At 60.6% G+C, this 115,343-nt stretch carries 81 protein-coding genes and 3 tRNA genes (2 of these 84 only partly in view); 40 read left to right on the forward strand and 44 right to left on the reverse strand.

What is annotated here, in order from left to right; all coding sequences use genetic code 11:
* The 5 genes from C4S68_RS13205 to C4S68_RS13225 all read right to left on the reverse strand — a co-directional run.
* Window positions 1–1,049, reverse strand: partial view of a WD40/YVTN/BNR-like repeat-containing protein gene (locus tag C4S68_RS13205; protein ID WP_103933550.1) — the 5' portion only. Its footprint begins 73 nt before the window's first position; only the first 1,049 of its 1,122 coding nucleotides appear in the window; its start codon is at window positions 1,047–1,049; its stop codon lies beyond the left edge, outside the window.
* Between the two features lie 21 nt (window positions 1,050–1,070).
* Window positions 1,071–2,711, reverse strand: coding sequence for an ArnT family glycosyltransferase (locus C4S68_RS13210; RefSeq protein ID WP_103933551.1), 1,641 nt, complete (start codon window positions 2,709–2,711; stop codon window positions 1,071–1,073).
* Between the two features lie 16 nt (window positions 2,712–2,727).
* The gene (locus C4S68_RS13215) at window positions 2,728–3,012 is read right to left on the reverse strand and encodes a hypothetical protein (protein ID WP_146072143.1); all 285 of its coding nucleotides are present in this window, start codon (window positions 3,010–3,012) and stop codon (window positions 2,728–2,730) included.
* 70 nt (window positions 3,013–3,082) lie between these two features.
* A complete protein-coding gene (locus C4S68_RS13220) occupies window positions 3,083–3,406 on the reverse strand; it encodes a DUF3467 domain-containing protein (RefSeq protein WP_103933553.1) in 324 nt (107 codons plus the stop codon).
* 100 nt (window positions 3,407–3,506) lie between these two features.
* Window positions 3,507–3,591 (reverse strand) — tRNA-Leu (locus C4S68_RS13225).
* Between the two features lie 366 nt (window positions 3,592–3,957).
* Here C4S68_RS13225 and lon point away from each other — a divergent pair.
* A complete protein-coding gene (gene lon, locus C4S68_RS13230) occupies window positions 3,958–6,405 on the forward strand; it encodes an endopeptidase La (protein WP_103933554.1) in 2,448 nt (815 codons plus the stop codon).
* A gap of 67 nt (window positions 6,406–6,472) precedes the next feature.
* Here lon and C4S68_RS13235 read toward each other — a convergent pair whose 3' ends face one another.
* Window positions 6,473–8,053 (reverse strand): hypothetical protein, encoded by a 1,581-nt coding sequence (locus tag C4S68_RS13235; protein ID WP_103933555.1) that lies wholly within the window; start codon window positions 8,051–8,053, stop codon window positions 6,473–6,475.
* A 157-nt stretch (window positions 8,054–8,210) separates the two neighbouring features.
* On the opposite strand from C4S68_RS13235, the gene tsaB reads away from it, so the two are divergent.
* The 5 genes from tsaB to C4S68_RS13260 all read left to right on the forward strand — a co-directional run bounded on the left by tsaB (window position 8,211) and on the right by C4S68_RS13260 (window position 11,033).
* The gene (tsaB, locus tag C4S68_RS13240) at window positions 8,211–8,882 is read left to right on the forward strand and encodes a tRNA (adenosine(37)-N6)-threonylcarbamoyltransferase complex dimerization subunit type 1 TsaB (RefSeq protein WP_160115143.1); all 672 of its coding nucleotides are present in this window, start codon (window positions 8,211–8,213) and stop codon (window positions 8,880–8,882) included.
* Window positions 8,867–9,388 (forward strand): GNAT family N-acetyltransferase, encoded by a 522-nt coding sequence (locus C4S68_RS13245; RefSeq protein ID WP_200821546.1) that lies wholly within the window; start codon window positions 8,867–8,869, stop codon window positions 9,386–9,388. The genes tsaB and C4S68_RS13245 overlap by 16 nt, the downstream gene beginning before the upstream one ends.
* Before the next feature lie 64 nt (window positions 9,389–9,452).
* A complete protein-coding gene (locus C4S68_RS13250; RefSeq protein ID WP_103933557.1) occupies window positions 9,453–10,103 on the forward strand; it encodes a phosphatidylserine decarboxylase in 651 nt (216 codons plus the stop codon).
* Window positions 10,103–10,927, forward strand: coding sequence for a CDP-diacylglycerol--serine O-phosphatidyltransferase (pssA, locus tag C4S68_RS13255; RefSeq protein ID WP_103933558.1), 825 nt, complete (start codon window positions 10,103–10,105; stop codon window positions 10,925–10,927). The genes C4S68_RS13250 and pssA overlap by 1 nt, the downstream gene beginning before the upstream one ends.
* 19 nt (window positions 10,928–10,946) lie before the next feature.
* Window positions 10,947–11,033: transfer RNA gene (locus C4S68_RS13260), tRNA-Leu, on the forward strand.
* 295 nt (window positions 11,034–11,328) lie between these two features.
* Here the strand turns inward: C4S68_RS13260 and C4S68_RS13265 are convergent.
* Complete coding sequence (locus tag C4S68_RS13265; protein WP_103933559.1) at window positions 11,329–12,063, reverse strand: SDR family NAD(P)-dependent oxidoreductase; 735 nt, start codon at window positions 12,061–12,063, stop codon at window positions 11,329–11,331.
* 122 nt (window positions 12,064–12,185) lie between these two features.
* On the opposite strand from C4S68_RS13265, the gene C4S68_RS13270 reads away from it, so the two are divergent.
* The 4 genes from C4S68_RS13270 (at window position 12,186) to C4S68_RS13285 (ending at window position 21,430) form a co-directional block, all read left to right on the forward strand.
* Window positions 12,186–13,163 (forward strand): AraC family transcriptional regulator, encoded by a 978-nt coding sequence (locus C4S68_RS13270; protein ID WP_200821556.1) that lies wholly within the window; start codon window positions 12,186–12,188, stop codon window positions 13,161–13,163.
* A 563-nt stretch (window positions 13,164–13,726) separates the two neighbouring features.
* On the forward strand, window positions 13,727–17,005 hold the full coding sequence (locus C4S68_RS23400) for a hypothetical protein (protein WP_200821547.1): 3,279 nt from the start codon (window positions 13,727–13,729) through the stop codon (window positions 17,003–17,005).
* 486 nt (window positions 17,006–17,491) lie between these two features.
* A complete protein-coding gene (locus tag C4S68_RS13280; RefSeq protein WP_146072144.1) occupies window positions 17,492–20,524 on the forward strand; it encodes an NHL repeat-containing protein in 3,033 nt (1,010 codons plus the stop codon).
* A 6-nt stretch (window positions 20,525–20,530) separates the two neighbouring features.
* Window positions 20,531–21,430: an SMP-30/gluconolactonase/LRE family protein gene (locus C4S68_RS13285; protein WP_103933562.1), complete on the forward strand. Its 900-nt coding sequence runs from the start codon at window positions 20,531–20,533 to the stop codon at window positions 21,428–21,430.
* On the opposite strand, the gene C4S68_RS13290 is transcribed toward C4S68_RS13285, so the two are convergent.
* Complete coding sequence (locus C4S68_RS13290; protein ID WP_103933563.1) at window positions 21,425–22,180, reverse strand: SDR family NAD(P)-dependent oxidoreductase; 756 nt, start codon at window positions 22,178–22,180, stop codon at window positions 21,425–21,427. The two genes, C4S68_RS13285 and C4S68_RS13290, sit on opposite strands and share 6 nt — an antisense overlap.
* Window positions 22,161–23,381 carry a mannonate dehydratase gene (uxuA, locus tag C4S68_RS13295; protein WP_103933564.1) on the reverse strand — a complete coding sequence of 407 codons (1,221 nt, stop codon included), beginning with the start codon at window positions 23,379–23,381 and terminating at the stop codon, window positions 22,161–22,163. Before uxuA ends, C4S68_RS13290 begins: the two co-directional genes overlap by 20 nt.
* A 264-nt stretch (window positions 23,382–23,645) precedes the next feature.
* Between uxuA and C4S68_RS13300 the strand changes: the two genes are divergently transcribed.
* From C4S68_RS13300 to C4S68_RS13320, 5 genes are all read left to right on the forward strand, one after another.
* Complete coding sequence (locus C4S68_RS13300) at window positions 23,646–24,812, forward strand: substrate-binding domain-containing protein (RefSeq protein WP_103933565.1); 1,167 nt, start codon at window positions 23,646–23,648, stop codon at window positions 24,810–24,812.
* A 459-nt stretch (window positions 24,813–25,271) separates the two neighbouring features.
* Window positions 25,272–28,982, forward strand: coding sequence for an outer membrane beta-barrel protein (locus tag C4S68_RS13305; protein ID WP_235011601.1), 3,711 nt, complete (start codon window positions 25,272–25,274; stop codon window positions 28,980–28,982).
* Between the two features lie 149 nt (window positions 28,983–29,131).
* The gene (locus tag C4S68_RS13310) at window positions 29,132–31,417 is read left to right on the forward strand and encodes a GH92 family glycosyl hydrolase (RefSeq protein WP_103933567.1); all 2,286 of its coding nucleotides are present in this window, start codon (window positions 29,132–29,134) and stop codon (window positions 31,415–31,417) included.
* Window positions 31,414–33,750, forward strand: coding sequence for a glycoside hydrolase family 2 protein (locus C4S68_RS13315; protein WP_103933568.1), 2,337 nt, complete (start codon window positions 31,414–31,416; stop codon window positions 33,748–33,750). Before C4S68_RS13310 ends, C4S68_RS13315 begins: the two co-directional genes overlap by 4 nt.
* Window positions 33,751–33,835: 85 nt before the next feature.
* A complete protein-coding gene (locus tag C4S68_RS13320; RefSeq protein WP_103933569.1) occupies window positions 33,836–35,026 on the forward strand; it encodes a glycoside hydrolase family 27 protein in 1,191 nt (396 codons plus the stop codon).
* A 30-nt stretch (window positions 35,027–35,056) separates the two neighbouring features.
* Here the strand turns inward: C4S68_RS13320 and C4S68_RS13325 are convergent, their stop codons facing one another.
* The 3 genes from C4S68_RS13325 to C4S68_RS13335 form a co-directional block, all read right to left on the reverse strand.
* A complete protein-coding gene (locus C4S68_RS13325) occupies window positions 35,057–36,463 on the reverse strand; it encodes an efflux transporter outer membrane subunit (RefSeq protein WP_235011580.1) in 1,407 nt (468 codons plus the stop codon).
* Window positions 36,464–36,524: 61 nt separating this feature from the next.
* Window positions 36,525–37,778: an efflux RND transporter periplasmic adaptor subunit gene (locus tag C4S68_RS13330; RefSeq protein WP_103933571.1), complete on the reverse strand. Its 1,254-nt coding sequence runs from the start codon at window positions 37,776–37,778 to the stop codon at window positions 36,525–36,527.
* Window positions 37,775–40,942, reverse strand: coding sequence for an efflux RND transporter permease subunit (locus C4S68_RS13335; RefSeq protein ID WP_103933572.1), 3,168 nt, complete (start codon window positions 40,940–40,942; stop codon window positions 37,775–37,777). Before C4S68_RS13335 ends, C4S68_RS13330 begins: the two co-directional genes overlap by 4 nt.
* A gap of 137 nt (window positions 40,943–41,079) precedes the next feature.
* On the opposite strand from C4S68_RS13335, the gene C4S68_RS13340 reads away from it, so the two are divergent.
* Window positions 41,080–41,355 carry an ArsR/SmtB family transcription factor gene (locus C4S68_RS13340; protein WP_235011581.1) on the forward strand — a complete coding sequence of 92 codons (276 nt, stop codon included), beginning with the start codon at window positions 41,080–41,082 and terminating at the stop codon, window positions 41,353–41,355.
* Here the strand turns inward: C4S68_RS13340 and C4S68_RS23860 are convergent.
* On the reverse strand, window positions 41,258–41,887 hold the full coding sequence (locus C4S68_RS23860) for an STAS domain-containing protein (protein WP_327333629.1): 630 nt from the start codon (window positions 41,885–41,887) through the stop codon (window positions 41,258–41,260). The genes C4S68_RS13340 and C4S68_RS23860 overlap by 98 nt on opposite strands.
* 388 nt (window positions 41,888–42,275) lie before the next feature.
* Here C4S68_RS23860 and C4S68_RS13350 point away from each other — a divergent pair, with 388 nt between their 5' ends.
* Window positions 42,276–44,876, forward strand: a complete 2,601-nt coding sequence (locus tag C4S68_RS13350) for a M14 family metallopeptidase (protein WP_103933574.1) — start codon at window positions 42,276–42,278, stop codon at window positions 44,874–44,876.
* A 114-nt stretch (window positions 44,877–44,990) separates the two neighbouring features.
* Here C4S68_RS13350 and C4S68_RS13355 read toward each other — a convergent pair whose 3' ends face one another.
* Both C4S68_RS13355 and C4S68_RS13360 read right to left on the reverse strand, forming a co-directional pair.
* Complete coding sequence (locus tag C4S68_RS13355; protein WP_103933575.1) at window positions 44,991–45,659, reverse strand: ROK family protein; 669 nt, start codon at window positions 45,657–45,659, stop codon at window positions 44,991–44,993.
* Window positions 45,660–45,786: 127 nt separating this feature from the next.
* A complete protein-coding gene (locus C4S68_RS13360) occupies window positions 45,787–46,689 on the reverse strand; it encodes a LysR family transcriptional regulator (protein ID WP_103933576.1) in 903 nt (300 codons plus the stop codon).
* Window positions 46,690–46,800: 111 nt separating this feature from the next.
* Between C4S68_RS13360 and kdgD the strand changes: the two genes are divergently transcribed.
* From kdgD to C4S68_RS13420, 13 genes are all read left to right on the forward strand, one after another.
* Window positions 46,801–47,715: a 5-dehydro-4-deoxyglucarate dehydratase gene (gene kdgD, locus C4S68_RS13365; RefSeq protein WP_103933577.1), complete on the forward strand. Its 915-nt coding sequence runs from the start codon at window positions 46,801–46,803 to the stop codon at window positions 47,713–47,715.
* Window positions 47,715–49,061, forward strand: a complete 1,347-nt coding sequence (locus C4S68_RS13370; RefSeq protein WP_103933578.1) for an MFS transporter — start codon at window positions 47,715–47,717, stop codon at window positions 49,059–49,061. The genes kdgD and C4S68_RS13370 overlap by 1 nt, the downstream gene beginning before the upstream one ends.
* Window positions 49,058–50,419, forward strand: a complete 1,362-nt coding sequence (locus C4S68_RS13375; RefSeq protein WP_103933579.1) for an enolase C-terminal domain-like protein — start codon at window positions 49,058–49,060, stop codon at window positions 50,417–50,419. Before C4S68_RS13370 ends, C4S68_RS13375 begins: the two co-directional genes overlap by 4 nt.
* 35 nt (window positions 50,420–50,454) lie before the next feature.
* The gene (garD, locus tag C4S68_RS13380) at window positions 50,455–52,047 is read left to right on the forward strand and encodes a galactarate dehydratase (protein ID WP_235011582.1); all 1,593 of its coding nucleotides are present in this window, start codon (window positions 50,455–50,457) and stop codon (window positions 52,045–52,047) included.
* Window positions 52,048–52,441: 394 nt separating this feature from the next.
* The gene (locus C4S68_RS13385; protein ID WP_160115145.1) at window positions 52,442–54,172 is read left to right on the forward strand and encodes a hypothetical protein; all 1,731 of its coding nucleotides are present in this window, start codon (window positions 52,442–52,444) and stop codon (window positions 54,170–54,172) included.
* 43 nt (window positions 54,173–54,215) lie between these two features.
* Window positions 54,216–54,584 carry a response regulator gene (locus C4S68_RS13390; RefSeq protein ID WP_200821549.1) on the forward strand — a complete coding sequence of 123 codons (369 nt, stop codon included), beginning with the start codon at window positions 54,216–54,218 and terminating at the stop codon, window positions 54,582–54,584.
* A 122-nt stretch (window positions 54,585–54,706) separates the two neighbouring features.
* A complete protein-coding gene (locus C4S68_RS23215) occupies window positions 54,707–55,039 on the forward strand; it encodes an STAS domain-containing protein (protein WP_160115146.1) in 333 nt (110 codons plus the stop codon).
* A complete protein-coding gene (locus C4S68_RS13395) occupies window positions 55,036–57,261 on the forward strand; it encodes a chemotaxis protein CheA (RefSeq protein WP_160115147.1) in 2,226 nt (741 codons plus the stop codon). Before C4S68_RS23215 ends, C4S68_RS13395 begins: the two co-directional genes overlap by 4 nt.
* 9 nt (window positions 57,262–57,270) lie before the next feature.
* Entirely contained in the window at window positions 57,271–59,712 is a 2,442-nt protein-coding gene (locus C4S68_RS13400) for a methyl-accepting chemotaxis protein (protein WP_103933582.1), read from the forward strand.
* A gap of 69 nt (window positions 59,713–59,781) precedes the next feature.
* On the forward strand, window positions 59,782–60,285 hold the full coding sequence (locus C4S68_RS13405) for a chemotaxis protein CheW (protein WP_103933583.1): 504 nt from the start codon (window positions 59,782–59,784) through the stop codon (window positions 60,283–60,285).
* Between the two features lie 8 nt (window positions 60,286–60,293).
* Window positions 60,294–61,136 carry a CheR family methyltransferase gene (locus tag C4S68_RS13410; protein WP_103933584.1) on the forward strand — a complete coding sequence of 281 codons (843 nt, stop codon included), beginning with the start codon at window positions 60,294–60,296 and terminating at the stop codon, window positions 61,134–61,136.
* A gap of 143 nt (window positions 61,137–61,279) precedes the next feature.
* Window positions 61,280–61,654, forward strand: coding sequence for a chemotaxis protein CheD (locus C4S68_RS23610; RefSeq protein WP_268807285.1), 375 nt, complete (start codon window positions 61,280–61,282; stop codon window positions 61,652–61,654).
* On the forward strand, window positions 61,644–62,714 hold the full coding sequence (locus tag C4S68_RS13420) for a protein-glutamate methylesterase/protein-glutamine glutaminase (RefSeq protein ID WP_103933586.1): 1,071 nt from the start codon (window positions 61,644–61,646) through the stop codon (window positions 62,712–62,714). Before C4S68_RS23610 ends, C4S68_RS13420 begins: the two co-directional genes overlap by 11 nt.
* A 77-nt stretch (window positions 62,715–62,791) precedes the next feature.
* On the opposite strand, the gene C4S68_RS13425 is transcribed toward C4S68_RS13420, so the two are convergent.
* From C4S68_RS13425 to C4S68_RS13450, 6 genes are all read right to left on the reverse strand, one after another.
* Window positions 62,792–64,354, reverse strand: a complete 1,563-nt coding sequence (locus tag C4S68_RS13425) for an ATP-binding protein (RefSeq protein WP_103933587.1) — start codon at window positions 64,352–64,354, stop codon at window positions 62,792–62,794.
* Window positions 64,351–64,923: a YfiR family protein gene (locus tag C4S68_RS13430; RefSeq protein ID WP_103933588.1), complete on the reverse strand. Its 573-nt coding sequence runs from the start codon at window positions 64,921–64,923 to the stop codon at window positions 64,351–64,353. Before C4S68_RS13430 ends, C4S68_RS13425 begins: the two co-directional genes overlap by 4 nt.
* Window positions 64,923–66,944 (reverse strand): TonB-dependent receptor plug domain-containing protein, encoded by a 2,022-nt coding sequence (locus tag C4S68_RS13435; RefSeq protein ID WP_103933589.1) that lies wholly within the window; start codon window positions 66,942–66,944, stop codon window positions 64,923–64,925. The genes C4S68_RS13430 and C4S68_RS13435 overlap by 1 nt, the downstream gene beginning before the upstream one ends.
* On the reverse strand, window positions 66,941–69,085 hold the full coding sequence (locus C4S68_RS13440) for a putative bifunctional diguanylate cyclase/phosphodiesterase (protein ID WP_103933590.1): 2,145 nt from the start codon (window positions 69,083–69,085) through the stop codon (window positions 66,941–66,943). Before C4S68_RS13440 ends, C4S68_RS13435 begins: the two co-directional genes overlap by 4 nt.
* Before the next feature lie 233 nt (window positions 69,086–69,318).
* Complete coding sequence (locus C4S68_RS13445; protein ID WP_103933591.1) at window positions 69,319–70,710, reverse strand: FAD-containing oxidoreductase; 1,392 nt, start codon at window positions 70,708–70,710, stop codon at window positions 69,319–69,321.
* Entirely contained in the window at window positions 70,707–71,177 is a 471-nt protein-coding gene (locus tag C4S68_RS13450; protein ID WP_235011585.1) for a DUF4126 family protein, read from the reverse strand. The genes C4S68_RS13445 and C4S68_RS13450 overlap by 4 nt, the downstream gene beginning before the upstream one ends.
* A gap of 230 nt (window positions 71,178–71,407) precedes the next feature.
* On the opposite strand from C4S68_RS13450, the gene C4S68_RS13455 reads away from it, so the two are divergent.
* Window positions 71,408–72,337 carry an NADP-dependent oxidoreductase gene (locus C4S68_RS13455; RefSeq protein WP_103933593.1) on the forward strand — a complete coding sequence of 310 codons (930 nt, stop codon included), beginning with the start codon at window positions 71,408–71,410 and terminating at the stop codon, window positions 72,335–72,337.
* Window positions 72,338–72,447: 110 nt separating this feature from the next.
* On the forward strand, window positions 72,448–72,918 hold the full coding sequence (locus C4S68_RS23960) for a DUF4126 family protein (protein WP_103933594.1): 471 nt from the start codon (window positions 72,448–72,450) through the stop codon (window positions 72,916–72,918).
* On the opposite strand, the gene C4S68_RS13465 is transcribed toward C4S68_RS23960, so the two are convergent.
* From C4S68_RS13465 to C4S68_RS13475, 3 genes are read right to left on the reverse strand one after another with little or no spacing between them, the layout of a single operon-like run.
* The gene (locus tag C4S68_RS13465; RefSeq protein ID WP_146072145.1) at window positions 72,909–76,055 is read right to left on the reverse strand and encodes a sensor histidine kinase; all 3,147 of its coding nucleotides are present in this window, start codon (window positions 76,053–76,055) and stop codon (window positions 72,909–72,911) included. The genes C4S68_RS23960 and C4S68_RS13465 overlap by 10 nt on opposite strands.
* Entirely contained in the window at window positions 76,030–77,073 is a 1,044-nt protein-coding gene (locus tag C4S68_RS13470; protein WP_103933596.1) for a LamG domain-containing protein, read from the reverse strand. The genes C4S68_RS13465 and C4S68_RS13470 overlap by 26 nt, the downstream gene beginning before the upstream one ends.
* Before the next feature lie 6 nt (window positions 77,074–77,079).
* Window positions 77,080–77,709, reverse strand: coding sequence for a response regulator (locus tag C4S68_RS13475; protein WP_103933597.1), 630 nt, complete (start codon window positions 77,707–77,709; stop codon window positions 77,080–77,082).
* Window positions 77,710–78,114: 405 nt separating this feature from the next.
* Between C4S68_RS13475 and C4S68_RS13480 the strand changes: the two genes are divergently transcribed.
* Genes C4S68_RS13480 through C4S68_RS13495 form a run of 4 tightly spaced genes read left to right on the forward strand, consistent with a single transcriptional unit; the run spans window position 78,115 to window position 83,469 of the window.
* Window positions 78,115–79,392, forward strand: a complete 1,278-nt coding sequence (locus C4S68_RS13480; protein WP_103933598.1) for a peroxiredoxin family protein — start codon at window positions 78,115–78,117, stop codon at window positions 79,390–79,392.
* A gap of 31 nt (window positions 79,393–79,423) precedes the next feature.
* Window positions 79,424–82,306 carry a sensor histidine kinase gene (locus tag C4S68_RS13485; protein WP_103933599.1) on the forward strand — a complete coding sequence of 961 codons (2,883 nt, stop codon included), beginning with the start codon at window positions 79,424–79,426 and terminating at the stop codon, window positions 82,304–82,306.
* 6 nt (window positions 82,307–82,312) lie between these two features.
* Complete coding sequence (locus C4S68_RS13490; RefSeq protein ID WP_103933600.1) at window positions 82,313–82,939, forward strand: response regulator; 627 nt, start codon at window positions 82,313–82,315, stop codon at window positions 82,937–82,939.
* Complete coding sequence (locus C4S68_RS13495) at window positions 82,936–83,469, forward strand: hypothetical protein (protein ID WP_103933601.1); 534 nt, start codon at window positions 82,936–82,938, stop codon at window positions 83,467–83,469. The genes C4S68_RS13490 and C4S68_RS13495 overlap by 4 nt, the downstream gene beginning before the upstream one ends.
* Window positions 83,470–83,705: 236 nt before the next feature.
* Here the strand turns inward: C4S68_RS13495 and C4S68_RS13500 are convergent, their stop codons facing one another.
* The 4 genes from C4S68_RS13500 to C4S68_RS13515 form a co-directional block, all read right to left on the reverse strand.
* Window positions 83,706–84,785: a glycoside hydrolase family 88/105 protein gene (locus C4S68_RS13500; RefSeq protein WP_103933602.1), complete on the reverse strand. Its 1,080-nt coding sequence runs from the start codon at window positions 84,783–84,785 to the stop codon at window positions 83,706–83,708.
* A 7-nt stretch (window positions 84,786–84,792) separates the two neighbouring features.
* On the reverse strand, window positions 84,793–86,253 hold the full coding sequence (locus tag C4S68_RS13505; protein WP_146072146.1) for a hypothetical protein: 1,461 nt from the start codon (window positions 86,251–86,253) through the stop codon (window positions 84,793–84,795).
* Window positions 86,254–86,421: 168 nt separating this feature from the next.
* On the reverse strand, window positions 86,422–89,796 hold the full coding sequence (locus tag C4S68_RS13510; protein WP_103933604.1) for a TonB-dependent receptor: 3,375 nt from the start codon (window positions 89,794–89,796) through the stop codon (window positions 86,422–86,424).
* Between the two features lie 252 nt (window positions 89,797–90,048).
* Window positions 90,049–91,383 carry a hypothetical protein gene (locus C4S68_RS13515; RefSeq protein ID WP_103933605.1) on the reverse strand — a complete coding sequence of 445 codons (1,335 nt, stop codon included), beginning with the start codon at window positions 91,381–91,383 and terminating at the stop codon, window positions 90,049–90,051.
* A gap of 151 nt (window positions 91,384–91,534) precedes the next feature.
* Here C4S68_RS13515 and C4S68_RS13520 point away from each other — a divergent pair, with 151 nt between their 5' ends.
* Window positions 91,535–92,719: an acyltransferase family protein gene (locus C4S68_RS13520; RefSeq protein ID WP_103933606.1), complete on the forward strand. Its 1,185-nt coding sequence runs from the start codon at window positions 91,535–91,537 to the stop codon at window positions 92,717–92,719.
* A 7-nt stretch (window positions 92,720–92,726) separates the two neighbouring features.
* Here the strand turns inward: C4S68_RS13520 and C4S68_RS13525 are convergent, their stop codons facing one another.
* From C4S68_RS13525 to aceB, 3 genes are all read right to left on the reverse strand, one after another.
* On the reverse strand, window positions 92,727–94,133 hold the full coding sequence (locus C4S68_RS13525; protein ID WP_103933607.1) for an APC family permease: 1,407 nt from the start codon (window positions 94,131–94,133) through the stop codon (window positions 92,727–92,729).
* A 111-nt stretch (window positions 94,134–94,244) separates the two neighbouring features.
* The gene (locus C4S68_RS13530) at window positions 94,245–95,906 is read right to left on the reverse strand and encodes an L-lactate permease (RefSeq protein ID WP_235011586.1); all 1,662 of its coding nucleotides are present in this window, start codon (window positions 95,904–95,906) and stop codon (window positions 94,245–94,247) included.
* A gap of 39 nt (window positions 95,907–95,945) precedes the next feature.
* Complete coding sequence (aceB, locus tag C4S68_RS13535; protein ID WP_103933608.1) at window positions 95,946–97,541, reverse strand: malate synthase A; 1,596 nt, start codon at window positions 97,539–97,541, stop codon at window positions 95,946–95,948.
* 349 nt (window positions 97,542–97,890) lie between these two features.
* Between aceB and C4S68_RS13540 the strand changes: the two genes are divergently transcribed.
* Entirely contained in the window at window positions 97,891–98,421 is a 531-nt protein-coding gene (locus C4S68_RS13540; protein WP_235011587.1) for an MOSC domain-containing protein, read from the forward strand.
* 121 nt (window positions 98,422–98,542) lie between these two features.
* On the opposite strand, the gene C4S68_RS13545 is transcribed toward C4S68_RS13540, so the two are convergent.
* Window positions 98,543–98,619: transfer RNA gene (locus tag C4S68_RS13545), tRNA-Val, on the reverse strand.
* A gap of 83 nt (window positions 98,620–98,702) precedes the next feature.
* A complete protein-coding gene (locus tag C4S68_RS13550) occupies window positions 98,703–99,689 on the reverse strand; it encodes a glycosyltransferase (RefSeq protein ID WP_160115148.1) in 987 nt (328 codons plus the stop codon).
* A gap of 13 nt (window positions 99,690–99,702) precedes the next feature.
* On the opposite strand from C4S68_RS13550, the gene C4S68_RS13555 reads away from it, so the two are divergent.
* On the forward strand, window positions 99,703–100,155 hold the full coding sequence (locus C4S68_RS13555; protein ID WP_235011588.1) for a secondary thiamine-phosphate synthase enzyme YjbQ: 453 nt from the start codon (window positions 99,703–99,705) through the stop codon (window positions 100,153–100,155).
* Between the two features lie 81 nt (window positions 100,156–100,236).
* Here C4S68_RS13555 and C4S68_RS13560 read toward each other — a convergent pair whose 3' ends face one another.
* The 11 genes from C4S68_RS13560 to C4S68_RS13610 all read right to left on the reverse strand — a co-directional run bounded on the left by C4S68_RS13560 (window position 100,237) and on the right by C4S68_RS13610 (window position 114,473).
* Window positions 100,237–101,985 carry an ABC transporter ATP-binding protein gene (locus tag C4S68_RS13560; RefSeq protein WP_103933610.1) on the reverse strand — a complete coding sequence of 583 codons (1,749 nt, stop codon included), beginning with the start codon at window positions 101,983–101,985 and terminating at the stop codon, window positions 100,237–100,239.
* 98 nt (window positions 101,986–102,083) lie between these two features.
* A complete protein-coding gene (locus C4S68_RS13565; RefSeq protein WP_103933611.1) occupies window positions 102,084–102,821 on the reverse strand; it encodes an FKBP-type peptidyl-prolyl cis-trans isomerase in 738 nt (245 codons plus the stop codon).
* 26 nt (window positions 102,822–102,847) lie between these two features.
* Window positions 102,848–105,205, reverse strand: coding sequence for an LptF/LptG family permease (locus C4S68_RS13570; RefSeq protein WP_103933612.1), 2,358 nt, complete (start codon window positions 105,203–105,205; stop codon window positions 102,848–102,850).
* A 57-nt stretch (window positions 105,206–105,262) separates the two neighbouring features.
* Window positions 105,263–105,892, reverse strand: coding sequence for an FMN-binding negative transcriptional regulator (locus C4S68_RS13575; protein WP_103933613.1), 630 nt, complete (start codon window positions 105,890–105,892; stop codon window positions 105,263–105,265).
* A gap of 51 nt (window positions 105,893–105,943) precedes the next feature.
* Window positions 105,944–108,283 (reverse strand): heavy metal translocating P-type ATPase, encoded by a 2,340-nt coding sequence (locus tag C4S68_RS13580; protein WP_103933614.1) that lies wholly within the window; start codon window positions 108,281–108,283, stop codon window positions 105,944–105,946.
* Entirely contained in the window at window positions 108,280–108,480 is a 201-nt protein-coding gene (locus C4S68_RS13585; protein ID WP_103933615.1) for a heavy-metal-associated domain-containing protein, read from the reverse strand. Before C4S68_RS13585 ends, C4S68_RS13580 begins: the two co-directional genes overlap by 4 nt.
* A 60-nt stretch (window positions 108,481–108,540) precedes the next feature.
* Window positions 108,541–109,284 (reverse strand): response regulator transcription factor, encoded by a 744-nt coding sequence (locus C4S68_RS13590; RefSeq protein ID WP_103933736.1) that lies wholly within the window; start codon window positions 109,282–109,284, stop codon window positions 108,541–108,543.
* Between the two features lie 23 nt (window positions 109,285–109,307).
* Window positions 109,308–110,501 carry a glycosyltransferase gene (locus C4S68_RS13595; protein WP_103933616.1) on the reverse strand — a complete coding sequence of 398 codons (1,194 nt, stop codon included), beginning with the start codon at window positions 110,499–110,501 and terminating at the stop codon, window positions 109,308–109,310.
* Window positions 110,502–110,567: 66 nt separating this feature from the next.
* Window positions 110,568–111,473, reverse strand: a complete 906-nt coding sequence (locus tag C4S68_RS13600; protein WP_103933617.1) for a sensor histidine kinase — start codon at window positions 111,471–111,473, stop codon at window positions 110,568–110,570.
* A 76-nt stretch (window positions 111,474–111,549) separates the two neighbouring features.
* Complete coding sequence (locus tag C4S68_RS13605) at window positions 111,550–113,262, reverse strand: beta strand repeat-containing protein (protein WP_103933618.1); 1,713 nt, start codon at window positions 113,260–113,262, stop codon at window positions 111,550–111,552.
* Between the two features lie 182 nt (window positions 113,263–113,444).
* Complete coding sequence (locus tag C4S68_RS13610) at window positions 113,445–114,473, reverse strand: acyl-CoA desaturase (RefSeq protein WP_103933619.1); 1,029 nt, start codon at window positions 114,471–114,473, stop codon at window positions 113,445–113,447.
* 139 nt (window positions 114,474–114,612) lie between these two features.
* Between C4S68_RS13610 and C4S68_RS13615 the strand changes: the two genes are divergently transcribed.
* On the forward strand, window positions 114,613–115,343 hold the beginning of the coding sequence (locus C4S68_RS13615) for a bifunctional YncE family protein/alkaline phosphatase family protein (protein ID WP_235011589.1). Its footprint extends 2,125 nt past the window's final position; the window shows 731 of its 2,856 coding nt (coding positions 1–731); the start codon lies at window positions 114,613–114,615; the stop codon falls past the right edge of the window.

A 115,343-nucleotide genomic window follows, 5' to 3' on the forward strand; every position in this document is an offset into this window, starting at 1 on the left:
CCGATTCGGCCGTGGGGGCCTACGACGAAGGGCAATGAGAGGGCGTTCCAGTTCTGGTCGGCGTCGGGGGCGTCACCTGCTTTGGTGTCGGGCTTGAGGGCTTGCCAATTGCGGCCGTCGTCGGTGGAGATGTCGGTGCCGTTGGGACCTACGGTGATCCAGGTTTTGCTGGGGGCGTCGTAGGCTACGGCAGAGCGGTAGCCGTGGGGATAGGACGAGGGTCGATCCCAACTTTCCCCGCTCGTACTCCATGCCGCGCCCTCCGCTACTCTGTCCGGCGATTTGTAATTGCCGCCGACCACCACAAAATGGGTCTCGTGAACGGCGATCGAGAATGCGCCGGAGGATTCCTTAGCGCGTGCGAGTGGGAGCCTTGTGCGGAAGCATGTCGCTTCCCATCGGTCCGCGCTCGGTTCAAGGCTCCCGTTGCATGAATGGATGTACGCTCCGTCCGTTCCACCCGTGACGAAGAAGCGATGGGTTAAGCCTGTCCAAGCGATCAAGCTGCTATTACTGGCTGCGAACGCGCCTTGAGTTGCCGGATCGGTGCGCAATCCTTCTTCGTCTCTTCGTTCCCAATGTTCTCCCGCATCTCTTGTATTGAAGAGAACAAAGCGTCCTTGTACGGGATCGCCGAGTAACGCGCCGAAGCGATGATCTTCGAAGTAGATCGCATCCCAGAAGCCGTCTTTGTCGGGGTTGGTGAAGACCAGCCTCCACGTCTTGCAGCCGTCGCTGGTTTTGTAGAGGCGGGAGAGGTCTCCTTTGCCGCTGGACATGACGATGGCGGTGTTGGCGTCGAAGGCCTGGATGCCGCGGAAGTCTAGTTTGTCGGCGTCGGGTGGTGTGGTGCAGGTGGTCCAGCTCTTGCCGTCGTCGATGCTGCGGAGGACGGTGCCGTTCGTGCCTGAGGCCCAGACGATGCCTTGGCCGACGTTGTGCACGCCGCGGAGGCTGGCTGTGGTGTGGGCGTCGAGGATCTGCCACTGGGCGGGTGCGGAGGCTGTGGCGAAGGTCAGGAGCGATGCGAGGAGAAGCTCGGGGCGCATGGTGGGAGTGTAACTGCTCGGCTATCGGAGGCTGGCTTCGTAGCTGCGGGGGAAGTGGATGACGGCGGCCCACTCGCCGTTGCGGTCGTCCTGCCACACGATGGTGCCACCTAACAGACGTGCGACCTCGCGGGGCTTGAGGTCGGCGCCTTCGGCGAACTCGCGGCCGCGGCGGCTGTTGGGGTGGGTGGCCCAGTAGCGCTGCAGCGATGGTGGAGCGTAGTGTCGCGAGAAGATGATGGCGGTGTCGTAGCGGCCGGGGTCCTGTGCGGCGGTGAGCATGGTGGGGAGCGTGAAGTCTTCGACCGCGACGACCTTGAGCGGCGTGGTGACGTAGCCGAGCTCGGGCTTGTTCATGTCGGTGGTGACGGGCCAGGCGCTGAGGACGGTGGCATCGGGAAGATGTGTGGCGACGTAGTCGATGGCCTCCTGATGGACGACGACCATGTCGCGGTAGGTGAGGTTGTCCTCCGGCGCATAGGCGAAGGGCGGGCTGAGCCACCAGCCGGCGATGAAGGCTGCGGCCGTCGCGGCAGCAAGCCATGGCCAGTGATGGGTGCGAGTCTTCCACACACTGACGCAGGCGATCAGGACGAGAGGATAGGCGGGCAGGAGATAGCGCGTGAGGAGGGCTCCGCCGAGCACGGAGAAGGCGAGCCACTGGGCGACGAGGAGCACCGCGATGATGTGCCATGCGCGTCGGGGCAGGCGTGAATCTGTGGCGAGTGGGGATGGCGTTTCCGGCAGCAGGAGGCAGGCTGCCGCGAAGACGATGGGAACCCACAGGTTGCGTTGCCAGGTGAGGTGCAGGAAGCGCTGCCACAGAGCGTAGAGCATGTGGCTCGCGGTGAGGTTCGCGGTCGCGTTGTAGCGGAGGTACTCGGGATTGCCGAAGGTGAAGCCGGTGTGCGCGTGGTGGTAGGCGTACCAGGAGACGAGCGGCAGCAGCGGGAAGGAGAGTGCGGCGATCCAACGGGGGGCTTCGCTGCGATTTGTGTGTGAGCGCGTGGCATGGAAGAGCTCATAGGCTGCGAGCGCCGCAGGGATCACGATGGCTGTTTCCTTGGCCAGGGCTGCCAGGGACGAGAGCGTTGCCGTTGCGAGGAGCGGAGTTGCTGTAGAGCGATGAGCGATGAGGTCTGGAGCGATGAGGTCGTTAGTTCGGGCCGGGATGTAGATCGCGAGGGCCCAAAGGGTGAAGGCCGCGGCGAAGATGTCCGCGTGGGCCATGGAGCTTTGCGCGTACCAGATGGGATAGACCGCTGTGAGCAACGTGACAGCGAGCGCGGCGGCCGGGCCGAGCAGGCGCTGGGTGAGGCGGAAGACCGCGGTAAGTCCCAGAGCGGCGAAGGCGCAGGCGCAGAGGCGCGTCGCGATGATGCTGAGGCCGGTGAGGTGCCAGAGCGAGCCGAGGACGACGTTGGGCAGCGGAGGATGTGCGTTGGTGAAGACAGGAATCAGCGCGCCGTCGCGGTAGAAGTCCAGGGCGGCGGGGATGTAGTAGCCGCCTTCGTCCCAGAAGTAGGGAAGGCGAAGCAGGGTGAGGTGGGCGAGCGCGACGCCTGCGTACGCGAGCAGGAAGAGCACCGCGGTGGGCAGCGCGGCGATGCGGCCGGCGAGGCTGGATGCGCGAACGAGACTCACCCGGCCTTCAGTAGTCATGGTGGAATTCACATGCTTATTCTGCGACAACGAGAGCAGCATCCCAATAGGCCATCACAGACCGGATATGCGCGATGATCACGCCTCTCGTCTCTTCGTCGATCGGTTCTGTGTCGTGGGGTGGATTCCAGCGGTCGATCGATTTGGCGGAGATCTCGATTCCCTTGACTGCAAGAACTTCGGAGTTGATTCGCACGCATCGTCCATCCTGGCAGTAGCGCATCCCTGTCCTGCCAAGAACCTGCACCGAAAACCCTCTGTCCGTGTCGACGACGAGGTTGGGCCTTGGTTCTACAAGCATTTGCGGGCTCCGAGGGATTCAACCGCCGCGATAGTCGAGAGACAGTCGCGGCGGTACAGAAACTCTTCGACTAGTGGACGGGGCCGCCGTTGAAGCGGGGCTCGCCTGGGCGGGCGTTCTCGAGCGAGATGGGGCCGAAGGTCTGCTCGTACTGAGCGAGGTTGTGGCTGAGGACGCTGTGCAGCGCTTTGGCCTGCTGGGGGCTCAGGTAGATGCCCTGGAAGTTCGAGATCTGGACCTCGTCGGCTGCAGTCTGCTCCATGGTTCCGAAGATCAGCTGGAAGTCCCAGACGGAGAGGCGAACCTGCACGGAGTTGGCGTAGGAGTCGCGGAAGTCGGGGGTCTTGGCGAGGGTGACGCGGGTCTGGTCGGGCTGCGGAAGGGACTGGCTCATGAGGCTCCAAGGTGCAGAGGCGAACTACGAGATGCGAGACGCGAGGAGGTGAGCCGTCGCCGGGCGGCCACCGTGCCGTACATTGCGCTGCGATGGAATTTGGTGCGGGAGAAGGGACTTGAACCCTCACGCCTTTCGGGCACAGGCTTCTAAGACCTGCGTGTCTGCCATTTCACCACCCCCGCGGGCGGAACCTTCTAAGGGTACCGGCTTGGGCTCGCCGTGGCAACGGTACTGGCAAGTCGCTCATCCGGAGGGGTTTGCGGCGCGGAGGAAATCATCAGCCAAGGCCCCGTCCTCACGCGATCCGCTTCTCCGGGACAGTCTCGACAGGTTTTCGTGGCAGGAAAGAGAAATAGGGTTGCGCGAGGGTGCATCCGGGGCCGATAACGTCCTATCAGTAACTGTAACGAGTGTCGGCCGGAGGGAAGCCGACTGGACCAAGAGGAACCGAAGTGGGGCGGGGCGGCGTAACGGATGGAAAAGGTGATTGCGACTTTCGGTGGGTCTAGTGCATCCTATTCAGGAAAGTTGATAGAGGTTGACTCAACATGGCAAATGATTTTGTAAGTGTGATCCAGCCGGGAGCCCCGAAGAAGTCCGGACCGGACGGCCAGGGTAAGTCCTATCCCGTTCTCCCGGTGAGGGATACGGTGTTGTTCCCGCACGCAGTGCTGCCCTTGACGGTGGGTCGCGAAAGCTCCATCCAGCTGATCCAGTCGCTTGGAGAAGACAAGACCATCCTTGTGGTGGCACAGAAGGACGCTCGTCAGGACTCCCCGGAGGGCGCCGACCTGCACATTGTGGGCACGCGTGCGACCGTGCATAAGGTCGTGAAGATGCCGAACCAGAGCCTATTCGTGTTTACGGAAGGCACGGAGCGCGTGAAGCTTGGCCAGTTCACGCAGGGTGATCCGTTCCTGACCGCCGAAGCGGAGGTTCTGGACGAGTTGCAGCCCGAGAAGTCTCCGGAGTTCGAGGCGCTGCAGCGGAATGTCATTGCACAGTTCCAGGAGATTGTGTCGTCCAGCTCGACGCTGTCGGACGACCTTCAGACCATTGCGCTGAATATCGAGGAGCCGTCGCGGCTGGCGGATTTCATCGCGAGCAGCCTGCCGTTCCTGTCGACCATCGACAAGCAGACATTGCTGGAGATGGGCGATGTGAAGGCGCGGCTGGAGGCGATCAACAGCCACCTGGCCAAGGAGCTTGAGGTCCAGCAGCTGCGCAACAAGATCCAGAGCGAGGTTCAGGACTCCGTGCAGCAGTCGCAGCGGGACTTCTATCTGCGCGAGCAGATGAAGGCGATCCAGAAGGAACTCGGCGAAGTCGACGAGACCCAGAAGGACGTGCAGGAGCTGAAGGACAAGATCGAAGCGGCGGGCATGCCCGACGAGGTGAAGAAGGAAGCGCTGAAGGAGCTGAGCCGCCTGAGCCGGATGAACCCGGCGGCTGCGGATTACTCGCTGACGCGGAATTACGTGGAGTGGCTGGCGGTGCTGCCGTGGGCGAAGACCTCGGCGGGCGAGGTGGACATCGCGAAGGCGAAGGCGATCCTCGACGAAGACCACTATGGCTTGAAGAAGGTGAAGGAGCGCATCCTGGACTACCTGAGCGTGCGGCGCCTGAAGCCGGACATGAAGGGGCCGATCCTGTGCTTCGTCGGACCTCCGGGCGTGGGCAAGACCTCGCTGGGGCGTTCGATTGCGAAGGCGTTGGGGCGCAAGTTCTCGCGCATCGCACTTGGCGGCATGCATGACGAAGCGGAGATCCGTGGCCATCGGCGCACGTACATCGGTGCGCTGCCGGGGCAGATCATCCAGCACCTGAAGCGGGTTGAAGTGAAGGACCCGGTGTTCATGCTGGACGAGATCGATAAGCTGGGCCGGGACTTCCGCGGCGATCCTGCTTCGGCTCTTCTGGAGACGCTGGATCCGGAGCAGAACAACACGTTCCGCGATAACTACCTGGACCAGCCGTTCGACCTGAGCAAGGTGCTGTTCATCTGCACGGCGAACCAGCTCGACACGATTCCCGGGCCGCTGCTTGACCGCATGGAGATCATCGAGCTTACCGGTTACACGGAAGAGGAGAAGGTCAACATCGCGGAGCGTTACCTGATTCCGCGTCAGATCAAGGAGAACGGCATCAGCGAAGAGTCGATCGAGATTCCGACCGAGTCGGTGGCGCTGATTGCGCGTCACTACACGCGGGAGGCGGGTGTTCGCCGGCTGGAGCAGCTGATTGGTACGGTATGCCGCAAGACGGCTCGCAAGGTTGCAGAGGGCGTGTTGCAGCCGGGTGAGAAGCTGGTGGTGACACCGGAGGTCATCCACGAGTTCCTGGGCGGCATCAAGGTGCGCGTCGATACGGAGATCGCGGAACGCACGAAGCGTCCTGGCGTTGCGGTGGGTCTTGCTTGGACTCCTGCTGGCGGCGATGTATTGTTCATCGAAGCCAACAAGATGAAGGGCAAGGGTGGCTTTACGATCACCGGCCAGCTGGGCGACGTGATGAAGGAGAGCATCCAGGCTGCGTTGACGTGGGTGCGTTCCAATGCGACGAAGATCGGCCTCGACGAGGACGTGCTGAAGGACATCGATCTGCACATCCACGTGCCTGCGGGAGCGATCCCGAAGGATGGTCCGAGTGCCGGTGTCACGATGGCGACCGCGCTGGTCAGCCTGCTGACGGACAAACCAGTCCGCCCGCTGCTCGCGATGACGGGCGAGATCACGCTGAGCGGCAATGTGCTGCCGGTCGGCGGCATCAAGGAGAAGTTCCTTGCGGCCAAGCGTGCGGGAGTTCGCGACGTGATCCTTCCGATCGATGTGAAGTCGAACGTGGAAGAGGACCTGACTGCCGAGCAGATCGGCGATGTCACCATCCACTACGCGACGGTCTTCGAAGACGTGCTGAAGGTGGCGCTGCCGCAGACGCCTACCGACGCCGTGCAGGACGAAGAGGTTCGCGAGGAAGTGCTCGCTGCCGTGGAGTAGTTGCTGGAGTAACAAGATAAGGGGATGCGCAACCTGCGCATCCCCTTTTGTTTTGCCGCGCAAGATGCTATCTCGATTCGTTGGTCTTCGCCGCTGGTTGCAAGTCGAAGACGCGAAGCACGACCGGACCTACGGGAAAGTTTGCTGTGGGCGCCTGGCACAAGGTCGTCCTCATGTGAGGCGAGTCGGGGCCGGCCTGTGCGGGCTCTTCCACCTGAAAGCAGCCGTTGACCTGCTTCGCGCGAAACGTGACGTAGTAGCGCACACCATAGCTCTCGAGGACCTCGCGAAGATCTCGCTGCTGGCGAATGTTTTCGAGGAAGCCTTTGTCCATCACGAGGCCTTCGGTCTGGAGGATGGGCTGTGGCATGGCGTATCCGCTGGCTCCGGCGCAGTCTCCCATGGCGTAAAGCCCTGGATGGGTTCGTGCAAAGCTCTGCAGATCCAAAGCGAATTCGGTCCAGCGAGGGCGTTCTGTGCCCGCGATGGCGGTGACGATGTAGAGCAGCCCTACCGGCATCATGAGGCTGCAACAGAGCAGCGCTGGAAGGTAGAAACCAGGCGCGGCCCTGGCTTCTTTCGCAGGCGAGTCTTCAAGGAGCAGCAGCAGGGCTCCAAGCATGGCGAGGACGAACGGGTAGAGGTACCAGGACCAGATGGACCAGTCGCTGGTGAAGCCGAGCGCACTGAGCTGCACCGCCGGAAAGAGCATGAGGGAGACCGCGACCGCGCGGGTATCACCGGAAACGGAGGATCGCCGCGGGAGGAACAGAGAGGCGGTCGCGCAGACTACCAGGAGCAGCGATGGGTAGACCACGAGCGGCCCATACACCTGATCCAGCAGGTAGGTGGATTTCTTCAAGCCAAAGAGCGTGAAGCCACGGTGCAGCCGGAGCTCCTTGGCTGCACCTGAGACCGGCATCCAGAGATGGAACCAGTACTGATTGCTGAGGGCGTAGATCGCGAGAGGTGCTGCGCCCACGAGGATCGCGAGCAGGAGCAACCGTCGCGGCCCAGTCGCCTGGTGTGAGGCGAGCAGCAGCTCTGCCCCCAGGAGCACAGCGATCCAAAGCAGGGAGTCGAGGCGGCTTAGGACGACGAGCGCCGCGAGAGCCCCATAGACCATCGCGTTACGGCGGGACCACACGAAGGAGCGACGCAGGCGGAAGGCGCACAACACGAGCGCAAGCGGAAGCGTAAGTGTGATCTCCATGCCGCCGTGCATCAGGATCAGGCACTGCAATGCGATCGCAGCGGAGGCGATATTCGCGAGGATGGCTTGCCGGCAGATTGGCCGAAGGACCGCGCGTGCGGCGAAGAAGCAGGTGGCGAAGCTGATGAAGGCCACAACCTGCAGCATCGCAAAGAATGCCCGGCCGCTGGCAATCCAGGAGAGGGCGACGCAGAGGAGCATCCAGAGCGGGTGGTAGCCGTTGGTGAGATGAATGCCGTCGAAGGTGGAGCCGTGGCCTGTGGCGATGTTGCGTGCGATCTGGAAGTAATAGAACGCATCGTCGTCATAGGCCTGGAGCGGTAGCGCGAAGCGGAGTCGAGCGAAGGTGGCCGCCGCACCGAGGAACAGGACCACCGCGCTGAAGGGGCTGAAGCGTCGTGGTGTCTCCGGTACGACCGTCGTCAGCAGGGGCAAGAAGCGGTTCTCCTCGGTTACGGAGCGAAGGATAGCATTCGCAGGCGGAGATGCGGTGGCGCGAAGGTGGATTGGGCGTGGCGAAAGTTGGTTACGGCATAGAGCCTGAATCGACGCGCTCGTCAGGCAGTGCTTGATGGGCGGTATCCTGAATGAGATGAAAACAGCGACCGAACCACTGCGAATGCTGGCGATCGACACCTGCGGCGAAGGTGCTGGCGTGGCTCTGAGCGTTGATGCGGTAGTGACGGGTGTTCGGGAGTTGCCATCGCGCACGGCTTCGGCAGAGATCATCGCGACGATTCGCGAGCTGCTGGCGAACGAGGGATTGACGGTCAGCGAGTTGGACGGCATCGGCGTCGTCGCTGGACCAGGGTCGTTTACAGGGGTGCGCACCGGCCTTGCGGTAGCGAAGGGAATCTGCGAGGCGCTGCAGCTTCCTCTGGCGACGGTCTCGCGCCTGGAGGTGCTGGCCCATGCGGCGTCTCTGGATCGTGGGATTGCTGTGCTGGGTGCCGGACGCCGCGATCTTTATGTGCTGCGCCTTGCGGAGGGTGGAGCAAGCGAAGAGATGAGCACGGTGGAGGCGTTGGTAGACGAGCTGAAGGGTGAGGTGCGGGTCATTGTCGCGGAAGCTGCCGTCATGGAGTTACTCGCGACGCTGCGTCCGGTGTTGCATCCGTTGAGCGTGGCAGATGCTGTACCGCTCCTGAACGCCGCTCTGCGCGTTGGAAGCACCGACCTCGGGTCTGCCGATGCGAACTATGTTCGCCGCGAAAGTGAGCTGTATGCGAAGCAGGGAAGCGGCCCAGCTTGCGTGAGACCGTGACGGTGCCTGCCCTAAGATTTCGCGCGGCAGGGCCTGGGGATGCTGCAGCAGTCGTCTTGCTGGCGGCTACCATCGAGCATGCGCCGCAATGGAGCGACGGACTATGGCAAGACGCGTTGTCGCCACACGCGATGAGCTCGAGGGATGGGCCGTCGGGCTTGCGGCGCGTCGTGTTTGTGGCGGAGCACGAAACGGGAGCGGAGCATACCGATGCTGCGGCCATCTGCGGTTTCGTGGCGCTGCAGCTTGTTGCCGGAGTGGCTGAGATCGAAAGCCTGGGTGTGTCGCCGCTACAGCGGCGCAAGGGGATTGGGCGAGCGTTGTGCGCCGAGGCGATTGCATGGGCGAGGTCCCAGGGCGCAGACGTGATCGAGCTCGAGGTTCGAGCGACGAACGGAGTTGCGACCGCGCTGTATCTTGAGCAGGGATTCGTGGAGCAGGGGCGTCGCCGTGGTTATTATCACGAACCAGTCGAGGATGCGATTCTGATGGGCCGGCATCTCTGATCTCCACCGCCGCAGGATGCTGCGGATGTCCAAACGATTCACGCCAAACGGTATAATCCCGGCTATGGTTCGAGACGGGATCCTGTACGGCGCAGCACTGCTGGTGGTTGCGGTCATAGTCTGGTTTTCAACGCAGTTCGTATGGCTGACCGCCATTCCTGTGCTGTTGGCGCTGTTCTTTCTTTGGTTCTTCCGCGACCCAACACGGTCTATCCCTACAGGGCCCGGGCTTATCGTCTCGCCTGGTGACGGCAAGGTGGAAGAGGCGGAGTGGATCGAGACGACGGAAGGCAATCGCGTCCGCATCACGATCTTCCTGAGCGTCTTCAACGTTCATGTGAATCGCGTTCCAGTGGGTGGCGTTGTGACCTCTGTGGAACGCCGTGAAGGCCTGTTTCTCAACGCGATGAAACCCGAGTCCGCGGTACTGAACGAGCAGACGATGATTGCCATCGATGCCGGTGGATACACGGTCGCCTTCAAGCAGATCGCAGGTCTGCTGGCGCGACGCATCGTGTGCAACCTCAAGGTGGGGCAGCGCGTCGAGCGCGGTCAGCGCATGGGACTGATCAAGTTCGGATCGCGGGTGGACGTCCTTATGCCTGCCGATGCTGAGTTGCGAGTTCAGACCGGAGATCACGTCAAGGGCGGCTCCTCTGTACTCGCGGTTCTGCGTCGTGACGATGCTTCGCCGACGACCGGTGGGAACCAGTAATGGAGAGCCAGATCGAGCGTCCGCTCGCCCGCCGTGGCATGTATATTCTGCCGTCGCTGTTCACCGCCGGCAATATGGCGATGGGCTTCTACGCGATGCTGGAGGCGATCCGCGGCGCTGCCTTGTCGAGCAACGAAGCGTTTGATCGCGCGGCGATTGCCATTGTGTTGGCTGTGGTGAGCGATGGGCTCGATGGGCGCATCGCCCGGATGACGAATACCGCAAGCGCCTTCGGCAAGGAACTTGACTCCCTCGCGGACGTCGTCAGCTTTGGCGTCGCGCCCGCGCTGCTTGCCTATCTGTGGGGCGTGCGGATGTTGGTGCCCTCAAACTATCCGTTGATTCAGGAGCGGGTAGCGCACTTCGGTGCGGTGATCTGCTTCGTGTTTCTTATCTGTGGAGCGTGCCGACTGGCGCGTTTCAACATCAGCGTGAACCCGGTGCCCAGGAATCCTGGGCGGCCTGGTCGGAAGTATTTCGTTGGGATGCCGATCCCTGCCGGGGCCGGAGCTCTCGCGTCGGTTATTCATCTCTATCAGGGCTCGCCCGTGCATGACCTGTGGGCCTGCCTGCTGTGGCTCTCGCTGGTCGCCACAGCAGGGTTTCTGATGGTCAGCAGCTGGCGGTTCTGGAGCGGTAAGGAACTCGATCTAAGCTCGCGGCAACCGGGACGGACCTTGGTGGTCCTGGTGTGCCTCGGCGCCGTTCTTTTCGAATGGCACCGCTGGGTGCTTTTCGGATTGTCGATGATCTACGTAGTCTCAGGAGTTGTCGCGCGGATCGCATATTCTTCTGGAAAGCGGTCTACCCCTACTGCAGCCTGAGCTGCGATAATTAGGACAAGCCGGGATGGCGGAACTGGCAGACGCAGCGGACTCAAAATCCGCCGACCGCAAGGTCGTGGGGGTTCGACCCCCCCTCCCGGCACCAAGATAAGCTTCGCGGAATAAATGGCCTGCAAAGACCAAAGCCTCTCAGTCCGAGAGGCTTTTTCATGCTCGAAAAGCTCTGGTGCGGGTTTGGGCGCTGGTTTGTACCTGATTGGCTAATTTGGATTCAGGAGGCGCTGGAATATGTCCAGAAGACTATGAAGAGGGCGTTCGGAGTCTTTGACAAGCCCCCGGTTCGGAATCTGCTGGCGTTTGCTGTGGCCCTAACGGCCGAGATGGCTGCGAGAGGGCCGCTCGCACGAGGCTGCGAGCGGCCTCTGCAATACCCGCTGCTATCAGATGGCCGAGAAGCCTCCGTCAACATTCAGCTCGAGCCCGTTCACGAAGCTGGAATCGTCGGAAGCGAGAAACAGTGCGACCGTCGCTATTTCATGAGGTTGCCCCATGGTTCCCCGCGGGATGAGGGACTCGAAGATTTGCTTCGCCTCTGGGGTAAGGACTTCTTCCTGCATTGGTGTAGCAATAGGCCCCGGGCCCAGGACGTTCACGCGGATGTTTCGGCCTTTGAGTTCGTTGAGCCATGTGCGAGCGAAGGAGCGCAAGGCTGCCTTGCTGGCCGCGTACACGCCGAAACCGGGGAAGCCTTTTATGGAAGCGACTGATCCGGTCATGATGATCGAGCCACCATCGTTGAACAGCGGCAGCGCCTTCTGAACCGTAAATAAGGTTCCTCGCGTGTTGAGGCCGAAGGTGGCATCGAAGTGCTGTTCGGTGATCTCGCCCAGAGGAAGAGATTCTCCTCGACCGGCGCTGGCGAACAGGACGTCGATCTTTCCCTTCTCGCGCTTGACCGTTTCGAAGAGGCGATCGAGGTCGTGGAGATTGGCTGCGTCACTGCGCACGGCGGTCACGTTTCGGCCAATCAGCTTGACGGCTTCATCGAGCTGCTCCTGTCTGCGGCCTGTGATGAAGACATATGCGCCTTCTTCAACGAAGAGCCTGGCGCTCGCCAGCGCCATGCCGCTCGATCCACCCGTGATGACTGCAACTTTTCCTTCAAGCTTTCCCATGATGACTCCTTCTGGTAGTTGTGTAGCATTCACTACAGGTGGAGTAGATATCTTTGGTGATGGACGAGAACTGCTCGGGAGTCCTGGAATGTTGTCTATTCGTCCAAAAAGTGGAGGTTAAGTTGGACCCGATAACAGACATTTTCAGGACGATGCACGTGACCGCATTCGGTCTGCACAGGTTGGAAGCCACGGCGCCGTGGGGCGTGAAACAGGAGAATCAGGCCGAAGCAAGAGTCGCGCCTTCCGGCAAGAAGGCTTCCCCCACGGACTTGGCGCACTTCGCGATGCTTTCTCGTGGCAACTGCTGGTTGAGTGTAGAAGGGATTGCGGAGGCAATTCCGCTCACGGGTGGTGATTGCTTCCTGCTGGCCAAGGGGACGTCGATTGTCTTGAGCGACGGCCCGCGAACACGCCCCAGGTGGAACTTCCGCGAGATCGGGGCGATGGCCAATGGCAATGTCGCTCACTGCGGCGGTGGTGGCGCTCCGACAACTATCGTTTGTGGCTCCTTGAGCTTCGATCGCGCCAGCCTGAAGCCGGTCACGCAGCTATTGCCGAGCTTCATTCTGATGAAGGCAGATGAGGCACGCACGATCGCTCTGCACAACACGGTGCAGGCGCTTGCGTCAGAGATGGCGGAACAGGCGCCGGGATCTGAAGTGGTCGCGACGCGGCTGGCCGAGGTTCTGTTCATCCAGGTACTCCGGGCGCATATCGCGTCGGGATCGGAACGCAGCAAAGGATGGTTGCGTGCGGTGTTTGATCCTCAGATGGGTGCTGCGTTGACTGCTGTTCACGAAAGCATAAGTACGCCTTGGACGGTTGAATCGCTAGCCGGAACTGCGGGCATGTCGCGTTCGGCATTCGCAGCGCGGTTTAAGGAGCTACTAGGACAAGCACCACTGGAGTATGTAACCGAGTGGCGGATGCAGAAGGCGATGCAGTTACTCCAGCAGCGCGATAAAAAGCTGATCGATGTCGCCAAGTCGGTGGGATACGAGTCCGATGCTGCGTTCAGTAAAGCATTCAAGCGGGTTGTCGGGGCGAACCCTGGTGAATATGTAAAGGGTAGTTACCAGGGGCGAGGCGATTTCTGAGTGGCTGAGGTATTTGAACGTGGAGGCTTTCGGGTTCTGCGCCGCGAAGGGAGCGACCGCGTCGAGTCGTCATTGAGCCCCAGGCGTGAATCGACAGGGCAGGGCTAAACCTGGAGCCTGGAGTATTGCCCTATGAAACAAGATGGAGCCTTGAACAGAAGCCTGTGTTGTGGGGCTGGTGCGGGTGTGCATCGCTGCGATCTGCGTTTTTGTTGGGATTTTGTCTATCAAGGAGGCCAGCGCTATCGGGAGACGGGCCGCAAAAATGAGACGATGGGCGCGACGGAGATTGAGCCGGGGTTCTTATTGACATGCCTCCGGGCAGCGATCTACAAGGCTCCTGGAATTGATAGATCCACCGAGCTGAAGCCTTCGTGCCGTTGATGCGAGCCGAAGGCTTGGGAGACCCTATGCTTTCAAGACGTGGTTGGCTGAAGTTCCTCGCGATTCCCTGGCTTTTCTTCCTGTTGATATGTTCAACGGCCGGTCGAGCTCAAGTGACATACACAACGACGTGGGTAAGCAACAGCTATTCGACTTACCCCACATATGTAGGGAATGCCATGCGGTCCATGTGGGTGGCGCCGGAGGGAGTTGTCTACACCTCGTCGATGTGGGACGAAAGCCAGGGCGGTATCAACATCTACCAAAATGGCCAGAAGACGGGCACTATAGGTGCACACGGTGAAACCATGGGCGGAGCCATGAGCGGCGACGCCACCGATATCTTCGCTTCGCTGCAGTTCAACACCAGTCTTGGCGGTAGCGGTTATATCGGCCGCTACAACCGGAGTACCGGCACGAGAGACTTGACCTGGTCGGCGAGTTCGGACACCACCGAGCGGCTTGCGGATGTCATCACTGGCATCGCCGATACGGGCACTCTCGTTTATGTCAGCGACCATCCTGACAACCTGGTGCGGTGTTACACCACTGCCGGCGTTTGGCAATCGGATTGGACGCTTCCGGATCCGGGCGCCATTGCGGTCGATGCTTCGGGGAACATATGGGTCGCTCAGAAGAACGAAGGCACGATTCAGGAATTCTCTGCATCGGGGAACTCGCTGAACACTATCAGCATGGGTTCCAGCTCGCGTCCGTCGTCGCTTTACTATGACGGCGTCAATCAGCAGTTGATGGTCGGCGACCAGGGGCCGAACATGAACGTCCAGATCTATGGAAGCCTGTCCAGCACGCCAGCGCTTGTGGGCAGCTTCGGTATGCAGGGCGGGTATCTCGATACGACGACGGGAGTCAAAGGACAGACCGGGAGCCAACGCTTCACGCGTGTCGTCGGCATCGGCAAGGATAGCTCCGGAACCCTGTACGTCCTCAACAATCCCTGGGGAGGGACCTGGGATCTGGGGCGAAATGGGAAGACCGATCTTCACGCGTACAACAGCTCTGGAGTGCTGCAATATACGCTGCAGGGCTTGAACTTCGAAGGCAATGCTGCGTTTGACCCCGGTACCGATGGAGCTTACCTGTACAGCGGCCAGGACGTGTACAACGGCACGGGAGCAGCAGGCTACGTCGGCAACAGCGTGGATTCGCTCGACTATCCGACGGATCCCCGCGTGGACGTAACCAATAACAGCCGAGGCTTTGATTTCGGCATCATGACCAGCGTCAACGGCCATCGCATCCTCGCGTCCGCAGGCCAGAACCCCGATATCTTCCTGTTCTCCTATTTCCCCACAAACCAATACGCGTCGGTGCCTTTCGGTACTCTTCCGGGCCAGACGACACCGGCGGGTTATACCAACTACTTCAATACGCTGGCGCGTGTGCGGAATGGTTTCTCTCTCGACAAGAATGGGGATATCTGGGTGGGGCTGGATAAGACCAACGCGATTACCCACTACCCACTGACGGGCTTCGACGTCAATGGTGTGCCGCTGTACGGAGCACCAACGACGACGCCAACGCCATCCACCATCGCGCCTCTCGCCGGCATCGAGTACATTCCGTCGACCGACACGATGATCCTGATGACCGCCAATGGCACCGATTGGACCTCGCTGGGTAGCCGGGTCGAGGTGTACCACGGCTGGCTGGCGGGCAACAACACGAATCCCAACCCGGTCATTACCTTGAAGACCTCGCAGAATCCCAAGGGGCATACGGCGGCGGGAAATTATCTGTTTATCTCGTATGTCCACACGGTGCCCGATATCGACGCGTACAACCTTACGACCGGTGCCAATGATCTGACGATGACCAGCGCCAATCCAAATGTGGCTGTGGGCAACGATGTCGACTCGATGTACGGCATCCGGTCTTACCAGGCGAGTAACGGCGACTACCTGGTCAGCAAAGATAACTACAACGATAACTCGATCATCATTCACAGGATGACGGTGGGCGCGCCAACGCCGGACTTCAGTGTTTCCGCGACGCCAAACTCGCAGACAGTGGCGCAGGGAAGTAGCGCCACGTACACGACAACGGTCAGCGCGCTGAATGGCTTTACCGGTACCGTGAACCTTAGCGTGAGCGGTTTGCCAGCCGGGGCGACAGCAAGTTTCAATCCCGCGTCGGTCACGGCTTCGGGAACCTCGGCGCTGAGCATTTCGACGGCGGCGAACACGACACCGGGTACCTATACCCTGACGATTGCAGGCACCAACGGCACGCTGTCGCGCTCGACGACTGTGACGATGATCGTACCCGGACCGCCCGACTTTGGCATCACGGCCAGTCCGAGTTCGCAGGCGGTGACGCCGGGAAATAGCGCCAACTACACAACATCCATCAGTGCCATGAATGGCTTCACCAGCACGGTCAACCTGAGCGTGAGCGGATTGCCTACCGGGGCGACGGCTAGCTTCACTCCCACTTCGGTTACTACGTCAGGGAGTGCAACGCTGTCGGTCTCGACAGCGACGACGACCCCAACCGGAACGTACACTCTGACGGTCACGGGCACCAGCGGCACGCTGTCTCACGCGGCCACGGTCACATTGGTCGTGGCGACACCGGACTTCAGCATGTCGGCTACGCCGGCGTCTCAGACGGTGACGCCGGGCAATAACGCCACGTATACGGCCACCATTGGCGCGTTGAACGGATTCACTGACACGGTGAACCTGAGCGTGAGCGGCCTACCTGCGGGAGCGACGGCAAGCTTCAATCCGACGTCGGTGGCTGGATCGGGCAGTTCGACGCTGACGGTCTTGACCGCGACCACGACACCTACCGGAACGTATACCCTCACGATCGCGGGTATCGACGGTTCCTTGTCGCACTCGGCGACCGTCACGCTGATCGTCAGTGCGTCCACTGGTGGTCTGCCGGCAGGTTGGGCGGACCAGGACATTGGAAGCGTGGGGATTGCCGGCAGTGCGAGCTACAGCAACGGCGTGTTTACGGTGAGCGGTGCCGGGACCAGCATCAGCGGGGCGGCAGATCAGTTCAACTATGCCTACCAGACCGCAGGCACGAGTCACACCATCACGGCGCGAGTCGTGAGCATGTCCGATACGAACACCGGAGCGCAGGCAGGTGTGATGATTCGTGAGACGCTTGCCACCGGTTCGACGATGGCGAACATCAACCTCACACCGGCGAACGGCGTCACGTGGCTTGATCGTACCGCTACTGGTGGCACCGCGAGCAGCAGCAGAACTGCCGGCCTTGTCGCACCGTATTGGATCCGGGTCGTGAGGAATGGGAGCACATTTACCAGCTACTTTTCACCGGATGGAGTGACCTGGACGCAACAGGGCACGGTGAGTATATCGATGGCGAGCAGCGTGTACATCGGGCTTGTCGTTAGCAGCCGTAATAGCTCCCAGCTATGCACGGCGACGTTCGACAACGTGTCCGTTACTACTCCGTAGAACCTTCCCGATCCATCGCCGCGATGCATTTGCTGAGACCAGAAGGGCCGCAGGCTTGGTCGAAATCGCGAAAAGGGAGCGTCCATTTCGCATCGCGAGATGGATGCTCCCCTTTTGCGTTGAGTGATAGCGAGGTCCTCCGAGAGACGACCCGCTCGCCGCGCGGCTTCCGCTCATTGCGTGTCAGTTTCGTCCCACGCCAAACTGAAACGGCGACATTGCGACGCTTTGGGTCTCGCCACGCCGGCACCGTGCGTCGTAGTGTTCTTGCTGCAACAGGTGCTGCGAGACTTGAAGCAATCGAATTTCTCTGGAGATGGAATGCGCCGTATCGTTTCAATGCTGGGTCTCATGATTCTTGCCGGGGCCATGTGGCCTCAAAGCGCAAGGTCGTTGCCGTCGGTTCCAGCAGGCATCTCTATTTCATATGAGGCAAGACAGGATGGATGGCTCACGCTTGCCATCGAAGATGAGCATGGCAGGCGCGTGAGAAATCTGATCGCGGACTATCCGGTGCACCCCGGGCGAAACATCATCACCTGGGATGGAAGCTCGCTCGACGGTGTGGCCTCCCCTGGTCGCTATCATGTGCACGGCCTGTTCCATCCGAGAAGAATTGCCGCGCACCTGGAGTACTCACTCTACTCGCCGGGGAATCCTCCGTGGCCTACTGCGGATGGTACGGGCGCGTGGCTCGCAGACCATACCGCTCCGGCCTCCGTCGTCTTTCTTCCTGCGGGCAGCCCCTGGCCGACTCATTCCAGCCAGGCGCAGATGTTGCTTGGCGCTCAAGCGGCAGAGGCCGGGCACGCTTTGATGTGGACTGATCTGGACGGGCGGAAGCTCGATGGGATCAAGATTCGAGGCTGGAACGGCGGCATCGCGCTCGCGCGAGATAGCGGCCCCAATCGCAATCCCGATCACGTTGCGTACACCGTCTATGTCGTCAATCCGAGCCGCGACTTTGGCAGGACCGATCCCGGTGCGCTCCAGGTCTTTGCGATTACAAAGTCAGGACTCAAGCCGCTGGAGAAGGTGGTCGGCGGAACTCAGATCCATGATGCGTTTCGGGAACTTGTGGGCCTCGCGGCACGTGACGGATTGCTGCTGTTGTCGAACCCCGCGGCTAATGAGATCGTTGCCTTCGATGTGCGCCATGACGCAACGACGCCCTTTGCGAGGATCAAGCTTCCTGGTCTCGGAGCCGTTGCTTTTGAGCCTGACGGTCACCTGCTTGTGACAACCGATGGCGCCGTGAAGCGCTTCGACGTTGTGAATGACTGGCATACGTTGGCACTAGCGCACGGGGAGACTGTCGTTCCTGCTTCGTCACTTGAATCGCCGAAGCAGATCATCGAAGACCATGGCGAGATCTACGTGACGGATTGGGGATCCAGTCACCAGGTAAAGGTCTTCTCTGCCGCAACAGGCGCTCTCTCTCGCATGATCGGCCGTCCTGGCGGCCCGCAGTTGGGAGCCTATGACGAGCAGCGCATGGCGCACCCCCTGGGCATGGCCATCGATGCCAATGGCGTTCTATGGGTTGCGGAAGAGGACTACCTTCCCAAGCGCATCAGTCGCTGGGGCGCGAAGTCTGGCCGCTTCCTCAACGCCTGGTATGGGCCAACGCAATATGGTGGCGGAGGCTTTGCCGATCCGCATGATCTCTACCGTGCGTACTATCCATCGATCGGCAATCCCGGCAGCATGGGGCTGCTTGAGTTTCGTATCGATCCCGCCACGGGCAACTCTCGCCTCACTGCCGTGCGCTATCGTTTTCCCGATCCGCAGGACGATGTCATCAGTTATGGCGGCTACACGCCCAGGCCCATCTTCTTTCCTCATGACATGATTCCCGTTGGCTCGCACGGTGGTATCACTCCCGCGCAGACCTTCTACCATGATGGCCACCAGTACTTCACCGATTCGTATAACACCTACTGGTATAACCAGACGACGGTGACTACTCTCTGGATTTTGGAGGACGGGATCTGCCGGCCGATCGCCAGCGCAGGGTGGGTCGGAGCCATGGGAACTCCACATCACTGGACGACGCTCGATCAACCGGAGATCCGCCGTCGTATCCCACAAGGCAATCCCGACCAGACCTTCTTTATCTGGACCGATCGCAATCACGATCACGCCGTCCAGCCGGACGAGGTTCAGTTTATCCGCCCCGCTGTGCCTGGCTCGGCGGGCGTAGTTTTTCAGCCCGATCTCTCGATCATCAGCGGTGGCCCGTACCATCTGCCGACAGCGTCGATTGACTCAGCGGGCGTTCCGGTCTTTGATCTGAGCCAGCTCAAGCTCGTCTCCAGGACCCCAGCTACGGGTGACGTCGCGCTCAGTCCGGATGGCTGGTTCCTCGCCGGTATGAGCGGCTACAAGGATGGTCAGTTGCGTTGGACGCTGCCGACGCACGCCTCTTCGGTTCCACCGGTGGGTCCCGGCGATATCCAGGATCCCAAGCGCATGCTGGGATATCCGGTGCGTCCTGCTGCGGGCGACGCGGGCTACCTCGTCGCTCGCTACTCATACATGGGGGAGATCTATATCTACACCGTCGATGGTCTGCTCGTTGCGACCCTCGGCGGCGATACGCGTCAGTCTCCCTTTTGGCCTTATCCTCGGCAGGCGCGTGGCATGGAGATCTCCGGGCTCAGCTTCGAGGCCGAGCAGTTCTGGCCCTTCATGTTTGGTGAAGATGATGGCAATGTTTACCTCGCTGTAGGGAAGTGGCATACCTCCATCGTGCGCCTTGACGGGCTCGACTCCATCCAGCGCGTCGATCTTGGCTTCATCGACGTCAGCAAGGAAGAGCTGCGGATGGCCGCACGCCTGCGCGAGGAGTCGCATTCGCGTGAACGACTGATGTCCGAGGTGCAGGTGCACCCTATGGCGCAGCCGACTTCCGCGTCAGCCGATGCGTGGCCCGCGAAGGACTGGGCCTCTATCGACAAGAGCTCCTCCTTCCAGCTCGGTACGGATGGCACGAGCCTCGTCGTCGCCCTGCGCACAGAGCAGCCAGATCTTCTTCGAAATTCAGCAGCCGAGTTCCCGTTCGCCTTCACGCAGGGTGGCGGCATCGATCTGATGCTGCGTGCGATTGGTCCCAGCGATGATCGACACGCCGCAGTCGGCGACCTTCGCCTCTTCGTCACGCGCCGTAATGGAAAGTTGCTCGCGGTGCTTTACCGTCAGAAGACGGGGACGCCCGGCAACCATGTCACCTTCTCATCCCCCATTGGTGAGGTTGATTTCGCCGATGTCGAGGACGTCAGCGATCACGTCTCACTCACGGCCCATGGAGGCTTCTACGAGTTCTCCGTGCCACTGTCGCTTCTCGGCGTCGATCCCTCTGCTGGCAAGACATACCGCGGCGACGTTGGCCTTGTGCTTAGCGATGGCAACCGTGCTCAGGCTCGCGTGTACTGGCACAATAAGGCAGATGCCATGACGGCGGATGTTCCCAGCGAAGCCCGATTGAATCCCAGCCAATGGGGATTGTTCCGCTTCTGAAGGAGAATGCCAGTGCTGACAGGCCGCATACGATGCCTCGCTTCGACACAGGATGTATGTGGTGAGGGCTGCGTCTGGCACCCTGAACAGAACCTTGTGTTCTGGACAGACATCAACCGCGGCCTGCTTCATTGCTACTCGCTCACGAGCGAAGCTGTGGAGACCTGGAGCTTCGATCAGCCCGTGACAGCCGTCCTGCTCACGACGCAGGACAATCTCCTCGCGCTCGTGCTTGGAGGCCGCATCGTCCTTTGGGATACAACGGCGCATCGCGAGACCGCCGTGCTCTTCCGCCTGCCTGGCTGGCCCCGCGTGCGCTGCAATGATGCCCGGGTCGATCCTGCAGGCGTGCTCTGGTTCGGCACCATGGAGAACAATGTGCGCGCCGACGGAACGACGGCGGAGGTAACCGCTTGGGAGGGCGCGCTCTACTCGTTAGCGTCCGGCGGAACTGTGACCCAATGGCGCTCCGGCTTTGGCATTACCAACACCATCGTCTGGTCTCCCGGTGGGGAGACGATGTACTTTGGCGACACGCTCGCCAACTGCATCTATCGAGGAGCCTTCGATTCCGTCAGGAGTCGCCTCGAAGGCGGCGAGACCTTCTTTGCTGGTTTTCCCCGTGGTCTACCCGATGGTTCCGCCATCGATGCTGAAGGATATCTTTGGAACTGCCGCTACGGCGGTAGCTGCATCGTGCGCGTGGCCCCGAATGGCTCGATCGACCAAATCATCGAGACACCTGTGCTGAATCCCACAACCTGCTGCTTCGCTGCGATGGACGCGAGCACGCTGCTGCTGTTCACCTCCGCGGGTGGGGTCGCAGCCAAGGACGGAGCGGAAGGCTCGCTCTTTTCGCTAGAGACGCGTATGCATGGCCTGCTGAGCACGCGGCTTCGCCTATAACCGCACCGCAAGCTGCGCCAGCAGACCCCCGTCCGCACGGTACGAGGCTCCCGTAATAAATGAGGCCTTCTCACTCAAGAGAAACGCGATCAGGTTGGCAATCTCTTCCGCATGCGCCACGCGCCGGAGTGGATGGCTGTCTCCCCATTGCTGCAGCGTCTGCTCGAGCGCAGCCACCCCGCCAAACCGTTCTGCCGACGATCGCACCATCGGCGTATCCACCGTTCCGGGCAACACTGCATTCACGCGGATGTTGTCCTTGGCATGATCGACAGCCATCGCGCGCGTTAATGCCTCGAGTGTCCCCTTGCTGGCCGCGTAGGCTGCGACGCCTTCCTGGCATGCCAGCGCCTGTACCGACGACACCAGCACGATAGCGCCCCCGCGACGTATCTCAGGGATCGCCGCCTGACAGGCGAGGAACGCGCCCCGTGCATTGATCGCCTGCACGAGGTCGTACTCCGCCACCGGCGTTTCCACGACGGAGCCATAGTGCTGGATCCCTGTGCTGTAGACAAGCCAGTCAAGCGGCCCAGTTTCCGTGGCACAGCGAACAGCAGCCCGAACCTGGACCTCTTCACATACATCGCATTCGATGTACATGCTTGTGGCCGTATCCTGCCCGACCGGGCGGCGGACATCCGCAATCGTCACGGTCGCTCCCTGGGCCGCCAGGATCGCCGCCGTTGCTTGTCCAATGCCCGACGAGCCGCCGAAGATGAGCGCGTTCTTATTCCGGGTGTCCTGCATTCTGTCCCACCTTCGCAAGCAGTCGTTCCGCCATGGAAAAGGCTCCGCGCAACTCCGCAAGGCCACGCAAACGTCCTACGGCCGGATACCCCGGCGCTGCACCTCGTTCCACGTCGTTGAGCAGTTCCTGCCCATGATCGGCACGGAAGGGTAGTCTTCGATCATCACCCGAGAGTTGGCGCCGCCGGCTCTCTCGGACAACTTCGATCACGAGAGCGATCAGGTCCGCATCTCCCTCCAGGTGAGCCGCCTCGAGGAACGACTCAATCCCGCCAAGACCCGTGTCTCGTTGCGTGGAACGGAGATGCAGAAACCCAATCCCGGCAGCGAACTCCCTCAGCATGGCCAGCAAATCATTGTCGGCACGGACGCCGAGCGCTCCTGAGCAGAAGGTCAGTGAGTTTGCCTCACTCTCGTACTGATTGAGAATCCAACGCAGATCATCGGCCGTACTCACCACTCTTGGCAAGCCGAGCAATGGACGAGGCGGATCATCGGGATGAATGCACAGCCTCACGCCGCACTCATCCGCTACAGGGCCAACGCACTTCAGGAAATCACGAAGGGTACCGCGGAGGTCCTCGCGCGTTAGCCCCTGATAAGCCTTTAGAGTCTCCGTGGTGCTTTCCAGTGTCAGGCGCTGATGACCTCCCGGGAGGCCATCGAGGATCGTCTGTCTCAGCGCCGTCTGCTCCTCAATGGACAACGCCGCGAAGTACTCCTTGGCTTCCGAGCATGCCTGCTCGCCCCAATCTCCGACGGCGCCCTCGCGACGCAGCATAAAAAGATCGAAGGCTGCGAACGACCGGGCATCGAACCTGGTGGTATAGCCTCCGTTCGGTGCAGGCTCGCGCAGGTGAGTCCTCGTCCAGCTGAAGAGCGGCATCCAGTTGTATGCGATCGTGTGCAGTCCACAGTGGGCAAGATTGCGGATCGATTGTGCGAAGTTCTCCACGTCCTGCTGCCATCCCGCAGCGCGCGTCTTGATCCGCTCTGTTACCTCCAGGCTCTCGACGACGGTCCACTCCAGCCCCGCTGTGCGCACCTCAGCCTGGCGCTTACGAATGGCATCTGGAGGCCAGACCATACCTGCTGGTACGTCGTGCAGGGCCGTCACGACGCCAACGGCGCCCGCCTCTCTGGCGTCTCGCAATGTGACACGGTCCTCAGGACCGAACCAACGCCACGTCTGCTCTAGCAATCTCTTGTCCTCTCCAAATGTGCATCGTCTGGACCCGATGCGGTGCGCCTCTTCGTTGCGTGTTAAGGAGGCTTTGCGGTAACGTTCCGGTGCGCCTCCCGGGAGCCGGGTGGCATCGTGTCAACAGTTTCCCGATGCTACGGCGCAGGAACGTCACTTGAAACAGTTGTCTAGCCATAGACGCAGCGTTTCGCATCATGAGACGCTGCGGAAAGATCAAAGCCGTACACAACGGACGGTACCGATGCCGGTTTGGAGAAGCGAATGAAGTCGCCATCAAAGGGTGCGCACAGTGTGAACGGGACAAAACGTGGATACACGATTCAGGCGGTGGTGCGCGCCGCGTCCATCCTCAACGCCTTTCAGTCCACGTCGGAAGTTCTCGATCTGCGCGACGTTGCAGCGCGCGTTGGACTTCACAAAGCGACGACCTTCCGGCTGCTCGAGACCCTCGTCGAGACCCACCTTCTCGAAAGGGCAGGAAAGCAGGGTTACCGTTGCTGCATTCAGCCTGCGCGCACGAAGCGCTTCCGCATTGGTTATGGTTCGCAGACCAGCCTGCTTCCGTTTACCGCCACGGTGAGCGATAGCCTGGTTGTAGCAGCCAACGCAGCCAACGTGGATCTGATGGTGTTGAACAACGGCCTGAGCCCTCGAATCGCACTCCAGAACGCGGATGCGTTCGTATCCGAAAAGGTCGACCTCGTCATCGACTCTCAGATCAACATTGGAGTGGCGGCACAGATCGCAGTCAAATTTTCAGAGGCCCGGATCCCTTTCATCGCGCTTGATATCCCGCACCCCGGAGCGATTTATTTCGGAGCTGATAACTACAAGGCTGGGCGTATCGCAGGCCGCCACCTTGCTCGATGGTCTGCAAAGAACTGGAAGAGCGGACCGGAGCAGATCATGCTCCTCGGTGTCGATGCCGCGGGTCCACTGCTCAACGCGCGATTGACGGGCGTCCTCGATGGGATCAACGAAGTCAGCACCTTCGGTCACAACATCCCGGCGCATCATTACGACACCAAAGGCGGCCAGTTCGAAGCCACGCTTGATATCGTCCGGCGTCACATTCGGCGGAGGAGGCCGGAACGGGCGCTCATCGGCGCTGTCAATGACTCCACAGCGCTGGCGGCGTTGCAGGCCTTCCGCGAAGCGGGCATCGAGCGTGCCTGCGCGATTGCCGGCCAGGATGGAAGTCTTGCTGCGCGTGAAGAGATGCGGCGCACCTCTTCACGCCTGATCTGCTCCGTCGCTTACTTTCCCGAGTCCTACGGCGAGAGGGTGATCCGTCTGGCGCTGGATGTCCTAAAGCATAAGCCGGTTCCCCCCGCAGTCTTCGTTCAGCACGAACTGCTGACGGCGCAGAACGTCGACAAGGTCTACCCCAATGACACCTGGATGAAGTCTCCCCCGGAACGGCTTTGAACGCGAAAATGCGATGAATGTGGGGCGTTCTCCATTTCATGGCACGAGACGAATGTCGCGCATTTGATAGCCGTACTCTGTCCTCCAGGGCGGATCCGTATACGGCAATTCACGCTTGAAAATGGCCGAAACGGTGCGTGAGGGCGATGTTCGTGGCTGTGCGGTGTGTATCACAATGCGAGACGTATGTCGGATCACATTTTGACAGATCTCGACCATTGACACCCTCTTTGGCCAGCAACTACAAAGCTGCTCGATTCGGTCAGCCAACAATCTTCCAGTTTGGCGACCGCAGCACGTGGTTTCGTTTCTCTTGGAGGCTTCATGCAAGTTCGTAAGCAGTGGTGCAGCAAGGCATTCCGGAACGCGTTGTCGAGCAGATGGCATGCTTTGACAAGCGTAGCGTGTGTTGTTCCCTGGGTGTTTTGCGGCGTCACCATCATGATGTTCATGTGTGCGATGGGTGTCTCTGCGCAGACTGGGCAAGGTGCCATTGGCGGGACTGTCCATGACAAGTCTGGTGCGGTCGTCTCCGGAGCAGAGGTAGATGTTGTTAGCCAGGCAACGGGAGTCAAGCAGAGTACGACGACGAATCGAGATGGATTGTTCGAGGTGCAGTCCCTCAATCCAGGGCTCTATGAAGTGGTCGTGCAGAAGGAAGGCTTTGAACGCACGACGACGAAGGCCGTCAATGTATCCGGCGTCGGCACCACGCCGCTCGACATCGGTCTGACTGCTGGCGCGGTAACGGCATCGATTACGGTGACTGCCGACGCTGACCTGCTCAACAAGACGGACTCTAACGTCACCACCACGGTAGACCACGCTATCGTCGAGAATCTGCCCTACCCCGAACGCAGCTCTCTGGAAGCGGCACTTCTTGTGCCCGGCGTAGTTGGAGACCCATTGCAGCCCGGTGGTATCTCTACAGAGAATCCTGGCGCCTACACAAGCTACGTGACGCCCGGCGCCGGCATCGTCGTGGGAGGCGCGCCTCCTGGGACGAGTTCTATCGTTGTGGATGGCTCCGACGTGACGCAGCCCAGTCTCGCCCGGACCGGTGTCAACCTATCCGGCCGCGAGGTGCAGGAGACAACCGTCATCGTCACCGGGCTCTCCGCCAAGTACGGAAGAACCGGAGGTGGCGTCATCGTCCAGAGCAGCACTGCGGGCACAAGCCGGTATCATGGGGCCGTCACCTACAGTCACACGGATCCTTATTTCAACGCGTTCCCCGACGGCAACACGGCCCCGAGTGCATTGCATGAGAACTTCTACGGGTTCTATCTCGGCGGCCCGATATGGTTGCCAAAGATCTATCCGCACAAAGACAGAACGTTCTTCTTTATCGGCGGTGAGCCCGCGCGTCTGCAGAACGCGTTCGGCTTTCGTGGCATTTTCCCCACCCCCGATGAGCTCGCCGGCCATCTCCAAAACTCTTTGACGCTGCTGAATCAGAGCATCCTCAAGAGCTCGGGCTACGCGGCTGCCCTCGCAGCGCCGCGCATCGGCGCGATCAATTACCAGTCCACCACGAATGCAAACGGCTTTCCGAATGGACCATATGACAGCTCGCAGATTCGCGCCGTGGCGAATAACGACGTCTCGTCACAGCTCGCACAAAACCCCTTCGCTCAATTTGTGCTCTCCCAGTTTCCAACGCCGAGCAATCCCGGTCCTTACGTCAAGTTCGACAACTCCCAGGCTACGCCGCAGAACGACGGTACCAATGCAACCTACAAACGCGGCGTTCTAAATACGGACAATCGCTACTCGATCCGCATCGATCAACACTTCAACGATAGCAATCAATTCTTCGTTCGCTACACGGTCATACCAGTGGGTGCTGCTCGCTTCTTTGCGGTCGCCCCCTCCAATCCGCTGACGATCGTCCCCACGGATTCTGCTGCCACACATGACATCGCGCTGGGATACACGCACGTGTTTTCGAGCGACATCGCCAACAACTTCCATTACTCGTTCATGCGGGTCAATCAGCAGAGGCTCGCGCCTCCCAGCACACGCTCGAAGGACTACGCGGCGGCGTATGGCCTCACGCCGGCGTCCTTTGGCTATGGCTTTCCCAGTCTTGGCAACCTGAATGCTAACGGCGTCTCCTACACCATGCAGATGGGCCTCTCCAATGCGGCGATTCAGATCGACCAGAACTTCATTGCAGGGGATGATCTGACGTGGACTCACAATCGCCATCTCTTCCAGTTCGGTGGTGAGGTGCGCTGGATGCAGTCGAGCCAGTACGACCTCGGTGGCGCCACAGGTGGCCGCTATACCTTCTCTGCGGCGCAAACGAATAATGGTTCCACGGGAGGCGCACCGCTGGCGACCTTGATCCTGGGCACAATCTCCACCTTCACCAACACGCCCGTCGAAGTCCCCGGTTACTACCGCTGGCGCTACTACGCGGGGTACTTCCAGGATGATTGGAAGATCCTGCCGAACTTCACGATCAACGCCGGCCTGCGCTATGAGCTTGAGACCCCGAGGATGGAGAAGTTCAACAACCAGGCATACGTTCGTCTGAACACTGCTGGCAACCTCAACGGGCTCGCGACATCCACCGCGCTCTGCTTTTCTGGAGCCTGCGGCAATCCTAAGTCACTGTGGCCGATTAACTACGCGGGCTTCGAGCCGCGCGTTGGCTTTGCATACTCCCCAACGCAAAAGACCACAGTGCGAGCTGCGTACACACTGCAGCGCCTTCCGTTGACGGGCTATGAAAATATCCCCGATCCTGACTTCAACGTTGCATCGCAGGCGGTGGGGAACCAGAGTGGTGGCGTGACCGCAAACTCGACGGTCAACTACATCACAAATCCGGTCGGTACGCTTACGTCGGCGTATACGGCGCTCAACGGAAATCGAGGGCCGATCCTTTATTCCAACGGCCTCGCGCCGATCTACGTCAATCAGAGCAGCAAGGTGCCCTACACGCAATTCTGGTCTCTCACCGTGCAGTACCAACCAGCGGCGCGAACCGTGCTTCAAGCTTCCTATAACGGAGCCAAGGGCACCCATCTTATGGGCGCGTTCGGCAGTGCGGGATATGAGAGCTCGCTGAACATCCCGGATCTGGGGACGGTTATCAACGCAATCCAAACGCATCAGAACCTTGGCGCATCGGCACCGAATCAATGGGGTATCACCCAGAACGGAGCTCTGGTCTCTGAGACGGGACTCCAACTGCTGAATCCCTATCAGAACTTCTTCAACCAGTCGATCAACGAGGCTTACCCACGCGGCGGAACGATGGAATATAACGGGATGTACCTGAGCGTGAACCAGCGCGTCGGTGCTGGCCTGTCCGTGCTCGCGAATTACACGTGGTCCAAGACGCTCGACAATGTTCCCGATACGAACACGGGAGCGAGCGGCGGTGGATTTGGCTACGTGCTTCCTCAGAATCCGCGTAGTCCCTACAGCGACTGGTCGGTAGCGAGTTTCGACCAGGCAAGCCGGCTCAAGGTTGGTTACACCTACGATCTGCCGACGGGAGAAGGTCATTGGCTTAGCCTGCATAACCATGTTCTCGATAACCTGATTGGACAAATCTCCACTTCGGGCATTGCAACCTACGCGGACGGCCTGCCAAACTCGGTTGTCCTGGGCACGGTGGGCTATTTCGTGTCCGTAACCCCTACGGGAGTGAATGGTTGTACAGCGAGTGCTGCTAATAAGTACTGCACCGCGAATGCGCTCCCGACGGGCTACACGCTGCGTCCCAACATTGTTCCCGGGGTTCCGCTACTCAACAAGAATTGGAAGACGAATGCCCTGAACTCGAACTTCACTCCGTATCTGAATCCAGCGGCCTTCTCCGTACCTGGCTCGCTGAACAACCCCCAGCTGGGGAACGCACCGCGTCTGCTCTCCAATGCGCGCTCCCCAAGGGAGGCCTTGTTCGACATGCGTTTCAGCAAAGGCTTCAAGATCAGCGAGCGATATGATCTCAAGATCACAAGTACGTTCGTGAACGCGTTCAACCATCCCGTCTATTACGGTGTGAATCACTCGCTGCTGAGTTCGAACACAGTCTCCAATGTAACCGGAACGGTGACTCCTGTGGCAACGGCGAACTTTGGTCAGTTCAACCAGTCGCAGACAGCAGGCATGTCCCGCGTCATCCTAATTGGAGGAGAGTTTACCTTCTAACTCGTAGGGATGCGGGGCATCTCATGTCCCGCATTCTGCGTGGCATGTTATTGGCTCGCGTTTGGGCAGTGTAGCCCGATAGTTGCAGCAAGAGAATGGCGCAGTGATCGAGATGAAACCGTAGCCATTGAGGATAGTACGGATGGAAGATGCACGATAAGAGGGGCTCCGCAACAAGCCACCACGTTCGTTGCCCGGCGCTGCGCGGCTTCATCGCTACGGCATGCATCATCGCAGGAATGGTTGGAACGGGTGCAGCGCAAGAGCGAGTCACCGACCCGCTGCGGTTGGTTGATCCCCGTATCGGAACAGCTCACGACGGCCAGACCTATCCCGTCGTTGGGATGCCGTTCGGCATGACCGGCTGGACGCCGGAGACGCGCAGTACAGAGGCGAAGTGTATCGCACCGTACTACTACAACGATGCGAGGATCACCGGCTTTCGCGGGAGTCACTGGCTGAGTGGGAGCTGCACTCAGGACTACGGCAGCGTGACGATCATGCCCACGGCAGGGGAGCTGAAGGTTGATCCGGACCAGCGTGCGTCACGCTTTCAGCATGCCTCTGAGATCATGTCGCCGGCCTACTACTCAGTTCATCTTGACGACTCCAACGTCACGGTGGAGCTCACCGGTACAACGCGCGCCGGCATGATGCGAATCTCGTTTCCACCTGGTGGTCCCCGAAACCTCATCATCGAACCGAACGTGCATCCGGGCCAGGGATTCATTGAGGTTCGACCGGGCGTGCACGAAGTCGTCGGATTCAACCCCGTTGTTCGCATGTATCAGGGGGAGGGGAAGCCGGCAGGCTTCAGTGGCTACTTTGTGATGCGACTCCAGGACCCGATGGTGGAGTTCGGCACCTGGTGCGATGGTGTGATCTCGAAGGCCTCTCAGCAGCACGGTGCGGGGTGCCAACGCCTGGGAGCTTATGTGAAGTTGCAACCGGGCGCATCTGCGACGCGGCCCGTCGTCGTTCGCATTGGAACATCGTTCACGAGTCTGGCCGAAGCCGAGCGCAATCTCTCCACGGAGGAGCCCGGATGGGACTTCGATGTCGTTCGCGCACGCGCCGAGGCGGCATGGCGACATCATCTCGCGCGCATTGAGGTTCAGGGGGGAACCTCTGCCGAGCAGACCACCTTTTACACCGCCCTGTTTCATGCCTCACTTGCTCCGCGCATCGTGAGCGACGCCGATGGTACATACAACGGGTTTGCGAATGACGGGCACCTGCGCCACACGGCGCGTGGCACCGACTACTACGATGACTTTTCGTTGTGGGACACCTTTCGAGCACTTCATCCACTGCTCACGATATTGGATCCGCATCGTGATGGGGAGATGATGCAGAGTCTCGTGCTCAAGGGGGAACAGCGCGGCTTCCTTCCCATCTTCCCTACCTGGAACAGCTATACCTCCGAGATGATTGGCGATCACTCGGTGGCGGTGATGTATGACGCCTACGCGAAGGGAATTCGCAATTTCGATATTCGCGAAGCATACCGGCTTGTGCGCCAAAATGCATTCATCACGCCACCCCACGATCAATACGTGGACGGCAAGGGGCGACGAGCCCTGACCTCGTACGAGAAGTACGGCTACATACCGCTTGAGGACCAGGTTCAGGATGCGTATCACCCACGGGAGCAGGTATCCCGGACGCTCGAGTACGCGTATGACGACTACGTCGCGGCGCAGTTCGCGGCAGCGCTCGGACACAAGGACGACGCGGCGATTCTGTTTCAGCGATCGGCAAGCTGGAGGAATGTCTTCGATCCCGAGACGAGGTTTGTGCGGGGGCGACATGCGGACGGCTCGTGGATCACGCCGTTTGATCCGGCCATGGCGGCGACCTACGTCACAGAGGCCAATCCGTGGCAATATACGTTCTTTGTACCCCATAACGTTGAAGGACTGATGGAGGCTGCTGGCGGCAGCAGCGCCCTTATCGCGAAGCTTGATGGCCTCTTCGACGCGGGCCTCTATGACCAGGGCAACGAGCCCAGTCACGGCATCGCGTATCTGTATAACTTTGCGGGCTCTCCGGAGAAGACGCAGGAGCGAGTTCGAGGGCTCTTGAAGACACAGTTCGGCCCTCGCCCTGATGGGCTCCCTGGCAATGACGATGCCGGTCAGATGTCCGCATGGTATGTCCTCAGCGCGATGGGCTTTTTTCCGGAGTGTCCTGGCAAGCTCGATTACAGCATTGGTTCGCCTCTGTTCACTCGAATTGTGATTCATCTTTCGAATGGAAGGCGCTTCACAATTGCGGCGCCATCAAACTCGGTCGAGCGGATCTATGTGCGGTCTGTGCAGCTCGATGGTCACCCGCACCCGGGCTGGACCTTCACCCATCGTGACATCGTCCGCGGCTCGAAGCTGAGCCTGGAGATGATAGCCGCCAGGCCTTCGCCGCAGGAGAAAGAATGAATCGACGACACTTCCTCAAGTCCACGGGCTTCGCAGCAGGAGCAGCACTCATTGGTTCCACGCCGCAGGGTCACGCGGAGCCTGATTCGCAAAATGCAGCAATTGGTGTGCCGCGGCACATCCCGATCAATCGCGGCTGGCTCTTTCATCCTTCAATTGCAGTCGGAGATACCGATCCGAACTTCGACGACCGCGAGTTCACTGCCGTCGTATTGCCGCATACCAACAAGGTTCTTCCCTGGCACGGATTCGACGACACGGAGTATGAGTTCGTCTCCACGTACCGTCGTCATTTCCGTCTTCCTGCTGCTGCTCGTGGCAAGCGCGTGTTCGTTGATTTTGAAGGGGCCATGACAGCAAGTGCCGTCTGGATCAACGGTCACGCGCTGGGCGAATACAAGGGTGGTTACACACCGTTCTCCTTTGAGCTCACCACGTACCTGCGTTGGGATGATCCCAACGTGCTTGTCGTGCATCTCGATTCAACCGAACGCAAGGACATTCCTCCGTTCGGCTATGAGGTCGACTACATGACCTTCGGCGGCATCTACCGCGAGGTCAATCTGCGTGTCGTCCCAGACCTGTTTCTGGAGAATATTGTGGCTCGCGCGATCGACCCGCTCAGCGCGACACCTTCGCTGGCGGTGGAGAGCTTTTTCGAAAACCTCAAGAGCGAATCTGGAGTTGCGCTTGAGGTGGAGCTTCGCGATGGAGATCGGAGTGTTGCCCAGGAAAGCGCAGCGTTGGCCATCAGCATCGGAGCTACGGGGGCGCCATCACAGGTTGTACGGCTCGAACTCCCAACGGGGATCGAGTTGTGGGATCTTCGAAAGCCGAAGCTCTACACGGTACACGTTCGGCTGCTTCGGAATGGTCACGTGATTGACGAGGACTCACGGCGCATTGGCATTCGGGAGGCACGCTTCACGCCTGCAGGCTTTTCGCTCAATGGCCGCATCATCAAGCTGCGCGGGCTCGATCGCCATCAGACCTTTCCGTTCGTTGGACAGGCAATGCCGGCCCGGGTGCAGCGGCGAGATGCCTACGTCCTGCGTCACGAATTGAAATGTAACATCGTCCGCACTTCGCATTACCCGCAGTCGCGCCACTTCCTCGATGCCTGTGATGAGCTAGGCCTTATGGTGCTCGAAGAGATCCCTGGCTGGCAGCACATTGGCGATAAAGACTGGCAGGATGTCTCGGTGGACAACGTTGCGCGCATGATTCGCCGCGACTGGAACCATCCATCGATCATCCTCTGGGGAGTGCGCATCAACGAGTCGAAGGACGATCACGACTTCTATGTGCGCACTAACGCCGCAGCGCATGCTCTCGATACGACGCGCCAAACTGGAGGCATTCGCTCCAATCTTCATTCCGAACTGCTCGAGGACGTCTATACCAATAACGATTTTGGCTTCCCGTTGCAGCCGCCCGTCGCACCTCTGTATCTGAATACCGAATTTGTGGGTCACACGTTTCCCACCCGCTCTACGGATAACTCCGCGCGTCAGCGAGAGCATACTCTGCGCCACGCGAGGATCCATGATCAGATTGCGTCGGATCCAAAGTACTCCGGGGGGATTGGCTGGTGTGCCTTCGACTACAACACGCACTTCAACTTTGGTAGTGGCGATCGCATCTGCTATCACGGCGTATCCGATATCTTCCGTCTGCCCAAGGCCGCTGCCGGATTCTACAAATCCCAATGCGATACGGACGAAGAGATTGTGCTCGAACCCGCATTCCATTGGGCCCGGAATGATGAAGACACTGGCTTCACGACTGCCCTCATCTGCTCAAACTGCGACCACGTAAAGCTGTTCCTCGACAGCGGCAACGGGTTTCAGCAGATCGCAGAGGCGAATCCCGACAGGGAAGAGTTCCCACATCTCCGCTACCCTCCGTTTTCGGTGTTGCTCGAAAAAAGCGCTATTCGCAATTGGGGAGACCTACGCATCGAAGGCTTTCTCCAAGGGAAGCAAGTCATCTCGAAGAGTTTCTCCGGTCGCGGCGTCGATCGACGCTTTGAGCTCGCGGCGGACGACCACACACTCATCGCAGACGGTGCTGACTGTACGCGCGTTGTTTTCCGTGTGACCGATGAGTTTGGCGCCATCCGTCCCGTCGCCAACGATCCCATCCAGTTCGAGATCACGGGCCCGGCAACGCTTATCGGGGACAATCCTTTCTCGCTCGTCGGTGGCACTGGCGCTGTGTGGATCCGCGCGCAGGAACGACCCGGCAAGGTCGTTCTCAAGGCAAAGCATCCTCGCCTGGGCACACGCGAAGTCGAGCTTACGTTCGCTGCTGCGAGTATGGAAATGTTATGAGAACACGCGGGTGCGGCATGAAGCATTCCAATGATGGCAAGAAAGCCGCGGCGGTCTCGTCGCTTTCACTTAGGAGATAATTTCTATGTTCAGCGTGTTCTCGCAGCGTGCTTCCTGCGTCCTGTTCGCACTTTCGGCCATCACCCAGTTCGGTTGTGCGCAATCGGATCTTGCGCCACGTCCGCCGATGGGTTGGAATAGCTGGAATCACTTCTATCAGCATGTGACGGACGCCGACGTGCGTGCGGCAGCGGATGCCATGGTTGCCAATGGCATGCGCGATGCCGGCTACGTGTACGTCAACATTGACGACGGCTGGCAAGGAACACGCCGCCCGGACGGAACGATTGAAAGCAATAATCGCTTTCCAGATATGAAGGCTCTAGCCGACTACGTGCACGCGCGCGGTCTGAAGCTGGGAATCTATTCCTCGCCTGGACCCAGAACCTGCGCGAAGTTCGAAGGGAGTTATGGCCATGAGGCACAGGATGCGAAGACCTATGCCTCTTGGGGCATCGATTATCTCAAGTATGACCTATGCAGCTTCGGTGACGTCCTGACCAAGGCCGGCAATGGAGACCAGTCCTCGCCCGCGGCATTTGCTGCCCAGCGAGATGCCTATCGCAAGATGCACTACGCTCTTGTTGCCACGGGGCGCCCCATCGTCTTCAGCCTTTGTCAGTACGGCATGAGCAATGTCTGGGAGTGGGGCCCCAAGGTCGGAGGCAATCTCTGGCGCACCACTGGCGATATCAGCGACAAGTACGACCGCATGGCTCTCATTGGTTTCTCACAGGCCGGCCTCTCGCGCTTCGCGGGGCCTGGTCATTGGAATGATCCCGATATGCTTGAAGTGGGAAATGGTGGCATGTCGCTCGACGAATACCGAACCCATATGAGCCTCTGGGCCATCCTTGCCGCGCCCCTACTTGCTGGCAATGATCTCAGCCAAATGAAGCCTGAACATCTGGCCATCCTCGAGAACAAAGACGTCATCGCCATCGATCAGGATGCTCTCGGCAAACAAGGGGATCGTTTCTCGGCAGTCGGCCCGTATGAGATTTGGACCAAGCCCTTGACGCGCAATCGCATGGCCGTTGCATTGTTCAACCGGGCTGAACTGGCTCACACCGTCGAGGTGAACCTTCGTCAGCTTGGAGTGCCAACCGGCGCAACGATCCGCGACGTGTGGACGGGTAGGGAGATGCAGGATAGCGAGACCCTCAATCCTATCGTTCCCAAGCACGGCGTCGTACTTCTCCTGATCTCGCGATAGCCGAACAACAAGGAGTTGGCTGGGTGTTTCTTACCAACCTCCGCCGAGGGCAATATAGAGCTGCACGAGGGAGTTGGCTTGTTGTTCGCTCGCCTGGGCGAGGTTGACTTGTGCATCATATAGATCTGTATCGGTGGTGAGGACTTCCAGGTAGCTGGTGTTGCCTCCGGCATAGCGAAGGCGAGCGAGTCGCACTGCTTCGGCGGCAGATGAGACGAGGCGAGCTTGCTCCTCGCGATGGATCTGCGTCTGCTGATATGCCGTGAGTGCGTTGGATGTGTCCCTCAGGGCCCCCAGGACTGCCTTCTGGTACTGCGCGACCATCTCTTGTTGCTCGGCCTGCGAGTACTTATAGTTACTCCGAATGCGGCCACCTTCGAAGATCGGTTGTGAGAGCGAGCCTGCAGCGTACCAGTACGCATTCTTGCCTGAGAAGATGCCTTGCAACTGGTTACTCGCGGCACCACCCATGGCGGTAAGCGAGATCTGAGGGAAGAACTGTGCCTTGGCGACACCGATCCTCGCATTGGCTGCGATCAGCGCCGCCTCGGCCTGGCGTACGTCGGGCCGGCGTTCGAGTAGGTCCGACGGCAATCCCGTGGGCACGTTTGCAGGATGGGGCTGGTCGTCAATATTGCTGCCGCGATCAACGTCTTCCGGCGTGTGGCCGAGAAGGATACTGATGGCGTTTTCCTGCGCCGCGATCTGTTGCCGAAGTACAGGCATGTTGGCTCGTGCCGCGTGCAGCAGCTCTTCCGCCTGGCTGGTGTCAGCCCTCGAACCCGCGCCATAGTTCTCGAGGGACTGTGTCAGTGTGAGCGATTGCTCGCGGGCCTGGATGGTGTTCTGTGTGATTGCGAGTTGTGCGTCGAGGCTTCGAAGCTGAAAGTAGCTTGTTGCGACGTCCTGAATTAATGTGGCGCGTGTGGCGCGTTGCGCCCACTCTGACTGAAGCAGCTCTGCGCGAGCCGCCTCGGTTTGTCTGCGATACAGCCCCCAGAAGTCGAGGTTCCATGCGGCCGAGGCACTGAAGCCGCCACCGCGGATGAAGTCGTTCTTGCTCCCGTCAGAGTTGCTTGGGGCAAGTCCTGCGGGGAGCTGCAAAGCGGAGAAGCTGCCGCCTGCGCCGAGTGTTGGGAGCTGTTGCGAGCGGACCACCCCAACCTGGGCCTGGGCCTCAAGCACTCGTTGCGCCGCGACCTTCAAATCGAGATTGTTCGCTAGAGCTTCCGCAATGAGCTTCTGCAGGGTCGGATCTGTGAAGACGCTTTGCCACTTCTGGTCTGCGACGGACGGCTCCTGGAGGCTTGCATGATCGATCGCTGGAGCGAGTGCTCCGCGAAAGGTCGGGGGGACGGCCGTAGCAGGACGCTGATAGTTAGGCCCAACTTCGCAGCCGGCGAGAGTAAGCACCAGCACGAAACCGGACAGTGCCAAGAATTCTCGGCTGACCCACCAAGATTTCCGAACAGCAATTGCATGCGGTGTGTGACTGGTCTTAACGGAGCTCGACATGTTGTCCCTCACTCAGGAGATCACTGGGGCTTGCTACGAGGGATTCACTGCCGGTCAGTCCTGCAAGGATCTCGATCTCCTTACCCAGATCCTTGCCAATTGTTACCGGTATGAAGTGAAGCTTGTTTGTAGAGTCAACCGTAACGACGTGCATGCCGCTGTGGTCGATCACGAGAGAGCTTGTGGGGATGATGAGCGATGCGCGCTGTTGGGACAGCGTGAAGTGCACCTGCGCATACATCCCAGGCAAGAGCGAACCGTCGCGATTGTCGACCTGTACTTCCGTGCGCATGGTGCGCGCCGCGTCGTTGAGGGCCGAAGCGTTGCGCGTGATGGTTCCTGTGTAAGTGCGTCCGAGGCGCTCTGTGACATTGATGTTCGCCGTCTGGCCATCGTGAATGTCGACGGCCTGAGACTGCGGGACATCCACATACACTCGCAGCGTGCTGCTCTGCGCGATACTGAACAAAGGCTTGCTGCCTGCGGATGCGGAGGCGTTTACGAGATCGCCACGCTCGACGTTGCGCTGCGTGATAACGCCATCAAATGGCGCCACGATCCGCTCGAAGCCCTGCATCTTCTCAAGACGCGCGACGTTCGCCTGGTTGGCCGCGACCGTGGCTTGAGCCGCCACGATATTAGCTTCCGAAGCGGTCACGTCAGCGAGCCGGGCGTTGTGACTTTGCACTGCGCTATCGACGATCTGCTGAGAGATTGCGTGCTCCTGGCCGAGTGGGATGTCACGCTCCTTGGTCAAGCGGGTAAGCTCTGCATTCGCCCTGGACTGCTCGAGAGAAGCTCGTGCCTGTAGGAGGGCAGCCTGGGATTGTGCGACCGTCGCACGAGCTTCGCTGAGCTGCTGGTCCAGCTCGGGGGATGAGATTACAGCGAGCACTTCGCCGGCGTGTACCCGTGTGCCGATGTCGACGTTGCGGCGATCGATGTAGCCATCGACACGCGCGAAGAGGTCCGCCGAGTACAGCGGTTCGATGTTGCCAGGCAGAGACAGGTCCGAAGTTGGTTCGCCACGAGTGGCGTGAATGATGGTTACGACGGGATGCGTGACCGGGGCCTGGGTCGTTGCCGCCAGAGCTTCGCGATGGCTGATGACGCGAGGAACTGCGCCGATGGCGACGAGGGCAAGGAGGACGACAACACCCACCCCGATCATCTTGATGTGGCCTCCTGACGTGGCCTGAGTGCGGTCGCGGGTGGGAGTCTTCTGTGTGCTGATCATGCGGCCTCCTGGGCTGAGCTGCGTTCGTGGATAAGGGTGAACATCAAGGGGACGAAGAAGAGTGTGGCGAAGGTCGCAACGCTGAGTCCGCCGATGACAGCGCGTGCCAGCGGGGCATTCTGCTCACCGCCTTCGCCGACGCCCAGCGCCATCGGCAACATGCCGATGATCATGGCGCATGCCGTCATGATGATGGGGCGCAGTCGAGTGAAGCCCGCAGTTACCGCGGAACGAAGCGGAGTTTCACCATTGGCTCGCAGCTCATTCGCGAAGGTAACCAACAGAATCGAGTTGGCCGTAGCCACGCCGATCGACATGATGGCCCCCATCAAAGAGGGGACGTTGAAGGTTGTGTGTGTGAGGAACAACGCCCAGACGATGCCGCAGAACGCACCAGGGAGGGCACAGATGATGATGAAGGGATCGAGCCAGCTCTGGTAGTTCACGACCATCAGCAGGTAGACGAGAAGTGCGGCGAACGTAAGGCCGATGCCAAGGCGGTTGAATGCCTCGTTCATGCTCTCTACCTGGCCGCGAACTACGATCTTCGTTCCGGGCGGGAGGTTTGCGCTCTCTTCCTTAACGATTCGGTCGACCTTTGCGGCTACAGAGCCAAGATCACTGTCCTGCGTGTTTGCATACACGTCATAAACGGGTGCTCCGTTGTGGTGATTGATGACCACGGGCATCACTGCCGGCTTCAGCGTGGCAATGTTGCCCAGGAGCTCCGTGCGGTTCGCAACGGTATGCAGCGGAATAGGCGTGTTCTGAAGAGCGTTGATGGAGTCGATGGTGTACTGCGGTGTCTGGGCGGCGACCGTATAGGTAATACCCATCTTCGGATCGAGCCAGAAGTTTGGCTGCACCGCAGCGCTCGAGCTCAGAGAGATATAGAGGCTGTTCGCCACGTCCTGTTGGGTAAGACCGAACTGCGCGGCACGGACGCGGTCGATGTCGAGATGAAGGTCTGGAGCATCGACGACCTGGTGCATGTGGACATCCACGGCGCCGGGGACCGTTGCCAGACGAGTGCGTAGCTTACGCGCGATGTCGTAGTTCGCTGGATCATATCCCTGAACCTGAATGTCGATGGGGGCGGGCAGGCCGAAGTTCAGGATCTGGGTAACCATGTCCGCAGGCTGGAAGAAGAACGTCTCGTCAGGAAACTTCCTGGTGAGAGCGGTGCGCAGCTGGCGGATGTAGCCCTCTGTGGAGTGATGCTTTGCGTTCAAAGCGATCAAGACTTCACCATCAGCGCTACTGATGGTCGACCCATCACCGAAGGCATAGTTGAAGGTTTCAGGCGTGAGCCCGATGTTGTCGAGCATCAACTCGGTCTCGTCTGCAGGGATCGTCTTGCGGATCTCATCCTCGACCTGACTGAAGATCACTTTGGTGCTCTCGATGCGTGTTCCCGGCCGGGCTCGGATGTGTAATTTAATTTGTCCTGCATCGACGCTGGGAAAGAAGTCACGGCCCACGAAGGGAACCAGCGCGAAGGCTGTGAGCATCAGGATCACGGAACCAGTGAGTGCGGCGCGGCGACTGGCGAGGAAACTCTCGAGTGCCGCGATGTAGTGGTTCTGCAGCCAGCTATACCCCTGGTTGAATCGCTGATTGATAACACGGAAGAGTGATGGGCCTTGAGGCTCAGCCGTCTCGCCGATATCGTTGCCTTCGAATTGGTGTTCCGCTCCGAGCAGGAAGTTGACCAGCACCGGCACTAGGGTCCGCGAAAGTACGTACGATGCGAGCATCGCAAAGACGACAGCCAATGCCATCGGGGTGAAGAGGAACTTCGCCGGGCCCGTGAGGAAGACGACGGAGACGAAGACGATGCAGATGGTGAGCGTCGATACGAGCGTTGGTGTCGCGATCTCGGAGGCACCGATGAGAACGGCCTCACGCAGAGACTGACCATGCATGTGTCTGTGGATGTTCTCGATGGTGACGGTTGCGTCGTCGACGAGGATGCCGATGGCGAGTGCGAGGCCGCCAAGGGTCATGGTGTTCATCGTCTCGCCAAGTGCGCTGAGGATGATGATGGAGCTCAGGATCGACAGCGGGATCGAGACCGCGATGATGAGCGTGCTGCGCCAGCTTCCAAGGAAGAGGAAGATCATGAGCGCTGTAAGAGAAGCGGCGATGAAGCCCTCGCGCAACACGCCTACGATCGAGGCCTTTACGAAGATCGACTGGTCAAAGAGCTCGGTGATCTTCAAGCCTTTGGGTGCCGCGGCGCGTGACGCTGGCAGGACGTCGTCCTTGATCTGCCGCACGATATCGAGCGTTGAGACGGAGCCGGTCTTCATGATGGTCAGAAGCGCGGCGGGCTTGCCATTGGCTCGGGCTACATTCTGCTGCACCGACCAACCATCGCGTACATGCGCCACGTCGCGCATGAAAACCATGGAGCCATTCACTTCCTTTACGGGAACGTCATTCAGTGAAAGGGCATCAATGGGGCTCGAGTTCGTGCTGACGGTGTACTCTGTGTTGGCAACCTTCGCTGTTCCTGACGGGAGCGTCACGTTCTGCGCATTGATCGCATTGGTGACATCGATTGGCGTGAGGCCCTTCGCTGTCAGTGCATTCTGGTCGAGGTCGACCATGATCTGGCGGGCGACGCCACCATAGGGCGTTGGGAGCAGGGTGCCTGGAACCTTGGTCAGTTGCTGGCGGACGCGGAAGAGACCGTAGTCGTAGATCTCTGATTCAGACAGCGTGTCACTCGATAGCGAAAGCTGAATGATTGGCACGGTCGACGCGCTGAAACGCAGGATCCACGGGGGATTTACACCGGGTGGCATACGAAAGCGAATTGAGTTGACCGCTGCATCCACCTGGGACATCGCTGCGTCGATGTGTACCTGTGGCTGAAACGAAATCTTGATGACTGCGGCTCCGTTGGTCGTCTGCGAATCGATGGCCTTGACGTCGTTGACGACGGCCATCACGAACTCGCTGAAGGTGGTAACGCGCTGTTCCATCTCCTTTGCGGGAAGGCCCGAGTACGACCAGATGACGGTGACCTGCGGTATATCGATGTTGGGAAAGATGTCTGTCGGCGTGGTTGCGATGGACGCGGAACCGAGGATGAGGATGAGGATCGCCGTTACAATGAACGTGTAGGGTCGATCGAGTGCAAGTTTGACTATCCACATAACGGCATCTCCACTTCGCAGGACTTCCTGTTGCGAGTATTTCGATGCGCGTCAAAATAGTTGGATTCAGCTTTCGTGATTTCTGGCGGGATTCGCGTCGATTTGGCGTGAGTTGCGTCTAACCAGGTATGGGTAAGATGAAGGAAAAAGAGGCGATGCAGATTGCGAAGGCGCTCGGCGACGCGCACCGTTTCGCGATCTACTCGCAGATTGCCCAGAGCGATGAGTTGTTTTGCGGTGAGATGTGCGCCAAGCACACCATCTCGCCGGGCACGCTCTCGCACCACCTCAAGATCCTGACGGAGCTGGGGTTAATTACGTCCCGCAAGGAAGGACTGAACGTCTACTACAGGGTGATCCCAGAGACGTTTGCCGCGTACTTGAAATACCTGACAGGCATGAGCGCAAGGTAGGAGTGACTTCGCTTCCAGGTCTCCGCGATATCCTGACCGTCTGGGCTACGCCAAATCGCTTACGCCTGTCTCGATCGATGGTAAGCTCAGCGCGCACATGGACGGTGCCGCGCTCTGTGAACTTGAGGGCGTTCGAGATGAAGTTGCGCAGGATCTGCGCGAGCTTGCCTTCGTCGGTGTAGAGGGTCGTGCCGATAAGAAGAGAGCTCTCTTCGATGAGGAGCTGCACGTTCTCGTTCGTAACCAGCGGCCGGAACATGCCACGAAGCGCGGCAAAGAATTCTGCGATGGTGAACTCGCTGGGGCGGGCTGTTACTTTGGCCACGGCTGGTCTCATGCCGACAACGACTGTCTGCGCATCGAGGATGCGGGACATGGAGGCGATGTTGCCCAGCATCCGGCCGATGAACGAATCCACGATTTCCAGCGCGGAGATATCGATCAAAACGCCGCGTGAGCTGTGCTGCACGATCTTCTCGGTCAGGTCATCCTGAAGTTGAAGCGCGAGGCGATCGTGCACCATTCCCGTCATCTTTCATTCGGCGACGCATGACACGCAGTCAGCGCGGGAACGCGTGATCGATCTGGGAGCTACATCTTTTCTCAGCTATCCGATCAATATCGAGCATCTGGTGAGCGTTCTGAACGGCGCGCTGATCCGGTCTCGCGCTGACAGCAACGGAAACTCCGCGCGATAGGGCTCCGACGCTGTGGGGCGCGGGCCGCATTCTGATCTCTTACGAATTTTCCAGGCTCCGACCCGCGCGGTGTGCGGGGGACAACTGCCTGCGCATTGGCAGGAAGTCGTTGATCCGCGAATGAACTCTGTCGGAAGCCGAAACATTCGCGCTACACTCGTACCATTCTCGCAATCCAACCTGGGCTCCCCTGACGCCGTACCACGGAGGTAAGGAAACGCTATGCGCTTGCTTCGCTCTTGCGCCCTGCTTGCTGCGTTCGCAGCGACGACGACTGCAGGTCTCTCGCAGTCGGTCACATCCCCTGAAAAATTCTTTGGCTTCCAGCTCGGCGCCGACCGCAAGATGGCGCGCTGGGACAAGATCGTCGATTACTACGCCGTTCTCGAGAAGGAGTCCGGCGGCAAGATGAAGGTGATCAACATGGGCCCCACGGAGAACGGCAATCCGTTCCTCATGGTGATCATCACCTCAGCCAAGAATCTTGCAGACATCAAGACGATCCAGAAGAACAACCTCACCCTGGTCCATCCGCAGAACACGCCCGAAGCGGAGATCAAGAAGATTATTGCTACGGGCAAAGTCGTCATCGTGCAATCGATGTCCATGCACGCCACCGAGATCGGCGGCACGCAGATGGCCCCGGAGCTCGCCTATGACATGATCAGCCGCACCGATGAGGACACCAAGCGCATCCTCGATAACGTCGTCCTCATCGAGGTTCCCTGCTTCAATCCTGACGGTGAGTTGATGGTCACAGACTGGTACAACAAGACCCTCGGCACACCGTACGAAGGCTCGAACTATCCTTCGCTTTACGCGAAGTACATCGGCCACGACGACAATCGTGACGCCCTGCTCACGTCGATGCGTGAGTCCCAGTACATGGCCAGCCTGCTCTTCACCGACTGGCGGCCTGAGGTCTACGTCGACCACCATCACATGGGCAGCTATGGCCCGCGTATCTCGCTGCCGCCCTACGCTGAACCGAGCCGCCCCTACGGTGATCCGCTCATGTGGCGCGAGATTGCTTGGTATGGCGCGCAGATGGCTTACAAGGAGACCGAAAACGGCTACACCGGAGCCATCAATAACGCGATCTACTCTGGCTGGGGACACTTCGGCTTCCACTGGATTACGCCGTTCCACAACATCGATGGCATGCTCACCGAGTCAGCTTCCGCCAAGCTCGCCACACCGCTTTATGTGCTTCCCGAGCAGCTGCAGGGCAACACCCGTGGCCTGCCGAAGTATGAAGAGGAGACGATCTTCCCGGATCCCTGGCCCGGTGGCTGGTGGCACCTCCGCGACATCGTGAACATGCAGAAGACCGCGGCCTGGGCTGCGATGGACATTGCTGCGCGCAATCGCGAGACAGTCCTCTACAACGCCTACCAGAAGGCGATTAACCAGACGAAGCGCGGCGCGGCGAATCCTCTCAACGAGTACGTCATCCCTGCGAACCAGTTCGATCCCATTACCGTCAACTTCATGATCCAGAAGCTGCTGGTGCAGGGCATTGATATCCAGAAGACCGAGAAGCCCTTCACCACGCCGGACGGACACTATTACGAGGCGGGCACGTTCATCATCCCGCTCGCCCAGCCGAAGATGGGCCTCATCCGGAATCTGCTCGACAAGAACTTTTTCCCCGATAACGACTGGACGCGCGACAAGAACGGCGATCCCATTCGGCCCTATGATCTGTCCACCGACGCGCTCAACGAGTTCATGGGCGTCCGCGTGGATCACATCTCCGGGCCGCTCAAGGTGGACGCCAAGTTCATTACTGAAGCCCCAACGCCAGCAGGAAAGCTCGAGCCCGGCAAGGCTGGCTATGTGCTGAGCGCGAAGCTCGACGCGACGTTCCTTGCGGTGAACCAGCTCCAGCAGAAGGGCATCAAGGTCAGCCGCATCGATGCGGATACGACCGGCCTCACGAAGGGTGACTTCCTTGTCACCGGAGGCGCTGAGGCTGACCTGAAGAGCATCGCCAAAGAGACCGGTGTTGACTTCAACCCCGTCACGGCTGTTCCGTCTGTGGGCACGCATGCGCTGAAGCGGCTGCACCTGGGCCTTTATCAGCGTTACTACGGCGGCAACGTCGACGAAGGCTGGACCCGCTGGCTGCTTGAGCATTTCGACTATGACTACAACAACATCTTCGATCCCGAGTTGAAGAAGGGTGACCTGAACGCCAAGTACGACGTGATCATTCTCCCCGACGACGCGACGTCCACCCTCACCGGCGAAGCTGCGGCGGGCGGTGGTGGCCGTGGCGGTGGTGGCGGGTATGGCCCCAATCCGTCCGAGTTTCCGGCGGAGTACCGCTCGGGCTTCGGCGAAGAGGGCGTCAAGGCGCTCAAGGACTTCGTCCAGAAGGGCGGCACTGTGATCACGCTGGGGCAGGCCAGCAACTTTGCCATCGACAAGCTGGGCGTTCGTGCACGCAACGCCATCGCGAGCCTTCCCACCAAGCAGTTCTGGTGCCCGGGCTCGACGCTTAAAGTCACGGTCGACAACTCCAACCCGCTTGCCTACGGTATGCCGTCCGATGCGCTCGCTCTTTACCTCCAGGGCGATCCCGTCTTCGACATTCCATCCAACAACTCGAGTGAGAAGTACTCCGTTATCGTGAGCTACGGCAAGCGCGACATTCTCCAGAGTGGATGGCTTGTCGGTGAGGGCAACATCACCGGCAAGGCGGCCATGCTCTCTGCGGAGATGGGCAAGGGCAAGGTGGTGCTCGTCGGCTTCCGTACGCAACATCGTGCGCAAACCTACGGCACGTTCAAGCTGCTGTTCAACAGCCTCGTGAACTAGACGCGGAGCGCTCTATCACGCACCAACGATATTGGGCGAAGTAACCGAGAGTCAGCCAGATGACTTTCAGTTACTTCGCCCTTTCCGTTTGTCGCTGCGGACAATCACTGCACTTCAGCTGAAGCCTTTGTCACTCTTCCAGAGCAGGAACCCGCCTTTGAATGCGTTTTCGTTCGCTCCGAGGGTTGCCCCCTTCGGCAGCGGGTCGACGAGGGGAGCGTTGCCACCGCCAAGTACGATCGAGTCGGCTTCGAGCGCCTGACGAAGCGAATCCGTGACCTCGACGACATTCTTCGTCCACTTCTTCTTGCCGTGTCGCTTCAGTCCAGCGGCACCGAGGTAGTCCTCGTAGGTGCGGCCTTTCTTCCACGGGAGATGGGCGAGCTCCATCGGTTGGACGATGCCGTCTGCCACCATCGCTGATCCGAGACCTGTACCGAGACCGAGGAAGAGCATTCGCCCCTTGCGATAGCTTCCAAGTGCCTGCAGGGCAGCATCGTTCACGATGCGCGTGGGCTTTCCTGAGAAGGCCTGCTCGAAGTCGAACTTCACCCAACCGGAGCCGAGGTTATAGGGCTCATGGAGAATCCTGTTGTGGATGACGGGGGCGGGGAACCCGAGACTGACGCGTTCGTAGTCCCAGTCACTGGTTGCCTCCAGGAGCTGGGCCATCATCATCTTCGGGGTCATCTTGGGCCCGGAGTCGAACTTGACCGGTACACGGTGCTTTTGGGTGCGGAACTTGATATGGGTTCCGCCAATATCAACAACGAGAATGTTCATCGGTTCTTTCCTGGATTCTGTTTCATGGTGAGCCTGACCAATACCTGATGAGGCTGTCACCTGTTCTCTGATATTCGATGCTGATTTTGGCCAGGTGTCAGCCGCATGGGCGCGTCAACGACTTATCTTACCGTTCGGAGTCAGTGATTCGGAGACGTTTGCGTGCGAGTTGCACAAAGGTCTGGATTGCGGGGTTGGGATTCGTCCGGCTCCAGAGCAGGTACAGGTCGGCGAAGACCGGCGTCATTCTCACGCGGCGTAGCACCACGCCGTCGAAGTGCAGAGCTTCCGCCGTCTCTGGAACGAACGCTACGCCCAGCCCGGCGTTGACCAGGGCAAGGATGGAGTGGATCTGGCTCACATGCTGGACGTATTGCGGCTGCAGGTTGTTCTGCCGGAAGATGCTGTCGATCAGAGCGTAGAAGTAGAAGCCATCCTGCGGTGAAAAGCTGATGATGGGCATACCGCGTAGATCTTCAATCCGCAGGGAGGTCTGCTGCGCCAGCGGATGGGTCGAAGGTACGGCAAGCAGCATGCGCTCGCGTGCGATCCGGATGCCACCGATCTCCGGCGGATTTGGTGGTTGCCGGCCGAGGCCTACGTCGATCTGATGGGCATTGAGCGCCTCCATCTGCTGTGTCGTCACCATCTCCCGCAGCACAATCTCCAGCTCTTTGAGCTCATGGCTTGCGAAGGAAAGCAACTTCGGTAGATGGCGGTAGCTGGAGCCTGCTGTGAAGCCCATACGGAGTCTGCCCGCGCGGCCCTGAGAGTGATGGCGAACGACCGTGACGGCGTTCTCGGCGAGCGCAAGGATCTGCCGCGCCTCGTGCCGAAACGCCAGTCCAGCGGGTGTGAGCTGCACGTTGCGGTTGTTGCGCTTGAAGAGCGGGGACTGCAGCGAGTGCTCGAGCAGCTGAATCTGGCGACTCAACGGCGACTGTGTCATGTGGAGGCGTTTGGCCGCTCTGCCGAAGTGCAGCTCTTCGGCGAGAACGAGGAACGAGTGAAGCTGCTTGAGTTCGAACATTGAGTCCAATCCTGCATCAATCGATGCTCAATATGATTCCACAACGCAACGTTACCGGGACTATAGTGTTTTCCGCGAGGTTACAGACCAAACCGCCGCACAGGAGAATGCATGGCGAGGATGCTTCCGACAGAGCTGGCCGAGATCATTGGCAGCGGCCTGCTGTCATTTCCGGTGACTCACTTCACCACGGAAAATGCGTTCGATGAGAGCGCCTACCGCTCGCACATCGGTTGGATGCTCGAGCACAAGCCCGCGGGCCTCTTCGCGGCAGGCGGGACTGGTGAGTTCTTCTCGCTCACGCTGGGTGAGTACGGCCGAGTGGTGAAAGCTGCGGTGGAAGAGAATTCCGGGCGCGTTCCTATGCTTGCCGGTTGTGGCTATGGCACGGCCATGGCGATCGAATTCGCCCACGCTGCCGAGGCTGCCGGCGCCGATGCTCTGCTCCTGTTGCCTCCGTACCTGGTGAACGCGGAGCAGTCAGGAATGATCGCGCACGTCGAAGCCGTGTGCGCAGCGACGAAGCTGAGCGTGATTGTCTATAACCGCGACAACTTCATCCTGAACGAAGACAGCCTCGAGCAGATATGCGAGCGCTGCCCGAACCTGATTGGCTTCAAAGATGGTGTCGGCGACATCGAGATGATGACGCGGATCTACTCGCGCATGGGCGATCGGCTTGTATACGTAGGCGGCCTTCCTACGGCGGAGACCTTCGCGTTGCCGTACCTGGAGATGGGCGTGACAACCTACTCGTCGGCGATCTTCAATTTCGTTCCGAATTTCGCGAATACCTTCTATGCCGCGGTTCGACAACGTGATCGCGAGACGGTGTACCGGATGCTGAAGGAGTTCGTGCTGCCGTACATTGCGATCCGTAACCGTAAGAAGGGATATGCGGTCTCGATCGTAAAGGCCGGAATGGCGGTTGTGGGACGCCCTGCGGGCCAGGTTCGGACGCCGTTGATGGACCTGGGGCCAGAAGAATTTGCAGCGTTGAAAACGCTCATTGGAGACAGGAGCTGATGAGCGCCGCTCGCGTGGACTCCATTGATCGAATGACTCGCGTTCGCTATGTCATTGTCGCGATGCTGTTCGTCGCGAGTTGCTTCAGCTATGGGGATCGAGCCGCACTCTCCGTGGCTGGCGTTGCGATGCAGAAGTCGCTGGCGATCTCGCCGCTACGTTTCGGATGGCTGTTGTCGGGCTTTGGCTGGGCTTATGTGCTCGGACAGCTGCCGTCGGGCGGACTTCTCGATCGCTATGGATCGAAGGCCGTCTATGGTGTCAGCATTATCTGCTGGTCGGTATGCGCGTTTCTCGTTGCTCTTGCGGGATATCTCCCCTTGGCCTGGGTGTTCACTGCGATCTTTGTCATCCGGTTGCTGTCGGGACTTGCACAATCGCCAGTCTTTCCCGGAAACGGCCGCATCGTTGCTGCCTGGTTTCCGGCCGCGGAGCGGGGACGGGCTTCTTCGATCTTCAATGCTTCTCAGTACTTCGCGCTTGTCGCCTTTGCGCCCCTATTTGGTTGGCTTACGTTTCATCATGGATGGCAGAGCTGCTTCTGGTTTATCGGTGGGTTTGGCCTCCTGCTCGCGTTTGCATGGAAGAAGCTCGTCTATGACGTGAAGGAACATCCGCGTATCTCCGAGGCGGAGATCAGTCATATCGAACTTGGTGGCGGCCTCGTCAATACAGGCCGATCCCCTGCGAGCGGGTTCACCGGCGGCCTCACATGGTCAATCGTTCGCCAACTGCTCAGCCAGAGGATGCTGGTGGGGATTTACCTCGGGCAGTTCTGCATTAACACCCTCACCACGTTCTTTCTCACCTGGTTTCCAAGTTACCTGGCGGAGGCCCGTCATCTTTCCATCGTGAAGGTTGGAGTTCTTGCCGCATTGCCCGCGTTATGCGGCTCCGGTGGAGGCGTGCTGGGCGGTATTGTCTCGGACAGTCTCCTCAAGAGGGGGCGGTCGTTGAGTTTTGCGCGTAAGGCACCGATCATCCTCGGGATGTTGCTGTCCATGACAATGATCGGGTGCAACTACACCAATTCGCAGGTTGTTGTGATGGTGCTGATGTCGCTTGCGTTCTTTGGGAAGGGGTTTGGTGCGCTCGGCTGGACGGTCATAGCAGACGTATCGCCGCGCACGATGATTGGCATGAATGGCGGGGTGTTCAACTTCTTCGGCAACCTCTCCAGCATCAGCACTCCGATCATCATTGGCCTGATCAAGAGCTCAACCGGCTCCTACAATGGTGCGCTCGTCTTTGTCGGCATCACAGCACTGATGGCGATCTTCAGCTATGTGGTGATTGTGGGCGAGATCAGGAGGGTTGATCTGGTGCCAGTGAGCGGATCACGATGATCGTCGATTCAATAGAGCAAGAAGGGGCACCGCGCATCACGTCGATGCGCGTGATCCCGGTTGCGGGGCAGGACAGCATGTTGCTGAACCTGAGCGGAGCACATGCCCCATGGTTCACGAGGAATCTCCTTGTGCTGACGGACTCTGATGGCAAGACCGGCGTCGGCGAGGTTCCGGGTGGCGAGAAGATTCGCGAGGTGCTCGAGCGCTCTCGCGCGATCGTGTTGGGATGCTCCATCGCTCACTTCCAGGCAGTGATCCAGAAGGTGCGGACGGCCTTCGCTGACCTCGATGAAGGTGGCCGAGGTGTGCAGACCTTTGACCTTCGGGTGACGATCCATGCCGTTACTGCCATCGAGGCCGCGATGTTGGACCTGCTCGGGCAGTTCGTGCAGCTTCCAGTAGCGGCGCTGCTTGGCGAAGGACAGGTGCGATCAATGGTGCAGGTGCTTGGATACCTCTTCTACATCGGAGATTGCAAGCGCAGTGATGATGGATATCGTGACGAGTCCGGTGCTGACGATCCCTGGTTGCAACTTCGAAATATAGAGGCGCTGACCGCCGATGCGATTGTGAAGCTAGCCGAGGCCGCACAGACACGCTATGGCTTCCACGACTTCAAACTAAAAGGCGGCGTACTGGACGGGGTCGCGGAGATCGAGGCGGTGACGGCGCTCTCCGAGAGGTTTCCGCACGCACGGATCACGCTTGATCCCAACGGAGCGTGGTCATTGGATGAGGCAGTGCGCTTGTGCAGCGGGAAGAGCCGTGTGTTGAGCTACGCCGAAGACCCTTGTGGTGCAGAGCATGGATTCTCCGGCAGGGAAATCATGGCCGAGTTTCGCAAAGCGACCGGCCTTCCTACTGCTACGAACATGATTGCGACAGACTGGCGGCAGCTGCACCATGCGCTGCAGTTGAATGCGGTCGACATCCCGCTCGCAGATCCACATTTCTGGACGATGCAGGGATCGGTGAGGGTCGCGCAGGTATGCCGCGACTGGGGACTGACGTGGGGTTCGCATTCCAACAATCACTTCGACGTCTCGCTGGCGATGTTTACTCACGTTGCAGCAGCCGCTCCAGGACGCGTAACGGCGATCGATACGCATTGGATCTGGCAGGACGGCCAGCGACTCACCACTGAGCCATTGCAGATCAAAGACGGAGCCATTGAAGTTCCGACTCGTCCCGGGTTGGGGATTGATCTTGACCTGGAGCAAATTGAGGCGGCCCATGCGTCGTACCTACGGTTGGGACTGAGCGGGCGCGACGATGCCCGTGGCATGCAATGCCTCATGCCTGGATGGGTCTTCGATGCAAAGCGTCCGTGCCTGCTCCCACGAGTCATCCGATAGCTGGCACGACCCAGAGCTACATGATGGAGGTCGAAATGAGCGAGGGACAAATCGGGGATTCACAGATGAAGTTGAGAGGGAGAATCGACCCAAATGAACCTCGATATGTCCGCGTCCATCCGAATGACAACGTTGCAATCATTGTGAACGCTGGTGGTCTGGTCGCGGGAACTCGGTTTTCCTCGGGGCTCGTTCTCACAGACGACGTTCCAGAGGCCCACAAGGTCGCGTTATCTGCCATCGATGAAGGTAGTCCTATCGTGCGCTACGGTGTGGTCATCGGACACGCGGCACGCGCGATTCACGAAGGGGACTGGGTGATGGAGGATGACCTCGTGGCTCCGCCCGCACCAGACCTCGATAGCGTACCGCTGGCGACGCAGACTCCCGCATCGCTGCCACCGCTGGAGGGCTACACCTTCCAGGGCTATCGCAACGCCGACGGCACGGTGGGGACGCGCAATATCCTTGGCATCAGTACAACGGTGCAATGCGTCGCGGCGACGGTTGGCTATGCAGTGCGGCGAATCAAGGCAGAGCTCCTGCCACGGTATCCGAACGTCGACGACGTCATTGCGATCACGCATAACTACGGTTGCGGTGTCGCGATGAACGCGCCGGGCGCCGAGATTCCGGTGCGAACACTTCGCAACTTGAGTCTCAACCCGAACCTTGGAGGAGCGCCGATGGTGGCAAGCCTCGGTTGCGAGAAGTTGCAGCCCGCGCAGATGCTCCCCGCGAGCCTGCTCCCGATCCTCCAGGAGAATCCCTATGTCGTTCGTCTTCAGGATGAGCAGCACATGGGGTTCGAGGATATGGTCGCTGCCTTGATGGAGCTTGCTGAACGACGGTTGATCGCCCTGAACGACCGCAGGCGCGTGACATGCAGCGCTTCGGGTCTTGTCGTAGGGATGCAGTGCGGAGGAAGCGATGCGTTTTCGGGAGTCACTGCAAATCCGGCTGTCGGGTTCGCATCCGACCTCCTAGTCCGAGCTGGCGCGACGGTCTTGTTCTCGGAGGTCACGGAAGTAAGGGATGCGGTGCATCTCCTGACGGCTCGTGCCGCGGATCACGACGTTGCCTTGAGGCTGGTCCAGGAGATGCGCTGGTATGATGAGTACCTTTCGCGAGGTTCTGCGGACCGCAGCGCGAATCCTTCGCCTGGAAACAAGAAGGGCGGTCTGGCGAACATCGTTGAGAAGGCCATGGGTTCAGTCGCGAAGGCCGGGGTCAGTCCACTAACCGCCGTCTCTGGCCCAGGGGAACGCGTCACGACAAAAGGACTCGTCTTCGCGGCGACGCCTGCGAGTGACTTCATCTGTGGGACGCTTCAGTTGGCGGCCGGAATGAACATGCACGTCTTTACCACTGGCAGGGGCACGCCTTACGGTCTGGCCATGGTTCCGGTGATCAAGGTGGCAACGCGTACCTCCCTGGCAGAGCGGTGGCACGACCTGATCGATGTTGACGCAGGTCGGATTGCGACTGGCGATGCCACGATTGAGGAGATCGGTTGGGAGATCTTCCACATGATCCTGCGGTCAGCCAGCGGGGAGCACGAAACGTGGGCGGAGCACTGGGGGCTGCACAACGAATACGCACTCTTCAATCCCGGGCCTGTGACTTAGTCGATCGCGGCACGTTCGTCGCTTGTTGTCAGTGACGCGCGTCACATAACCAATGGCAAATGTGCGGCGCTGCATCTCCACATCCGACATATATCGAGTGATTGTGACGTGTGTGCGTGGCGTCTTCTCGACCACGAGTCGATACAGACGGCTGGATACCGCTATGGCCGCGGAAAAGTGCAAGTAATAAAGATTCCCACCTAGACGCAATTTGCCTGCAGCCGATAGAGACGCGAGATCGCATCGCAGGATTGCGTGTGCGTCGCGTCGCGTTGTTTCATTGCCGAACAACATCCCATAGCGGGTTGTAATTCTGTCGCACCTCGCGTTGAGCTGCTCTCGCGACTCGAGCGTGCACAAGTTTGGATGAATCATTCGTGGGGCTGGAGGAACTGTGGGGTTGTTGGTGCGCCGAAAGACCGGGGACGACACACGCACTCATGTTGCGTCCGCCCTTGGCCATCTGCAGCGCATCATGGGTAGGTGCGAAAGAGCGATTGCCGATCTGTCGCAATCCTTTCAGGCGCTGGCTCAAGACTGCGATCAATTGATGGCGAATACGCGGGAACTAGTGACTGCGACGCAGTCAAGCTGCGCGAGAGAGGTGCTCCCTTCTTTGCGGCGAAACTACAGCGATTGCGAACGGGTTCTCCAACTTCGCCTGGAAGCCGCCGGTGGTGTCGCCGAGCTCCTCACACGGGAGCAGGAGTTACTCGAAGAACTTGAGAGGCCGTCGCGCGCACAGCAATCGACGTCACGAACGGCGAGAATCCTCGCGGTCATGCTCCGCATTGAGATAGCCCGACTTGGCAGGGACGGAGAGGGCTTCACCTATATGTCGGGGGAGCTCGAACAAGCCTCATACAGGATCTCTCAAGGGGTGGATGTTCTTCAGGAGATGATCCGGGCGCGCCATGCGAGCACGCCCGCGAGAAAGCTTCGTGTCGATGAATCGAGAGCACAAGCGCGCAAGAACCTCGCTCTCATCGAGAGTGGAAGGGAATTGGCCCTGGATCGGGCCGACCGCGCGCTGAATGATTTTGAGAGGCTTCCTCTCTCTCTTGATGAGTGTGTGCAGGAGGCTTCGACAAACATTGCTCGCGTCACCTCAGCCGTTCAGATGCAGGACCTGACGCGGCAACAGACCGAGCATGTGGAGGCTGTGCTGCAAGCAGTTATGGGAGCACCTGGCTCATCAAATCTTCATCCCACGCACGTGGCAGCAGTTCTGCGTGTGCAACTGGAACAGATGGAGAACATCCGACGAACGACGTCAAATTGGTTTGAGGAGATTGAGCAGTGTGTATCGTCGATCCTTCGCCTGGGTGACACAGAGCTCCTTGCAATCATGGAACAGATCGTGTGCCTCCAAAACTCCATCGAAGAGCAGGGACTATGGGTGGCTAAGTTTGAGGGGGAGTTTGAGCAACACGATCGCGTGAACGAGGAAGAGCTCAGCGAATTTGAATCGATGATGTCGATGGTTCGCGGTCATCTGGACCAATCGCAGAAGACCAGCGAACATCTTCAACTGCTCAACCTGAACTCGATGGTTGCAGCACACAACGTTGGATCACAGGCCGCCTCGGTGCTCCAAATTACGAATAGCATCAGTCGCCTCGCAACCGATTGGCGGGGGCTGACCCTGCGGTCGGTGCAATCGATGGAGCACATGATTACCGCCGCGACGTCCCGGGGCGACCGTGCTCGTGAAGCTTCTGACAGCACACGAACGGCCATAGCAGCAATGCAGCAGGAGAGCAAGTCAACCCTGGATGCTCTTCGGAGCGTGTCAGAGCTCGGTGTGCGGTGCCAACATGAAGGGCAGCAATCGGTGCTGCAGATGCAGGGGCGCGTTAACCAGGTCAATCAGAGCATGCGGGAGCTCCGGAATGTGCTCGATGGAATCGTCGCTGCTTCAGAAGATATTGCGCATGCCGTGAAGCTCTCGGAAAGTCGTCATCCGTTGCAGCTCCCTGAATCAGACCGGCGCGAGATTGAAGCGTATTGCGAAGGTTCTTATACAAGCGAGATTGAGCGGCACGTGATGCGAGCGGTGTTATTCGGTGAAGATATTCCACCTCCGGTTCCTAGCGCCAACGAAGGGGCCATAGAGCTCTTCTAAACGCGTCAATTTGAGTCGCCGATAGTGGAGGCAGCAGAAAGGGATGATGATGAAACGAATTCTGGCAGTCGATGATTCGTCGAGCGTGCGCGAGATGATCAGCTTCACGCTGAAGAAGGCGGGCTATGACGTGGTTCAAGCCAATGACGGACAGGATGGCCTGCAGCGCAGCGCTTCCTCCAAGTTCGACCTGGTGATTACCGACCTCAATATGCCCCGCATGGATGGGATTCAGATGATTACGGCCATGCGTAAGCAACAAGGGTACGGCTTCGTCCCGATCCTGATGCTTACGACGGAATCACAGCCCGAAAAGAAGGCAGCCGGTCGCAATGCGGGGGCCACCGGCTGGATTGTAAAGCCCTTTAATCCTGAACAGCTCGTTTCTGTCATTCAGAAGCTAGTTCGCTAAATCTATAGGCTCAAGTTCGCGCAGGCCAGAACATTTTATGACCGATGCCGATAGTGGCGCTGCGTCCTCTTTGATAGATCGCTCCAGGCTCGAAGAAAATATTAGTAATAGCAGGTAAGTCCATGTCGCTCGAATGGAGTCGCGAAGACGGCGTATCTCAAGTCAGTCTCTCCGATCAAGCAGATCTATCGATTGCAACGGAGCTGAAAGCGGCATTGCTGCAGGCTTTTGCTCCGCCAGCTACTGCGCTGACGATTGACCTCCGCAATGTCTCTGAGCTGCACATCACCATCATTCAGCTGGTATGGGTCGCAGCGCGGGAGGCTTGTGCGAAGAAGGTCGCATTCGACCTTCTTCGTCCCAACGACACGGATGTCATCAACTCACTTATCGATTGTGGCCTGACACTTCCTTCGAACAACGCACCCGAACCCGCGCAGGAGCCTGCCGCATGAGCGTCGTCGCGATTCAGGCCCCCGGAAGTGATCAATTTCGCGCAGCCTTTCGCGAAGAGGCCGTCGAGCTCCTGCGCGACCTTGAAGCGTCCCTGCTCAATCTCCAGGATAGTAACGAGGACCCCGAAGCCGTTGCCGGAATCTTCCGGAACCTGCACACCATCAAGGGTTCCGGCGCCATGTTTGGCTTTACGATTCTGGCCAGCTTTACACATCACCTGGAAAACGCTTTTGACGCGGTGCGGGATGGCCGGGTGACGTTGAGTCGTGAGCTCATCGATCTGGCGTTGCAGGGCATCGACCACATGCGGGGTCTGATCCTCAATGCTCATGCCGGTGACCGCCGACCGCGCATGGCGCTCGTCGACAAGGTCACGCGGCTTATAGCTTCCGGTACGCCCGGCACGAGCGTTGTGGAAGGAGAAGCAACTCCTACCCCGCAGGTGGTGCCGTTTGGCGATTCACGAGTGTGGGGCATTTCGTTTACTCCCGGGCCAGACATGATGCGTTTCGGATCCGATCCGGCATTGCTGATCCGGGAGCTTGCAGGCATGGGGCAGCTCGAGGCACGAGCGGATCTGTCACAACTCCCGTCGCTCACAGAGATCGATCCCGAGCGCTGCTACGCTTCATGGGAGCTGGCTCTTTATACGGGCGCCGATGAAAACGTGATTCGTGACGTATTCATCTTTGTTGAGGATCTATGCTTTCTTCGCATCTGTTCGGAGGATATCGAGGAAGCTGTGGCCGTGCCAGCCGTCGCTCAGACCGTGCCTGATTCTCCGGAGCCCAGGGCAGAGGTTGATCCTATCGTGCGTGTGGACGCTTCAGCTTCTCCTGCAGCGATCAAGGACCGTGGTCCTGTTGAGGCGGGATCGACGTCGATGTCCCCTCAACAGGCCAAGGAGGCCAAGTCATACGACGGCGGAGACAGGGGAGGGATTCGCGTCGCTGCTTCCAAGCTCGATCAACTCATCAATCTCGTTGGAGAGCTTGTCACTGTGCAGGCGCGGCTCAGTGAACTGGCATTGCGTCGCGATGACAATGAGATCAGCTCAGTGGCGGAAGAGGTTGAACGACTCACGTCTTCATTGCGCGAGAGCTCGATGAATGTGCGGATGATGCCGGTCCGGAACACCTTCGAGCGCTTCCGCAGGCTGGTCTATGACCTCGCGCGAGACCTGAGCAAGAGTGTGAATCTGACGATTGAAGGCGCCGAGACTGAGCTCGATAAGACTGTACTCGACCAGCTCAGCGATCCCTTGCTTCACCTCATCCGCAACAGCATGGACCACGGGCTGGAGACGACGGGCGATCGGCTGCGGGCTGGCAAATCGGAACAAGGGCACCTGCATCTGAGCGCTAGGCACTCCGGGGCAAGTGTGTTGATTGGTGTATCGGATGATGGCCGTGGTATTGACATCGCGCGGGTGCGACAGCGCGGAATTGAGCGGGGCCTTATCTCGGCGGATGCTGTTCTTAGCGAAAGCGAGATCTTCAGTCTTATCTTCGAGCCTGGCTTCTCGACAGCAGTTGAAGTAACAGATCTTTCCGGCCGTGGCGTTGGCATGGACGTGGTGCGGCGCAACATCGAGAAGCTGCGTGGGAACATCGATGTCGCGAGCAAGCCGGGCAAGGGAACGACGGTCACTCTGCGAATCCCGCTCACTCTGGCGATTATTGATGGCCTTCTCGTTACCATCGGTGATCAGTACTTCGTCCTTCCGCTTGCACACACACTCGAGTGCATCGAACTCAGCCGAGCCGAGATCGATCGGTCGGAGGGCAAACAGCTCATCAACGTTCGTGGCGAACTCATCGCCTACATACGGCTGCGCGAGTACTTCGGTATCGAGGGTGATCTGCAGGAGTTTGAGCAGGTGATGCTGGTCGACACCGATTCTGGCCGCTTCGGTCTCGTGGTGGACCGGGTCCTTGGCGATTGCCAGACGATGGTGAAGTCGCTGGGCCATCTCTATCAGAAGATCAACGAGCTCTCGGGTGCGACCATCCTCGGAAACGGTTGCGTGGCGCTGATCCTCGACCCTCACCGTCTCGTGCAGGAATGCATTCGGTCTCTGCACCCTTCAGCACGCGCGGTAGCACGAGCCCCTGCTGGGGCACGCGCGAGCCTCCGGGCGGGTCCTGGTTCTGACATCGCTGACGCTAATTCGAACAAGATCGTTCCCATTTCAAGATCATCAGCGCCTGTGGGCGCGTAGGAGACCATCATGAGCCACGCAGTTCAGGCATCCATCCCCAAGGCAACCCTTCCTCCCCGTCGGCCAGCTTCCGCTATCAGTGCAAAAAAGAAGAAGGCGGACTCACACGCAATTGAAGCGCGATATAAGTCAATGCTGGAAAACAGCCCCGCCAATATCATGCTGGCAGACCTTGACTACAACATCATCTACATCAATCCCGCATCGCTGCGTACGCTCAAGTCGATCGAGCAGCACCTGCCTGTGACGGCGGATAACGTCGTTGGCTCCAATATCGACATCTTCCACAAGTTCCCTGGTCGCGTTCGCCAGCTTCTGGCGGATCCGCGAAACCTGCCTCATATCGCGAATGTCCAGGTTGGGCCGGAGTATGCCCGCCTTGAAGTGATCGCGGTGTATGACGAAGCCGGTAATTGGGACAGCGTTATGGTCAGCTGGGATGTTGTTACGGAGCGGCTGCGCCTTGAGGCGGTGGCCAAGTCCAATGCAGAGACCATTGCAAGCTTTACCGAGTTCACGAAGCAGCTCAACGAGATGTCGCACCAGCACGATCTCGGCGACATTGATGTGTGCCTCACTCCGGAGTCATTCAAAGGCGACTTGAAGGCAGTTGCCGAGGCTGTCAACGGGATGGTCAATGGCCACATTGCGGTGAAGAAGAAGGCGATGGCCTGCGTGGCAGAGTTTGGCCGCGGCAACTTCGAGGCCCCGCTTGAAAAGTTCCCGGGCAAGAAGGCTTTCATCAACGACACCGTCGAGCGCCTGCGCGACAACGTGAAGTCGTTCATCTCCGAGATGAAGCATATGTCGGACGAACACGACGCCGGTGATATCGACGTCTTCATCCCGGCGGACCGCTTCGAGGGCTCCTACCGCGTGATGGCCGAGGGCGTCAACGGCATGGTCAGCGGCCACATCCAGGTGAAGAAGAAGGCGATGGCTTGCGTGGCGGAGTTTGGTCGCGGCAACTTCGAAGCTCCGCTGGACAAGTTCCCGGGCAAGAAGGCGTTCATCAATGACACCATCGAACAGGTCCGCAGCAATCTCAAGGGCCTCATCGTCGATACCGATGATCTGGTGAAGGCCGCTCTTGCAGGACGCCTTGAGACTCGTGCTGATGTAGCGCGGCATGAAGGGGATTTCCGCAAGATCATCCTGGGCATTAACAACACATTGGATGCGGTGATTGGACCGCTCAGCGTGGCGGCGAAGTACGTGGAACAGCTCTCACGCGGCCAGATGCCTGCGTTGATAACCGATACCTATCATGGCGATTTCAATACGTTGAAGGAGAGCCTGAATCGTCTCATCCACGCGATGCAGGATGTGACGAATGTCGCCGAAAAGATGGCGACCGGTGATCTGACGGTTAGCGTTACGCTGAGGTCTCAGGAAGACAACCTCATGCGCGCGTTGAAGACCATGATCGCTTCCATGCAGGAGATCTCCGTGGCCGCCGAGCGGATTGCGGAAGGGGATCTCACCGTGAGTGTGACCCCACGTTCGGCAGAAGATCGGCTGATGCATGCGTTGCAGTCGATGGTCGGTGGACTTACCCGCACTGTGGGCGAGGTACGATTCATTGCGAGTGAAGTCGCTGCGGCGAGCCAATCGATCTCGACAGCATCGGTCCAGGTGTCCAAGGGTGCAAGTTCCCAGGCTGCGGCTGCCGAAGAGGCTTCGTCTTCGATGGAGCAGATGGTTTCCAACATCAAGCAGAACGCAGATAACGCACTGCAGACGGACAAGATCGCGAACAAGAGCTCCAAGGATGCGCAGGAGAGCGGCAAGAGCGTCAATGAGGCAGTGGCCGCAATCAAGGAGATCGCGAACAAGATCTCAATCATTGAAGAGATTGCTCGCCAGACCAACCTGCTCGCTCTGAATGCGGCGATTGAAGCCGCCCGCGCCGGAGAACACGGCAGAGGATTCGCCGTGGTCGCCGCGGAGGTGCGCAAGCTGGCCGAGCGCAGCCAGAAGGCGGCAGGAGAGATCAATCAGCTCTCGACCGCGACGTTGAAGGTCAGCGAGAAGTCCGGTGAGATGCTCACGCGGCTTGTCCCGGACATCCAGCGTACAGCCGAACTGGTGCAGGAGATCTCTGCTGCCAGCCGCGAGCAGGATACAGGCGCCGAGCAGATCAACAAGGCTCTGCAGCAGCTCGAACAGGTGATCCAGCACAATGCTTCAGCGGCTGAAGAGATGGCTTCGACCACTGAGGAATTGACCGGCCAGGCCGAGAACCTTGTAAGTGCGCTCTCGTTCTTTCGGACCGGTAGCGAAAATGCCGCTCCAGTGAGGACTCCGGCACGCACTGCAGTTGCCAAGACTGCGGCGCCGGTGGAGAAGCGCCACGCCGGCCACGCTCAGAACAGCAGTTCGCGGGGCGGATTTTCGCTGCGAATGAATGATCGCACAGACAGCCTTGACGGCGAGTTCGAGCGCTACTAGCAGCCAGAGCAGGCGATATCGCGGAGCCCTGAGGGGCTCTGCGGCCTGCGCACAGGAAAGGAGTAAGAGATGAGTATGGCTGAGATGACCGATATGCGGCAGTACCTGACCTTTCGCCTGGGCAGCGAGATCTTCGCGATCGATGTAGCCAAGGTGCGTGAGGTGCTGGACCTGACAGCGATCACGCCGATCCCGAGGACGCCTGAACTTATGGCTGGGGTCATTAACCTTCGTGGCAGCGTGGTACCCGTTGTTGACTTGAGACAGTGCCTCGACATGGCGAAGACGGTAAGCACACGCAACACCTGCATCGTTGTGGTGGAGGTTGTGCTGGACGGTGAGTCGACGATCATTGGAGCACTGGCCGATTCCGTCGAGGAGGTCATCGATCTCGACTCGGCGCAGATTCAGCCGGCGCCTCGCATTGGCATGCAGGTCCGGGTCGACTTTATCCGCGGAATGGGCAAGCGCGAGAACAGCTTCATCATGATCCTGGACATCGATCGGGTCTTCACTGCCGAAGAACTGCGCGGCACGTCCACTGAAAATACCGCTACGGAAGCGGCCGCTTAAGGAGCTTCATGATGGGGGCATTGGGCGTTGCGCATGAAGACCGGCTTACGCGGCGCGACTTCGACCGTGTGCGCGAGCTTGTCCGTGAGCAGTGTGGAATCCAGCTTGGTCCTGACAAGCACACGATGGTCGAGGTCCGCCTCAAGCGACGACTGCGTGCTCTAGGGCATGCGACCTATACGGATTATTGTGCGCATTTGTTTGAGAGCAGATCGAAGGCTGAGCTTGTCTCGTTGATCGACGTGATCACGACGAACAAGACGGACTTCTTTCGCGAGTCCAACCACTTTGACTTCCTCACTGAACGAGTTCTTCCGGAGCTCAACCGTCGAGCAGCGCCGATGCTGATCTGGAGTGCGGCTTGCTCCAGCGGAGAAGAGCCGTACACGATGGCGATGGTGCTGAGCGAATTTGCGGAAAAGCATGAATCCTTCCGCTTCAGCATTCTCGCCACGGATATTTCGACCGAAGTGCTGGAGCGGGCCGAGACTGCTGTTTATACGAAGCAGGTCGTAGAACCGATATCCGCTTCGATGCAGCGCAAGTATCTAATGCGCAGCCGCGATCGAAGCAACGATCGCGTTCGGATTGTTCCAGAACTGCGGTCGAAGGTTGAGTTTCGCCGGCTGAACTTCATGGATGAGGCCTACGGCCTTCCGGTGGCGCCTCAGGTCATCTTCTGCCGCAACGCGCTCATTTACTTTGACCGTGTGACTCAGGAGAGCATCGTTCGGAAGCTCATTCGTGAGCTTGAACCGGGCGGATACCTGTTCATTGGACATTCCGAGACCCTGAGTCAAATGGATCTTCCCGTCACAGCTGTCGCATCAACGATCTATAGGAAGATCTAATGGCAGTACGCCATGAGTTCACGTTGCAGCCCGGCGAGTCGAGACTCGTCCGAACTCCCTCTGTGTTGAAGACGGTGCTGGGCTCGTGTGCCGGGGTGACCTTTCGCGTGCAAAGGCTTGGGCTTGGAGCGATGTGCCACCCCATGTTGCCTACGATTCGGCCCGGCCGGGAAAGTTCGGAGACAGTCTTGACCCGTTACGTGGATCTCGCGCTCAAGGGCATGATCCATCGGCTCGAGAAGCTTGGAGCTCAACGGGGAGAGATTGAAGTCAAGCTCTTTGGCTGTTGTGACGTGCTTGACTTCGACGTCAACCGCATCACCGTCGGGCGGATGAACGCCGAGATGGCAATGAAGGTGTTGTCTGAGGAAGGTGTCGTGTTGGCTGCTCGTCAGACCGGCGGCCCGGTAGGAATGTACATATATTTCACGACGGATTCCGGAGAGGTCTTGTTGCGCCGATTGGCCCCTCTGGAAACTGGACTGCGAAAAGAGGCAAAGCTTGCTGATGGACGGTAAGAAACGTCAGGTTCGAGTTCTGGTCGTCGATGACTCGGCAGTTGTACGTCAGGTTCTGAGCAGCCTGCTCGAGAGCGATCCCGACATTCGGGTGATCGCTACAGCTTCAGATCCGTTCGTCGCGGCGGAGCGAATCGCGGAGGAGATTCCCGATGTGATTACGTTGGACATAGAGATGCCCCGTATGGACGGGCTCACCTTCCTGCGCCGCATCATGGAGCAGAGGCCAATCCCTGTTGTGATCTGCTCATCGTTGGCGGCGGAGGGTGCGCACAGTACCCTGGAGGCAATGAGCGCCGGCGCTGTCGACATCATCACTAAGCCGCGGATCGGTACTCGGCAGTACCTTGAGGAGTCGCGCGTACAGATATGCGAGGTCGTGAAGGCCGCAGCGCAATCCAAACCACGCGCTCGCGCCACCGCACATGCAGTGGAACCGAAGTTGACTGCCGATGTAATCCTTGCGCCGTCGCAACACTCTATGGCGGAGACCACAGAGAAGGTCATCGTGGTGGGTGCATCGACCGGGGGGACCGAAGCGCTTCGTGAGCTCCTCGAGCCATTACCAGAAAACGCTCCTGGCATCGTCATCGTCCAGCACATGCCGGAGCTCTTCACGCGCAGCTTCGCGCAGCGTCTCAATGGGCTTTGCGCGATTGAGGTGAAGGAGGCCGAGAGCAACGATACCGTGTTGCCTGGCCGCGCGTTGATTGCTCCGGGGAATCATCACATGCTGCTTCGTCGCAGCGGGGCGCGTTACTTCGTGGAGATCAAGGACGGCCCATTGGTGTGCCGGCATCGGCCATCTGTGGACGTTCTCTTTCGTTCGGCCGCACGTTACGCCGGCCGCAACGCGGTTGGTGTGATCCTGACCGGCATGGGAGACGACGGAGCCCGCGGCATGCTCGAGATGAAGCAGGCGGGCTCGTATAACATCGCTCAGGACGAGGCGAGCTCCGTGGTTTACGGTATGCCAAAGGAAGCTCTCCGACTTGGTGGAGTCGACAAAGTTCTGTCATTGGAGCAGATCCCGTCTGCCTTACTCCCATTCCGCGCTTAGCATAGGATGCAGGGATCCACTGCTCTCAAAGAGAAGGAACTCGTGGTGGGTCGAGTCAATCCCGGGGGGCGGTCGAATCATGCAGCTTCGGTCAATGAGTCAGAAATCGTCGTAACCACGGGGATGTGAATGGAGAAGGTAGATCCCTGTCCAAGCGCGCTCTCGACGCTGATGAAGCCCCCCATGGCCTGGCACAGCTGCTGACTGATCGCGAGTCCAAGTCCGCTGCCACCGAAGCGTCGGGCGTTGGAGTCGTCTACCTGGCTGAATGTCTTGAAGAGGCGATCAAGGTGCTCCGGAGCAATGCCGATGCCAGTATCCGTCACGGACCATACGACGTAGTCCCGACCTGCCTGCGTGTCGATGGCTGTCCGCAGCGTGATGGTGCCGCGTTCGGTGAATTTGCAGGAGTTACTGACGAGATTTAGCAGGCATTGCCGCATGCGTAGCGCGTCGACCTCTACCATCACCTCGTCTATTGTGCCTTCGACGCGAAGGGCATTCTGGTTCTGGCGGGCGAGAACCTCGGCGGTGGGCTGTACGTCGTGCAGCAAGGCATTCGCAGCGGCGAGGGTCGGCGTCAGCTGCAGCTTTCCGGCCTCGATCTTCGAGAGGTCCAGGATATCGCTGATCAATGTGAGAAGGTGGCGGGCGGAAGAGACGATCTTCTCCAGATCGCTTGCCATCTGCAGATTGCAGTCGGCCACAGCATCCTCATGGAGGATTTCGCTGTACCCAATGACAGCGCTCAGCGGTGTGCGGAGCTCGTGACTCATGTTGGCGAGGAAGGCGCTCTTGGCCCGGCTCGCATTTTCAGCGTAGATTCGAGCGGTCTCAAGGTCCCGCTCAATGATTTTGCGTTCCGAGATCTCGCGTTCAAGGTCCTGGGTGCGCGACCGGACTTTGTCTTCGAGCCCATCTTGTGCGCGCTTGAGCTCGGCGTCACGTTCTTCAATGCGTTCCATCATGGCATTGAATTGATCGATCAGAACTCCGGTTTCATCGTTCGAGAAACGTCGGGCGCGAAGAAGATAGTTGCCGTCTTCTGAAACCTTGGTCGCCACCCTCGTTAGATGCAGGATGGGCCGCGAGATAACGCGTTGCAGTGTCGACGAAAGCAATGCCGCGATGCTCAGGGCGATAAGAGCACTGAGGATCGTAGTCTGCGCAAACCGGAGGAGAGAGTGGTACATATCTTCGAGGCTGATCTGAAGTATGAGCACGCCTACGGTCTCGCCTTTGGTGGTAACGGTCCGGTGCACGAAAAGGCGTCTGGCCTGGAAGGAAAATGGCGCACCGGTAGCATCGGGACATCCCTGTGCGGCTTGCATCGAAGAGAAGCGTGCAAAGAGATTGCCGGCCTTGTCGAAGAGGCAAGCTTGTTCAACGTGTGGGTCCTCTCGAAGCTGAGCCAGAGCTTCACGGGCTACGCCACTGTCATTGAAGAGGAGTGCTGCTGCAACGTCGTCTGAGATGAGTTGTGCCGTAGCAGTTTCCTGCGCGACGAGCATATTGCGATAGTGCTGCAGCTGGTATATCCAAAGCAGCGAGCCCGAGATGATAAGAGTCGTGAAGGCGGTGCCCACCAACAGAACAACCAACTTGGTACGGATGGAAAGCGATAGGAAGAAATGCGTCATGGGGTCACCGAAGCAAGGCGCAAGATGCGCGAGCTGATGCGCAGGCTGCTCTGCTGCGCAAGAGTGAGATTGATTTCGATCCTTACGTGGTCTCCATCTACGGGAAGTCCCACGATCTGATCGGGCGTAAGGTTGTTGCTGAGTTCGGAGACGCTCAATACCGCCGCCTTCGTCAGCTCTGCTTTGGAGTGGGTCAGGAACTTCCTATTTGCAACGCTGGTGTAAAGAATGTGACAAGGCTCCACCGGTTCGCCGGGCTTGAGGTGGCGTACGCTTACCGGCTTATCGTTGATCGTCTGGTGGTCAAGGATCTTGTCTGCGTAACGGTCGATCGGATCTGCACCGAGGAAGCAGATCAGGAATTGAGGGTGCTCTGCGTCCATCTTCCAGGTGGGCCAGTCAGTAAAGCGCGCTACGTTGAGTAGCATGGCAGCGCGGATGGCGGCCTCGTCCGCGGAGCCCTGCGCGCGAACAGCAACTCCGGGAGATGCAATCGCAAGGATGCCCGACAGGGCAGCTGCCAGGGTGTGACGGCGGAAGCACCATGCGCGAAGTGGGAGTGCAAGCATTAGAAGCTCACCTTCGCCTTGACGTAGAGCGAGCGGGGCACTTCCAGGCAGGTGTTGAGGCCGGAGTTATCTCCAAACTCAAGATGGCGCGGTGACAAGAGGTTGGTGCCACCGGCGTCGAGGTCGAGGTGGCGTCCGAGACTGTGCGACAGGTGCAGATCGAGCCGAGCGTAGCCGCCGATCTCCTGGCCCGGGGTCGAGCCGTGAAAGCTTGGGGAGGTGTCTGTGAGCTTCTCCACATACTGAAGAAAGCTGTTTGCGCGCCATCCGCGCGGGAGGGCCCATGACGCTGATAGGCTGCCACTGTTTCTCGGGCTGCTCCAGCTGTTGTTGATCTGCAGATCTCCGGCGGTCGTCTGTTTTCCGTGCGCCTGCATCCAGGTGTAGCTTCCTGCCAGGTCAAGGTGGCGGGAGGGCTTCCATGACATCGCGGCCTCCAGGCCTGCGCTTCGGGCACTATAGCCGTTGACGTAGGTGGTTGGAACTTCGACATCGGGGCCGTACTGCATGCCGGGTTGCGGGGTCCCGGAGATGGTGCCGATCAGCCGCGAATTGACGTTATAAAAGGCGGCGAAGTCGAGTGAAAGATCATGACGAAGATGGGTACGATATCCCGCTTCGTAGGCATCGACGAATTCAGGCTTGATGGCTGGATTTCCGTCGAGAAGGGATACAACGGGGAGCCCATTGCTAGTGCCAACGATCTCGTCGAGATCAAGTCCTATTTCGGCAACCGGCGTATCCACAGCAGCATGTGATGCTGCTGCCCAGAGCGACTGTCCGGTGACTGGCGCCCACAAGAGTCTCACGCTTGGCTGGGCCTGAAACCCGGCAAGCGTCCCGTCCTGCACCTTTGTGCCGACGGTCGCGAAGAGTTTGTTCGGAACAAGCGTGATCTCGTCCTGCGCGAAGGATGCGACGAGGTATGTGTTGTAGACCGGCAGAAGCGTGACGCGAGGAGAACCATTGAATTGGTTGGACCCGAGGCGAAGCTCTCCGCCGAAGACAATGTCGTTCTTCGCTCCCGCGTGGAAATGGTTCTGGACATCCAGGTCGCCGGTCTGCGTGACGCCGTGATTGTTCAGCTCGAATAGGACTTGCCGATCGTAGTATGCCTGGAATACCAACTCCGACGTAGCGGCCTTGCGTTCCCAGCGGCTGAGTATGAATCCACCAGACAGCGCCTGGCTGTAAAACTGACTTGAGCTGCTGGCCAGCGGCTGGAGTAAGTCGGCATGCTGTGTTTCACGATAAAGATCCCCGGAGATGGAGACCGTGTCACGCAGATTCGGCTGCCAGTCGATATGACCGCCGAGCCTTTGCGCGTGTTGGCCGTCAAACGCTTGTACCCCGTCAGAGTCCACTAACGCACGACGATGGTTGCCAGTCAGATCCAGACTGAACTGGGAGCGCTCCGTGAGAGCTCCTGCATAGTGAATCGTGGTCTCTTGGAGGAGGTTCGAGGCCTGTGATGTGACGCTCGTGCCAATGGTATGGCGAACCGGCTTCGTGATGATATTCACGACGCCGTTCACAGCGTTCGTGCCCCAGACCGCAGCACCAGGTCCGCGAACGACCTCGATGCGATCGATCGTGCTGAGAGGAATATCGATCTCATCCCAGTTCACACCGTAGAAGATCTCCGAGTAGATGGTGCGTCCATCTAACAGCACGAGAAGTCTGTCGGCGAACTGGTTGTTGAAGCCCCTGGCCGTGACGGCCCAGGTGTAGGCGTTGATCTGCGCGACCTGGACTCCGGGCACCATGCGAAGCAGATCCGGGATGCTGGCAGCGGCTGAGTGCTCAATTTGTTCGCTGGTGATCACGTAGACAGCGGCAGGAGTCTTCTCCAGATCTTCGGAGCGGCGTGCGAAGGAGCTGACGCTGATCTGCATCTGCGTCAGGTCTTCGAGGCTGCTTGCCTTGAGCTGGTCTGCGCTGCTCGTCTGTGCAATGGAAGGAAGTGTCGCCCCAAGGAACACTGAGAGCAGTACGGCCTCTGCAATGCCAATCCCGTTCACGCGGCATCCTCCATGGACCGTGACGCGTTCCCTTCCAGCAACGTCTTCATCTGACCGGCTTCGATTGGCCGAGAGAAGTAGAAGCCCTGACCGAGCTTGCAGCCCAGGCGTTGTAGCGTGGAGCGATGTGGCTCCGTCTCGACGCCTTCAGCGAGGACCTTCATGCCAAGTGTCTCGCCCATCGACACGATGGTGCGAATCAGTTGCTCCGAAGAGGGCTCGTCCGGGTTGAGTGCGAACGTGAACTCGCGGTCGATCTTGATCAGGTCGAAGGGAAGCTGGCGGAGATAACGGAACGAAGAGTAGCCCGAACCAAAGTCATCGAGGTCGAGACGCACACCGAGGTCCTTCAGGCTGCGGAGCACCTGTGCTGCCGCATCGATGTCTTCGAAGAGCACCCCCTCTGTGATCTCCAGATGCAGGCACGAGGCTGGGAAGCCCGTCGTCTCGAGCACGTGAGCCACACCTGCGACGAGATTCTGCTGGCGGAACTCGCGCGGCGAAAGGTTGACGGAGAGTTCCAGCAGGGGGCCGTCCGGCGTCTGATCGTGCCACAGCTTTACCTGGGCACACGCTTCATGCAGGATCCAGTGGCCGATTTCAACGATGGTGCCATTTTCTTCGGCGATGGGGATGAAGAGGCCGGGGCTGATCAGTCCCCTCCGCGGATGTCTCCAGCGAAGAAGGGCTTCAACGCCATAGAGGTGGCATGATTTGAGGTCTGCCTTTGCCTGGTAGAAGACCTCGAGTTCATTGCGCTCAATGGCTCCGCGCAGATCGTTCTCGAGTTCGAAACGCTCCTGCGCCTGGGCGAACAGGCTCGGATCGAAGACAACCGCGCAGCCTCGCCCACGAGCCTTCGCGGCATAGAGTGCGGCGTCGGCCTCGCGGAGCATGTCCTCAGCGCCCTCCTGGGCCGGTGTGTAGTACGAAACGCCGATACTGAAGGCACAGTGGAGCTGGCGGCCCTCCAGGCGGAATGGCTTCTTCATCGTGGCCTGCAGGGCTTGAACGAGAGGCTGTGTTGAGGTCAAGTCTGCGTTGGAGCGAAGCAGAAGTGCGAATTCATCACCACCCATACGGGCGCAGATCGACTCGCTCCCCACGGGAGCGTATTGCGCTGTGACTTCTTTCAGACGGTTGGCCACCTGGCGAAGCAAGTCATCTCCAGCGAGATGTCCCAGGCTATCGTTGACTACCTTGAACTTGTCCAGATCGATGAACAGCACGGCATGGGAGATGCTGCCCTCGCTGCAGGCGAGCCCCAGGTAACTCAGCAGAAGTGTGCGATTTGCAAGACCAGTCAGGGCGTCGCGGGTCTTTTCCTCTGTGACATCGCTTTGCGATCCTGCAAGGCGAACAAGTTTTCCAGCATTGTCGCGGGTAGCAACGGCACGACAGGACATCCACCGCAGCGTGCCGTCCGGATGGAGCACGCGGTAGGAGCAGTGGAGTACGTCGCTGGCTCCATGCCGGATGAGCTCGAGTTCACTCGTCACCTCATCCTGGTCGGCGGGGAGAATATGCTCGAACCAGAGCTGCTCGTTGGGATTGGCAGGAGCTTCCGTCAGTCCCATGATCTCGAGCCAACGCGGCGAGTAATAGACCATGTTGGTCGCCAGGTCCCAGTCCCAGAGGCCGTCTCGCGAAGCCTGTGCGGCGAGAGCATAGCGCTCTTCGCTCAGCCTCAGGGCTGCTTCGGCTTTCTTGCGCGACAACTGGACCCTGATGCGGGCGAGCGCAACCTGATAGTCGATGGGCTTGGTGATGTAGTCGTTGGCGCCGGCTTCCAGCGCGGAAGCGATCTTGTCGCTCTCGGCAACGGCGGTGACCATGACCACGGGAAGTTGTTCGGGGCTGTATTGCTCGCGCCAGTGCCGCAGAACCTCCGAGCCGCTCATGCCCGGCATCATCTGATCCAGCAAGACAAGGTCGAAGGGCTTCGCTGCTACCTCAGCGATGGCCTTTCGGCCGGTGGACGCAACGGACACGGTGAAGCCTGAGCGTTGAAGCCGACGAGACAACATGTCGAGGTTCAGCTGCTCATCGTCGACGATGAGGATGTGCGAGGTGGCCGGAGGGGCGACGCCGTGGAGAGCAGGCGTTGTTTCCGGCGAGGTCAGTTCGGGTAGCTCGGACATAGGGGCTCGGCAGCGAAGGGATGCACATACGAACGCTGTCGAGGTTTCGCCCGTGACGCCATCCCGCTGATCAGTCCATCTATCGGCAGAGGAAGAGATTTGCGTAGGATGTCGCAAGCGGGGGCAGTGCTGACGAGATCCACCACCTTTGTGGGATGGCGAGGGCGCGGTGCCGGTGGTCCACGGTGCGTCTTCTGGCGCAGGAACTTAGCGAGGACCTTCCCTTGTAACGATTACGTGAGTGGCTTCAGGTCGCCCGCCACAGTCGGCAGCAGTTCTGCCACGGTGGGATGGATGTGCACCGCGTGCTGGAGCGTTGTGTACGGAGCCTTCGCATACATCAGATCGACGATTGCGTGGATGGCCTCGTCCCCGCCGACGCCGAAGATGGTGGCGCCGAGGATCTCTTTGCTGTCGGCGTCGGCAAGGATCTTCATGAAGCCGAAGCTCTCGCCCTTCTCGACCGCGCGGCCTACACGAGTCATCGCGCGGCGTCCGACGAGTGCGTTGCGTCCTGACTTCTTCACCTCGACTTCGGTCATTCCAACCTGTGCCACAGGCGGATCGGTATAGAGCGCATGGGCCTGTATGCGGTCCGTGACGCGCCGCTTGGCTCCATCGATCAGGTTGTCGGCTACGATCTCGAAGTCGTTGTAGGAGGTGTGCGTGAACGCGCCGCGCTTATTGCAATCTCCGAGCGCGTAGATGTGAGGCACGTTGGTCTGCAGCTCATCGTTGACGGGTGTGTAGCCCCGGTCGTCGACGATCACCCCCGCAGCTTCGAGGCCAAGATCCTGTGTGTTGGGAGTTCGCCCGACCGCGAGGAGAACATGCGAACCTTGCACAGCTGGTTCGCCCTCATTGCAATTCACATGGACCTGCACACCGCCTTTGGCCCCGGGAGCCATGGCGATGCACTCCGCATTGAGGCGAAGGCCGATGTCCTCCTGCGTGAACAACTCGATCAGGGCATCCGTAACGTCGGGATCCTCGTGTGCTGCAAGGCGGGGTCCCATCTCGACCACGGTGACCTTACTGCCGAAGCGGCGGAACATCTGCGCGAACTCCAGGCCGATATAGCCACCACCTACGACGACCAGATGGTCAGGGACCTCCTGCATCGCCAGCAACGTGGTGTTGGTGAGGAAAGGAACGTCGTGCACACCCTTGAGGTCGGGGACAGCCGCCCGGGTGCCGACGTTGAGGAAGATACGCTCGCCTTCGATCTCAGCGGTGTCCTCGCCCTTGACATTCAACGTGGTAGGTGACGTGAAATGGGCGGTGCCTTTAAAGACAGTGATGTTTGGCGTACTGCGCAGCATTTTCTCGATACCGTTTCGAGAGGACATTACGACCTTCTGCGTGCGCAGCTGAACCTCCGGCATGGACACGGTGACCTCGCCGGCGTGGTGCACGCCCCAGCGGACGGACTCGCGAACACGGTGTGCAGTCTCGGCGCTGGCAATCATCGTCTTCGTGGGGGTACAGCCGACGTTGACACACGTGCCCCCGAAGAACTTCCGCTCGACGATCGCGACGCGCCTTCCTGCGTTCGCCAACCGCACAGCCAGAAAAGGGCCAGCCTGGCCAGAGCCCACCACGATGTCATCGAAGCGCTGCGTCATAAAAGAAACCTCACGATCAGAATGGCACTGCCGACTGTGATGCAGTCTTCGAGCAAGGCGATGGGGAGATCTTTTCCGCCGATGGCCCGGACGAGACGGCCGCGGAACTCCGCACCGCCCAGGGTTCCCACTACGGCTCCGCCAGCTCCCAGCAATGCCCCCGCGACGGTTGCTGCGTGAGCGGTGCCAATCGCGGCTCCTGAAAGTGCTCCTGTAAGCACGCGGGTGATGAACTGCGGCGGTACCTTGCGGCTGGGCGTGTTTGGGAGCTTGTCATTGATGATCTCGCCGAGTGCCGCGACGGTGAAGATCCATGGCGTCCACTGGTACCCAAGCCAGCCTAGCCACGTGCCACCCAAGGAGAGGAGCCCAAGCCGCGTAGCCCAGCTCACGGCTGCAGGGGCGGAAATGGCACGGAGTCCTGCGACGACGCCGATCAGAAATGCAGCAATAAGAATGTTCATCATTCCTCCGAGTTACTTACAGCCGGTTGCTCGTCACGGATAGGAGTCTAATGCCGCCGCTTAGGTTCTGGAAGGGTTGAAAAGAGAGGCATCTTCCACTCATTTCGAGGTGTATCCAAATGCAACCGGGGAGCTAAGGCTCAGGCGGAGCAGAGAAAATTCGCGTGAAGCTGAAACTGTGAGTCGGGCGGGGCATCGAACGCACGTGGTCGTGTCATCGGAGGATCTGGAGAGTGAAGGCGCTGGAATTTGTCGATGCAGCTACGGATGTTCGACTGGTGCAGACGGATAGGGAGCGTCCGGCCCCCGGGGACGGTGAGCTTCTGATTCGCGTTCGCGCGGCTGGCATCATTCCCACCGAGCGGCTATGGTATCCGACCCTCTGTACGCAGGACGGTGTTCCGCGCCGGCAGGTGATTCCTGCTCATGAGTTTGCCGGTGAAGTCGTGGAGGATGCTGGCGGGTCGCGAGGATTCAAGCCGGGAGACCTGATCTTTGGAATGAACGGCTGGTTCAAGGACGGCGCCCTGGCCGAATACACGCTGGCCGTACCGGGCAGCCTCGCGAAGATTCCACCGGGAATTTCGTTGGAGCAGGCGGCAAGCGTTCCGATCAGCGCGCTGACCGCATGGCAAGGGCTGTATGAGAGGGCTAACGTACGTGCCGGGGAGCGCGTGCTGGTCCTGGGGGCTGCAGGGGCAGTGGGACTGTATGCGGTTCAACTGGCTGCGATTCGTGGAGCAAAGGTGGTAGCGACGCTCTCCGCGCAGGACTTTGCTGTCGTGGAGGCGTTAGGCGCGTCCCAACTCATCGACTACAGGTCGCAAAGGTTCGAGGAGCTCGCAGGTCCGGTGGACGTGATCTTCGATACCGTGGGTGGAGACTCGCTCGAGCGCTCGTGGAGCTTGCTCAAACCGGGCGGGCGGGTCATCACCATCGCCTCGAGCAGCGGGAGTTCGACCGATCCCCGGACCCGTGAAGCCTTTTTGCTTGTGAAGCCAATCTCCTCGCAACTTTCGGAGATGGCAGGTTGGTTGCACGCTGGTCGGCTGAAAGCCTTCGTGAAGTCGGTCGTCCCGTTCTCCGAAGCGAAGTCGGTCTTTTCTGGAACGGAGATTCCTGGCTCCCGGAGGCTCGGGAAGATCGTGGTTACTACAACGTGATAGTCGTCTGAACCCGCCAAAAGGGTCGTTTTTACACGGTCTCTCCAGGGCTTTCGAGTTTTGGCTCTGCGACATAACCTCCGTGAGCGGCGTCTTCGGTGGGGGGCTCCATGTTTCTGCTTTTTCTCGCGCTCTGTGAGGGATGCCTCGCGGGCCTCCGTCCATTCACGACCGCAGCAATCCTCAGTTGGGCTATTCATTTCAGTGCACTTGAGCTGTCGGGGACCTCGCTGGCCGTATGTGGCACATGGTGGCTGCCGATCACGCTTTCCGTCTTAGCGATAGCCGAGTTGATTCGCGACAAGCTCTCCACGACGCGTTGTCGTCGCTCGCGAGCGCAGTTCGCACTCCGTTTGTGTGTTGGTCTCTTCTGCGGGGCTGCGCTGTCGATGCCACACAGCGTTCCCTGGTGGCCCATGGTGATCGGGGCTGTAGGGGCGACGATCGGAACCTTTGCGGGGTCAACGCTCCGGCGCGCACTGTCGCGGGCTCTCGACGGAGACATGCCGATTGCCTTCCTGGAAGACGCCGTAGCGATCTTCGGCGGACTTAGCATCCTGAGTCAGATTTGTTACAAGTGAGTGGGGCGTCCCGACGGGGGTAAACTCTCGTCCCCGGTGCGGCCTGGGGCGTCACTGCGATGAGTGTCCCCGACCGCGGTAGCTGAGCCAAGCTTGACGAGATAGCGCCACAAGGTGATCCACGGAGCCAGCCAGGACTGGTGATGGGTTCGTGCATGCGATTCGTAGATCAGCGGAGCATCCAGCTTCACGTCCACCAGGGTGCCCGTATCGGGACGGGTGTGCAGATGGAAGTTGGCGCCGATTTTCCTCGCACGTTCCCGCATGCCGGTTAGGCCCCAGTGTCCTTCACGGGCGCCGAAGCGCATCACGGCATCCGGGATACCTTGTCCGTTGTCGGAGATGATGATCCGGAAGCGTTCGGGCTTGTAATAAAGCCACACCTCGATGCGCGTAGCCTTGGCGTGCCGAAACGCATTGTTGAGAGCTTCGCGGCCAAGGTAGGCAAGCTCTTCCTGAGCGATGGCCTGCATGGCGCGCGGCTCGCCCTGCACGGTGATTGTGTACTCGCAGGGGTACAACTGGTAGAGAGTCTCGCAGGCCGCCGCGAAGATACGATTCAGCTCTGGCGAAGCCATCGTCGCGCGCAGGCTTACGAGACGTTCGCGGCCTTCGCGCATGATGTCGTCAGACTGCTTCAGTGCATCTTCCAGCAGGCCACGTGCTGCGGTGTCTTCCGGGATCTGATCGACACCCATCTGGAAGAAGAGGATGAGGGCGTGGAAGCTCTGCAGCAGTGTGTCGTGGAGTTCACGGGCGATGGCCGTGCGTTCAATCAGCCGCTCTTCTGAACGCATGTTTGCCTGGGAGATGAGGAAGTGGATGCGGGCGCGATAGATCCAGACGCCAAGCAGAAGGAACGAGACGAAGAAGGCGATTTTGAATGGCCAGCTCTGCCATAGCAAGGGGCGTACCGTGATGGTCTGTGTGCTGTCAATTGCGTCCCAGCTGCCGTTTCCGTTCGTCGCCATGACGCGGAAGCGATAGGTTCCCGGAGCCAGATTCGTGTAGACCGCCGCGTGTTCGCCCGTTGGCGCGCTCCAGCCCTCGTCGAAGTTTTCGAGCTGATATCGAAACTGAATTCGCGTGGGATCCCGCAGGTAGATGCCGGTGTAGTGGAAGACGACGCGGCGGGAGCCCGCCGGGATGAGTGCCCCGGAGCCCATAGGGACGGGGCCGGCGTCCGTTTCGACACTCTGGATCTGCGGAGCTGCGGGTTGCAGGTCCTGGTCAGGTAGTTGGGCTCCAGCTCCAATGCCGGAGGCAGTCGAGAACCACGTCCGGCCGTGGCTGTCCGCAACCATCACCCGCGAACGGACATCTCCTTCCGAACTCTGAAGGCCATCGGGAGGACCAAACAGGCGAACCTGCTCCTGTCTCACGCGGCCTTCGATGAGAATTGCCGCCGGCACGGACAGCAGCTGCGTTCTCGTTGCAATCCACAGTCGCCCCTGAGGGTCACGCAGGACACCCCTTACAGGCCCCTCAAGAGTCGGCACGATGACGCTCCGCAGTTGGTCCCCTTGCATCATGGCGAGGCCGGAACTTGTACCGATCCAGAGGATTCCGGTGGGATCCTCCGCAAGAGAAGTGATCTCGGACGAAGGCAAGCCGTCTTGGTACTTCCACGTCTTCCATGAGAGACCATCCCACAGGCTGAGGCCCTCCGGCGTGCCGATCCATAGCCGATGACGGGCATCTTCCTCGATCGCAGAGACTGCTTTCGACGCCAGACCGTCCGAGCGGGTGAAGGTGGTGAAGTGGCCATGGTCGAAATGGCTGAGGCCCCGGGTGAGAGTTCCCGCCCAGACGCTGCCATCGTGAGCCGTCCTCACTGCGAAGACATTGTCTTCTGAGAGTCCATCACGGGTGGTGAACGTTGTCGGAGCAAAACCCTCACCCTCAAAGCGCAGACGCGTGAGTCCTCCTCGTTGCCTGCCGATCCATAGGCCGTCGCGGTCGCCGTCGATCGAATACACCACGTCATGGTCCAGCCCGGCGAGTGTCACCGGATGGGGGACGCCGTCGCGTTCCCAGTACAGGCCGCCGTCGATCGGGGCGAACCAGGTGCGGTCGTGAGTATCGGCGTACACGGGACCATAGCGGCCAGAGGGGAAGCCATCCTCTGCGCCGAAGTGGAGGATCGGGGTTTCGGAGATGCGCTCGAGTGCGTCGCCGTCACCGAACCAGAGATCGCCTTGCTGATCCTCAAAGAGTGCGGTGATGGCCACTTGCCCCTTGGCCTTTGCGAGCCAGGCGGCGGTGCTGCCGTCATAGTGGATCAACCCATGCTGAGTACCGATCCAGAGGTGGTGCTCGTGGTCCTGGGCCATCGAGAGCACCTGCTCATGTTGCATGTCCGGAGGGAGCAAGGGGATGACAACCCGTTGGCCGTTCCAGAGGGCCACACCGTTGTCGGTGCCGATCCATACCGTTCCATCCTGCATCGGGAGGAAGCAGTTCACCTTCAGGTCGGGCACGCCCTCGGTGATCGGCGTGGCGACATTGTCCTTCCAGGTGATGATGCCGCTTTCCCTTGTTCCGATCCAGAGGCGACCGTCGGCGGCCTGAGCCATCGCAATGAGAAGCGCCGTAGTGTGGAGTGGGAACTGCTCGATCGTTCCGCCTTTTAATCGCATCAGTCCATGGAATAGCCCGACGGCGTAAAGGCCTCTGTCGTTAGCGGCGGCCATCGACGTAATCGCAGGCTCGCGATGTGAGATCGAGAGCGCAATCTCAAACTGCCCGTTGGTGTAATGAATCAGCCGTGCATCCTGGCAATAGATCCAGAGCGAGCCGTCGCGATCGAGAGTGAGGCTGAGCACGTGGCGGATCGGCGCCATCGTGCGCACCGGAGGTTGCATGGTCTGGAACGTAAATCCGTCGAAGCGCTGCAGCCCGTTGTCAGAACCCGTCCACAGATATCCGTCCGGAGTCTGTGCAATCGCATTGATGCGTCCTCCGTACAGGCCCTCTGTGCTGCTCCAGCGGTGTGTCAGATACTCTCGCATGGAGGCGTGCGCCGCTGCCGACGGAGCTGGCATCACCTGGGCTGCAAGTGACCCGGACATCAGCCAGAGGAGCATCAGGAAAGGGAAGCGCCGCTCCGTCCTAAGGAAGAAACTGGAACTGATCAATGATCACCTCCGTCTCTTTTTGCTCCGGCACGGGTGCATACGGAAAGACACACAGGGTGATGTAGGCCTTTTCTATACCTGGGCTGGGAACGTTGGTCGTAAATCGCCACGCGGAGATCGACGCTTTGTCATTGCTGGCGTCGCGGTCGGTGCGAAAGTCCACGCTGCCCGGTGACCAGTGGAAGGACATTGTCACGGGACCGGAGGGGATCTCGAACCGGTAGACGTTGGAAGGGATATAGAAGGGCTGAGTGACGTACTCGCCGTTCTTACTGTTGGGCACACCCCAACGGCTCACGTGGACGTCGATCTCGTGGTGGCTGTCGCCATCGCGCTCATCCTGCCAGGTGTTGAGGCTCAGCATTGTGGCTGGCTCAAGATGCCCGATATCCCGTATATGGAACAGGTAGGTCCCGTAACCCAGGGTGCGAAGCGTGCGAACCTCCGCACAGCTCCAGTCCGACCCTTCTCGTCGCACGGCGAGGTGTAGGGAGCCCCGATCGTCCAGCCACACATTCTGGGGGCGATATTGGTGCGTTCCTCCGCCGTTGGGGCTGCTGACCGCTCGGACGTCCCAGTCGTACCCGCTGAAGGACAGCGTGTAGGTTCGGCGGGGCGACGGCGTGCCTGAAACCCGGCGCAGGCCGAGCACGTCGGCTCCGACCGGGGGGAGATCCGGGCGCACGTCGAGTGGTTTGTATCCCGGAGCCACGAGCAAAGCTGCATACTCCATCCCGAGGTGCGTTGGGCTGGTCCAGGAACCGTCTTTCGAGATCGCGGTGAAGGGATGCTCAGCCTGCGGCTGCACCCACCAGCGGTCTCCCGAGTGCGCGTACAGAACGATGCGACTTTTGCGAGGAGCGGCTGTGACCTTTCCCGAGAGGATGCCGGCTGAGTCGGCTCCGCCGCGATCCGCAATCGGGACCGCAGTAAAGTCGACGCTGCAGGGAGCCGTGTGGCAGCTGCTGAGCAGGAAGGATACGGAGATTACGACGATCGCGGCCCAGCGGCGCATCATCGCATCTTAGCCCTCAATGATGCCCCGGCGCAGGCCGATCATCACCGCGTGCGTACGGTCGCTCGCATTCAACTTGGAAAGAATATTCCGGACGTGGCCCTTCACCGTGTGCTCGGAGACCCGAAGGCAGTCTGCGATGAGCTTGTTCGAGTTTCCCGAGGCAATCGATTCGAGCACATCCACCTCTCGCTCGGTAAGCAGATCGTCGCCGGCGTGCTCGGCCATCGTGGTGGCAATCTCTGACGGAATGCGTCGATGGCCCGAGTGAACAAGCCGGATCGTGTCGACGAGCTCGGTGCGCAGCATGCTCTTGAGCAGGTAGCCGGAGGCTCCGGCCTTGAAGGCCCGCAGCGCCTGGACGTCGCCGCCGTAGGTCGTCAGCACGATGATCCTGGCAGTCGGGAAGTCGCGACGGATCTCCGCGATGGCCTCGATACCGTTCTGCTTGGGCAGACGCAGGTCCATCAAAGTTACGTCGGGCCGGTGCGCGCGATAGGCCGCGACAGCCTCCTGGCCATCGGAGGCTTCGGCGACTACGGTCATGCCTGACTGGGTGTTGATCGAGGCCGAGATCCCGGCGCGGAGCAGCGGATGATCGTCCACGGTAAGCACGCGAATCGGTTGCGTAGAAGTCATAGCGCCTCCTTACTAAAGGACCGACCGATAATGCAGGATATATCGGAAGGTATGGCTCCAGAAGCCCCGAAAGTATTGGCAGTTGGCTGCCCATGCCAGTAGTTCGGGCTATGGCCTCCAGCTTGCGCCGGTTTCGGGCCTCTGATCTAATTGCGGCGTGAAGCTTTTGCTCAGGCTCTGTTGTTGCTGCGCTCCGTCTTGTGACGTCGAGCGCGGCTGCCTGTGTTGTTGCTAGCCGCTTCACTCCTCTCACAACCTCGGTGCTCGCAAGCCTGCTGGCCTGCGTCTGAAGCCAGCGCTGCGTGAGCGCTGCTTCAGGGATTCCCGGGCTTTGCCAGCGCGGAAATCCAATTCCTCCCAGATTCCATCACGTTGTGCAGCTCCTGTGCTGCGCATGGAGCCATTATGAAGATCTCGCTTGCCGTGTTTGCCCTTGCCGGGCTCCTGACCGCCTCCTCGACCTTGCAGGCCGAAGATTGGCGCGGTACTGCAACCGTGCATGAACAGCCCGTCCCGGTGCATCTTGTGCTTTCTGATCCTGCCGCCGACGGCTCCGTGACCGGAGCGTTTATCAATGGTCCGGAGAAGCAGGTCTCGACCAGTGGAGAGTTGAAGGACGGCCATCTCGTCCTGCGCTTCGACTACTTCGCGCGCAAGCTCGAAGGCGACATCAAAGATGGCAAGCTGGAGGGCACCTTTGGTGGGGCCCGGGGCGGCTACGTGCCTCTCACTCTCCAGCGCGATCCGAAGCCGGCCGAGGAGCTGAGCGCGTCGCAGGTCAAGGCGATTGCGGGGGACTGGGAGATCGCCGTGCAGTCGCCGAAGGGAGAGTCCGCCTGGACACTTCGCGTCACGCCGGCGTCCGGCAGGAGCGCCGAAGCCAAGGCGGTCATCCTTCGCATCGATGGCGACACCGGCGGGCTCTACGGGGGCTATGACGCTGCGGCGAAGGCATACCAGTTTACCCGATTTGGCGCCTCGGGATCCGCCGTCTACACCATCACCAGCAACGCGGATGGCACGCTGACAGTGGTAAATCCGTTGGCCAAGTCCCAGCAGTGGAGCGCCCGGCGCCCGGCTGAGGCTCGCAAGGAGAACCTCGCACCCCCGACGCAGAGCAGCCAGCAGACTTCGGTGATCGACCCCAGCAAGCCGCTCGCGTTTACGGCGACCGACCTCGACGGTCACACCGTAACGAATCGCGATCCGCGGCTCGAGGGCAAGGTCGTCATCGTGGCGATCGGTGGAAGCTGGTGCCCGAACTGCCACGATGAGGCGCCGTTCCTGGAAGAGCTCTACAAGCGCTATCACGACAAGGGCCTCGAGATCGTGGACCTCTCGTTTGAGGAGCCCGACCAGCTGAAGAACCCGACGCGGCTTCGTGCCTTCCAGAAGAAGTACGGGCTGGAGTATCCGATCCTGCTCGCTGGCACGCCGGATCAGCTTAACGAGAAGCTGCCCCAGGGCAAGAACCTGAACTGCTGGCCGACGGCATTCTTCATCGGCCGCGATGGCCTGGTGAAGGAGGCTCACGCTGGCTTCTCCGGCCCGGCGACAGGCAAGGCTTATGTCGATCTCAAGGCGGAGACCGAGGCGCTGATTGAGCGTCTGCTGCGCGCGCGGCCTGCGCGCAAGCTGGCTTCTGCCCGCTCCGGCTCGACGCTGCAGCACGCAGGACGTTAGGTGGGCGAGACCGCCCAGTTGACGATGCGCGATGCGGATGGTTGACTGGGCGGTATTGCATTGCTGCGCTCCATCGCGATGGTTCCTTGTGCTGGTGAGCATGCTGGCATCGGTGTTTTCTGCCGGCGATGCTCTCGCCCAGGATCCGCGCTACCTTCGTGACCAGTCCTGGAGCACGGCGGACGGCCTGCCGCAGGCCAGCGTCCATGCCATCGCGCTGACCCCGGACGGCTTCCTCTGGATCGCCACGGAGCAGGGGCTCGCGCGCTATGACGGCGCGCAGTTTACCGTCTACGATCGGACCTCGACCCCGCAGCTCCCTAGCAACGACCTATGCTGCCTCGCCGTTACCGAAGATGGCACACTGTGGGTTGGCTCGGGAGATGGCCTGCTCGCACTGCAAGACGGCCGGTCCGTCCCGATTCCGGCTGGACCACCGTATCAAGGCACACCCATCCTGGAACTGCATGCATCCGGCCAGTCCGAGGTTGCGGTGCTTTCGGGAGCAGGGCACTTCGAGGCCGGGCTCCGCGGCTCTCGCGCCCTGGGCGACAGTGAACTGCTGGCGAGCCACATTCCTGTGGTTGCGGCTTCAACCCCGGATGCGAACGGATGGAGTGCGACCGCTTCAGAGGTGACGGCCCGCGAAGGACATGGCATCTCGGTCTGGTCTTCGGGACACGAGCTTCCTCGAGGCCGGGTGCAGACGGTCTTTCTGGCACGCGACCACACGGCGTGGATTGGCATGAGCTCCGGTCTCGCCAGACTCGATCCGGCGACGCGCCGCGCGCAGATCATGCCGCACTTCGTCGGGCGGTCCGTCCTTACAGTCTTCGAAGACCGCGAGGGCGACCTGTGGATCGGCACCGAGACTGCGGGGCTGCATGAGCTTTCCCGCACTGCCTTTCGCACGGTCGAGGGAACGTCCGATGTTGGAATTACGGCCATCACCTCGACTGCACTGTTTGGGCCCGTGCTTGGTACACGCGACGGGGGGCTGCTGCGTTGGAAGGATGGGCGCATCGAGCCCATGCTGGCGGCGGGGCTGGAGCCCAACGACACGATTCTGTGTCTTGATAGCTCTGCGGATGGCACAGTATGGGCCGGTACGCCGCATGGCCTGATCCGCATCGATGCACGCGGTGTGGCTCGGCTCCTGACCTCCACCGAAGGCCTTCCGGACGATTCGGTACGAAGCGTCGCAGCGATCTCTGCGACGCAGGCTTGGGTTGGCACGGCCCACGGATTGGCGTACGTGGACGGAGACCACTTGCGATCCTTCGGCCCCCAGGATGGCCTGGGTGGCAATCTCGTCGGCACGCTGATGCTGGCTCGCGAGAGCTCATCGCGCAATGCCGTGTGGGCTGCCACCGATGGGGGGCTTTCGCTGGTCAGCCCCGACAAGGTTCAACGTACCTATGGCAAGGCCGAGGGGCTCAGCACTCCTGTGGTCGCCGCGATGACCTACGACGGAGCGGCGCAGCTATGGCTGGCAACGGAGGATGCCGTGCTGTGGCGGATTGAGGGTAATCAGCCGCGGCGCGTGTTGGAGTTGTTGCCGCGACGGAATCGTCCGCAGCACGTTGTCTCGATGAGGGTTGTATCGAACACGTTGTGGCTGCAGACGGCGGACGGCATCCTGAGTGCCGATCTGCAAAGACTCTCAGCTTGCGTCGCTGCAGGTTGCAGCGACGTGGCGCGGCTTCTAACTCCCTATGGCGAGGCGCAGGGGATGCCGAGTGCCGAGACCCTGGCGTTGGCCAGCGGAGGTCCGTTACTGCGCGCGGACGGTGAGCTCTGGTTTCCCACGCGCGGCGGCATTGCGGCTACGGCTGCGAATGTCGGGCTCGGGCCGCCCGCGGCGCCCATCGCGCTCGAGCGCGTCTTACAGGATGACCGCGAGCTGGAGTTGTCACCGCAGCTGGAGCTGCCGTATGGCCGCAGCCGCATCACGTTCGAGTTCGCCGGCCTGAGCCTGCGCGATCCCCGAGCCGTTCGCTATCGGTATCGTCTCGATGGCTTCGATCGGGATTGGATCGAGGTAGGGCAGCGACGCTTTGCTACATACACATCGCTCCCGGCGGGCGGCTACGCCTTTCACGTGGAAGCCGCCCTCGAGGGCCAGCCGTGGAGTTCGCAACAGGCGATGCTGGCGCTGCGGATCTCGCCGCCGTTCTATCGGCGCTGGTGGTTCATCCTGCTGATCTTCGCGTGCGGGGCCGCATGCCTTGGTGCCGGGTACTTCTATCGCCTTCGCTTTCTGCGGCAGCGCTTTGCGGTGACGCTTGCAGAGCGTAACCGGATCGCCAGGGAGGTGCATGACACCCTGGCCCAGGACCTCGTCAGCGCGACCCTGCAGCTTGACCTGGTGATGATGCAGCTCAACCATCGTCCGCTTCCCGATGGCCGCCTCGACCGCGCCGTGATGCAGCTGCGCAGCCTCCGCAAGTTCGTGGGAGAGGGCCTTGCCGAGGCGCGACAAAGCATCGCCGAACTTCGCGACGGCTCCGTGAACCTTGATCTACCGTCGCGAGTGCGGGGACTTGCCCTGCGCAATGCGTCGATCGCAGAGATCACTCGCGTTGTGGTTGACGGTCCGGTACGACCGTTGCGCCCTGGAGTGGAGCGCGAGACGACACGCATCGTCGGCGAGGCTCTGTCGAACGCCGCTCGCCATGCGCAAGCGAAGGCCATCGCCGTCACGTTGCGTTACCTGCCGCAACAGCTGAAGGTCGTCGTTCACGACGACGGACGCGGCTTCTCGCTGGACACGCAGGCTCGCGAAGAAGGACACTTCGGTCTGCAGGGCATGCGGGAACGGGCGGAGACGCTGGGTGCGGAGCTTCAGGTGGAGAGCTCCCCCGGCAACGGTACGACCGTTACGCTCGTAGTGCTCTATGGGGAAGGTGTGTAGGCAGGAATGACAGAGACGATTCGAGTAATGCTGGTCGAGGACCACCACATCGTGCGGCAGGGATTGCGCATGTTGCTGGAGGAGGATGCCGGCATGCAGGTAGTCGCGGCGGTGGGAGACGGCATGGATGCAATTCCCGCGTACGACCGCGAACGCCCTGATGTTGTATTGATCGATCTGCAGCTGCCGCGCATGGGTGGCGCGGAGACGATCCGCAAGGTGCGCGAGAAGCATGCTGAAGCGCGGTTCCTTGTGCTCACCACGTTCGATGGTGATGAAGATATCTACCGTGCGTTGCAGGCGGGAGCTCGCGGATACATGCTCAAGGGCATGCCTCCCGAGGAGCTGATTGCGGCGATCCGGGCGGTGCATGCGGGGCGGCGTCATATACCGCAAGCCGTGGCTGAGAAGCTGGCACAGCGCGTTGGGGACCAGCAACTGACAACGCGTGAGCATGAGGTGCTGGAGCGCATCGCCGCAGGACGCAGCAACAAGGAGATCGCGTCGGACCTGTTCATCTCGGAGGCTACAGTAAAGACGCACGTGAACAGTCTCTTGTCGAAGCTTGGCGTACCCGACCGCACACGAGCTGCGGTGGTGGCTATCGAACGCGGTCTGGTGAACCATCGATGAAGCTCTTCGCCATCACGTTGATGCTGTTGGCGGTTGCGTGTTCGCCGATGACGGCTCGTGCTCAGCGTTCGCACAAGGACCTGGCTGCTCTATGGCGCACAGCGACTGCCGATGAACTCGCGGAGGTGCTTCCGGCGCGAGCCCCAGTCCTGCAGGAACGCATCGAGACGGAAGCCACTGCCAACAGTGGCATCACCGATACGCATGGCCGGGTGATCGCCGTGACAGTGCTCATCACGGCGGGCTACGCGGCCCACGGCAAGTACTCGCAGTACCTCGTCGCAGGCGCGCCGGTGGAGTTCGGTGCAAGCGTCGCGCTGAAGCCGGGAGCCTACCTCCTCGGCTGGACGCGCGACGAAGCCGGGCTTCATGTGAGCTTCTACGAAGCTGCCAACGGCAATTTGATTGGCTCCGTGGAGGCACTGCCGTCGAATCCGCCGCTGCGTGTCGTGCCGGTTCGCTTGTGGCCCCCGGTGCAACGGAGCATCCTGCAGATCGGCCGTTTCGTTATCCCTTACGAACTCCGCTGAGAACTCCGGGGTAGGGTGAGCGACGTATTCTCCACCTTTTGGTGGAGGTAGATTCGTCCCTTTGGCCGACGCGCGGTCGGCATAGGATGCCTAGTCTTGTTCATGAAAACACCCCTCCTGGACCGGGCGCGCGCCATCGCGACCCGGTCGATCTTTTTAACCGTGCATCCGGAGTGGGCAAACAAAATGCCCGGCTGGGCAGGAGCCAGCCGGGCCTCGGAAACTGTAGGGATGAATTAGCGGAGTAGTGCGGTCGCGGCCCAGAGCACCGGAGCCTGGCCATGGAAGTCGCCCGTGCGGCGGCGGCGCATCAGGTAGTAGTCAAGGCTGTTGAGCTTGCCTGTACCTTCGCACACGCTGGTGATGTTGTCGTTTTGATCGATGTAGCCAGCGATACCGATCCAGGCGCGTCGGGCAGCAGGGCCGTAGGTCGGCCCGTCGAGCCAGCCGTTCTTCACGCCGCTGATCAGCGCATAGGCAAACATCGCGGAGCTCGAGCTCTCGGGCCACGCATCGTCGTGATCGATCAGTTGACGCCACATGCCATCCTTGCCCTGGTACTTGAGCAGCGCAGCCATCATCGTGCGGTAGCCCTTGAGGATGCGAGGGCGCTGCGGATGATCCGCCGGAAGCTCGCCCAGGACCTCGGCCATGCCGGCTGCGACCCAGCCATCACCGCGTCCCCAGAAGAACGGCACATCGGGCGCATGGTAGAAGAGCCCGTTGGGCTGCTGCAGCTTGTCGAGATAGGCCGCCATCTCCTTGGCGTCGCGATCGAGATACTTGCGATCATGCGTCGCGCGATAAGCCTCGAGCTGCAGGATCGTGAGCATGTACATGTCGTCGATCCAGTAGCGGGTCTCGCCGGAGAGACCGTCGGGCTGTGGATGCTCCCACTGACGATCGGCGAAGTGCAGACCCATAGCCTTGTACTTTGCGTCGCTGGTCTCGATGCCGATCTCCATCGGCACAATGCCGAAGATCTCATCGTCGACGTGGGCCCGGGGCGGAATGATGCCAACCTCGCTGCCGCCGGGAAGCAGGGGATCGAAGCGATGCACGAGCCCCTGGCGAAGCGCATCGTCGTGTGTAACCGTCGCGAAGGTGAGGGCACCGTACCAGGTGGCGGCTTCGGAGTAGTGAATTGTCGTGGGCTGCTGATGTGGACTGGTGACGAAGTGTTCTGCGACACGCTTGCCTACCTGCTGCGGGGCATAGCCTTCGGGCCAGTTGGTAAACCAGGACTGCTGTGCCTGCGCGGCGACGGAGCCACCCAGCAGGCACAGCGACGTTGCGATCAGGATTCCGTTCTTCATGGGTGCGTCACTTCGATTCGGGGATCTCGAGCCGCATGTGGTGCAGCCCCGTATAAGTCACGTAGAGGTTATCTGAGTCTCCCGTGACCGTGAAGTCCTTTGCGTCGGCGCTGGTCTTGATCTGGAGTCCGGGCAAGGACCAGCTGCCGCGCAGGAGCTTCGCTTTGTCCGTGCCTTTGGCATGGATCTGGATCTTAATCGTGCTGTTGGCGTCCTTCGTGTCGATGCTGAGGCCGTGCTCGTCGGCGCTGGCATTGATGGGCGGGCATTCGACGATCAGCACCCAGCCGATCTGTCCTGACGGTGTGCGCCATTGCACCGTCGCCGGATGGAACTGCGAGGTGGGGCCGGCATCCTTGGTGAAGCTGGTGATCTCGCCACCGAAGATAACGTTGTTGCCGATCCACGCGGTTGCCGTCCGCTTGTCGTCGATCTCCTGCCGCACCAGATGTGGTCCGGAGAAGTGTGTCATCTTCGCCCGAGCATCGTCCGGCACGTTGAGGCCCAGGATCGCGATGTGCGGAGCGAACCAGAGGTCAGGCAGGTGGTCAGTTGTGGCAACCAGCGGAGGCAGTGGAGCGTGTTTCGCATCGAGCATCGTGCGCATCCACACGCCGACGACGCTGACGTAACTTTCCATGTCCATGCCATAGGAACGGTCGAATGGGCCGCTGAGGTTGCGCAGCGATGGCTGGTAATACTTCATCAGATCGCGCCACAGGGAGATCTCCATGGTGCTGCCCATGTCGCGCAGGTGCGCCGACGAGCCGTAGTTGCGCCACAGAGCGAGGCCGTAGAGATCGACTCCGCAGTACGTCGGCGAGTTGTACTCGAAGAATGCATGATGTGCGGAGAAGAGGTTGTTGACCGCGTCGTTCCAGTCAGCAGATTGCTTCAGCCAGTCGGCGCGATGGTCATGCACCGCGGCGAAGTCCCACAGGAAGCCGTACATCAGGGCGATGTTGGTGTAGGACGGCACGAGCCGGCCCTCCTGCATCTCTCCCACTACGGCCAGGTCGATCGCCTTGTACATGCGTTCGCGGAGAGACGCGGGGACACGATCCGGGTACTCGATCAGGATCATCGCGAAGGTGGTGCCGATGAAGTGTCGCCAGTTGGGGTCGTAGCCGCGCCACATAACGCTCTTGCCCGTGGGAGTCGGCTCCTCGGGTGTGCGTTTATAGGTGCCATACCAACGAACTCCGGGAACGGTGTACTGCTGATCGAGCACCTTCTCGATCACCTGCGCCGCGCGGCCGCGATCGCCGTCCTGGTCGCGAAAGAGCAGGCCCAGAGCGTACCAGCTGGACTCGCGGACCATGTAGCGACCCGCTGAGCCATGGGCGCCCGCCGCGCCCGTCGAGTAAGGACTGCGCACAAGCTTGGCGCCGTCGTCATAAAAGTGGTCGCTCCATTGCATCGACTGCTCAAAGAGCTCGCGGGTGTTGGCATCCATCGATGTCGGCAAGAAATGGCGGGCAACAGGTAAAGACTGCCCGCCCAGGAGAGATGAGGTTCCACACAGCAACAAGAGGCAAAGAATTCGGCGAAGCATTCCAATCTCCGGGGGAAGTTGCAGGCAGCGGCCATCGTACATCGATGGCCGCTGCCCGCGAGTGGAGCGGTGTCGCAGGGGTTAGAAGCTGAACTTCGCCGCGAACTCCACCGTGCGCTGTTCGTACGTGGGGGTACCGCTTGCCGAGGTGATGGTGCCAACGGTCGAGGTGTTGCTGATGTTGGCGTTTGGCGTTGAGAGGTTCGGATGGTTGAAGACGTTGAACGAGTCCGCCCGCAACTGGACGTGGTACCTCTCGTTGAACGTAATGTTCTTCTCGAGGTTGATGTCCCAGTCCTGGTAGCGCGGTCCGCGCAGCATGTCATAGCCCGAGTTGCCGTACGCTCCGCCAGGGATTGCCGAGGAGTTTACGGGAGCTGTGAACGCTGCTGCATTGAACCACTGCGCCTTGGTCTTCGTCGTGGGATAGAGTGCGACGCCTGCGACGCGATTGGCTCGGCCGCTGACGAGGTTCGTCCACTTGTTGCCGCTGCCATCGGTGTAGGAGCCAGGTGCCGTGTAGGTGACCGAGAACGGTTGGCCGTTCTGGAAGACCGAGATTCCCGAAACCTGCCAACCGCTGACGAGCTTGTCGACGAAGTCGTTGGACGAGCCCAGGAACGCCTTGCCCTTGCCGAACGGCAATTGGTAGGAGTAGTTGACCGTCAGAACCTGCGGAGCGATACCCCCGATGGGGCCGTAGGAATCGTTCGGTGTCGCGCCGGAGGGGTTCTCGATGTTCTCCGTGCCCAGCGAGCGGATCCACTGGTACTCAGCACCGAACGCAAGACCGTTGTGGTACTGGTGATGAGCTCCCAGCTGCAGTGAGTTTGAGGTGCTGTGGAAGATCGGATCCAGGTTCAGGCCGATCGTGGAGAAGGGTTGCACGAGGTTGAGGCTCTGCGCCGTGACGGAGCCGTTCTTGATCAGCACGGGCTGCGCTGGCAGGTTGATGTTCGGTGCATAGTTGCCGCTACCACCATAGTTGTTCTGCTTCAGGTTGTGCTGGCCCACGTAGCCGATGCGCACGTCCCAGTTATGCGAAAACTCATGCTCCACCGCGAGGTTGTACTCCTCGGTGTAGGGCGTTGTGGTCGGAGCCTGCGCCAGGACCGAGGGGTTCGCTGCGAAGCTTCCTGTTGCCGAGAAAGGATTCGACATCGAGAAGGTAGGCGTGGAGCCCGAGGCGTTGTTGTACGTCGCCGAGCCGGAGAAGGGCAGCGTGCCGAACGGAGCCGTACCCACGTAGGACGCCGGCAGCAGGTTGTAGTAGATGCCGAACGCACCACGCAGCACGGTGTGAGGTACAGCTTCATACGCGAAGCCGATCCGAGGCGCGACGTTCTTCTTGTCCTGGCCCAGGTACGCGAACACACTGCTGGGCAGGCCTGCGGTTCCCGACAAGGCGATGGGAATCGAGGTCAGGAAGTTCGAGATTGATGCTGCCGGATACGAGCTACCGAAGACGACGACTTCCTTCAGGGATGGGACGTAGAGCGAGTTCAGGCCATACGGGTTGTCGCGGAACCATTGCAGGTCGTAACGGATGCCGGCATTGATGGTGAGGTTACGGAGCGGCTTCCAGTCGTCCTGGATGTAGCCTGCATACTGCGCGGAGATGTTGCGGGTGATGAAGTTGTTCGGTACCGCCTGGATGGTCTTGACCGGGTAGCCCAGCAGGAAGTCCGCAAAGGCATTGCCCGAGTACTGACCCGTGAAGCTGAAGGAGCCGCGCTGTGGGCTGACCGCGGAGTCGTTCCAGTGATTGTCGTAGATGACGGAGAAGCCCATCTTGAGGGTGTGCTTTTCGGTGACCTTGGTGAGGTTCGTGCCCAGCTGGCCAACCTGCTCGAGATCCTTCGAACCGGACTCCGAGATGGACTGGATGTTTGTGATGGAGATCTGTGGCGCGCCTTCGATCAGCTCCTGGCCAAGGCCCGGGATGATCGAGGAGAAGTCAGTCTTATAGTTCTGCGGCGTGCGGTAGATCGGCAGGTGGAAGAACGAGCCGTAGGTGTCGAGCAGCAGGCTCGGCGAGAAGGTGTGCGTCCAACCCAGGATGAAGTTGGAGTTGTGCTCGCCGTCCTGTGCGTTGCCGCCCTGCAGGCTGTCGGAGCCGTTGGTGGGGCTGGGGCCGTAGAAAGCGCGCAGGTAGGTGAAGCGGATCTGGTCCTTGCTCGACAGCTTGTGATCCAGGCGCACAGAGATACGGTTTGCCACGGATGTCTCTGCCACCTGCTCGTAGGTGTTGACGCCCGTGCCACTGGTCGTGACCTTCGGCATCAGCAGCGTGAGCAGCTGTGCCGACACTGCGTTGATGCGGGCCGTGGGAATGGTCTGGTTGGCGAAGGAAAGGCCCGTGGTGGGGTCGACCAGGTTGAGCGTAGGGAATTCGGTGAAGACGCCCTGGCGCATCAGCGTGGTGGGCTGCTGCGTGTTGTCCGAGTAGGACTGCGTGAGGCGGAAGCCTTCATACGCGAAGAAGAAGAAGCTCCGGTCCTTGCCGTTGTAGACCTTCGGAATCCAGATGGGACCGGTGAAGTTGCCGCCGAACTCGTTGCGCTGGTACGGGGGACGTGCCGAAGAGCCGCTGAAGTAGCCCTTCGCGCCCATACCCTTGGAGCGGTTGTACTCCAGCAGCTCGCCGTGAAACTGGTTGGTGCCGCTGGCGCTGGCGACGATGAGCGCCGCCGGCTGGCCGAACTCGGCCGGAGCCCCGGTGGAGATGAACTTGAACTGCGAGATGGCGTCGAGCGGTGGAACTTCGGGCTCGGCGCGCTGCAGGGTCACCTCGGCGTTGCTCACGCCGTCCAGGGTGGAGGCGAGACCGCCGTACGCGTTGCGGGAGCCGGTGCCGGCCGCTACGGTCAGACCGCGGGTGGCAAGCTGGTCCTGCGCTCCCACGCCCTGGATGCCGGGTGCGAGCACCATCAGGCCCATCACGCTGAGGTGGCCGTTGAGCGGCGTGTTCTGGATCGCCTGGGCCTCAATGACGGAGCCGACCGAGGAATCGTCGGTTTGGATCACTGGAGCGCCACCGGAAACCTCGACCACCTGGCTGACTTCACCGACTGTCAGGGTCGGAGCCAGAGAGAGGGTCTGGTCGATCGTCAGGTGGACACCCGTCTGGCGGTAGCTCTGGAAGCCCGCGTGGTCCACCTTGACGATGTAGTCTCCCGGGGGGAGCTGCGTGAGGGTAAAGCTGCCGTTATCGGACGTGGTGATGGTGTGGACGGTGTTGGTCGTCGGCTGGGTGATCGTGACGGTCGCGCCGGGGACGGCTGCTCCGCTGGGGTCGGACACGGTACCGGTGATGGTTCCGGTGATCCCCTGCGCGTGCAGGTGTGCTCCTCCCCAGAGCATGAGACCCACGGTCAGGGCTCCAGCCAGTGCGAAACCGCGGCCGACCACTGCTGTCCGGGCGCGCCGGATCGTGTGCCAGGTGAAAACGTTCATGAACTGCCTCCAAAGCTTCTCTGGGCGGCGAAGTTCACGTCGCGAAATGCCACCTCAAGAGAAGTGGCGGGAGTATCCGGGCCTCGTTTTGGGGTTGGCAACGTATTTCACGGTGAGGCGGGTGTTTCACCGTGAAACGATGACTAACGCTATTAGAATGAATGGCGTAATCGGTAACGTAAGGCCCGTGAAAAAGCCGGTCATCTGTGCTTCAGAATCGAGGGCTCTAAGCTTCGGCGGGTGGGAGAAAGGCTATCGCGACGACGGCGCCCCAGTGAGCACGTGATAGCAAAGTACGTTGCTCTGATACGAGGTCCCATTGAGGTTCTGCGCAGACAGCAGCAGCTCGAAGTGCGGAATCGCCCGGCCTTCCTGCGAAATCTTCTTTAGAAAGGGCAAAAAGTCGGGGCTCAGGAGGAACTCGGCGGCAGCTTCGGTCCCGGCTTTGCTCGTCCCGCCGATGAGCAGCGAGGAACTTCGGGTATCGAGACTGGGCAGGTAGGCCACGACGCCGTACGCGAGGTGCTCGCGGTCATCGCCGATTTCGACGTATTCCGACTTTTCGCCCGGTCCGGGATCGCGATTCTGCACCATATTCACCCGGGTGAGCGGGTCGTAGCCCACGCGGAACCTCCCGAAGGGCTCAAAGAGATCGACCCAGGGGTTCGCCCGCGCACTACCGATCAGGATGACGTTGTTCTGCTTCAGCTCACTGAGGCTGACGTCGCGGGCGAATCGGATCTGCGTCTTGCTGTGGTCGACCTCGGGTATGCGCTGCAGCGCCGACACCATGCGGAGGTCGGCGACGTTGGTGTACTGGCTGGTGAGCAACACCTGCCAAAGATGTTCCATGCCCTTCGGCGGGGTCAGCTCCCGGTAATGCTTCGTCATGTAGTCGGGAAGCTGGATCTCCCTGCCGATGAACTCATCCATCAGCACGAGACTGCTGTCGGCCGGAACGAGGATCGTAGTCCTTTGCGGATCAAAGATGCTCGCCCAGAAGCGCTGGTCCAGGGGGACGTGCGCGGCAGCGCGGTCGGCGAGGCGCAGCCGCCAGCCCGCGATCATCGCGAGGCAAAGGACGAGGCCCACGCCGATCGCGATGGCCGTCCTGATGTAGATATGGCGACGGCTGCCCGGCTCTGGTTCGAGCTCTGCGAGCACCTGGACGGGGACTGCAGAGGGAACCGGAATCGGCGCTGATGCTCCGGCCGTGGCCGCGACCTCGGGCTCGCGAAACTGGAACTCGGGGACGTAGCTGCCCTTGGGGATGGTGAGGACGATTGCGTCCTCCTTACCCTCCGTGGAGTAGTACTCCTGCAACCGGAGGCGCAGGAAACGCGCCTGGGATCGGACGATGCTGTCCTCTCCGATGTGGTAACCCTCGGTACGGCCGAAGACCTCTACGCCGATATTCTGCTCGTGGATGCTGCTGGTCTTGCCCTTCTGCGTCTGCTCGCAGATGAAGCGCAGGAAGCTGGCAAGCTTGTGCGACTTGCGAAAGGTTACCGAGGCGAGGATTCGTTCGACCTGGCGCCGCTGCTGCTCGACGGATGGAGTCTCGGCAACGGTCCTGGGGGCGATCATGCGGACTCCGGTGCCCGGCGGCTCCGTGATTCACGGTGAAATCACGCAGGTCTAGCCGTGAAATCGCTTCGAAGGGCCACGCAGGGACGGCTACATTGTAACGGGATGCAGGTACGGTCGGCTTTCGCCGGAGGTGTGCCAAGGACTTGTAATGGATGACATCGCGGCAACGCCGAAAGTTTTGATCCAGCCTTCACCTCAGCTCACAACTGTGCCAGCTTCGACGCGGCTCCAGTCGCTCGACGCGTTGCGTGGGCTGACGATTGCTCTGATGATTCTCGTGAACACCAGCGGCGACGGAAGCCACACCTACCGCCTGCTGCTACACTCGCCCTGGAACGGCCTCACCTTCGCGGACGTGGTCTTCCCCTGCTTCCTGTTCATGATGGGCATCTCGTTGGTGCTGTCGCTTAGCGGGAGGAAGAGGCGAGGTCTTTCGAATGGCCTGCTCGCCCGTACAGCCTTCCGACGTGCTCTCGTGCTCTTCGCCATCGGCCTGGCGTTGAACGGCTTTCCGTTTTATGACCTGCACACTCTCCGGATCTTCGGAGTCTTGCAGCGCATTGCTATCTGCTCCTTCTGCGGAGCGGTGATCTTCCTCTGGCTGCGACCCCGCACGATCGCGATCCTCACCGTGTCCATCCTGCTGGGCTACTGGATTCTGCTGCGCTGGGTCCCGGTGCCGGGCTTCGGGACGCCGGGCGTCGATCTGCCACTGCTCGATCCTCACGGAAATTGGCCGGCGTGGGTTGATCGCCATCTGCTGCCGGCGAACCACCTGTATCACCGCGGCTACTATGACCCGGAGGGCCTGCTGAGCAGCGTAGCCGCGCTGGCGTCGACGCTGCTCGGCGTACTGACGGGCCTGGCTCTCTTACGGCCTGGGGCGCCCGTGGCCCGGGCGAAGGCGTTGCTCATCGCAGGGGTGGTGTGTCTGAGCACAGGCGTCGTATGGAGCTTCTGGCTGCCGTTGAACAAGCGTCTGTGGACGAGTTCGTTCGTCGCGGTGAACGGAGGCCTCAGCCTGATGGCGCTGGCGTTGTGCCTCTGGTGGCTGGACGTCTCAGGGAAGGGCCGCCGCATCGCGTACCCTCTGCTTGTCTTTGGGACGAACTCGCTGGCGGCGTACACGCTCTCGGAGTTCCTCGCCGCGTTCCTAAGCAGCGTGCACGTCGCGGGCTCGACCGAGACGCTGCAACAGTGGCTGTTCCATCCACTTGCGATCGTCGTACCCAACCTCTACGTGGCTGCGCTGGCCTATGCGATCCTCTACGTGGCCATCTGCTTTGTGCCGATCCAGTGGATGTACCGCCGGAAGATCTTCCTGAAGGTGTGACCGACTGTCAGGAGGCGGAGGTGCGTCTTTGCCTCACGAGGTAGACGCTTGCGCCGGCGACGAGGATGAGTGCAGCGACGCGGACTTCGCGATGGAAGTTGGGTCTTGAGATGAGGATGAAGATGAATCCAGCGATGGCGAGCAGCGCAGGCAGCGGATAGAGCGGCATGCGGAAGCCGCGGAGCCTGCGTTGTTGGCGATGCTTGGGCAGCATCACGGCGATGCCCTGGAGCAGGAACTGGAAGAGGATGCGCACCACGATCAGCGTGCTGATGACCTCCTGCAGGCGGAAGATGCAGCACAGCAGGGTCATGCCGCCGAGCGCGAGCAGCGCATGTTGCGGGATGCGGTGCCTGGGATGCACGGCTGCGAACCAGCGCGGGAAGTTGCCATCGCGCGCGGCCGCAAACGGGATGCGCGACTGGCTCAGCAGCAGCGCGAAGATGGAGCAGAGCGCCGCCAGCGCGATGAGCAGCACCATGATGCTGGCAGCGGTGTGGCCATAGAGCCGCTCGATGAAGACAGCCATGACGAACATGCGCTCGTGCAGTCCACGCTCGCCCAGCATCTCGCGCCATGGAATGACGCCGAGCACGCTAACGTTCATCAGCACATAGAGCGTTGCGCAGATAACGATCGAGCCAATCACGGCGCGGGGAATCGTCTTCTGCGGCTCGCGGACCTCGCCACCGAGAAAGCACACGCTGTAGTAGCCGCCGTAGTCATAGACCGCAACGAGCAGACCTGCACCGAGGCCCATGAAGAAGGCCTGGTCGAGATGAAAGGCGCCCGCAGGAAAGTCGAAGGCAAGCTGTGGATGGAAGTGCGTGAAGCCCGCGAAGATGATGAACAGCAGCGTCAGCACGACGGCGATGCCCAGCCAGCGCACGATCCTGTCGATCTGTACGATGCTGCGATAGAGCACCGCCAGCGCGGTCAGCACCGCGCCCATCGCAATCAACGTCTGCCCGCTGATGATGATGGGCACGCCCGCCAGCTGCGTCGAGACCAGAGCATGCGCCGACGAGGGAGCAAAAAATGAGATGTACTGCGCAAACCCAATGCAGCCCGAGGCCATCGAGAGCGGAGAGCTGAACAGCAGCTGCCACGCATAGAGGAACGAGAACAGCCGTCCCCACTTCTTCTCGCCGTAGAGGTGGCTGAGATACGCGTACGATCCACCCGCCTCAGGGTAGGCCGTGCCAAGCTCGGCCCACACCATGCCATCGCAGAGCGACAACGCAGCGCCCAGCAGCCAGCCCAGCATCGCCTGCGGTCCGCCCATCGCCACAACAATCAGCGGCAGCGTGACGAACGGACCCACACCCACCATCCCAATCACGTTGATCCCCAACGCCGAAAGCGTCGAGATACCACGGCGAAGCTCAGGCTGCGGTGAGGGGCTAGATGGCATGGGAGGGCCGCCCGTGGGCCTGACGTAAGTGGTGCATGCGTGACCCTCGTTTTGTGGCTTCCGATGCGAGATCCGCGCCGAATTTTCAGTGTAGCGCAGGGAACTCGGGGGCTACCTCGACAGTAGTCGCGCCAGGAAAGGAATGTGAACGGAGACGAGCACCAGCGACCCCATAAGGCACGCAAGGGCGAGGCTATGTAGGATGACCATGCGCAGGATCGACCCTTCTTTGCCATAGCTCTCGGTCGCTGTGCTTGCGACGACCACGCTCTGCGGCGCGATCATCTTGCCCATCACGCCACCACCGGAGTTGGCTGCGGCCATCAGCGTTGCGGAGAGTCCAAGCTGCTGGGCAGTCAGTTTCTGCAGGCTCCCGAAGAGCACGTTGGATGAGGTGTCGGAGCCTGTGGATGCCGTTCCCAACCAACCGATCAGCGTCCCGAAGAACGGGTAGAGAGAGCCAGTGCGGGCGAAGGCAAGTCCAAGCACAGCGTCAAGACCGCAGTAGCGCGTCAGGAACGCGAGGCCCATTAATGCGGCGATCGTGATCATGGTGAAGCGCGTCTTGATGATGGTTTCGCGTGCTGCTCCCAGCATGTCGCGCAAGCCGAGGCCCATCGTAAACCCCGCGGCGATCGCTGCGATGAGAATGCCCGTGCCAGTCGCAGACAGCCAGTTGAAGAGGAAGGTCGCGGGCTCGGCATGGCTCATCGGCACGATGGGCGGCATGCGCAGCACGACGAGATGCAATCCGCGGATGGGCACGGTAATTGCGGAGAAGGAGTCGAGCCAGTGGCTGAACGCCGGGGTACCCCACGGTGCGACGAAGAGCGCGAGGATGAGCCACGGCGTCAGCGCGCGCCGGACATCGGAGGCTGACGGCGTACACAAGGCGATCTCGGAGTCAGTGAGGACCTGAAGTCGCGGCCCAAGGATGGTGCGCGGCTTCCAATGGCGACAAAGGATCACCAGCGCGACCAGGGTGATGAGCGACGCTGCGATGTTGACCAGCCACGGTCCATGAAAGGTCGCGACCGTAAGCTGTACCGCGCCGAAGAGCCCACCGGCGAGGAGCACAGCTGGCCAGACCTCGAGCATGGAGCGGAAGCCTGCAAAGGATGTGATGAGCCAGAAGGGCACGATCACGCAGAATGGCGTCAGCAGGAGCGCGATCGTGCGCGTGAGCTGCAGTGTGTCGATGCCCGTAACGCCATGCAGCCCAATGACGGGAGTCCCAAGAGCGCCGAAGGCCACGGGCGCGGTGTTTGCTAGGAGAACATAGGCCGCGGCCTGCAGTGGTTCGAAGCCGAGGCCGAGGAGAAGTGCACCACACACGGCGACAGGCGTACCGAAGCCGGAGGCCCCCTCAAAGAATGCGCCCAGGGTAAACGCAATGAGCAGCAGTTGGAGGCGGCCATCCGCGGTGATGCCACCAACACATTGCTGCAGCAGGGCGAAGCGTCCCGCGCGCACCGTCAGCTCGTACAGGAAGATGACGGGAAGGATGATCCAGAAGATCGGAAACAGGCCATACATGCCACCGAGCATCGTGGAGAGCAGAGCGAGCTTCACGGGCATGTGAAACCCCACAACCGCGGTGGCGATTGCGATCAGCAGCGTGATCAGCGCTGCGCGGTGAGCCTTCATTCGAACGGCCAGCATGAGGGCAAGCAGCAGCACCAACGGCATCGCGGCGAGTGCGGTTGAAAGCCAGATGTGTCCCGTGGGGTTATAGCCTTGAGCCCAGGTCTTCAACGTCGGATTGGCGAGCAAGAAATCCTCCGGAACTCATGGGACTCAAGGCGGGTAGGTCTAGACGGCGGGGGCTTCTTCCGCGATGACCTGCTGGTACGCGGGGATGGTAAGGAACTCGGGGAAGGTGGGGGATGCGAGCATCTGTTTCATCAGCTCGACCGCCGAGGCGTAGGCGAGGTAGCGATCTGCACTGACGCGGTTCATGGCCTGGGTCAGCTGCTCGTCGATGACCTTGTTGCAGAGCTCGAGCGTGACGGGACGATCATCCTCGAGGCGCGCCTCGTGATGGATCCACTGCCAGAGCTGGGCGCGGCTGATCTCCGCTGTCGCCGCGTCTTCCATCAGGTTGAAGAGCGGCACGCACCCGATTCCGCGCAGCCAGGCTTCGAGGTACCCAAGGCACACGGCGACGTTCTGCTTCAGTCCGGCTTCCGTGATGGAGCCGTCTGGTACCTGCAGCAGGTCGGCGGCGGTGGCGTTGTAGTCCGGAAGCTGCTTGTCGATCTGGTTTGGTGTCGGCATCAGGCGGTCGAAGACCTCCATCGCGACAGGCACGAGGCCCGGATGCGCGACCCATGTGCCATCGTGCCCGTCGCCGGCCTCGCGCTCCTTGTCGGCCTGCACGCCTGCGATGGCGCGCTCGTTGGCCTCGGGGTCGCTCTTGATCGGGATCAGGGCGCTCATGCCGCCCATCGCGTGGACCTGGCGTTTGTGGCAGGTCTTGATGCAGAGACGCGAGTAGGAGCGCATGAAGTGGGTCTTCATCGTCACCTGTGCGCGGTCGGGCAGGATGATGCTCTTGTCGGAGGCAAGCTTCTTGATGAAGCTGAAGATGTAGTCCCAGCGACCGCAGTTCAGGCCCGCCGAGTGCTCACGCAGCTCGTAGAGAATTTCGTCCATCTCGAAGCTCGCGAGGATGGTCTCAATGAGGACCGTCGCCTTGATCGAGCCGGACGGGATGCCGAGTTGCAATTGTGCCGCAACGAAGATGTCATTCCACAGCCTGGCTTCGAGGTGGCTCTCCATCTTTGGCAGGTAGAAGTACGGCCCGGAGCCGCGCGACAGAAGCTCCTTCGCATTGTGGAAGACATACAGCGCGAAGTCGAAGATCGAGCCGCTCATCGGCCGGCCGTCAACGATGACGTGAGCTTCTTTCAGATGCCAGCCGCGCGGCCGCACGAACAGCACCGCGGGTGTTGTACCAAGCTTGTAGTGCTTCCCGGTCGCCGGGTCATCGTGGGTGATGGTGCGTCGCGTTGCGTCACGCAGGTTTGCCTGGCCTTCAAGGACGTTGAGCCACGTCGGAGTGGTGGAGTCCTCGAAGTCGGCCATGAAGACCCGGGCCCCGGAGTTGAGGGCGTTGATCACCATCTTGCGATCCACGGGCCCGGTGATCTCTACGCGGCGATCGAGAAGGTCGGCGGGAAGGGGGGCGACGGTCCACGCAGCCTCGCGCACATGCTTCGTCCCAGGAAGAAAGTCAGGCATCTCACCGGCATCAATCCGATGCTGCCGCTCCACGCGCTTTGCCAGCAGCTCGCGACGGCGCTGCCCGAAGCTTCGCTCCAGACCGACCGCAAACTCCAAGGCCTCCCGTGTGAGCACGTGCTTGAGCCTCTCGGGAACTTCCTGGTGGATCCTTACGCCTTCCATCGATGACTTACCTTTCTGTTCTCGCGGCTGACGCTGCGAGTGGATCTCTATCTGTCGTATGCAACGCAAAGATGTATCGAACGCTGTGCTGATATCAAGATGAGCATTGCGTCGAGTTTCACCCGGCACCGAGAAACTGCTATGCATGCTACGGCATTCACCACGGAATTGACGACGGCGTACGTCGAAGAGCGGTCAATGGGGAGAAATTCCTGATGCCGAGACGGGGCACGAAGGAAAACATCACATCACCGGCGGGACCGGATGGGTTTGCGGCTTGAGCGGGTACTGTTGAAGATGGGGCGGAGCCCTACTGATCGGGGAACGCATGGAACTTGCAGCAAAGGTGGTGGCCGTCTCGCGGGCCGCGGCGCATGGATTCTCAAAACAGACGCAGGCCTCGATCCTCCTGATTGAAGGCGAGGGCGTCGAAGGAGATGCGCACCGCGGGGTCAGAGTCCAGCATCTTTACCAGCAACGGCGTGATCCCACGCAGCCAAACCTTTGCCAGGTGCACCTGTTCGCCGCCGAAATGCTGGAGGAACTGCAGGGCGCTGGCTTCGACGTGGGCGCGGGAGAGATCGGCGAGAACGTCCTGACCAGTGGCATCGATCTCCTGACGCTGCCGACACACACGCGCCTGCGCATTGGCGATGAGGTCATCGTTGAAGTCACCGGTCTGCGAACGCCTTGCTCTCAGATCGACGGCTATCGGAACGGGCTGCAGGCACACCTTTGGGGTGCCAGGGATGCTGCAGGGAAGCGTTCACGCCGTGCGGGTGTCATGGCCGTGGTGATCGCGGGCGGGCAGATCTTTCCCGCGGACAGGATTCAGGCGGAACTGCCTGCTGAACCGCACATTCCGCTCCGACCGGTGTAGAACGCTCAGATGCCGGACGCGCTGCGTGTCACATCTCGGGGCAATCGTGCCGTCGAATCGGTGCAATGAGCCTGGCGCAAAAGCAAAGCCACCTCAGCGGTGGCTAGTGTTTCTCGGTTTTTGGTGGGCAGTGAGGGATTCGAACCCCCGACATCCTGCTTGTAAGGCAGGCGCTCTAACCAGCTGAGCTAACCGCCCGCGCTGCGGGCTGGAATGCCCTCACGTGGAACTTCTCCATCATACCGGAAACCGATGTGAAACTGCGAGATCGGTTAGCGGGGCTACGACCGTCGAGAGGCCTGCGTTCGGTGGGGCTCGAGCTTCCAGCCGAAGTAGCGTTGCAGCAGCATCACCAGCGCGATCTTGTATCGAACCCGCCCCATCACGAGGCAGGGAAGCGGCCATTCCCGGAGGCTGCGGAGCATCGTCTCCAGGTAGTCAGGGGCTGCATCGTGGCGGAGAGCAATCGCGGCGTCATAGTAGATGAAGGACCTGACGCGCCTGCGGAGAAGGCGTTCCTTGAAAGACCCCTGGTCTGCTGCCTCGACACGGTTCGCAATCAGTAGCCGGCTGTTGAGCATGTCTCGAGTCTTCGAAGTCAGGCTCCCCTCCGTGCGGCGATAGACAGCCAAAGGCTCGTGGACGCAACCGATCTCCTGCGGCTGCAGACGGTGAAGGACCCGAAGCCACAAGTCCCAATCCTCGATTACCTTAAGCGCAGGATCGAACCCGCCCAGAAGCAGTATGGTTTCGCGCCGTACAAGCACGGTGCAGATGGTGATAGCGCAGCGGTACTGAATGAATTCGCGAAGACGATTTGGCTCGCATGCCGTGACGTTGAGGTCGGTCCCATCGATCGTTCGTTCGATGAAGTCGCCATAGATCATCGCGAGTGAAGGCTCGGTCTTCGCTGCTGCCAGTTGAAGTTCAAGCTTGCGAGGAAGATACCAGTCGTCGGCATCGAGAAAGGAGATCCAATCGCCCTTCGCCGCTGCGATCCCGATGTTGCGACTGCTTGCCACTCCTACATTCTTCGGTAAGCGGATCAGCCGGACCTGCGAGCCATACGAGACAGCAATTCGTGAGGTGCCATCGGTCGAGCCGTCATCGACGACGATGATCTCCAAAGGCGGATGCGTCTGCGACAGACAGCTCTGAATCGCGGCTGCGAGAAACGCTTCGGCGTTGTAGGCGGCGATAATAACGCTGACGCTCAGAACGGCTCCGATCGATGAGTGCGCGAAGCGGCAGTGTGACTGCAGGATCAAGGACGTACGCCGTATGTCCAATATCGTCCGCGAGGTGAAAACAGTGATGAAGTCTTATACCGAATATCTGACCTTCAAGACATCAGCGCGATACGAGATGGTACATATTACGTCGGAGGTCGAGGCGATCGTTCGGCGGTCGGGCGTGGATGATGGTCTGTGCTTCGTCTCGCCGATGCACATCACGGCGGCCATCTACGTGAATGACTTCCAGGACGGGCTCATCGAGGACATCTCGGTCTGGCTGGAGAAACTCGCCCCCAGATTTCCGGGGTACAAGCACCACCAGACGGGTGAGGACAACGCGGATGCGCACCTGAAGGCTTTGCTGTTACATCACGAGACGACGCTACCGGTGACGAAGGGGAGGCTTGATCTCGGTACGTGGCAGCGGGTGTTCTATGCAGAGTTCGACGGCCAGCGGTCGAAGCGGGTGATTGTGAAGGTGCTGGGCGTGGGGAAGTGAGCAGAGGTTAGTGAGTAGAGAAAGGCGGTGCGTCTCAGAAGTCGGCTTACTGACCTCTACTCACCGACCTCTGCTCACTCTTTATGTATTCACGATCTCTTCCTCAAGCGACTGCTTCTCAAAGAGGTCGGCATAGTAGCCACCGCGATCGAGCAGCTCATCGTGGGTTCCCAGCTCGGCGATGCGACCGTCGATGACTACCGCAATGCGGTCGGCGCTGCGGGCTGTCGAGACCCGGTGGGCGATGAGGATCGCGGTGCGCCCACGCATCTTGTCGCGAAGCGCGTTGAGAATCTGCTCCTCGGTGTAGGTGTCGACCGAAGCGAGCGCGTCGTCGAGGATCAGGATTCGTGGCTCCCGGAGCAGGGCGCGTGCGATCGCGGTGCGCTGCTTCTGTCCGCCGGAGAGTGTCATGCCACGCTCGCCGACGACAGTGTCGAATCCCTTGGGGAATTCGAGAATCTCCGTACCGATGTGCGCGGCCTGTGTTGCAGCAAGGATGGACTCCTCGCTGGCGCCTTCGACGCCAAAGGCCACGTTCTCGCGCACGGTCTCGGAGAACAGGAACGTCTCCTGCGGCACAAAGCCGATGGCGTGGCGAAGGACCTCGAGGGGGTACTCCCGAATCGGCCTGCCATCGATCCGCACCATGCCCGGGGCTGCTTCACTGAGGCGCGGAATGAGAGAGACCAGCGTCGTCTTGCCGCTGCCCGTGGGGCCGGTGATGGCGAGGCTCGAGCCTGCGGGAATCGTCAGCGTGATGTCGTGCAGCACCTCGGGACCGGTGGGATACGCAAAATCCAGGTGATTGAAGGTAATCTCCCCTTGGATCGTCGCATTGGCGAGCTCCGGTTTGGCGTCCTTGTCGTCGATCTCGGGCTTTTCGATCAGGATCTCGTGGATACGAGTGACCGAGGCCGCACCGCGCTGGACAAGGTTCACCACGTATCCCACCGCGATCATGGGCCAGGTCAGCTGCACCATGAAGACGTTGTAGCTGGCGAACTGTGGCACGGTGATGTGGTGCAGCAGAACCTCGCGGCCACCGGCGAGCAGCGTGATCATCAGCGAAAGGCCGAGCACGAACTCCAGCGTAGGCCACAGCATAGCCATCAGGCGTGCGAGCATCAGAGACCGGCTGATGTACTCGAGATTGGCAGTTTCGAAGCCCTTAATCTCGGCCTCTTCCTGCGAGAAGGCACGAATGAGCCTGGCGCCAGAGAAGTTCTCTTCCGCCTGCGCCGAGATATCGGAGAAGCTGGCCTGGATGCGCTCGAAGCGCTTGTGAATCCGGGCTCCGAAGTACTGCACCAGCACGGAAGCGATGGGCAGTGGAACAAAGGCGTACATCGTGAGGCGCGGAGAGATGCGCAACATGAACGGCAACGCCGCCGCGGTGAAGATGACGGTGTTGGCCGAGTACATGATCGCCGGTCCGAGCAGCTGGCGGACGGCGTTCAGGTCGTTGGTCGACCGCGCCATGATGTCGCCGGTGCGATGCCGCTGGAAGAAGCTCGGCGGCTGCTTCGCGAGGTGCTCGAACATGTCGTTGCGGATATCGAACTCGATCTCGCGCGAAGCTCCGATGAGGATCTGGCGCATGAGATAGAGGAACGTACCCGAGACGATGGCCACGCCGACGATGCGGGCCGCGTGGTATTCAACCTTCGAGACCGACAAGCCACCCTGGATGTCCTGGACGGCGCCCCCGATCAGCAGCGGGATGATGACCTTGGACGAGTTGTAGATCAGCAGCGCAAGTCCACCCAGGACATAGCTCTTCCAGTAACGACGGAGATACGGAAAGAGCGGACTGAGGCGGGAAAACATCTCTTGAACTTCCTTGGATGCTGTGTGCTGCGATCGTCTGATGTCGCGTGCTGCCGCGCTCCGGGGCTGCCCGGAGCGCAGCAGCAACGAGCTCGCGACTACTGCCTGGGAGTAGCGCCGGCCGCAGGCGGCGTCGACGCCTTGGGGGTATCAGCGGGCGGGGGTGTCACGGGCTTTGGTTCCGGCTCGCGCTTGGGCTCTGGAGCCTTGTCGCTCTGCGCGGCCACTTCGAGGTCAAAGATCAGCATGGCGCGCTTGGGGATGGTGGGAAGACGGCCGGCCTCGCCGTACGCCAGCTGGAAGGGAATATACAGACGACGCTTTCCGCCAACCCGCATGCCCTCGAAGCCAATATTCCAGGCCGGAATCACGCGGGCCTGGCCGTACTGCAGCGGGAAGGGTTCGCCATCCGGGTGGTCGTAGGAGCTGTCGAACTTCGTGCCGTCCGTAAGCCAGCCGGTGTACTTCACCGAAAGGAACTCGCCACGCTGCACCAAAGCACCCGTGCCCGGAGTGATCTCGGTGTAGAGCATCGAGAAGGTCTCCTTCGGAGCCGGCAGGGACTCGCGCAGCTCGGGGCTTACGACCGGCGAGACGTAGTCAAAGTAGGTCTCGGGCGTCCGCGTGACGGTGTAAAGCACCTTGGTGCAGGAGGCCGAGGCCGGGGGCGCGGGAATCTTCGACGACACGACCGGAGGTGTTACGCAGCCTCCCACAGGAGCGGCTGCATGGGTAGGAGCTGTGTGGTGGGCCGATGTCGTGTGTGGGGTGCTCGAGGTCTGCGCCGCGACGGAAAGCGCGGCCGTGGTCATTGCCAGCAGGGTGAAAGTCTTCATATCCGCTAACAGTGTAGAACGGCCGACTAGGTGGGCGTGCGCAGAAGAAGGTAGCTTCCGGCGATGGCAAAGAGGACATCGGGAGACCACGCAGCGAGGACGGCAGGAAGGGAGTTCACGTCTCCGAGGTTCTCGAAGATTGCGGCGACCACCCAGAAGGCGATGGCCACACCGACGGCGGCGCCCATACCGGCCACGGAGCCGCGCTTTCCTGCCGTGAGCGACAGCGGTACCGCCACAAGCGCCAGAATCAGCGTCACCAGCGGGTAAGCGATCTTGCGATTCAGCTGGACGCGCAGACGCACGGTGTCGAACCCGCTCTGGCGCAGGTCGCTAATGTAGCTCGACAGCTCGGAGTAGTTCATCTCCTGCGACTGGCGCACTTCTTTCTTGAAGTACGACGGCTGCTCGTGAATCTCAGGAAAGGTGGAGAGCGTGAACGGCTTATAGCCTGCGACCGCCTCGCCGTTGAAGGTGCGCTCCCATCCGTTCTCGAAGTCCCAGCGGTTCGCCCGGTCGTTCCAATGAGCTCCCTCGGCGAAGATTCGACGGGTCAGCGCGAAGCTGCCAGGTTGAAACTCGAAGACGGTGAGGTTCGCGAAGGCGTCCTTGTCAGGATTGAAGTACTGGTAATAAAAAATTCGAGTCGGCTCCGCCTGATCGCCCGCTTGACCGCTCATCCATTGGCGCCCCGAGCGTAGAAAGGTCTGCGCGGGACGGCTCTTGATGGTGGAGAGGAGAGCCTCCTGGCGACGATTTGCCGAAGGCAGAATGCCCTCATCGAAGGCAAAGAGGGCCGCGGCAATGATCGCCGTGAGGAGCAGCACTGGCGCAATGATGCGGTAGAGACTCATGCCCGTGGCCTTCATCGCCGTGAGCTCGCTGGAGCGGGAGAGCGAACCGAAGGTGATGAGCACCGCAATCAGCGAGCACAACGGCGTGACGTTGTAGAGGATGAATGGGATCAGGTTGAAGAGATAGGCGCCCACGGTCACCAGCGGCGTCTTGTACTTGACGATGTCCCCGATCAGTTCGAAGAAGGTGAAGATCTGGAAGAGCACTGTGAACGTCGTCAACACGAGCACGAAGTTGCGCAGGAAGCTGCCCATCACATACTCGTCGAGGATCAACGGAAAGTTGATCCGCAGTGCCTGTCGCAGCCAGCGCATGTTGAAGCCGCCGATATGACCGTTGTGGGCGGGCTCGCGCCGACGGCGTGCGATCCGTTCAAAGAACTGCGCGAAGCGGGTGCCGGTCCTCGCGGCGAAGTCCAGTGCGGCGCCGCCCGAGGACATCTGCTGGATCAGCAGAAGGCCAGCCGCGGCAAAGACGATGTTGGCCCCCCAGATGCCCAGCACCGCGGGAATCTTGTTCTGCCGGGCGAGGCCGAGACCGATGATCCAGACAAAGTAGTACGCGAAGACAAGTCCGAGCGTGACGACGAAGCCTGCACCCTTGCCACCGCGGCGGGAACTCATGCCCAGCGGCACTCCCACCAGCATCAGTACGAGGCAGGCGGTAGGAAACGCGAACCGGCGATGAAGCTCAATGGTGTAGAGGCGTGTGTCACGATCCCGCGCCTTGATGTGGTCGATCAGCTCGCGCATTGTCAGCGCCTGGATCGGTGTATCAAGGCGGCTGATGTGTGAATCTTCCTGCTGCCCGGTCTGCACCGGCATCTCGGTATCGAGAAAGGTCGAGATGTCGTACTCGGCGGGATTGTTCACGGCGATGTCGTGACGACTTCCGTTGTTGAGCTCGAGGCGAAGCGCATGCGGGCCATCGCTCGTGACCATGGCCTCGCGGGACGTGATGATGTGCGGATTGTCAGGCTTGGAGAGATCGGCAAGGAAGACGTTGCGCCAGATCGCCGAGCCGTCCATGCCGGGCAACGTGTCCTGGACGTAGAGAACGAAGTTCTTCAGATCCGCATAGAAGACGCGGGGCTCGACCTGCACCGTGGCCTGCGACGTCTTGCTGAGCTCCTCGTAATCCAGCAGCGCCTGGGCGGCGCGGGGAGCGACGTACAGCGAGTTGAACAGCCCTCCTGCCCAGCAGGTGACGGAGAAGATGCTGACAATCCGCAGGAAGCCCATGATGCCAAGGCCCGACGCGCGCATCGCGGTGATTTCGCTGTCGGCGGCGAGCCTGCTGAGGCCCAGCAGGATACCCACCAGCACGGCCATCGGAATCGTCAGCGTCAGGAAGCCGGGAAGCAGATAGCCGATGAGCCGCACGATGTCGGCAGGCGTCGCGATGCCACGCACCGCCAGCTCCATGAGCGGCAGCAGGTAGCGCATGAACAGGATGAACGTGAAGAGCACGCCCCCGAGGAGGGAGTAGGCGATGACTTCGCGGAGAATATAACGGGTGAAGATGCGCACGAAAATGGCCCGCGAAGCGCGGTCATTCCAGTGTAAAGGCTCGAGCGGCCGTGTGCGCTAAGCCTTGCGCATCTCTTCACTTATCGCATGACTTTCGGGTGTCGCCATGGCGTCGAGCCCAGCGATGACGCCGTTGCGATCGCGTTCGTCGCGATTCTGGCTGAGCTTTCGCTTGCCTTCGAGCCGGGTAATGGTGATCTCCAGCCCGACGATGCCGCGAATCAGGGCATCGATGTAATCCGGAGCAGCGTCTTCCAACGTCCAAGGCGCAGCGAACTGCTGCTCATGTTGATGCGTGAGGGCGGCCAGGTGCGCGCGAAGCCAGGATGCGTCTTCGATGACCCGCAGAGTGCCATAGGCATGAACCACGCTGTAGTTCCAGGTGGGCACGCTGCGGTGGTTCTCGGCCTTCGAGGGATACCAGGAAGGCGAGATGTAGTGGTCGTGACCCGTGAAGATCGCAAGCGCTTCGACTGACGCGTCGAAGTCCTCCCACTGCGCATTGGCGCGAGCGAGATGTCCCCGCAGAACGCCGTTCTCCGACTCCTCGGAATGGATGACCATCGGAATGTGGGAGGCAAAGAGCCCCGAAGGGTGCATCGTGACAAGCGTAGCGAGAGGATGCGCTCGCAGGAGCGCGTGCATCTCCGGGATGTTATGTTCGGCGTTGAACTTCGGAATGTACATGGTCGGCAGTCGGTTCGACTTCCAGAGTACGTTAGGGCGATCGGTGCGTTCTCAGGCGCGGCGTAGGCGCAGGGAATTGGCGAGCACGCTCACGGAGCTCAGCGCCATCGCGGCACTGGCGAGCACGGGGCTCAGCAGCACATGGAAGTGCGGATAGAGCACACCGGCCGCGATGGGTAAACCGATGGCGTTGTAGGCCAGCGCCCAGCCGAGGTTCTGGCGCATGATCGCTGTTGCGCGGCGTGCCAATCGGATCGATGCTGGTAGCAGCCGCAGGTCCGGGTGCAGCAGGATGGCATCGCCGGCATCGCGGGCCAGATCGCTTCCGCTGGCCATAGCGAGGCCTGCGTCCGACTGCGCCAGAGCGGCAGCATCGTTGATCCCATCCCCGGCCATCGCGACCTTCCGGCCCGCTTGCTGCAAGGTGCGGATCGCGGCGAGCTTGTCTGCCGGAAGAAGGCCCGCACGGATCTCGGTGATGCCTGCCTCGCGAGCGATCGGTGCCGCCGACGCCGCTACATCACCGGTGAGGATGAGAGGTGTGACACCAAGCGCCTTCAGGTCGGTGACAGCTTCCGCCGCCTGGGGCCGAAGGGTATCGACGGCGTAGAAGGCGGCCTGCAGCTGGTCATCGATGACGAGATAGAGCGGTGTTGCGTACTCGAGCCCGAGAGGGGCCGAAGGGGCAGTCGTCTTCGAGAGGACCGACGCATTGCCGAGAGCAAGCCGATGACCTTCAACCACCGCTTCGAGGCCAATTCCAGGAAGGACACGGAGGTCCTGGATCGATGCCAACTCCTTCGCCTCTTCCGAAGCGGCGGCAAAGTGCACTACAGCAACGGCCAGTGGATGTGTCGAAAGACGCTCGGCCGCAGCGGCCCACGCGATCAGGGTTTTGCGCGGGTACAGTGCGTCTGGCGTCACAACCAGCGAGGCGATGGTGGGTTCGCCTTCCGTCAGGGTACCTGTCTTGTCGAAGGCCAGCATGTCGACCGTAGCGAGTCGTTCCAGCGCCTCACCACCTTTGATCAGCAAACCGAGTTGTGCTGCCCTGCCAATGGCAACCGTAATCGCAGCAGGTACCGCGAGTCCCATGGCGCACGGGCAGGCGATGATGAGCACCGCCACGGCAATCGCAAACGGACGGGCGAAGCCCTCGTGTGCGCCGTGCGTGTTGAGGGCGACGGCCCAGACCGCGAACGTCACGGCCGAAAGCGCCAGCACCGTGGGCACAAAGATTGCGCTCACGCGGTCGGCAAGGCGCTCCATCGGAGCGCGGCTGTTCTGCGCCTGGGCCAGCAGCCGTCTCATCTGAGCCAGCGTTGACGCGGCGCCGACAGCGGTTGCACGGAGGACAAGCACGCCGTCGAGGTTCAGTGTTCCCGCACTGGCGCGTGCGCCAATCCCACGGCTGACAGGCAGAGGTTCACCCGTCAGCATAGACGCATCGATGGAACTACGCCCATGCACGATCTCGCCATCGACGGGGATGCGATCGCCGGGAAGTACCCGCAGCAGATCGCCGGTTTCAATGGCATCAAGCGGGAGAATCGTTTCCGGCAACGTGTTGTAGTCGACGACCCCAGCGGGCGGCATCAACAGCCGGACATCCTTGGCTTCAAGTCTTCCGAAACCTTCCAGTGCGCTGGTGGCCCGGGCCCGGGCGCGGGATTCGAGCCAGCGGCCCGCAAGGAGGAATGCCAGGATCAGGATGACTGCCTCGAAGTACACCTCGGCACCCAGGCCGCGCTGGGCCATCATCTGCGGAGCAATGGTGGACGCCAGGGACGCGACGGAGGCTGCGATCGTGCCAATCGCGACGAGGGTGTTCATGTTGGTCGCGCCGTGCTTCGCTGCGCGCCACGCGGCGGCGTAGATCTCAGGAGCACCGAAGATCATCGTCCCAAGGGCCATGAGGGCCAGCAGCCAGCGCAATGGCTGGGCAGGAAGCTGCATCAGCCAGACCGGCATCAGGGGGTCGAGATGGCGTGCCGCGAAACCGAGCAGGGGATCGGTTGTGGCGCCTGCCATGGTCATCAACGGCATGGAGAGGAGCATCGCAAGGGCGCCCGCGATCAGAGCCAGGGTGGCACGGAGGCCCAGATGCTTCGCCTCCACCTCCATCTCCATCGGCGGCGCGATGGAGGCATCGTAGCCAGCGGATCTCACCGCGGCGATGAGCTGCTCCGTCGCGATGGGCTGATTCAACTCAACCCGGGCCGTGTGGGCCAGCAGGTTGACGTTCGCTGCCCGGACTCCGGGAACGGCAGCCAGAGCCCGTTGCACGTGGGACTGGCAGGCGGCGCAGGTCATGCCCTGGACGTGAAGGTCCTGAGGTTCCAGGTGGGCGGGACTGGGGTCTGGCGGAGAGATAAGGGGGGAGGATGTCATGCCTGGGCATGCGCCGGGAAGCCCGCAGCGGAGAGTGCCGCCTCGACCTCTGCCACCTGGCCATCGGTCGCTACACGGGCTCCGCCGATCCGAACCTCTTCGGCATGGGTGCCGGGAAGGGCGTTCAACACCTGGGTCACGCGGCGAACGCAGCTTCCGCAGTGCATGTTTTCGATCTGGAGATTCACCGTCGCCATACCTAGTAGATGCTAACGGCACGGGATCGACACGACCAGATGCAGGCGCAGGTAGAGTCGCTATACGACAAAACGATACCCGACGCCGCGAACCGTCAGGAGATGAACGGGGTTCGCCGGATCCGGTTCCAGGTAGCGGCGTAATCGCACAATGAAGTTGTCGATGGCGCGGGTATCGGTGTCCTCGCGCACCCGCCACACGTTTTCCAGCAACTCCTTGCGGGAGATGATCTTATTCGGCCGATCGAGCAGGTAACGGAGCAGATCGGCCTCCATCAGCGTCAGGTGAATGGTCTCCGTGGGAGATCGAACCTGAAGCTCGGCGAGATCGATGACGCGGTCGCCCAAAGCCAGGGAAGGCGAATCGGCTTCGGCGGCGGGATTGGAGCCGGTTGTCGCCGGGGTCTGCCAGTGCATCCGACGCAGCAAGGCGCTGAGCCGGGCCAGTAACACGTTGAGCTCAAATGGCTTGGGGAGGTAGTCGTCGGCGCCTGCGGCGAAGCCCTGCACGATATCTTCGCTGCGGCCGCGCGCGGTGAGCAGCATCACCGGGAGGTACCGCCCCGCCTCGCGCAGCGACCGCACGATGGAAAAGCCGTCCCGCTTGGGCAGCATCACGTCGAGGAGAACGGCGGCGGGGGCCTCGGGCGTGGTGGTGAGCCACTTCAGCGCAGCATCGCCTTCGGCTTCATGGTGCGTACGGTAGCCCTCGGCCTCGAGGTTGAAGATGAGCGCCTGCGCAAGGTGGTCCTCGTCTTCGATCACCGCGATCAACGGAGCTTCGGCCTGGGTCTGGGTGGTCATCGGGCCCTCCTCGGGCGCTCGAGTCAGCATACGCTCCCATGGGATGCGGCTGACGCCCCTTCATGGTGGCGCTGGAGTGTCTCCTCCAGCACACCGTAGAGGTCCTTGGCGACGTCCCGCCAGCTTCGAGAGTGGACCGAGGCGATCGCGTCCGCATTCCAGTTGCGGCTCAGGGTCTCGTCGAGAACCTGAGCAAGCGCTTCCGCATTGCGGGGTGGAACGAGGCGCCCACAGCTGTCGTCGACGAGTTCCGGGATTCCGCCCACATTGGTGGCAACCACCGGTCGGCCCGAGGCCAACCCCTCGATGACGACGTTGGGGCAGCCCTCCATGTAGCTGGGCAGCGTGACGATGTCTGAAGCTGCAGTCCAGCCGGAGACGAGGTCTGCGCGCACAGGAGGAACCAGGAGGATCGAATCTCCGGCGTGGTGGTGGGCGATACGCTCGCGGAGGGCACCCTCATCGGGGCCGCCGCCCAGCAGGTAGGTCCGGAGCCGGGGACGCTTGTTGCGGAGGCTTGCGACCGCGTCGATCAACTCGATCAGTCCCTTGCGAAGGTCGTAACGCCCGATATAGAGCACCATCTCTGTGTCGGGTGCGATTCCGACTTGCTGACGGGCCGCAGCCCGATCTCCGGGATGGAAGACGGTGGTGTCGCAGCCGTTCAGGATCGCTATAGTGTGGCTGGCATCGGCTCCGAGAGAGACTGCCGTCTTTGCGAGGTCGTGGCTTACCGTTGTGATGGTCTGCGAGGCTGTGAGGACCTTCAACGTGCGGGAACGGATGAGCCCGCCGGGGATCCGGTTGAGATCCGAGCCGATGGCGGTTTGGACGACCGGCACTCCCAGCTTGGCGGCCACCTTCAGCGCAGCGAAGCCCGAGGGATAGATGACGTAGCTGAGGAGGATATCCGGTCGAAAGGCTCGAACGTCCTTCTCCAGTGCCCAGGCAATCGAGCTCCCGTTGACAGAGCGGGAAACGACGGGCAGGACCGGAAACTGGCGATATGTGACTGGGGGGCCGGACAGGACGAAGTCGCCGTCGGTGCCGTAGGCCGGCGGGACGAAACGGCGGATCAGGCGCGGATACTGCGGCAGGGGAACGAAGACCTGAACCTCAGCCATGGTGGCGAGTTCGCGAAGGGTCTCGTGGGATGATCGTCCGTTCCATGGCTGGGCCGGCGAGGGGTAGTACGCGGTGACGACGCCGATGCGCATGCCCTTACAGGTATATCGCGGCCGCACGTTGATGCGTGCGGTAGTGGTGCATTTCCCCGGCTGTGGTTAGCGCTGGTTATCGAGTGGCAGCGACAGGAACATCGTTGTGCCCTTTCCCTTGCCGTCCGATACCGCACGCACACTGCCGCCGTGCTGCTTGGCGATCGTGTAGACGAGGAACAGTCCGAGGCCAGTGCCCTTGATCTGCACCTGGTCGTTGCTGCTGGCGCGGTAGAAGCGCTTGAAGACGCGCTTGAGCTCGCCGGGCTCGATGCCGAGGCCGGTGTCAGAGATCGACAGCACGGCCGACGTATATTGCTCGATCGCCAGGTGGCAGCGAACATGGATGCCTTCGGGAGAGTACTTCACAGCGTTATCGAGAAGGTTCAGGACGGCGGTGCGCAGATCCTCGGGGTTCCCAAGGACATAGAGCTTTACCCCGCCTGGTACCTCGTCGAGCAGGATGGCCTCGGCGGGGAGGCGATGGCGCCGCAGGACGACCTGGACGCACTCTGCCACCAGCGGATAGAGCTCGACGCGGGTATGCGAAGAGCGCTGCCGATTGCCGAGGGTTCCGGCCTTGAGGACGCTCTCCACGGTGGCGAGCAGGCGGTCGGTATCGGCCCGCATGATGGTGTAGAACCTCTGCCGCTGGGCCTCGTCGAGGGGACGGCGCTCCAGCGTCTCCAGGTAGAGGCGGATCGAAGCAATGGGGGTCTTCAACTCGTGGGTGACTGAGTTCAGGAACGAGTCCTGCCGCTCGTTGCGACGGATCTCGCGGACGAGGAAGACCGTGTTAAGGACGACTCCGGCCATGAGAATTGCAAAGACGATGAAGCCAAAGACGTCCAGCGCCAGCCGGCGGCCGCTGAGGTGGACAAAGTAGATATTGAGCACCGCCAGTAACCCGATGAGGCACGAGCCCATCACGATGAAGAAAGCCGTGATGCCGCGCCGCCGAGTAAGGTTCATGGAGTGTGAGTATACCCGCGGGGCCACTTCATCCAGCCCCACCGGTTGCATGAGTTTGCGCCGATTCGGGTGGCGCTCATAGCGGCTTCAGGTAGCCACCTGCGGTGCCAGCCAGCGTATAGGTCTTGCCTCCGAGAGCGGTGTTGGATGCCGAGAGGTAGTAGACCGTGTAGCCGTTTCCGTAGATGTTCGTGATGGTGTCGCCCGAGATGCCGCTGGAGTCGGAGAGCGTGGTCAGGTAGGATGTGCCGCCTACCTGCCACGAACTGGTGGAGTCGAGTGTAAGCCCGACGGATTCTCCTGTGTCCGCCGCATTGATCGCACCGGTAAGCACGCTCGCACTGGTGAGGGATATCGAGAGTGTGGAGATATCGTCCACGACGATGGCTCCAGAGAGAGTCTGGCTGGATGCGGTCAGCGTGACGGAGCCGCCGTTGGATCCAGTGGTCCCCCAGCTGGAATTGGCTTGAGCTGTCAGCAGTGTGGAAGAGCTGTTCTTGAAGGTGACATTGGTCAGCGAAATCGTTGCGGTAGTGTTTGTGATGTAAAACAGCGGCGCGGTGGTTGAGGTCGTCGTGACCGTGTCGCCGCTCATGGTGAGTGATGCTGTGCCAGCACTGGCGTCGCCGGAGGCCGAATTGTAGAGGAAGATGTCACGATCGTCGCTGGAATTGGCGGCCGAGGTGTAAACGCAGCCGCTCGAACTGAGGGAATTGGCTCCCTCGACGACGATGGCTTCCGCGTTGGCGATGTTGAACGTCGCTGCGTTTGAGCAGGTCACCTCGCCGGTAGTGTAGATCCCCGCCGAGCGCATTCCGGAGGTGGTGTACGTTCCTCCGGATACGGTCACATATCCACCGCCACGGTCGGTCGCAATGATCGAACCGGAGGACCCCGACGACGATGCCGTCACGTTCGTGATGTTAAGGGTGCCAGCCTCCGCAGCGTCCAGGCCATGCGCATTGCCTCCGCTAACGTTGATGGTGGTTCCGCTTATGTTCACGGTGGAGCCCTTACCCGAGGCGAAGACGCCATTGGCTCCGGAGCCGGAGGACGTGATGGTGCCTCCGCTCACAGTGACCGTGCCGCCACTATTCGTCGAAGCCGAACTTCCGTACGCCAGGAGGACCGCATTCAGTCCATAGAAACTGGAGTTGTCCGTCGACGAGGTGTCTCCGGTGCTTGAGAGCGTGGGGTTGGTGAGGGTAAGCGTCGTGCCGTAGTTCTCAACACAGACTGCGGACTCATCTGCGCTGCTGGCGGAGTAGGTCTGGGATGCCAGGGATGCAGTACCGGAGCTGAGCACATAGGCCGCGGTACCTAGTCCACAACTCGAGGAACTTGTGCTGGTCACGGCGGTGATTGTGATCGTTACCGAACTCGAGGTGCTGGTCGCGTAGGTGGTAGACCCGCTGTAGGTCGCCGTGAGGGTGTGTGTGCCGGTTGCGAGGCCTGTCGTGGTGTCAGTCGCGGTACCCGAGGAAAGCGTGCCACTTCCGACCAGGGTCGAACCGTCGTAGAAATACACGGTGCCGGTTGCGGCAGAAGGCGAAACAGTCGCTGTGAGTGCGATGCTGGTGCCCACCGTGGCTGTAGTGGCGGAGGTAGAGAGGGTCGTCGTCGTCGCGGTCAGCGAGCTGCTTGTCGTGGTGGAGCTTCCTGTTGTGGTATGGGTCGTCGAGCCGGAGCCACATCCTGCGAGATTGACGGCGGCCATCAGAAGAGCGACAGGCACGAGGGTGTGGCCACCGCGGAGGGCGGAGGGCTTGTACTGCGAAGAAAGTTGCATGGTGAGCCTCACGAGGGCTTCTCGTCGACCGAACCGGCGACCAAACCCTGCATGATCCAATTCGACGCAAGCGGGACGCTGGCGGAGTACATCTCAAAACGGCGATGGCCGCCCTATCTTCGGGCGGCCATTCGGGTTACAGACGAAACGTGGAAATCGTGCGAGGTGCTTTGCTCAGATGCTTACGCCATATACGAACCGGCAGGCTTGGGGTTCTCGGGATCGAACTTCGCGATCTGAACCTTCTTCGCGAGGCCGATCTTCTCCATGAGCCAGATGCCGTAGTAGTTGATGTCGAACTCGTACCAGGCGAGGCCGTGGCGAGCGCTGACGGGGTGGGCGTGGTGGTTGTTGTGCCAGCCTTCGCCACCGGTGAGGATCGCGACCCACCAGCTGTTGCGGGAGTCATCCTTGGTCTCGAAGCGGCGCGAGCCGAACATGTGCGTGGCCGAGTTCACAAGCCAGGTGGCATGCAGGCCAAGCGTCACGCGAAGGAAGGTACCCCATAGGACCATGCCGCACGCTCCGACCAGGCGGTGGCCTTCAGGAGCGACTGCGGCGCCGATGCCCATCTGCAGGAAGCCGACGAGGGTGAGCGGAAGCCAGTGGTACTTGGAGAACCAGACGTGCATGCGATCACGGGTAAGGTCCGGAGCGTAACGGCCGAGCAGCGCGGTCTCGGAGTGCAGGGCGCGTCCGGAGACGATCCAGCCGGCGTGGGCCCACCAGGCGCCGTCATGCGGTGTGTGCGGATCGCCTTCGTCGTCGGAGTTCTGATGGTGCACGCGGTGCGTGGCGACCCAGAAGATCGGTCCGCCCTCGAGGGCGAGCGTGCCGCACATGGTGAGGAACGTCTCCATCCAGTGGGGAACACGGTATCCGCGGTGGGTCAGCAGGCGGTGGTAGCACATGCCGATGCCGACATTGATCGCGAAGAAGTAGGTGATGACGCCTGCGGCGATGTTCTTCCAGGACCAGAACATGGGCAGCAGGGCGACGAGAGCGAGGACGTGGAAGGCGCCCATGGCGATCGCAGTGATCCAGTTGATACGGCCCTGCTGGTACTCACGGCCCATGCGAAGGTCTTCCTTCACACGGCGAGCGTGGTCCTTGGGGGCGTCGACGCCCTGCACTGCAGGAACCGCGGTGTCGGTGGACGATTTCAGTGTGGATTCCAGAGCGGCGGGGGTCTTCTCAAGCGATGCATTCATAGAGTGATCGAATCAACCTCGTATACTTCGTTACTGTCGTCCACAGTACGCCCTGAGGTGAGAGCCGGTGTGTAAGAGTTTTGTAAGTGAGCGGTACCCTGCAGGGACGCGGCTTTTCGCGTCCGGCACAGCCTTCCCGATGCTACGTGGATTACGCACCTCCGGCACTGTCGCCACACTCTCGCTGGCGGGGCTGCTGGGTGTCGCAAGCTGCTCCATGGGCCAGCAGACTGCTGTGAATCTACCGAGCGGCAAGAAGGTCATGGTTCCTGCCCCAGGGGCTCCGGCGCGCGTCAACAGCCTGCCCTTGTCGCTGGCAGTCTCACCGGATGGCAGGTATGTTGCATCGATTAACGCGGGCTATGGCACGTTCGAGTCGGACTACCGCCAGTCGATTGCCGTAATGAGTGCCGCGACAGGAGAGGTTCGGGACTTTCCGGACAGCCGCCTCGGAGTTCGCGCCAAGGAGACGTACTTCTCGGGCCTAGTCTTCAGCCCCGATGGAACGAAGCTTTACGCCTCCATGGCGAGTGTCACCGCAGCAGCGGGAGGGGATGCGAGCGCACCCGGCAACGGCATCGTGGTCTACGCCTTTGCCGACGGTGCGCTCAAGCCGCAGGATTTCTTGCCGCTGCCGCTCATCAAGCTGGCCGAAGGCCGCACCTCGCTGGAGCGCAAAGGGCATCCCTCCGAAGGTGTGCCGTATCCTGCTGCAATTGCGGTCGTGCCGGGAACCAGTCAGTTGCTGGTTGCGGAGAATCTCGCCGACTCGGTGGCTCTGCTCGATGCAACGACGGGTAAGGTGGTTCGCAACATCGACCTGTCCTCCGGCGAGACGGTGCCTTCGACCTATCCCATCGCCGTTGCAGT

The organism is Bryocella elongata (genome assembly GCF_900108185.1).
Taxonomy (GTDB): domain Bacteria; phylum Acidobacteriota; class Terriglobia; order Terriglobales; family Acidobacteriaceae; genus Granulicella; species Granulicella elongata.

Excerpts from the sequence above, each read along its gene's own strand:
- C4S68_RS13210 (WP_103933551.1), bottom strand. The coding sequence starts at position 2,711 with ATGACTACTGAAGGCCGGGTGAGTCTCGTTCGCGCATCCAGCCTCGCC.
- C4S68_RS13215 (WP_146072143.1), bottom strand. The coding sequence starts at position 3,012 with ATGCTTGTAGAACCAAGGCCCAACCTCGTCGTCGACACGGACAGAGGG.
- C4S68_RS13220 (WP_103933553.1), bottom strand. The coding sequence starts at position 3,406 with ATGAGCCAGTCCCTTCCGCAGCCCGACCAGACCCGCGTCACCCTCGCC.
- lon (WP_103933554.1), top strand. The coding sequence starts at position 3,958 with ATGGCAAATGATTTTGTAAGTGTGATCCAGCCGGGAGCCCCGAAGAAG.
- tsaB (WP_160115143.1), top strand. The coding sequence starts at position 8,211 with ATGAAAACAGCGACCGAACCACTGCGAATGCTGGCGATCGACACCTGC.
- C4S68_RS13250 (WP_103933557.1), top strand. The coding sequence starts at position 9,453 with ATGGTTCGAGACGGGATCCTGTACGGCGCAGCACTGCTGGTGGTTGCG.
- pssA (WP_103933558.1), top strand. The coding sequence starts at position 10,103 with ATGGAGAGCCAGATCGAGCGTCCGCTCGCCCGCCGTGGCATGTATATT.
- C4S68_RS13265 (WP_103933559.1), bottom strand. The coding sequence starts at position 12,063 with ATGGGAAAGCTTGAAGGAAAAGTTGCAGTCATCACGGGTGGATCGAGC.
- C4S68_RS23400 (WP_200821547.1), top strand. The coding sequence starts at position 13,727 with ATGCGGTCCATGTGGGTGGCGCCGGAGGGAGTTGTCTACACCTCGTCG.
- C4S68_RS13285 (WP_103933562.1), top strand. The coding sequence starts at position 20,531 with ATGCCAGTGCTGACAGGCCGCATACGATGCCTCGCTTCGACACAGGAT.
- C4S68_RS13290 (WP_103933563.1), bottom strand. The coding sequence starts at position 22,180 with ATGCAGGACACCCGGAATAAGAACGCGCTCATCTTCGGCGGCTCGTCG.
- C4S68_RS13300 (WP_103933565.1), top strand. The coding sequence starts at position 23,646 with ATGAAGTCGCCATCAAAGGGTGCGCACAGTGTGAACGGGACAAAACGT.
- C4S68_RS13305 (WP_235011601.1), top strand. The coding sequence starts at position 25,272 with ATGGGTGTCTCTGCGCAGACTGGGCAAGGTGCCATTGGCGGGACTGTC.
- C4S68_RS13310 (WP_103933567.1), top strand. The coding sequence starts at position 29,132 with ATGCACGATAAGAGGGGCTCCGCAACAAGCCACCACGTTCGTTGCCCG.
- C4S68_RS13315 (WP_103933568.1), top strand. The coding sequence starts at position 31,414 with ATGAATCGACGACACTTCCTCAAGTCCACGGGCTTCGCAGCAGGAGCA.
- C4S68_RS13320 (WP_103933569.1), top strand. The coding sequence starts at position 33,836 with ATGTTCAGCGTGTTCTCGCAGCGTGCTTCCTGCGTCCTGTTCGCACTT.
- C4S68_RS13330 (WP_103933571.1), bottom strand. The coding sequence starts at position 37,778 with ATGATCAGCACACAGAAGACTCCCACCCGCGACCGCACTCAGGCCACG.
- C4S68_RS13335 (WP_103933572.1), bottom strand. The coding sequence starts at position 40,942 with ATGTGGATAGTCAAACTTGCACTCGATCGACCCTACACGTTCATTGTA.
- C4S68_RS13340 (WP_235011581.1), top strand. The coding sequence starts at position 41,080 with ATGAAGGAAAAAGAGGCGATGCAGATTGCGAAGGCGCTCGGCGACGCG.
- C4S68_RS23860 (WP_327333629.1), bottom strand. The coding sequence starts at position 41,887 with ATGACGGGAATGGTGCACGATCGCCTCGCGCTTCAACTTCAGGATGAC.
- C4S68_RS13350 (WP_103933574.1), top strand. The coding sequence starts at position 42,276 with ATGCGCTTGCTTCGCTCTTGCGCCCTGCTTGCTGCGTTCGCAGCGACG.
- C4S68_RS13355 (WP_103933575.1), bottom strand. The coding sequence starts at position 45,659 with ATGAACATTCTCGTTGTTGATATTGGCGGAACCCATATCAAGTTCCGC.
- C4S68_RS13360 (WP_103933576.1), bottom strand. The coding sequence starts at position 46,689 with ATGTTCGAACTCAAGCAGCTTCACTCGTTCCTCGTTCTCGCCGAAGAG.
- kdgD (WP_103933577.1), top strand. The coding sequence starts at position 46,801 with ATGGCGAGGATGCTTCCGACAGAGCTGGCCGAGATCATTGGCAGCGGC.
- C4S68_RS13370 (WP_103933578.1), top strand. The coding sequence starts at position 47,715 with ATGAGCGCCGCTCGCGTGGACTCCATTGATCGAATGACTCGCGTTCGC.
- C4S68_RS13375 (WP_103933579.1), top strand. The coding sequence starts at position 49,058 with ATGATCGTCGATTCAATAGAGCAAGAAGGGGCACCGCGCATCACGTCG.
- garD (WP_235011582.1), top strand. The coding sequence starts at position 50,455 with ATGAGCGAGGGACAAATCGGGGATTCACAGATGAAGTTGAGAGGGAGA.
- C4S68_RS13390 (WP_200821549.1), top strand. The coding sequence starts at position 54,216 with ATGATGATGAAACGAATTCTGGCAGTCGATGATTCGTCGAGCGTGCGC.
- C4S68_RS23215 (WP_160115146.1), top strand. The coding sequence starts at position 54,707 with ATGTCGCTCGAATGGAGTCGCGAAGACGGCGTATCTCAAGTCAGTCTC.
- C4S68_RS13395 (WP_160115147.1), top strand. The coding sequence starts at position 55,036 with ATGAGCGTCGTCGCGATTCAGGCCCCCGGAAGTGATCAATTTCGCGCA.
- C4S68_RS13400 (WP_103933582.1), top strand. The coding sequence starts at position 57,271 with ATGAGCCACGCAGTTCAGGCATCCATCCCCAAGGCAACCCTTCCTCCC.
- C4S68_RS13405 (WP_103933583.1), top strand. The coding sequence starts at position 59,782 with ATGAGTATGGCTGAGATGACCGATATGCGGCAGTACCTGACCTTTCGC.
- C4S68_RS13410 (WP_103933584.1), top strand. The coding sequence starts at position 60,294 with ATGATGGGGGCATTGGGCGTTGCGCATGAAGACCGGCTTACGCGGCGC.
- C4S68_RS23610 (WP_268807285.1), top strand. The coding sequence starts at position 61,280 with ATGTTGCCTACGATTCGGCCCGGCCGGGAAAGTTCGGAGACAGTCTTG.
- C4S68_RS13420 (WP_103933586.1), top strand. The coding sequence starts at position 61,644 with ATGGACGGTAAGAAACGTCAGGTTCGAGTTCTGGTCGTCGATGACTCG.
- C4S68_RS13425 (WP_103933587.1), bottom strand. The coding sequence starts at position 64,354 with ATGACGCATTTCTTCCTATCGCTTTCCATCCGTACCAAGTTGGTTGTT.
- C4S68_RS13430 (WP_103933588.1), bottom strand. The coding sequence starts at position 64,923 with ATGCTTGCACTCCCACTTCGCGCATGGTGCTTCCGCCGTCACACCCTG.
- C4S68_RS13440 (WP_103933590.1), bottom strand. The coding sequence starts at position 69,085 with ATGTCCGAGCTACCCGAACTGACCTCGCCGGAAACAACGCCTGCTCTC.
- C4S68_RS13445 (WP_103933591.1), bottom strand. The coding sequence starts at position 70,710 with ATGACGCAGCGCTTCGATGACATCGTGGTGGGCTCTGGCCAGGCTGGC.
- C4S68_RS13450 (WP_235011585.1), bottom strand. The coding sequence starts at position 71,177 with ATGATGAACATTCTTATTGCTGCATTTCTGATCGGCGTCGTCGCAGGA.
- C4S68_RS23960 (WP_103933594.1), top strand. The coding sequence starts at position 72,448 with ATGTTTCTGCTTTTTCTCGCGCTCTGTGAGGGATGCCTCGCGGGCCTC.
- C4S68_RS13470 (WP_103933596.1), bottom strand. The coding sequence starts at position 77,073 with ATGATGCGCCGCTGGGCCGCGATCGTCGTAATCTCCGTATCCTTCCTG.
- C4S68_RS13475 (WP_103933597.1), bottom strand. The coding sequence starts at position 77,709 with ATGACTTCTACGCAACCGATTCGCGTGCTTACCGTGGACGATCATCCG.
- C4S68_RS13480 (WP_103933598.1), top strand. The coding sequence starts at position 78,115 with ATGAAGATCTCGCTTGCCGTGTTTGCCCTTGCCGGGCTCCTGACCGCC.
- C4S68_RS13485 (WP_103933599.1), top strand. The coding sequence starts at position 79,424 with ATGCGGATGGTTGACTGGGCGGTATTGCATTGCTGCGCTCCATCGCGA.
- C4S68_RS13490 (WP_103933600.1), top strand. The coding sequence starts at position 82,313 with ATGACAGAGACGATTCGAGTAATGCTGGTCGAGGACCACCACATCGTG.
- C4S68_RS13495 (WP_103933601.1), top strand. The coding sequence starts at position 82,936 with ATGAAGCTCTTCGCCATCACGTTGATGCTGTTGGCGGTTGCGTGTTCG.
- C4S68_RS13500 (WP_103933602.1), bottom strand. The coding sequence starts at position 84,785 with ATGAAGAACGGAATCCTGATCGCAACGTCGCTGTGCCTGCTGGGTGGC.
- C4S68_RS13510 (WP_103933604.1), bottom strand. The coding sequence starts at position 89,796 with ATGAACGTTTTCACCTGGCACACGATCCGGCGCGCCCGGACAGCAGTG.
- C4S68_RS13515 (WP_103933605.1), bottom strand. The coding sequence starts at position 91,383 with ATGATCGCCCCCAGGACCGTTGCCGAGACTCCATCCGTCGAGCAGCAG.
- C4S68_RS13520 (WP_103933606.1), top strand. The coding sequence starts at position 91,535 with ATGGATGACATCGCGGCAACGCCGAAAGTTTTGATCCAGCCTTCACCT.
- C4S68_RS13525 (WP_103933607.1), bottom strand. The coding sequence starts at position 94,133 with ATGCCATCTAGCCCCTCACCGCAGCCTGAGCTTCGCCGTGGTATCTCG.
- aceB (WP_103933608.1), bottom strand. The coding sequence starts at position 97,541 with ATGGAAGGCGTAAGGATCCACCAGGAAGTTCCCGAGAGGCTCAAGCAC.
- C4S68_RS13555 (WP_235011588.1), top strand. The coding sequence starts at position 99,703 with ATGTCCAATATCGTCCGCGAGGTGAAAACAGTGATGAAGTCTTATACC.
- C4S68_RS13560 (WP_103933610.1), bottom strand. The coding sequence starts at position 101,985 with ATGTTTTCCCGCCTCAGTCCGCTCTTTCCGTATCTCCGTCGTTACTGG.
- C4S68_RS13565 (WP_103933611.1), bottom strand. The coding sequence starts at position 102,821 with ATGAAGACTTTCACCCTGCTGGCAATGACCACGGCCGCGCTTTCCGTC.
- C4S68_RS13575 (WP_103933613.1), bottom strand. The coding sequence starts at position 105,892 with ATGTACATTCCGAAGTTCAACGCCGAACATAACATCCCGGAGATGCAC.
- C4S68_RS13580 (WP_103933614.1), bottom strand. The coding sequence starts at position 108,283 with ATGACATCCTCCCCCCTTATCTCTCCGCCAGACCCCAGTCCCGCCCAC.
- C4S68_RS13585 (WP_103933615.1), bottom strand. The coding sequence starts at position 108,480 with ATGGCGACGGTGAATCTCCAGATCGAAAACATGCACTGCGGAAGCTGC.
- C4S68_RS13590 (WP_103933736.1), bottom strand. The coding sequence starts at position 109,284 with ATGACCACCCAGACCCAGGCCGAAGCTCCGTTGATCGCGGTGATCGAA.
- C4S68_RS13595 (WP_103933616.1), bottom strand. The coding sequence starts at position 110,501 with ATGCGCATCGGCGTCGTCACCGCGTACTACCCCTCGCCGGCCCAGCCA.
- C4S68_RS13600 (WP_103933617.1), bottom strand. The coding sequence starts at position 111,473 with ATGAACCTTACTCGGCGGCGCGGCATCACGGCTTTCTTCATCGTGATG.
- C4S68_RS13605 (WP_103933618.1), bottom strand. The coding sequence starts at position 113,262 with ATGCAACTTTCTTCGCAGTACAAGCCCTCCGCCCTCCGCGGTGGCCAC.
- C4S68_RS13610 (WP_103933619.1), bottom strand. The coding sequence starts at position 114,473 with ATGAATGCATCGCTTGAGAAGACCCCCGCCGCTCTGGAATCCACACTG.